97 protein-coding genes, 1 tRNA gene and 4 pseudogenes (1 of these 102 running past the window's edge) are annotated in these 115,343 nt (G+C 50.3%); 63 read left to right on the top strand and 39 right to left on the bottom strand.

Going from position 1 to position 115,343, the window contains the following annotated elements; all coding sequences use genetic code 11:
• The 3 genes in view from C2M29_RS00515 to C2M29_RS00505 are tightly spaced (at most 59 nt apart) and all read left to right on the top strand, a layout consistent with a single transcriptional unit that may run on beyond the window.
• Window positions 1–263, top strand: partial view of an ABC transporter permease gene (locus tag C2M29_RS00515; protein WP_105187857.1) — the 3' portion only. The gene continues 1,369 nt to the left of window position 1, outside the view; the window shows 263 of its 1,632 coding nt (coding positions 1,370–1,632); its start codon lies beyond the left edge, outside the window; its stop codon occupies window positions 261–263.
• Complete coding sequence (locus C2M29_RS00510) at window positions 263–1,303, top strand: ABC transporter ATP-binding protein (protein WP_105187856.1); 1,041 nt, start codon at window positions 263–265, stop codon at window positions 1,301–1,303. The genes C2M29_RS00515 and C2M29_RS00510 overlap by 1 nt, the downstream gene beginning before the upstream one ends.
• A 59-nt stretch (window positions 1,304–1,362) precedes the next feature.
• A complete protein-coding gene (locus C2M29_RS00505; protein ID WP_105187855.1) occupies window positions 1,363–2,265 on the top strand; it encodes a Dyp-type peroxidase in 903 nt (300 codons plus the stop codon).
• Here C2M29_RS00505 and argR read toward each other — a convergent pair.
• Window positions 2,262–2,729 carry a transcriptional regulator ArgR gene (gene argR / locus C2M29_RS00500; RefSeq protein WP_105187854.1) on the bottom strand — a complete coding sequence of 156 codons (468 nt, stop codon included), beginning with the start codon at window positions 2,727–2,729 and terminating at the stop codon, window positions 2,262–2,264. The two genes, C2M29_RS00505 and argR, sit on opposite strands and share 4 nt — an antisense overlap.
• Before the next feature lie 227 nt (window positions 2,730–2,956).
• Here argR and mdh point away from each other — a divergent pair, with 227 nt between their 5' ends.
• The 5 genes from mdh (at window position 2,957) to lpdA (ending at window position 11,142) form a co-directional block, all read left to right on the top strand.
• Window positions 2,957–3,892: a malate dehydrogenase gene (gene mdh / locus C2M29_RS00490; RefSeq protein ID WP_105187852.1), complete on the top strand. Its 936-nt coding sequence runs from the start codon at window positions 2,957–2,959 to the stop codon at window positions 3,890–3,892.
• Window positions 3,893–4,176: 284 nt separating this feature from the next.
• On the top strand, window positions 4,177–4,926 hold the full coding sequence (pdhR, locus tag C2M29_RS00485) for a pyruvate dehydrogenase complex transcriptional repressor PdhR (protein ID WP_105187851.1): 750 nt from the start codon (window positions 4,177–4,179) through the stop codon (window positions 4,924–4,926).
• 88 nt (window positions 4,927–5,014) lie between these two features.
• Window positions 5,015–7,681 carry a pyruvate dehydrogenase (acetyl-transferring), homodimeric type gene (aceE, locus tag C2M29_RS00480; RefSeq protein ID WP_105187850.1) on the top strand — a complete coding sequence of 889 codons (2,667 nt, stop codon included), beginning with the start codon at window positions 5,015–5,017 and terminating at the stop codon, window positions 7,679–7,681.
• A gap of 10 nt (window positions 7,682–7,691) precedes the next feature.
• A complete protein-coding gene (aceF, locus tag C2M29_RS00475) occupies window positions 7,692–9,575 on the top strand; it encodes a pyruvate dehydrogenase complex dihydrolipoyllysine-residue acetyltransferase (protein WP_105187849.1) in 1,884 nt (627 codons plus the stop codon).
• Between the two features lie 154 nt (window positions 9,576–9,729).
• Window positions 9,730–11,142, top strand: a complete 1,413-nt coding sequence (lpdA, locus tag C2M29_RS00470; RefSeq protein ID WP_105187848.1) for a dihydrolipoyl dehydrogenase — start codon at window positions 9,730–9,732, stop codon at window positions 11,140–11,142.
• 86 nt (window positions 11,143–11,228) lie between these two features.
• On the opposite strand, the gene C2M29_RS00465 is transcribed toward lpdA, so the two are convergent.
• Together C2M29_RS00465 and C2M29_RS00460 are read right to left on the bottom strand one after the other, a co-directional pair.
• Window positions 11,229–11,552, bottom strand: coding sequence for a hypothetical protein (locus C2M29_RS00465; RefSeq protein WP_105187847.1), 324 nt, complete (start codon window positions 11,550–11,552; stop codon window positions 11,229–11,231).
• A gap of 245 nt (window positions 11,553–11,797) precedes the next feature.
• Entirely contained in the window at window positions 11,798–12,340 is a 543-nt protein-coding gene (locus tag C2M29_RS00460; protein WP_325050565.1) for a GNAT family N-acetyltransferase, read from the bottom strand.
• Between the two features lie 72 nt (window positions 12,341–12,412).
• Between C2M29_RS00460 and C2M29_RS00455 the strand changes: the two genes are divergently transcribed.
• The gene (locus tag C2M29_RS00455; RefSeq protein ID WP_105187846.1) at window positions 12,413–13,084 is read left to right on the top strand and encodes a tRNA-uridine aminocarboxypropyltransferase; all 672 of its coding nucleotides are present in this window, start codon (window positions 12,413–12,415) and stop codon (window positions 13,082–13,084) included.
• Window positions 13,085–13,205: 121 nt separating this feature from the next.
• Window positions 13,206–15,302, top strand: coding sequence for a TonB-dependent receptor (locus C2M29_RS00450; protein WP_105187845.1), 2,097 nt, complete (start codon window positions 13,206–13,208; stop codon window positions 15,300–15,302).
• Window positions 15,303–15,372: 70 nt separating this feature from the next.
• Here C2M29_RS00450 and suhB read toward each other — a convergent pair whose 3' ends face one another.
• Window positions 15,373–16,176 (bottom strand): inositol-1-monophosphatase, encoded by an 804-nt coding sequence (suhB, locus tag C2M29_RS00445; RefSeq protein ID WP_105187844.1) that lies wholly within the window; start codon window positions 16,174–16,176, stop codon window positions 15,373–15,375.
• Window positions 16,177–16,390: 214 nt separating this feature from the next.
• Here suhB and trmJ point away from each other — a divergent pair.
• The 13 genes and pseudogenes from trmJ to C2M29_RS00380 all read left to right on the top strand — a co-directional run bounded on the left by trmJ (window position 16,391) and on the right by C2M29_RS00380 (window position 28,304).
• Window positions 16,391–17,121 (top strand): annotated as a pseudogene (trmJ, locus tag C2M29_RS00440) (tRNA (cytosine(32)/uridine(32)-2'-O)-methyltransferase TrmJ).
• A gap of 163 nt (window positions 17,122–17,284) precedes the next feature.
• Complete coding sequence (gene iscR / locus C2M29_RS00435; RefSeq protein ID WP_105187843.1) at window positions 17,285–17,776, top strand: Fe-S cluster assembly transcriptional regulator IscR; 492 nt, start codon at window positions 17,285–17,287, stop codon at window positions 17,774–17,776.
• A gap of 32 nt (window positions 17,777–17,808) precedes the next feature.
• On the top strand, window positions 17,809–19,026 hold the full coding sequence (locus tag C2M29_RS00430) for an IscS subfamily cysteine desulfurase (RefSeq protein WP_105187842.1): 1,218 nt from the start codon (window positions 17,809–17,811) through the stop codon (window positions 19,024–19,026).
• A 35-nt stretch (window positions 19,027–19,061) separates the two neighbouring features.
• Window positions 19,062–19,445 (top strand): Fe-S cluster assembly scaffold IscU, encoded by a 384-nt coding sequence (iscU, locus tag C2M29_RS00425; protein WP_105187841.1) that lies wholly within the window; start codon window positions 19,062–19,064, stop codon window positions 19,443–19,445.
• A gap of 9 nt (window positions 19,446–19,454) precedes the next feature.
• Window positions 19,455–19,778: an iron-sulfur cluster assembly protein IscA gene (iscA, locus tag C2M29_RS00420; protein ID WP_105187840.1), complete on the top strand. Its 324-nt coding sequence runs from the start codon at window positions 19,455–19,457 to the stop codon at window positions 19,776–19,778.
• A gap of 92 nt (window positions 19,779–19,870) precedes the next feature.
• Window positions 19,871–20,410, top strand: a complete 540-nt coding sequence (gene hscB, locus C2M29_RS00415; RefSeq protein WP_105187839.1) for a co-chaperone HscB — start codon at window positions 19,871–19,873, stop codon at window positions 20,408–20,410.
• A 46-nt stretch (window positions 20,411–20,456) separates the two neighbouring features.
• Complete coding sequence (hscA, locus tag C2M29_RS00410; RefSeq protein ID WP_105187838.1) at window positions 20,457–22,319, top strand: Fe-S protein assembly chaperone HscA; 1,863 nt, start codon at window positions 20,457–20,459, stop codon at window positions 22,317–22,319.
• 3 nt (window positions 22,320–22,322) lie between these two features.
• Window positions 22,323–22,661: an ISC system 2Fe-2S type ferredoxin gene (fdx, locus tag C2M29_RS00405; protein WP_105187837.1), complete on the top strand. Its 339-nt coding sequence runs from the start codon at window positions 22,323–22,325 to the stop codon at window positions 22,659–22,661.
• Window positions 22,662–22,732: 71 nt separating this feature from the next.
• Window positions 22,733–24,166: an NAD-dependent succinate-semialdehyde dehydrogenase gene (locus C2M29_RS00400; protein WP_105187836.1), complete on the top strand. Its 1,434-nt coding sequence runs from the start codon at window positions 22,733–22,735 to the stop codon at window positions 24,164–24,166.
• 95 nt (window positions 24,167–24,261) lie between these two features.
• Entirely contained in the window at window positions 24,262–25,161 is a 900-nt protein-coding gene (locus C2M29_RS00395; protein WP_233998316.1) for an NTP transferase domain-containing protein, read from the top strand.
• 22 nt (window positions 25,162–25,183) lie between these two features.
• Window positions 25,184–26,290 (top strand): phosphotransferase enzyme family protein, encoded by a 1,107-nt coding sequence (locus C2M29_RS00390; RefSeq protein WP_105187835.1) that lies wholly within the window; start codon window positions 25,184–25,186, stop codon window positions 26,288–26,290.
• 130 nt (window positions 26,291–26,420) lie between these two features.
• Complete coding sequence (locus C2M29_RS00385) at window positions 26,421–27,803, top strand: Gfo/Idh/MocA family protein (RefSeq protein WP_105187834.1); 1,383 nt, start codon at window positions 26,421–26,423, stop codon at window positions 27,801–27,803.
• A gap of 261 nt (window positions 27,804–28,064) precedes the next feature.
• A complete protein-coding gene (locus tag C2M29_RS00380) occupies window positions 28,065–28,304 on the top strand; it encodes a hypothetical protein (protein WP_105187833.1) in 240 nt (79 codons plus the stop codon).
• Between the two features lie 10 nt (window positions 28,305–28,314).
• On the opposite strand, the gene C2M29_RS00375 is transcribed toward C2M29_RS00380, so the two are convergent.
• Complete coding sequence (locus C2M29_RS00375) at window positions 28,315–28,575, bottom strand: YfhL family 4Fe-4S dicluster ferredoxin (RefSeq protein ID WP_105188088.1); 261 nt, start codon at window positions 28,573–28,575, stop codon at window positions 28,315–28,317.
• Between the two features lie 280 nt (window positions 28,576–28,855).
• On the opposite strand from C2M29_RS00375, the gene C2M29_RS00370 reads away from it, so the two are divergent.
• A complete protein-coding gene (locus C2M29_RS00370) occupies window positions 28,856–29,725 on the top strand; it encodes a kinase (RefSeq protein ID WP_105187832.1) in 870 nt (289 codons plus the stop codon).
• Window positions 29,726–29,727: 2 nt separating this feature from the next.
• Here C2M29_RS00370 and trhP read toward each other — a convergent pair whose 3' ends face one another.
• On the bottom strand, window positions 29,728–31,080 hold the full coding sequence (trhP, locus tag C2M29_RS00365) for a prephenate-dependent tRNA uridine(34) hydroxylase TrhP (protein ID WP_199774838.1): 1,353 nt from the start codon (window positions 31,078–31,080) through the stop codon (window positions 29,728–29,730).
• A gap of 282 nt (window positions 31,081–31,362) precedes the next feature.
• Here trhP and ndk point away from each other — a divergent pair, with 282 nt between their 5' ends.
• The 9 genes from ndk to der all read left to right on the top strand — a co-directional run bounded on the left by ndk (window position 31,363) and on the right by der (window position 42,226).
• Window positions 31,363–31,794: a nucleoside-diphosphate kinase gene (gene ndk, locus C2M29_RS00360; RefSeq protein ID WP_105187831.1), complete on the top strand. Its 432-nt coding sequence runs from the start codon at window positions 31,363–31,365 to the stop codon at window positions 31,792–31,794.
• A 168-nt stretch (window positions 31,795–31,962) separates the two neighbouring features.
• Window positions 31,963–33,093 carry a bifunctional tRNA (adenosine(37)-C2)-methyltransferase TrmG/ribosomal RNA large subunit methyltransferase RlmN gene (locus C2M29_RS00355; protein WP_105187830.1) on the top strand — a complete coding sequence of 377 codons (1,131 nt, stop codon included), beginning with the start codon at window positions 31,963–31,965 and terminating at the stop codon, window positions 33,091–33,093.
• A 92-nt stretch (window positions 33,094–33,185) separates the two neighbouring features.
• Window positions 33,186–35,357: a type IV pilus biogenesis/stability protein PilW gene (pilW, locus tag C2M29_RS00350; RefSeq protein ID WP_105187829.1), complete on the top strand. Its 2,172-nt coding sequence runs from the start codon at window positions 33,186–33,188 to the stop codon at window positions 35,355–35,357.
• Window positions 35,354–36,310 (top strand): RodZ domain-containing protein, encoded by a 957-nt coding sequence (locus C2M29_RS00345; RefSeq protein ID WP_105187828.1) that lies wholly within the window; start codon window positions 35,354–35,356, stop codon window positions 36,308–36,310. The genes pilW and C2M29_RS00345 overlap by 4 nt, the downstream gene beginning before the upstream one ends.
• Before the next feature lie 5 nt (window positions 36,311–36,315).
• Window positions 36,316–37,434 (top strand): flavodoxin-dependent (E)-4-hydroxy-3-methylbut-2-enyl-diphosphate synthase, encoded by a 1,119-nt coding sequence (gene ispG / locus C2M29_RS00340; protein WP_105187827.1) that lies wholly within the window; start codon window positions 36,316–36,318, stop codon window positions 37,432–37,434.
• 109 nt (window positions 37,435–37,543) lie between these two features.
• Complete coding sequence (hisS, locus tag C2M29_RS00335) at window positions 37,544–38,818, top strand: histidine--tRNA ligase (RefSeq protein WP_105187826.1); 1,275 nt, start codon at window positions 37,544–37,546, stop codon at window positions 38,816–38,818.
• A gap of 21 nt (window positions 38,819–38,839) precedes the next feature.
• Window positions 38,840–39,475 carry a YfgM family protein gene (locus C2M29_RS00330; protein ID WP_105187825.1) on the top strand — a complete coding sequence of 212 codons (636 nt, stop codon included), beginning with the start codon at window positions 38,840–38,842 and terminating at the stop codon, window positions 39,473–39,475.
• A gap of 12 nt (window positions 39,476–39,487) precedes the next feature.
• The gene (bamB, locus tag C2M29_RS00325) at window positions 39,488–40,660 is read left to right on the top strand and encodes an outer membrane protein assembly factor BamB (protein WP_105187824.1); all 1,173 of its coding nucleotides are present in this window, start codon (window positions 39,488–39,490) and stop codon (window positions 40,658–40,660) included.
• Between the two features lie 87 nt (window positions 40,661–40,747).
• Window positions 40,748–42,226, top strand: coding sequence for a ribosome biogenesis GTPase Der (gene der, locus C2M29_RS00320; RefSeq protein WP_105187823.1), 1,479 nt, complete (start codon window positions 40,748–40,750; stop codon window positions 42,224–42,226).
• Between the two features lie 70 nt (window positions 42,227–42,296).
• Here the strand turns inward: der and C2M29_RS00315 are convergent, their stop codons facing one another.
• A complete protein-coding gene (locus C2M29_RS00315; RefSeq protein WP_158684622.1) occupies window positions 42,297–43,079 on the bottom strand; it encodes a glycosyltransferase family 25 protein in 783 nt (260 codons plus the stop codon).
• Window positions 43,080–43,258: 179 nt separating this feature from the next.
• On the bottom strand, window positions 43,259–44,950 hold the full coding sequence (locus tag C2M29_RS00310; RefSeq protein WP_105187821.1) for a dipeptidyl-peptidase 3 family protein: 1,692 nt from the start codon (window positions 44,948–44,950) through the stop codon (window positions 43,259–43,261).
• Window positions 44,951–45,281: 331 nt separating this feature from the next.
• Here C2M29_RS00310 and C2M29_RS00305 point away from each other — a divergent pair, with 331 nt between their 5' ends.
• Window positions 45,282–46,121 carry an HDOD domain-containing protein gene (locus C2M29_RS00305; protein ID WP_105187820.1) on the top strand — a complete coding sequence of 280 codons (840 nt, stop codon included), beginning with the start codon at window positions 45,282–45,284 and terminating at the stop codon, window positions 46,119–46,121.
• A 95-nt stretch (window positions 46,122–46,216) separates the two neighbouring features.
• Here the strand turns inward: C2M29_RS00305 and rdgC are convergent.
• Window positions 46,217–47,126 (bottom strand): annotated as a pseudogene (rdgC, locus tag C2M29_RS00300) (recombination-associated protein RdgC).
• Window positions 47,127–47,193: 67 nt separating this feature from the next.
• The gene (locus C2M29_RS00295; RefSeq protein ID WP_105187819.1) at window positions 47,194–48,954 is read right to left on the bottom strand and encodes a sensor histidine kinase; all 1,761 of its coding nucleotides are present in this window, start codon (window positions 48,952–48,954) and stop codon (window positions 47,194–47,196) included.
• A 567-nt stretch (window positions 48,955–49,521) separates the two neighbouring features.
• Between C2M29_RS00295 and thrA the strand changes: the two are divergent.
• From thrA to ung, 4 genes and pseudogenes are all read left to right on the top strand, one after another.
• Window positions 49,522–51,938 (top strand): annotated as a pseudogene (gene thrA / locus C2M29_RS00290) (bifunctional aspartate kinase/homoserine dehydrogenase I).
• A 9-nt stretch (window positions 51,939–51,947) separates the two neighbouring features.
• Complete coding sequence (gene thrB, locus C2M29_RS00285; RefSeq protein WP_105187818.1) at window positions 51,948–52,889, top strand: homoserine kinase; 942 nt, start codon at window positions 51,948–51,950, stop codon at window positions 52,887–52,889.
• Complete coding sequence (thrC, locus tag C2M29_RS00280) at window positions 52,889–54,172, top strand: threonine synthase (protein ID WP_105187817.1); 1,284 nt, start codon at window positions 52,889–52,891, stop codon at window positions 54,170–54,172. The genes thrB and thrC overlap by 1 nt, the downstream gene beginning before the upstream one ends.
• Before the next feature lie 66 nt (window positions 54,173–54,238).
• Complete coding sequence (gene ung / locus C2M29_RS00275) at window positions 54,239–54,904, top strand: uracil-DNA glycosylase (RefSeq protein ID WP_105187816.1); 666 nt, start codon at window positions 54,239–54,241, stop codon at window positions 54,902–54,904.
• A gap of 44 nt (window positions 54,905–54,948) precedes the next feature.
• Here the strand turns inward: ung and C2M29_RS00270 are convergent, their stop codons facing one another.
• On the bottom strand, window positions 54,949–55,134 hold the full coding sequence (locus C2M29_RS00270) for a DUF3545 family protein (RefSeq protein WP_105187815.1): 186 nt from the start codon (window positions 55,132–55,134) through the stop codon (window positions 54,949–54,951).
• A 147-nt stretch (window positions 55,135–55,281) separates the two neighbouring features.
• Window positions 55,282–56,232 carry a transaldolase gene (gene tal, locus C2M29_RS00265; RefSeq protein ID WP_105187814.1) on the bottom strand — a complete coding sequence of 317 codons (951 nt, stop codon included), beginning with the start codon at window positions 56,230–56,232 and terminating at the stop codon, window positions 55,282–55,284.
• Window positions 56,233–56,523: 291 nt separating this feature from the next.
• Here tal and yaaA point away from each other — a divergent pair, with 291 nt between their 5' ends.
• Window positions 56,524–57,303 carry a peroxide stress protein YaaA gene (yaaA, locus tag C2M29_RS00260; protein ID WP_105187813.1) on the top strand — a complete coding sequence of 260 codons (780 nt, stop codon included), beginning with the start codon at window positions 56,524–56,526 and terminating at the stop codon, window positions 57,301–57,303.
• A gap of 76 nt (window positions 57,304–57,379) precedes the next feature.
• Here yaaA and C2M29_RS00255 read toward each other — a convergent pair whose 3' ends face one another.
• Window positions 57,380–57,616: a calcium-binding protein gene (locus C2M29_RS00255; protein WP_105187812.1), complete on the bottom strand. Its 237-nt coding sequence runs from the start codon at window positions 57,614–57,616 to the stop codon at window positions 57,380–57,382.
• Between the two features lie 526 nt (window positions 57,617–58,142).
• On the opposite strand from C2M29_RS00255, the gene C2M29_RS00245 reads away from it, so the two are divergent.
• The 4 genes from C2M29_RS00245 to C2M29_RS00230 are packed head-to-tail and all read left to right on the top strand — an operon-like array spanning window position 58,143 to window position 62,004.
• A complete protein-coding gene (locus C2M29_RS00245; RefSeq protein ID WP_105187810.1) occupies window positions 58,143–59,558 on the top strand; it encodes a sensor histidine kinase in 1,416 nt (471 codons plus the stop codon).
• A gap of 10 nt (window positions 59,559–59,568) precedes the next feature.
• Window positions 59,569–60,120: a hypothetical protein gene (locus C2M29_RS00240; RefSeq protein WP_105187809.1), complete on the top strand. Its 552-nt coding sequence runs from the start codon at window positions 59,569–59,571 to the stop codon at window positions 60,118–60,120.
• Complete coding sequence (locus tag C2M29_RS00235; RefSeq protein WP_105187808.1) at window positions 60,110–61,459, top strand: sigma 54-interacting transcriptional regulator; 1,350 nt, start codon at window positions 60,110–60,112, stop codon at window positions 61,457–61,459. Before C2M29_RS00240 ends, C2M29_RS00235 begins: the two co-directional genes overlap by 11 nt.
• Before the next feature lie 44 nt (window positions 61,460–61,503).
• The gene (locus C2M29_RS00230; protein WP_105187807.1) at window positions 61,504–62,004 is read left to right on the top strand and encodes a DUF1543 domain-containing protein; all 501 of its coding nucleotides are present in this window, start codon (window positions 61,504–61,506) and stop codon (window positions 62,002–62,004) included.
• On the opposite strand, the gene C2M29_RS00225 is transcribed toward C2M29_RS00230, so the two are convergent.
• The 4 genes from C2M29_RS00225 to pdsR all read right to left on the bottom strand — a co-directional run bounded on the left by C2M29_RS00225 (window position 62,001) and on the right by pdsR (window position 65,266).
• The gene (locus C2M29_RS00225; RefSeq protein ID WP_105188086.1) at window positions 62,001–62,213 is read right to left on the bottom strand and encodes a hypothetical protein; all 213 of its coding nucleotides are present in this window, start codon (window positions 62,211–62,213) and stop codon (window positions 62,001–62,003) included. The two genes, C2M29_RS00230 and C2M29_RS00225, sit on opposite strands and share 4 nt — an antisense overlap.
• A gap of 37 nt (window positions 62,214–62,250) precedes the next feature.
• Entirely contained in the window at window positions 62,251–62,376 is a 126-nt protein-coding gene (locus C2M29_RS16780) for a hypothetical protein (protein ID WP_267894139.1), read from the bottom strand.
• Window positions 62,377–62,443: 67 nt separating this feature from the next.
• A complete protein-coding gene (gene pdsS / locus C2M29_RS00220; RefSeq protein WP_105187806.1) occupies window positions 62,444–64,576 on the bottom strand; it encodes a proteobacterial dedicated sortase system histidine kinase in 2,133 nt (710 codons plus the stop codon).
• Window positions 64,577–65,266, bottom strand: coding sequence for a proteobacterial dedicated sortase system response regulator (gene pdsR, locus C2M29_RS00215; protein WP_105187805.1), 690 nt, complete (start codon window positions 65,264–65,266; stop codon window positions 64,577–64,579).
• 377 nt (window positions 65,267–65,643) lie between these two features.
• Here pdsR and C2M29_RS00210 point away from each other — a divergent pair, with 377 nt between their 5' ends.
• From C2M29_RS00210 to C2M29_RS00195, 4 genes are all read left to right on the top strand, one after another.
• Window positions 65,644–70,761 carry a S8 family serine peptidase gene (locus tag C2M29_RS00210; protein ID WP_105187804.1) on the top strand — a complete coding sequence of 1,706 codons (5,118 nt, stop codon included), beginning with the start codon at window positions 65,644–65,646 and terminating at the stop codon, window positions 70,759–70,761.
• A 186-nt stretch (window positions 70,762–70,947) separates the two neighbouring features.
• Window positions 70,948–71,202 carry a YkoF family thiamine/hydroxymethylpyrimidine-binding protein gene (locus C2M29_RS00205; RefSeq protein WP_105188085.1) on the top strand — a complete coding sequence of 85 codons (255 nt, stop codon included), beginning with the start codon at window positions 70,948–70,950 and terminating at the stop codon, window positions 71,200–71,202.
• Window positions 71,203–71,230: 28 nt separating this feature from the next.
• On the top strand, window positions 71,231–71,854 hold the full coding sequence (gene pnuC, locus C2M29_RS00200; RefSeq protein ID WP_105187803.1) for a nicotinamide riboside transporter PnuC: 624 nt from the start codon (window positions 71,231–71,233) through the stop codon (window positions 71,852–71,854).
• Window positions 71,847–72,632, top strand: coding sequence for a phosphotransferase (locus C2M29_RS00195; RefSeq protein WP_105187802.1), 786 nt, complete (start codon window positions 71,847–71,849; stop codon window positions 72,630–72,632). The genes pnuC and C2M29_RS00195 overlap by 8 nt, the downstream gene beginning before the upstream one ends.
• On the opposite strand, the gene C2M29_RS00190 is transcribed toward C2M29_RS00195, so the two are convergent.
• Together C2M29_RS00190 and C2M29_RS00185 are read right to left on the bottom strand one after the other, a co-directional pair.
• Complete coding sequence (locus tag C2M29_RS00190; RefSeq protein ID WP_105187801.1) at window positions 72,629–74,164, bottom strand: tetratricopeptide repeat-containing sulfotransferase family protein; 1,536 nt, start codon at window positions 74,162–74,164, stop codon at window positions 72,629–72,631. The genes C2M29_RS00195 and C2M29_RS00190 overlap by 4 nt on opposite strands.
• Window positions 74,165–74,205: 41 nt before the next feature.
• Window positions 74,206–76,641 carry a TonB-dependent receptor gene (locus C2M29_RS00185; protein WP_105187800.1) on the bottom strand — a complete coding sequence of 812 codons (2,436 nt, stop codon included), beginning with the start codon at window positions 76,639–76,641 and terminating at the stop codon, window positions 74,206–74,208.
• A gap of 673 nt (window positions 76,642–77,314) precedes the next feature.
• Here C2M29_RS00185 and C2M29_RS00180 point away from each other — a divergent pair.
• The 3 genes from C2M29_RS00180 (at window position 77,315) to C2M29_RS00170 (ending at window position 80,581) form a co-directional block, all read left to right on the top strand.
• Window positions 77,315–77,389, top strand: a tRNA-Arg gene (locus tag C2M29_RS00180).
• 369 nt (window positions 77,390–77,758) lie between these two features.
• Complete coding sequence (locus C2M29_RS00175; protein ID WP_105187799.1) at window positions 77,759–80,281, top strand: TonB-dependent receptor plug domain-containing protein; 2,523 nt, start codon at window positions 77,759–77,761, stop codon at window positions 80,279–80,281.
• A gap of 87 nt (window positions 80,282–80,368) precedes the next feature.
• Window positions 80,369–80,581: a Rho-binding antiterminator gene (locus tag C2M29_RS00170; RefSeq protein WP_105187798.1), complete on the top strand. Its 213-nt coding sequence runs from the start codon at window positions 80,369–80,371 to the stop codon at window positions 80,579–80,581.
• On the opposite strand, the gene zntB is transcribed toward C2M29_RS00170, so the two are convergent.
• Window positions 80,559–81,551 carry a zinc transporter ZntB gene (gene zntB, locus C2M29_RS00165; RefSeq protein WP_105187797.1) on the bottom strand — a complete coding sequence of 331 codons (993 nt, stop codon included), beginning with the start codon at window positions 81,549–81,551 and terminating at the stop codon, window positions 80,559–80,561. The genes C2M29_RS00170 and zntB overlap by 23 nt on opposite strands.
• A 151-nt stretch (window positions 81,552–81,702) precedes the next feature.
• Here zntB and C2M29_RS00160 point away from each other — a divergent pair, with 151 nt between their 5' ends.
• The 3 genes and pseudogenes from C2M29_RS00160 to C2M29_RS00150 all read left to right on the top strand — a co-directional run bounded on the left by C2M29_RS00160 (window position 81,703) and on the right by C2M29_RS00150 (window position 84,089).
• Window positions 81,703–82,131, top strand: a complete 429-nt coding sequence (locus C2M29_RS00160; RefSeq protein ID WP_105187796.1) for an ATP-dependent zinc protease family protein — start codon at window positions 81,703–81,705, stop codon at window positions 82,129–82,131.
• A gap of 8 nt (window positions 82,132–82,139) precedes the next feature.
• Window positions 82,140–83,044, top strand: a pseudogene (rimK, locus tag C2M29_RS00155) (30S ribosomal protein S6--L-glutamate ligase).
• Entirely contained in the window at window positions 83,031–84,089 is a 1,059-nt protein-coding gene (locus C2M29_RS00150) for a succinylglutamate desuccinylase/aspartoacylase family protein (protein WP_105187795.1), read from the top strand. Before rimK ends, C2M29_RS00150 begins: the two are co-directional and overlap by 14 nt.
• Before the next feature lie 31 nt (window positions 84,090–84,120).
• On the opposite strand, the gene C2M29_RS00145 is transcribed toward C2M29_RS00150, so the two are convergent.
• The 3 genes from C2M29_RS00145 to C2M29_RS00135 form a co-directional block, all read right to left on the bottom strand.
• Window positions 84,121–84,675 carry a mechanosensitive ion channel domain-containing protein gene (locus C2M29_RS00145; RefSeq protein WP_105187794.1) on the bottom strand — a complete coding sequence of 185 codons (555 nt, stop codon included), beginning with the start codon at window positions 84,673–84,675 and terminating at the stop codon, window positions 84,121–84,123.
• Between the two features lie 73 nt (window positions 84,676–84,748).
• Window positions 84,749–86,410, bottom strand: a complete 1,662-nt coding sequence (locus C2M29_RS00140; protein WP_105187793.1) for a POTRA domain-containing protein — start codon at window positions 86,408–86,410, stop codon at window positions 84,749–84,751.
• A gap of 50 nt (window positions 86,411–86,460) precedes the next feature.
• Window positions 86,461–86,751: a DUF3630 family protein gene (locus tag C2M29_RS00135; protein ID WP_105187792.1), complete on the bottom strand. Its 291-nt coding sequence runs from the start codon at window positions 86,749–86,751 to the stop codon at window positions 86,461–86,463.
• Between the two features lie 19 nt (window positions 86,752–86,770).
• On the opposite strand from C2M29_RS00135, the gene C2M29_RS00130 reads away from it, so the two are divergent.
• Window positions 86,771–87,085, top strand: coding sequence for a c-type cytochrome (locus C2M29_RS00130; protein ID WP_158684621.1), 315 nt, complete (start codon window positions 86,771–86,773; stop codon window positions 87,083–87,085).
• On the opposite strand, the gene recQ is transcribed toward C2M29_RS00130, so the two are convergent.
• Window positions 87,067–88,884: a DNA helicase RecQ gene (gene recQ / locus C2M29_RS00125; protein ID WP_105187790.1), complete on the bottom strand. Its 1,818-nt coding sequence runs from the start codon at window positions 88,882–88,884 to the stop codon at window positions 87,067–87,069. The genes C2M29_RS00130 and recQ overlap by 19 nt on opposite strands.
• A 130-nt stretch (window positions 88,885–89,014) precedes the next feature.
• On the opposite strand from recQ, the gene C2M29_RS00120 reads away from it, so the two are divergent.
• Window positions 89,015–89,467 carry a thioesterase family protein gene (locus C2M29_RS00120; protein ID WP_105187789.1) on the top strand — a complete coding sequence of 151 codons (453 nt, stop codon included), beginning with the start codon at window positions 89,015–89,017 and terminating at the stop codon, window positions 89,465–89,467.
• A gap of 59 nt (window positions 89,468–89,526) precedes the next feature.
• Window positions 89,527–90,423, top strand: a complete 897-nt coding sequence (gene rarD / locus C2M29_RS00115) for an EamA family transporter RarD (RefSeq protein WP_105187788.1) — start codon at window positions 89,527–89,529, stop codon at window positions 90,421–90,423.
• A 98-nt stretch (window positions 90,424–90,521) separates the two neighbouring features.
• Here rarD and maoP read toward each other — a convergent pair whose 3' ends face one another.
• The gene (gene maoP / locus C2M29_RS00110; RefSeq protein WP_105187787.1) at window positions 90,522–90,896 is read right to left on the bottom strand and encodes a DUF413 domain-containing protein; all 375 of its coding nucleotides are present in this window, start codon (window positions 90,894–90,896) and stop codon (window positions 90,522–90,524) included.
• Window positions 90,897–90,990: 94 nt separating this feature from the next.
• Between maoP and C2M29_RS00105 the strand changes: the two genes are divergently transcribed.
• The gene (locus C2M29_RS00105; protein WP_105187786.1) at window positions 90,991–91,848 is read left to right on the top strand and encodes a LysR family transcriptional regulator; all 858 of its coding nucleotides are present in this window, start codon (window positions 90,991–90,993) and stop codon (window positions 91,846–91,848) included.
• Between the two features lie 155 nt (window positions 91,849–92,003).
• A complete protein-coding gene (locus C2M29_RS00100; RefSeq protein ID WP_105187785.1) occupies window positions 92,004–92,933 on the top strand; it encodes a porin in 930 nt (309 codons plus the stop codon).
• A gap of 50 nt (window positions 92,934–92,983) precedes the next feature.
• On the opposite strand, the gene recG is transcribed toward C2M29_RS00100, so the two are convergent.
• The 3 genes from recG to asnC form a co-directional block, all read right to left on the bottom strand.
• A complete protein-coding gene (gene recG, locus C2M29_RS00095) occupies window positions 92,984–95,059 on the bottom strand; it encodes an ATP-dependent DNA helicase RecG (RefSeq protein WP_105187784.1) in 2,076 nt (691 codons plus the stop codon).
• Window positions 95,060–95,123: 64 nt separating this feature from the next.
• Entirely contained in the window at window positions 95,124–95,819 is a 696-nt protein-coding gene (gene trmH / locus C2M29_RS00090) for a tRNA (guanosine(18)-2'-O)-methyltransferase TrmH (RefSeq protein ID WP_105187783.1), read from the bottom strand.
• Window positions 95,820–95,898: 79 nt separating this feature from the next.
• Window positions 95,899–96,357, bottom strand: coding sequence for a transcriptional regulator AsnC (asnC, locus tag C2M29_RS00085; RefSeq protein ID WP_105187782.1), 459 nt, complete (start codon window positions 96,355–96,357; stop codon window positions 95,899–95,901).
• Between the two features lie 158 nt (window positions 96,358–96,515).
• Between asnC and asnA the strand changes: the two genes are divergently transcribed.
• Window positions 96,516–97,508 carry an aspartate--ammonia ligase gene (asnA, locus tag C2M29_RS00080; RefSeq protein WP_105187781.1) on the top strand — a complete coding sequence of 331 codons (993 nt, stop codon included), beginning with the start codon at window positions 96,516–96,518 and terminating at the stop codon, window positions 97,506–97,508.
• 53 nt (window positions 97,509–97,561) lie between these two features.
• Here asnA and C2M29_RS00075 read toward each other — a convergent pair whose 3' ends face one another.
• The 6 genes from C2M29_RS00075 to gmk form a co-directional block, all read right to left on the bottom strand.
• The gene (locus tag C2M29_RS00075; RefSeq protein WP_199774837.1) at window positions 97,562–97,999 is read right to left on the bottom strand and encodes a hypothetical protein; all 438 of its coding nucleotides are present in this window, start codon (window positions 97,997–97,999) and stop codon (window positions 97,562–97,564) included.
• A 68-nt stretch (window positions 98,000–98,067) separates the two neighbouring features.
• Window positions 98,068–99,687, bottom strand: a complete 1,620-nt coding sequence (locus C2M29_RS00070; RefSeq protein WP_105187779.1) for a DUF342 domain-containing protein — start codon at window positions 99,685–99,687, stop codon at window positions 98,068–98,070.
• Window positions 99,688–99,816: 129 nt separating this feature from the next.
• Window positions 99,817–100,209, bottom strand: coding sequence for a RidA family protein (locus C2M29_RS00065; protein ID WP_105187778.1), 393 nt, complete (start codon window positions 100,207–100,209; stop codon window positions 99,817–99,819).
• Window positions 100,210–100,218: 9 nt separating this feature from the next.
• Window positions 100,219–102,324: a bifunctional GTP diphosphokinase/guanosine-3',5'-bis pyrophosphate 3'-pyrophosphohydrolase gene (gene spoT / locus C2M29_RS00060; RefSeq protein ID WP_105187777.1), complete on the bottom strand. Its 2,106-nt coding sequence runs from the start codon at window positions 102,322–102,324 to the stop codon at window positions 100,219–100,221.
• Window positions 102,325–102,438: 114 nt separating this feature from the next.
• Window positions 102,439–102,714, bottom strand: a complete 276-nt coding sequence (gene rpoZ / locus C2M29_RS00055; RefSeq protein ID WP_105187776.1) for a DNA-directed RNA polymerase subunit omega — start codon at window positions 102,712–102,714, stop codon at window positions 102,439–102,441.
• Window positions 102,715–102,790: 76 nt separating this feature from the next.
• Window positions 102,791–103,411, bottom strand: coding sequence for a guanylate kinase (gene gmk / locus C2M29_RS00050; RefSeq protein WP_105187775.1), 621 nt, complete (start codon window positions 103,409–103,411; stop codon window positions 102,791–102,793).
• Window positions 103,412–103,689: 278 nt separating this feature from the next.
• On the opposite strand from gmk, the gene C2M29_RS00045 reads away from it, so the two are divergent.
• A complete protein-coding gene (locus C2M29_RS00045; RefSeq protein ID WP_105187774.1) occupies window positions 103,690–104,580 on the top strand; it encodes a cation diffusion facilitator family transporter in 891 nt (296 codons plus the stop codon).
• 106 nt (window positions 104,581–104,686) lie between these two features.
• On the opposite strand, the gene C2M29_RS00040 is transcribed toward C2M29_RS00045, so the two are convergent.
• The 5 genes from C2M29_RS00040 to C2M29_RS00020 form a co-directional block, all read right to left on the bottom strand.
• Window positions 104,687–107,326, bottom strand: coding sequence for a hypothetical protein (locus C2M29_RS00040; RefSeq protein WP_105187773.1), 2,640 nt, complete (start codon window positions 107,324–107,326; stop codon window positions 104,687–104,689).
• Complete coding sequence (locus C2M29_RS00035; protein WP_233998314.1) at window positions 107,326–107,847, bottom strand: hypothetical protein; 522 nt, start codon at window positions 107,845–107,847, stop codon at window positions 107,326–107,328. The genes C2M29_RS00040 and C2M29_RS00035 overlap by 1 nt, the downstream gene beginning before the upstream one ends.
• Window positions 107,848–108,406: 559 nt before the next feature.
• Window positions 108,407–111,022 carry a hypothetical protein gene (locus tag C2M29_RS00030; RefSeq protein ID WP_105187771.1) on the bottom strand — a complete coding sequence of 872 codons (2,616 nt, stop codon included), beginning with the start codon at window positions 111,020–111,022 and terminating at the stop codon, window positions 108,407–108,409.
• Window positions 111,022–111,627 carry a hypothetical protein gene (locus C2M29_RS00025; RefSeq protein WP_105187770.1) on the bottom strand — a complete coding sequence of 202 codons (606 nt, stop codon included), beginning with the start codon at window positions 111,625–111,627 and terminating at the stop codon, window positions 111,022–111,024. The genes C2M29_RS00030 and C2M29_RS00025 overlap by 1 nt, the downstream gene beginning before the upstream one ends.
• A gap of 482 nt (window positions 111,628–112,109) precedes the next feature.
• Window positions 112,110–112,970, bottom strand: a complete 861-nt coding sequence (locus C2M29_RS00020; protein WP_105187769.1) for a YicC/YloC family endoribonuclease — start codon at window positions 112,968–112,970, stop codon at window positions 112,110–112,112.
• Between the two features lie 168 nt (window positions 112,971–113,138).
• Here C2M29_RS00020 and rph point away from each other — a divergent pair, with 168 nt between their 5' ends.
• From rph to C2M29_RS00005, 3 genes are read left to right on the top strand one after another with little or no spacing between them, the layout of a single operon-like run.
• Entirely contained in the window at window positions 113,139–113,852 is a 714-nt protein-coding gene (rph, locus tag C2M29_RS00015) for a ribonuclease PH (RefSeq protein WP_105187768.1), read from the top strand.
• A 26-nt stretch (window positions 113,853–113,878) separates the two neighbouring features.
• Window positions 113,879–114,523: an orotate phosphoribosyltransferase gene (gene pyrE / locus C2M29_RS00010; protein ID WP_105187767.1), complete on the top strand. Its 645-nt coding sequence runs from the start codon at window positions 113,879–113,881 to the stop codon at window positions 114,521–114,523.
• A 57-nt stretch (window positions 114,524–114,580) separates the two neighbouring features.
• Complete coding sequence (locus C2M29_RS00005; RefSeq protein WP_105187766.1) at window positions 114,581–114,973, top strand: diacylglycerol kinase; 393 nt, start codon at window positions 114,581–114,583, stop codon at window positions 114,971–114,973.
• The last annotated feature ends 370 nt before the right edge of the window (window positions 114,974–115,343 follow it).

The raw sequence follows: 115,343 nt of genomic DNA, 5'->3' as shown, positions 1-115,343 counted from the left end.
GACAAACCCTCACCAGCGTTCATATTCCTATTCTTAAACGGGGCATCTTGACCGCCGCACTGTTGGTGTTTATTGAATGCATGAAAGAATTACCGGCGGCCTTGCTGCTTAGACCCTTTAACTTCGAAACCCTGGCAACCCATGTATTTCAATATGTGAGTGATGAGCAGCTCGAGCTGGCTTCGGTGGCGGCCTTGTTTATTGTTGTCGTGGGTCTTATTCCGCTCTATTTTATTAACCGCTCGATGGAGCAAAAACACTGATGACGGCACAGCTTCACTTAGATAAGATCAGTTTTAACTATGGCGAGCGTGCCGTGGTGGATAACCTGAGCCTACATTTAGGCGATAACGAAATCCTTTGTTTATTGGGAGCCAGTGGCTGTGGTAAAACCACCACTCTTAAGGCCATTGCCGGTTTGCTGCGCCCGCATCAAGGAGTCATCCGCCTCGGCGAGACCATTTTATGCGACGACAACCAGTTCGTTGCTCCTCAGCATCGCAATATGGGCATGATGTTTCAGGATTATGCCTTGTTTCCACATTTGAGCGTGGCCGACAACATTGCCTTTGGCCTCAAAGCCATGACCCGGGTCAACAAGACTAATAGGGTCAAGGAAATGCTGGCGCTGGTCCATCTCGAAGATTGCGCCCACCGTTATCCTCACCAATTATCCGGTGGTCAACAGCAGCGGGTGGCCATCGCCCGAGCACTGGCCTATAAACCCAGCCTGCTGTTACTGGACGAGCCTTTTTCCAATATCGACCACCAAGTACGTTTTCAATTGATCGCCGATATTCGTCGTATTATCAAAGATCAGCGGGTGTCGGCGATTTTCGTTACCCACTCCAAGGAAGAGGCCTTTGCCTTTGCCGATACCCTGGCGGTTATGCATCAAGGGAAAATTGCTCAGCAAGGCACGCCGCAACAGCTGTTCCACCATCCACGCTCTAAGGTGGTGGCCGAGTTTTTAGGCACCGGCTTATACATAGACGCACAAAAGCAGGATGACTATCACTTCGACACCCAGTTTGGGGTGGTTAAATCGCAGCAAGCGGTTGAGGGAAGTGAGAAAAGCGGACAGTTGTATGTGCGTCCCCATGATCTGCAGCTTATCGCCGATGAAAGTGGCCCGGTGACCGTGCTGTCGAAGCGATTTGTTGGTACCGAGTATGTATATCGAGTGCGGGTTTTTGGTCAAGAACTCGAAGTGCCGGTCAATCAACCTGAACAAGAGTTTTTGCCGGGACAAAAGCTATCGATTACAATTACATCACATGCGGTGAACTTTTTTACCGCCTAAGCGCCCAGGCCCGCACCGCTGGCGGGCACACTACAAGAATAAAAAACATAGGAACTTAGATGGCCAAAGCGCAATCTGGCGTGTGCGCGCAAGCTAATTTACATGGCTTGCATTTGTTTTTTAATGTCCTTGATGGTCACGATGAAACGCTAAAAGGTAAGCTGGTTCGCCTGCTCGATGTGCAGGCGGAGTTTGACGAGCGTTTCTCCGAGGCCATGGTGGCCAGTTTTGTCGCCATTGGTGCTCAGTATTGGCCGCTTTTGCACCCCCAACGTACACCGGCTACACTCACGAGCTTTCCGCGAATTAGTCACAACGATCATAGTGTCGGTGTCCAGCCGTTCGATTTATTTGTGCAAATACGCTCTGACCGAGAAGACGTAAATCACCTCTTTGGACAGAAAGTCTTGCAGTTGCTGGCCCCCGATGTGGAATTGGTAGAGGAAATAAGTTGTTTTCGTTTTCTAGATGGCCGTGACTTTAACGGTTTTGTTTATGCTCCGGATACGCCCCATGGAAGGCAAAAAATGCTTACCGCCTTAGTCGGTGATGAAGACTATTTTGCTCATGGCAGCTATATCCATGTGCAGCGCTTTACCCATAACCTGGTGGCCTGGCAGGCGCTGAGCCAAGAGGAGCAGGAGTTGGTTATGGGGCGTACTCGCCTCGACAGTGAGCTGCTGATGCCGCTTAATGCCAATAGCCATGCGGTGTGCACCGAACTCAAGGATGAAAAAGGTCAGCCGCTGTTATTACACCAGGGCATGCCCTTTGCGAGCATGAATAAACAGGGGTTGCTGTCGGTCACCTGCGCCGCCAGCGGCACCGCCTTTGCGCAGATGCTCAATAGCCAGCTGGGTAATTATTTGCATTATGATGCCTGGCTCGACTTTACCCAGGCGGATATGGGCGCGGCATTCTTTGCGCCCTCGGTAGAGTTTCTTAAAGGTTTGGCACGCTAAACGTTGTCGAACAGTTTACGGACGCGCTCCAAGGTAACATCAATTTCCGACACCTTGGCGGGGGCGATAAAGATGGTGTCGTCACCGGCTATGGTGCCCAAGACGCCATCGGCCTTACCCAAAGAGTCGAGCAGGCGAGCAATTAATTGCGCCGCGCCCGGGCTGGTATTAATGATAATCATCATTTCGTTGTGCACTATATCGATCACCAGTTGGCGTAGTGGCGACTTGGCCGTTGGTACGGCAAGTTCCGCCGGCAAACAGTACACCATTTCCTGCTTGGCATTGCGGGTCCGTACCGCACCAAATTTACTGAGCATGCGCGAGACCTTGCTTTGACTGATATTGTCAAAGCCTTGCTCTTTCAGGGCGTCGACTATCTCTCCTTGAGAACCGAAGTTTTCTTCTTTTAATAACGCCTTAAAGGCCTTGACCAGAGCTTCTTGTTTTTCTTGCGCTTGCATAATGTCATTCTTTTTGGCTATTAGTTTATATATTCTACCCAAGAACCGCCGCTATTTCATCTCGACAGAAATCTTTACACATAAGTTTACGACTATGGTCGAGATTATCCTCAAAATAACGCGGATTAATTTGTCTTTATGGCCTATTTTCATTATCTTTAGGCCATCTTTAGGTCTGATGACCCAAATCTCACATAACCTAGTCTCGTTATTTACGGAGAATTAAAATGAAAGTTGCCGTTTTAGGTGCTGCCGGTGGTATCGGTCAAGCGCTATCTTTACTACTAAAAAATAGCCTTCCTGCTGGTTCTGAACTGTCTCTATACGACGTAGCACCTGTTGTTCCTGGTGTTGCCGTAGACCTATCACACATCCCTACTGCGGTAGCAGTAAAAGGTTTTGGTAAAGACGACCTTGATGCAGCACTAAGCGGTTGTGACGTTGTTTTGATTCCTGCAGGTATGCCGCGTAAGCCAGGCATGGACCGTGCTGACCTATTCAACGTAAACGCGAGCATCATTCAGACGCTTGCTGAAGGCATCGTTAAAAACTGTCCTAAAGCCATGGTGGGTGTGATCACTAACCCGGTAAACGGCACTGTGCCAATCGTTGCTGAAGTATTCAAAAAAGCAGGCACGTACGATCCGGCTCGCGTATTTGGTGTAACAACACTTGACGTTATCCGTGCAGAAACTTTCGTTGCCGAGCTTAAAGGCTTAGACGTAAGCGAAGTGAAAGTACCGGTAATCGGTGGTCACTCGGGTACTACTATTCTTCCTCTTCTTTCACAAGTTGAGGGCGCTACTTTCTCTGACGAGGAAATTGCCTCACTAACTACGCGTATCCAAAACGCGGGTACTGAGGTTGTTGAAGCTAAAGCGGGTGGCGGTAGTGCAACACTTTCAATGGGTGCAGCAGCAGCTCGTTTCTGCCTATCGCTAGTAAAAGGCCTACAGGGTGAAGACGTTATCGAATACGCCTACGTCGAAGGTAACGGTGAAGATGCACAATTCTTCGCACAGCCAGTACGTCTTGGTAAGAACGGTGTTGAAGAGCTTCTTTCTTACGGTGAGCTAAGCGCGTTTGAGCAAAAAGCAAAAGACGATATGCTTGCGACTCTGAACAAAGACATCCAAGAAGGTGTCGACTTCATGAATAAATAAGCTGACGCCTCTGTGCCGTTAGCGGCATCCATGGAGCGTGACTCTGCGGATGCTAAAGCCTCTACACATTTTTTGTAGGGGCTTTTTTTATACCTTTTCACATACACCTTACTGGTATGACCATTTCTTGGTGAGCGCAAAATACTTTCACTTTTATTCATATCTTACATACTGAAGTGAATAAAAATGGCGGAGCATAGCGGCAATTTTGACAGTCTAGGGGGAATCTGATACCTTATTCAAACTATTTGGTATGACCAATTTACCCGAAGCTAAAAATAACCATGTCATTAAAAGTCAAAGCAGCGAAACTTTCGGATGTGATCCTAGCGCAACTTGAGAACATGATTCTCGAGGGCTCGCTGGCGCCGGGTGAAAAATTACCGCCGGAGCGTGAGCTCGCCAAGCAATTCGAAGTCTCTCGTCCGTCGCTGCGCGAAGCTATCCAAAAACTGGAAGCCAAAGGCTTAGTCACTCGCCGTCAAGGTGGGGGCACCTTTGTCAAAAACCAGTTGGAGGAAGGGTTAAGCGATCCGCTGTTTGAGCTGATCAGCAAACACCCGGAATCGCAATTTGACTTACTCGAGTTTCGTCATGCCCTTGAAGGAATTGCGGCGTATTATGCGGCCCTGCGTGGTACCCAAAATGATTTTGACAAGGTCAAAGAAAGCTTCGAAAAAATCGCCCAAGCAAGCGATGATCTGGCGGCGAAGGCCAAAGCCATCAATGCCTTTCATTTTTGTATTGCTGAAGCATCACACAATGTGGTGCTGCTGCACCTGGTGCGCGGCATGCAGGCCTTGCTGGAGCAAAATGTTCTGCAAAACCTGCAGGTACTGATGAAGAAAACAGAGGTGTCGCAGCAACTTGCTGAGCACCGTCAAGTGTTAATGGATGCCGTGATTGAAGGGCGTCCGGAGCAGGCACGTCTAGCCAGTAATGCCCACTTAGCCTTTATTGAAGAAGCATTATTGGAAGCCACCAAAGAGCACTCGCGCATCGAGCGCTCATTGCGACGTACCCGCACACAATAAAATTCGCTATAAGCCCCTGTGGAGCCATGCTCGCACGGGGGCTTTTTGGCATTTTAAATTCGTATTTTAAACATAAGGAAAACTCCATATGTCTGAAGTCAATAAAGTTGACGTAGACGCATTAGAAACCCAAGAGTGGTTACAAGCCCTTGAGTCGGTAGTGCGTGAAGAGGGCGTTGAGCGAGCGCAATTCATTCTTGAGCAAGTGCTAGAGCAGGCGCGTTTAGACGGTGTTGATATGCCAACCGGCACCACCACCAACTACGTTAATACCATCCCAGCAGATCAAGAACCTGCATACCCGGGTGATGTAAATATCGAGCGTCGTATCCGCTCTATCATCCGTTGGAACGCGATCATGATTGTTCTGCGTGCGTCTAAGAAGGATCTTGACTTAGGTGGACACATGGCGTCTTTCCAGTCGTCAGCGGCATTCTACGAAGTATGCTTTAACCACTTCTTCCGCGCTCCAAACGAACAAGATGGCGGTGATTTGGTTTATTATCAGGGCCATATTTCACCCGGTATCTATGCCCGTGCCTTCGTTGAAGGCCGTCTAACCGCTGAGCAACTAGACAACTTCCGTCAAGAAGTGGATGGCAAGGGTCTTCCTTCTTACCCGCACCCGAAATTGATGCCTGAATTCTGGCAGTTCCCAACGGTATCCATGGGTCTTGGTCCAATTGCATCTATCTATCAAGCACGTTTCCTGAAATACCTTGACGGTCGTGGTCTTAAAGACACGTCTAACCAGCGCGTATATGCATTCCTGGGTGACGGTGAGATGGATGAGCCAGAATCACGTGGTGCTATCTCTTTTGCCGCCCGTGAAGGATTAGACAATCTATGTTACCTAGTAAACTGTAACCTACAGCGTCTAGACGGTCCGGTAATGGGTAACGGCAAGATCATTCAAGAGCTTGAAGGTTTATTCAGAGGTGCAGGCTGGAACGTAATCAAGGTTGTGTGGGGCAGTGGTTGGGACAAGCTACTGGCTAAGGACACAACAGGTAAACTACTGCAGCTGATGAATGAAACGGTTGACGGTGACTACCAAACATACAAAGCCAAAGACGGTGCATACGTCCGTGAGCACTTCTTCGGTCGCTACCCTGAAACAGCAGCCCTTGTTGCTGATATGACTGACGAAGAGATCTTCGCGCTGAAGCGCGGTGGTCATGAGCCTTCGAAACTATTCGCAGCGTTTAAATCAGCACAAGAAACCAAAGGTCGTCCAACTGTAATCCTTGCAAAAACCGTTAAAGGTTACGGCATGGGTGATGCGGCTGAAGGTAAAAACATCGCGCACCAAGTTAAGAAAATGGACATGACCCACGTAGCGCATCTACGCAGTCGTCTTGGTCTTGATGACTTGGTATCTGAAGATGATTTAGCAAATCTTCCGTACCTAACGCTAGAAGAAGGTTCGAAAGAATACGAATACCTGCACGCACGTCGTAAGGCGCTGCACGGTTACACGCCACAGCGTCTTCCTAACTTCAGCGAAGAGCTGGCATTACCTCAGTTAGACGCATTTAAGCCGTTGCTTGAAGAGCAAAAGCGTGAAGTATCAACAACCATGTCGTTCGTGCGTACACTAAACGTATTGCTAAAAGACAAAGGCATTGGCAAAAACATCGTGCCAATCATTGCCGATGAAGCGCGTACTTTCGGTATGGAAGGCCTGTTCCGTCAAATCGGTATTTATAACCCGCGCGGCCAGAACTACAACCCAGAAGACCGTGACATCGTTTCTTACTACAAAGAAGATCAAGGTGGTCAGGTACTGCAAGAAGGTATCAACGAGCTAGGCGCAATGTCATCATGGGTTGCTGCGGCGACATCTTACAGCACCAACGATCTACCTATGATCCCGTTCTACATCTACTACTCAATGTTTGGTTTCCAACGTGTAGGTGATATGGCGTGGATGGCCGGTGACCAACAAGCACGTGGTTTCCTACTGGGCGCAACTGCAGGTCGTACAACGCTTAATGGTGAAGGTCTACAGCACGAAGATGGTCACAGCCACATTCTTGCAAACACAGTACCTAACTGTATTTCTTACGACCCCACATTCGGTTATGAAGTAGCAGTAATCATCGAAGATGGTATCCGCCGCATGTACGGCGAGAACCAAGAGAACGTGTTCTACTACCTGACCCTGATGAACGAAAACTACCATCAGCCGGCCATGCCAGAAGGCGCCGAAGAGGGTATTCGTAAAGGTATCTACAAGCTAGAAAGTTATACCGGCAGCAAAGGCCAGGTACAGCTGCTAAGCTCAGGTACGATCATGAACGAAGTACGTAAAGCGGCGCAAATCCTAAGCGACGAGTACGGCATTGCCTCAGACGTATTCTCGGTAACCTCATTCAATGAAATTACCCGTGATGCGCAGGACACAGATCGTTACAACATGCTGCACCCAGAAGCAGAGGCAAAAGTGCCTTATGTAACTTCTGTACTAGGTGATGCTCCTGCGATTGCCGCGACCGACTATATGAAGAACTATGCAGAGCAAATTCGTGCCTTTATCCCGGCTGAGTCTTACCGCGTACTAGGTACCGACGGTTACGGTCGTTCGGATAGCCGTGAAAACCTACGTCGTCACTTCGAAGTGAACGCAGGTTACGTGGTAGTTGCCGCACTGACTGAGCTGGCTAAACGTGGTGATGTTGAGAAGTCTGTAATTGCTGAAGCAATTAAGAAATTCAACATCGACGCCGACAAGATTAACCCGCTGTACGCTTAAGAGGTTAGCAATGACTATTGAAATTAAAGTTCCAGACATCGGCGGTGATGAGGTTGAAGTTACCGAGATTCTTGTTGCCGTTGGCGACAAGGTTGAAGTTGAACAATCGCTTATCACCGTAGAAGGCGACAAGGCTTCTATGGAAGTACCTGCAAGCGAAGCGGGTGTGGTTAAAGAGATTAAAATCGCCGAAGGCGATACGGTTTCAACCGGCACCTTGATCATGATCTTCGAAGGTGAGTCGGCGACAGCCGAAGCAGCGCCTGCACAAGAAAGTGCACCTGCCGCCTCTGCGGCTGGCAGCGCGGCTGCGAGCGAGAGCGTTGATATTAATGTACCTGATATCGGTGACGATGAAGTGGAAGTCACTGAAATCATGGTCAGCGTGGGTGACACGGTAGCAGAAGAGCAATCAATCCTGAGCGTTGAAGGCGACAAGGCTTCGATGGAAGTGCCCGCACCACAAGCGGGTGTGGTAAAAGAAATCAAGGTCAACGTGGGCGACAAGGTGAAAACCGGCTCGCTAGTGTTTGTTTTTGAAACCGCCGGCTCAGCGCCTGCTGAAGCAGCTCCTGCGGCAGCGGCCGCACCTGCACAAAGTGGTGGTGTTGAAATCAAAGAAGTGATTGTGCCTGATATCGGTGGTGACGAAGTTGAAGTGACCGAAGTCATGGTAAGCGCCGGTGACAGCGTCTCAGAAGAGCAATCAATTCTGAGCGTTGAAGGCGACAAAGCCTCTATGGAAGTGCCTGCTCCTTTTGCGGGTACCGTCAAAGAAGTTAAAGTGAACGTGGGCGACAAGGTGAGCACAGGCTCTCTTATCTTCACCTTCGAAGTGCAAGGCTCAGCGCCAGCGGCTGCAAGTGCAGCTCCTGCTGCTACAGCAACGCCAGCCGCTGCGCCAGCTCCTGCACAAAAAGCAGGTGGCCCGGCGCCGGCGAAGCGTGAAGACTTCGTTGAAAACAGTGACTACGCACATGCATCACCTGTGGTTCGCCGTTTAGCCCGTGAGTTCGGCATCAATCTGGCGAAAGTGAAAGGGACTGGCCGTAAGAACCGCGTTATAAAAGAAGACGTGCAGAACTACGTGAAAGAACTAGTGAAGCAGGTTGAGTCTGGTAATGCCGGTAAAGGCGGCAATGGCGCAGGTGTAGATCTGATCCCATGGCCAAAAGTGGACTTCAGCAAGTTCGGTGAAGTGGAAGAGAAGAAGCTTTCACGTATCCAGAAACTATCCGGTGCAAACCTGCATCGTAACTGGGTACATATCCCGCACGTTACCCAGTATGATGAAGCGGACATCACCAGCCTAGAAGCGTTCCGTAAAGAGCAAAATGCCCTTGCGGAGAAGAAAAAGCTGGGCGTTAAGATCACCCCACTTGTGTTCGTAATGAAGGCTGCAGCGAAAGCGTTGGAAGAATTCCCAACCTTTAACTCATCCCTTTCAGAAGACGGTGAAAGCCTGATCCTGAAGAAATACGTACACATTGGTATTGCCGTAGACACACCAAATGGCCTGGTTGTGCCGGTAGTGCGTGATGTAAATAAAAAAGGCATCATCGAACTATCACGCGAGCTAATGGAAATTTCTGCTAAAGCCCGTGATGGCAAGCTGACATCTTCAGACATGCAAGGCGGTTGTTTCACCATCTCCAGCCTTGGTGGCATCGGTGGTACGGCATTTACACCTATCGTGAATGCGCCAGAAGTGGCTATCTTGGGTGTATCTAAGTCTGACTTTAAGCCGAAGTGGAATGGTAAAGAGTTCGAGCCGCGCCTAATGGTGCCGCTAAGCTGCTCATACGACCACCGTGTAATTGACGGTGCCTTGGCAGCACGCTTTACTGTGACGCTGGCAAATTACCTAAGCGATATTCGCAACTTGGTAATGTAAGCTAAATAGATATAGAACTTTAATCCCAGTAAACGGTTTTTACTGGGATTTTTTTACTTTGCAATGATACAATCTTTGCACAATTTTTGTGGGCAATGACAGTTAAATGAAATTATTCGTTATTGCTTCCCGTTCGACAAAATAAGGTAATAGCATGAGCAACGAAATCAAAACACAAGTCGTTGTACTAGGCGGTGGTCCTGGTGGTTATTCTGCAGCTTTCCGTGCCGCAGACTTAGGTTTAGAAGTAACTCTAGTTGAGTCACGCAGCACCCTAGGTGGTGTGTGCTTGAACGTTGGTTGTATTCCTTCTAAAGCACTACTTCACGTTGCTAAAGTAATTGATGACGCAAGCGAAATGGCGTCTCACGGTGTTTCTTTCGGCAAGCCTGAAATCGACCTGGACAAAATCCGTGGTTGGAAAGACTCGGTAATCGGCCAGCTAACTGGTGGTCTAGACGGCATGGCGAAAATGCGTAAAGTGAAAGTAGTTAACGGCTACGGTAAATTCACTGGCAGCAACACCATCGACGTTGATGGTACTACTATCACGTTCGACAATGCTATTATCGCTGCGGGTTCTCAGCCTGTTAACCTACCTTTCATCCCTGAAGATGACCGTGTAATCGATTCAACCGGTGCCCTTGAGCTTAAAGACGTACCTGAGAAACTACTTGTTCTAGGTGGTGGTATCATTGGTCTTGAGATGGGTACAGTTTACCGTGCACTAGGTTCACAAATCGACGTTGTTGAATTTGCTGATCAACTAGTGCCTGCGGCTGATAAAGACGTTATCAAGATCTACACGCGCTACGTAAAAGACAAGTTCAACGTAATGCTTTCTACTAAGGTAGTGGGCGTTGAAGCGAAAGACGATGGTCTTTACGTATCGTTCGAAGGTAAGAACGCACCGGCTGAACCAGTACGTTACGACAAAGTACTTGTTGCTGTTGGCCGTACTCCTAACGGTAAGCTGCTTGATGCTGACAAAGCGGGCGTTAATGTTGACGAGCGTGGCTTCATCAACACTGACAAGCAAATGAAGACCAACGTTGACCACATCTATGCAATCGGTGACATCGTAGGTCAGCCTATGCTTGCGCACAAAGCGGTTCATGAAGGTCACGTTGCTGCAGAGGTTATCTCTGGTCAGAAGCACTTCTTCGATCCTAAATGTATTCCTTCAATCGCCTACACAGACCCAGAAATTGCATGGGTGGGTGTAACCGAGAAAGAAGCCAAAGAGCAAGGCCTTAACATCGAAACTGCGGTATTCCCGTGGGCTGCATCGGGTCGTGCCATCGCTTCTGCACGTACCGAAGGTCAAACTAAGCTTATCTTCGATAAAGACAACGGCCGTATCATCGGTGGTGCCATGGTTGGTATCAACGCCGGTGAAATGCTGGGTGAAATTGGCCTGGCGGTTGAGATGGGTGCAGACGGTGAAGACCTGGCGCTAACTATCCACGCTCACCCAACTCTAAACGAGTCTATCGGTCTAGCTGCGGAAATCTTTGAAGGTTCAATCACTGACCTACCAAACAAAAAAGCAGTTAAGAAGAAGTAATCACTTTTTCCAACTAATAAAAAACCCGGCCTAAGCCGGGTTTTTTGTTTTTATGCTTCGCTATGATTGCGAATTAAACTGCTAGTTCACATGCTCGGCCCTGGCCAACTGCCCTTTTGGCACAGATAAACCAGTTGCTGGCATGCTTGAACAAAATCACGGCCGTTGCGCTCTGCAAGCATGGCATTCGTGAGCTGTTCACGCGAGAGTTTTGGCGTTACTTCTTGCAGCGCTTCGAAGGTGTCCAACACCCTGTCGGCGAGCCCTTTTCGGTACTGCTCGATGTGAGCGAGCCATACCGGCATATATTCGTGTCGTACCTTGGCGCCATCGAGTGCGCCAATTGGCTGATTCCCCTGACATGCTACTAAGGTGCAGCTCAGGGCTATAAAGCTATTTAGTTTATCCATATGCTCACCATACCTGTGTAAGCGCTCATACTAGAGACTTAAAAATATAGTCGCTTTTTTGCCTGGGTGTCATTACAGTTGATTGCAAAGTGAGCGGTTTATCGTCTTTTAATCCGGGTTAGAAGTTGGCTAATCCCCTCTATTATTCGCCTATGGGTCTGATACTGTATGGCTTTTTTAATCAAAGAGTGCGAGTAAGGGGGGAAGAAAGGGCACACATCTTAGTAATTATTTTTCAGCGGCACTTAACGCGCCGCCATTTCATAGTAGACCACATCCCAGTCGCCGAGGGGATCATGATGCACATAATTGCGAACATACTCCATTCCCAGCTTTTTCATAATCGCCACCGAGCCCAGGTTGTCTTGCTCCGCAATGGCGCAAAAGTGGCTGACCTCACTCTGCTCACGCAAAGCGTGCACCACGGCCGCCGCGGCTTCACTGGCGTAGCCCTTACCCCAGCTAATTTGTTTAAACCGCCAGCCGAGCTCTAGGTTATGCCATTGGGGCTGCTCGTTAAAAAATTGGTAGGGACGCACTAAGATCCAGCCGAGAAAGTGCTGCTCGGTTTTTTCTGTGACCTGCCACAGGCCCCAACCTTTTTCCGGATTCAGGTATTTCGCCAGGCGGGGCAGGGCGATTTCATCTATGTCTTCCCGGGTGCTGGGTTTGCCACCATTAATGTATCTCATCACCGCCGGATCCTGGTCGAGCTCAAAGAGCAAGTCGCCATCATCCAAGGTCATTAGGCGATAGCTGAGACGTTCACTGTCGGGGATCTTGATCATGTTATTTACTCCATGTTTGCTCTACAATACGCGCCCGAATCAAACCAAGGCGTAAACCCAAGGCGGAACCAGGTGACCAATTCTGTATTAAAACTGCGGACCCAACAAATAGCAATGGCAAAGCGCGAGTTTAAAGCTCGCGGCAGCAAGCTCAGCCGTTGTGAGTCTTGCCTGCTGGCCCAGCCTTTGTGTATTTGTGCCGGGGTCGAGCAGGTGCCTTGTGACGTCGCCGTGTGTATGTTGATGTACCACAACGAGAGCTTTAAGCCTTCCAATACAGGGCGTTTAATCGCCGATATCGTCCCCGATAATCATGCCTTCCGTTGGGATAGAACCGATCCGGATCCGGCCTTTTTGGCGCTTATTAAAGATCCTCAATATCAAGCCTTTGTGGTATTCCCAAGCGAAGGTATAACACCTGAGCGGGTCTGTACCCAGGTTCAGCGTCAGGGGGATAAAAAGCCCCTGTTTATCTTCCTTGATGGCACCTGGCGCGAGGCCAAAAAGATGGTGCGCAAGTCGCCGTACCTTGATGAGCTGCCCATTCTTTCCATCAGTCCAGAGAAGCTATCGGATTATCGTCTGCGTGTGGCTCCCCATGCGCACCAGTTAGGGACAGCCGAGGTGGCCATCATGGTGTTGCTGCTCGCCGGTGAGACCGAGGCCGCAGAAAAATTAGAACAGCATTTTGTCGCCTTTCGCAGCGCCTATCTGAAGGGCAAGCGTTCTAAGTTGTCCGATTAGCCAGGTGGCTACATAAGCCGCTGGTTTTGCGCTCAGCTTAAGTACCTAAACTGTTCATTTAGTGGCTTGATTTTGCTAGACTCTGTGTTCCTTTTGAATCCAGTAGGGATGCCTCCCCAGCATGAATGCACGTTTATGTTTATTAGCCTGTGCCGTCGCTCAAAGCCTGAGTGTTAGCGCCTTTGCCGACGAAAGCGAAATTGAACGAATTATTGTCACCGGTGACTTTAAAAGCGAATCTATTCAAGAGCTAAGCGCCAGCGCCAGTCTCTTTTCCGAGGCCGAAATTGCCACTCGCGACGCCAAATACCTTGATGAGCTGCTAAACCAGGCGGCTAACGTCAACTTTACCGCTGGAGCATCTCGTGGTCGCTTTGTGCAGGTGCGCGGCATAGGCCTGCGCTCACAGTTTGTTGATCCCATTAACCCTTCCGTGGGCATGATCATCGATGGCATCAACTATTCTGGCTTGGGTGGTGCGGCCATGCTGTTCGATATCGATCAGGTGGAAATCTACCGCGGTCCTCAAGGCACGCGTTTTGGTGCCGATGCTCTGGCCGGGATGATCCATATGGAAAGTGCCGATCCGACCGTGGAGCCCAGCCTTAAGGTGAAACTGGGCGCCGGTAACTACAACTCATGGGACGCCGGTGTTGCGGCGGCAACTGGGTTGGGTGATAAAAGCAGTGTACGCGCCAGCTTCTATCAAAATAAATCCGATGGTTATATGAAAAATGCCTACCTGGATCGTGACGATACCCAGAATATCGACGAGCAGGTAGGGCGCATCAAGTTACACTCGCAACTTACCGAGCACTGGCGCGCCGAGTTTGTGGCGCACTTTATGGATATAGATAACGGCTATGACGCCTTTACCCTGGATAATAGCCGCACCAGTGTGGCGGATCAGCCGGGTAAAGATACCCAACAAAGCAATGCCTTCGGTCTGAGCAATATCTACACTGGCTTTAATTTTGCCGATATTGCCCTGAATCTTACCGCCTTAGATGCGGATATGCTCTATAGCTATGACGAAGATTGGGTTTGTAACGATCCGGAGCAGCCAGGGCTGTGTCAGGCGGGATTACACCCTTGGGGCTATAGCTCGACCGACAGCTACGAGCGTGAGCGCCAAGATCACAGTGCCGAGCTGCGTTTTACCTCAAAGGCGGGCAACTGGGTGGGCGGTCTGTATTACCAGTCGCGTGATGTTGATTTGCTGCGTCAGTACACCTGGAATGAGGGCGATTTCACCTCTAACTACGACAGCGATAACCTCGCCGTATATGGGCAGATCGAAACGCCGATTAGCGATAAAACCCGTTTAGTCACCGGCCTGCGCGTTGAGCGCAACGAGGCCGACTATATGGATACCCATGGTGTAAGCGAAACCGTCGACGATACCATGGTTGGTGGTAAGCTTGCCCTTGAATACCAAGTGGTACCACGCACCATGATCTACACCAGTGTCAGCCGTGGCTATAAGGCCGGTGGTATCAATGCCGAAGCCATCGCCAAAGCCAACGATGAAGGGTTAAGCCAGGATGCAGAATTCTTCCTGAATCACCGTACCTTTGATCCTGAATACCTGTGGAATGCCGAGTTTGGTGTTAAAGGAAAATCAGCAGATCAGCGCTTAAATCTGCGTCTCACAGCGTTTTACATGTACCGCGATAATATTCAATTAAAGGCATGGAAAACCGAAGGGCAGAAATTTGCTGGCTACTATGACAATGGGAGCAGTGGTGAAAACTATGGCCTTGAAATTGAGGGCGAATACGTTTACTCACCGCGCTTAACCCTTAGTGGCAGTGTCGGTTTGCTAGAAAGTGAAATCGATGGTTTTGTGACAGCCGATGGCGTTGACCAAACGGATCGTGAACAGGCTCAAGCACCTAATTATCAGTATGCGGTAAATGCTCGCTTCAATATCACCGATGCCTTGTTTGTGAATGTGGGCATGGAAGGCAAGGACGAATATTACTTCTCTAACAGCCATGACTCGCAAGCACCTAACGTTAATCTGGTAAATGCCAGCATTGGTTATCAGGCGGATTACTGGGGCTTAAACTTCTGGGTGCGTAATGCCCTGGATGAGGATACTTATACTCGCGGCTTTGAGTTTGGTAATAACCCGGTAAATGAATATGCCACGCAAACCTATGTTCAGTACGGTGAGCCGCGTGTGGCAGGGGTAAGTTTTACCTATGAATTGTAAGCCTTAGTGTTTAGTAGGCACAAAAAACGCGAGCTGAGGCTCGCGTTTTTTGTGTCCGAAACAGGAGTAATTATTTCAATAATGACTCTGTAAGTACCGGGCGAATTTCTCTTACAAGGGCTTGGGCCAGCTTAGGAGAACCACAGACAATATTGCCGCTCTTATCGTGATTAGCACCACCGGCAAAGTCCATCACCAAACCACCCGCTTCTTTAACTAGCAGTTGACCGGCAGCGGTATCCCACGGCTTTAGACCAATTTCGAAGAAGCCATCGACACGACCAGCGGCCACATAGGCCATATCCAGTGCAGCTGAGCCAGCGCGACGAATATCCGAGGTATGTACGAATAGTGCTTTGAATGCTTCAAGGTAGGCATCCATATGGTGCTTTTGCTTAAACGGGAAGCCCGTTGCTAGTACTGTGCCTGAGAGATCTTTGGCATTGCTTACACGAATACGCTTGCTGTTTAGCTGGGCGCCTTGACCACGGCTGGCGGTGAAAAGCTCACCACGGATTGGATCGTACACCACGGCCTGTTCGATGCGGCCTTTTACCTTAAGGGCAATAGAAACAGCGAAATGCGGGATATCTTGGATAAAGTTAGTGGTGCCGTCGAGTGGATCGACAACCCATAGGTAATCTGCGTCTGAACCTTCGTGTTGACCTAGTTCTTCACCCACGATGCAGTGGTTTGGGTACGCTTTTAAGATGGTTTCGCGAATAACGGCTTCCGCCTCTTTGTCGACGTTAGTCACAAAGTCGTTGGTGCCTTTTTGAGTGGCTTCAACTTTTGATAAATCTTCACAGGCGCGCAAAATCACCTTACCTGCGTTTCGCGCAGCGCGAATCGCAATGTTTAACATTGGATGCATAGCATTACCTTTGGGTTGTAAAAGAACAATATTTTGAGCCGGCGTATTCTAACGGTTTTACTGCCAAAGTAAATAAAGTTCTCAAAAATAATTGGTGGTTTTTTGAGCTGGGTAGCAATTTGCTATTAAAGATGGACGAAATTTCAACTCGCAGCGCCGAGGCTTATGGTAAACTAGCGCGCAAATTGGTTATTGATAGAACAAGCACTTTACTATGGCGTTAGAGAATATTCGCATTGTATTAGTTAACACCTCGCATTCGGGTAATATCGGCTCCGCTGCGCGAGCCATGAAAACCATGGGCTTTAGCAGCCTATATCTGGTTGACCCAGCGTGTGAAATCGACAGTCATGCCAGTGCCTTGGCGGCCGGCGCCACTGATATTCTCGGCACCGCCACCCAGGTCTCCACCTTGGAAGAAGCGCTGGAAGGTTGTAGCCTGGCGATTGGCACCAGTGCCCGCTCACGTACCCTGAGCTGGCCCATGGTTGATCCCCGTGGCTGTGGCGAAAAACTGGTTAGCGAGTCTGCGCAAGGCCCAGTGGCCCTGGTCTTTGGTCGTGAAAACAGCGGTTTAAGCAATGACGAGCTGCAGTTGTGTAATTTCCATGTCTGCATACCGGCTAACCCAGAATACAGTTCGTTGAACCTGGCCATGGCGGTGCAAACCTTGTGCTATGAAACCCGCATGCAGTTCTTAGACCGTCAGGACAAAGTGGTTGAAGAAGATGAAGCCGAATACCCGAGCAACGAACAGATGCAGCGTTTTTATGAGCATCTGGAGAAAACCTTTGGCGATACCGGTTTTATCATTAAGCAACATCCGGGACAGGTTATGACCAAGCTCAAGCGCCTGTTCAACCGAGCTCGTCCAGAGCAGCAGGAATTGACATTCTGCGCGGTATGCTGACCTCGGTCGATAAACAAATGAAGGGCCCTAAATAAAGGGCTTAATCCATCACTTTCAAGGCGCATAAATACTTGACTAAATTACTCAGGTATTTACAATGTGAATGAATACCCGAGTATTTCACTCAAGTACTAGTAAATACTTGACTCTAATACTCAGGTAATTAAAATTCACACTCTTGATGAGTATGGGGGCGTTATGAAGTTAACATCTAAAGGCAGATATGCGGTGACCGCAATGCTCGATGTTGCGCTACACACAGATGTTGGGCCCGTTCCCCTTGCCGACATTTCCGAGCGGCAAGAAATTTCGTTGTCTTATCTTGAGCAATTATTCGCGCGCCTGCGTAAGCAAGGCCTGGTGACCTCGGTACGGGGTCCCGGCGGCGGTTATTTGCTCGGCAAAGAGGCCAGTGCCATTTCCGTGGGTGATGTGATCAGTGCCGTAAACGAATCGGTGGATGCCACTCGTTGTCATGGTGCAGAAGGCGGCTGCCAAAGTGGTATGCGCTGCCTTACCCACACCCTGTGGTCCGAGTTAAGTCAGCGTATTGAAGAGTTTTTACACGGCATTAGCTTAGCCGAGTTGGTCAACAAGTCCGACATTAAAGAAGTGGCCTTGCGCCAGGACAAAAGCCTAAGCGATGCCCTAAGCCAGTTAGAGAATATAGAAGTCAGCTGTCAATTGTGAGCAACCTAAGGGTTGCCGTGAGCGGAGAAAGTATGAAGTTACCAATTTATTTAGATTATGCAGCTACAACGCCGGTGGACCCGCGCGTTGCCGAAGAAATGATGCAATGCCTGACAATGGAAGGTAATTTTGGTAACCCAGCATCGCGTTCTCACCGCTTTGGTTGGCAGGCCGAAGAGGCCGTTGATCAAGCGCGTCACGATATCGCCGATCTGATCAATGCCGATGCCCGTGAGATCGTATTCACTTCGGGTGCCACAGAGTCAAATAACTTGGCCATTAAAGGTGCTGCTAACTTCTACAAGAAGAAAGGCCAGCACATTATTACCGTGCGTACCGAACACAAAGCGGTTATCGATACCTGTCGTGAGCTTGAGCGCCAAGGCTTTGAAGTAACTTATATGGACGTTGAAGAAAACGGCCTGCTTGATCTGAAAAAGCTTGAAGCTGCGATGCGCGACGACACTATTCTTGTGAGCGTAATGCACGTAAACAACGAGCTAGGTGTTATTCAAGATATCGCCACTATCGGTGACATGTGTCGTGAGCGCAAGATCATGTTCCACGTTGATGCCGCACAAAGCGCCGGCAAGGTGAAAATTGACCTGCAGGAGCTGAAAGTTGATTTCATGTCTTTCTCTGGCCACAAGGTCTATGGTCCTAAAGGCATTGGTGCCCTTTACGTGCGTCGTAAGCCTCGTGCTCGCCTGGAAGCGCAAATGCACGGCGGTGGTCATGAGCGTGGTATGCGTTCGGGCACCCTGGCGACACACCAAATCGTAGGCATGGGTGCGGCGTTCCGCATCGCCAAACAAGATTTCGATAAAGATCATGCCCATATCAGTGCCTTACGCACCCGTTTGATCGACGGCATTATGAACGATATGGACGAAGTATACTTCAACGGTGCACCAGAGCACTCAGTGCCTGGCATAGTCAATATCAGCTTCAACTTCGTTGAAGGTGAGTCGCTGCTAATGGCAGTTAAAGACATTGCGGTTTCTTCGGGTTCAGCCTGTACATCGGCCAGCCTTGAGCCTTCATACGTATTGCGTGCGTTGGGTCGTAACGACGAGCTAGCACACAGCTCAATTCGTTTTAGCATCGGTCGTTTTACCACCGAAGAAGAAATCGACTACACCGTAAAACTTATTAAAGAGTCTATTAGCCGACTTCGTGAGATGTCTCCACTTTGGGAGATGCATCAGGAAGGGATTGATTTAGAGTCGGTTGAGTGGGCACATCATTAAGCCTTGGCAGTGACTAAGGTAGCGAGGTAAAAGTTATGGCATACAGTGATAAAGTAATCGATCACGTAGAGAATCCACGTAACGTTGGCTCTCTTGATAAAAATGATCCAAGCGTAGCGACGGGCATGGTTGGTGCACCGGCGTGTGGTGACGTAATGAAGCTACAAATCAAGGTTTCTGAGCAAGGCGTTATTGAAGACGCGAAGTTTAAAACTTACGGTTGTGGTAGTGCCATTGCATCATCGTCATTGGTAACCGAATGGGTTAAGGGCAAGACTCTTGATGAAGCTGCGGAAATCAAAAACACCGACATCAGCGCCGAGCTGGAGTTGCCGCCGGTGAAAATCCACTGCTCAATTCTGGCAGAAGATGCGATCCAAGCAGCGATTAAAGATTACAAGAGTAAACACGACAAATAAGGCAGTAGTATGGCAATCACCTTAACAGATGCAGCGGCGGAGCGCGTAAAATCCTTTCTAGACAATCGTGGTAAAGGATTAGGTCTGCGTGTGGGTATTAAAACCACAGGCTGTTCGGGGCTTGCCTACGTTCTTGAGTTCGTAGATGAACTGAGCGAAGGTGATGAAACCTTCGAGCAAAAGGGCGTAACGGTCGTTGTTGATGCCAAAAGCCTGGTATACATAGATGGCACCGAGCTGGATTTCACTAAAGAAGGTTTAAACGAAGGGTTTAAATTCAATAACCCGAACCAAAATGGTGAATGTGGTTGCGGCGAGAGCTTTACCGTATAACGGCACTTATTGGGCAAGGCGTTGCTCAGGATCAGGTATTGTATTCGCTTAAGCCCTACCTTATGTAGGGCTTTTCGTTATAAAGGTTTTTCATGCGTTATTTTGAATTGTTTTCGATCCCCGTGAATTATGACGTTGACTTGCAAGAGATCGGCGTGCGCTATTTAGAATTGCAACGGGCGGCGCATCCGGACCGACACAGCGGCGGCAGTGAGCGAGAAAAACTGCTGGCGGTGCAAAAAACGGCGGAAATTAATGACGCCCTGCAAACCCTTAAGCACCCGCTTAAGCGTGCTGAATATATGTTGGCCGAGCTGGGCGTGGAAATTCGCGGTGAGCAGCAGACCTTGCAAGACCCTATGTTCTTAATGCAACAAATGGAACTGCGTGAAGAGCTTGAAGACATACGCGCCTGCGGCAGTGCCAGCGGCGATGTTGATAGCGCCATTGCGCGGTTTGAACGCCACATTAAAGAGCTTGATGGCGAATATAGCAACGAGTTGCAAGGCTTGCTGGCCAGTAGTGATGAAAATGACTGGCAAAAAGCGGCGGATAACGTGCGTAAACTCAAGTTCGTTTATAAATTAAAAGATGAACTTGAACGCATCGAAGATGAATTATTTGACGAGTAGACAAGGCCAACAAACCCTAGTTGAGTAAAAAGGTTTTATATTACACATGGCATTACTGCAAATCGCTGAGCCGGGGCAAAGCACGGCACCTCATGAACATAAACTCGCGGTAGGTATCGACCTAGGTACCACCAACTCCCTGGTGGCCACGGTTCAAAGCGGCGAGGCGAAAACCCTGACCGATGAGCAGGGTAACGCTATGCTACCCTCCGTGGTACGTTATCTTGAGCAGGACCATGTGGTCGGCCAAGAAGCGGCCGCCCATGCGGCAGACGATCCGCACAATACCCTGATTTCGGTTAAGCGCTTCCTAGGTAAAACCCAGGCAGAAATAGAAGCCAGCTATGGGCAATTGCCTTATGAGTTCAGCGAGGACAACGGCAGCCTGCATATTCGTACCCGCCAGGGCGATATCAGCCCGGTACAGGCTTCAGGCGATATTTTGAACGCCTTGCGTGAGCGCGCTGAGCAAAGCTTTGGTGGCGACACCATTACCGGAGCGGTTATCACGGTTCCGGCCTATTTTGATGACGCTCAACGTCACAGCACAAAAGATGCGGCGCAACTGGCCGGCATTAAGGTGCTACGCTTACTGAACGAGCCAACTGCCGCAGCGGTAGCCTATGGTTTGGACTCGGGTCAGGAAGGGGTGATCGCCGTGTACGATTTGGGCGGCGGTACCTTTGATATTTCAATCCTGCGTCTTAACAAAGGGGTATTCGAAGTACTGGCGACCGGAGGGGACTCTGCTCTGGGGGGGGATGATTTCGATGCCCTGCTGGTTGAGTACTTTAAGCAACAAACGGGCACGCACAGCCTGTCGGCTAATACCTTACGCTTATTTATAAATAAAGCGAAAGCCTGTAAGGAAGCACTCACAAACTATGCTAAGGTGAATGTCGGTTTGGAGTTCGACGGACAAACGCACATGGTAGAAGTGACCCGCGAGTTGTTTGCCGAACTGGCCATGCCCTTGGTGAAGAAAACCCTACGCAGCTGTCGTCGCGCCTTAAAAGATGCCGGTATAAATACGGATGAGGTGCTTGAGGTGGTTATGGTCGGCGGTTCAACCCGCATGCCTATCGTCCGTGAGCAGGTGGGTGAGTTCTTTGCCAAAGAGCCGTTAACCAGCATAGACCCGGATCGCGTAGTCGCCATAGGTGCCGCCATTCAGGCCGATATCCTGGTAGGCAACAAGCCGGAAGCGGATATGTTGCTTTTGGACGTATTGCCACTGTCGCTTGGTTTGGAAACCATGGGTGGCCTGGTTGAGAAGATCATTCCTCGCAACACCACCATCCCGGTGGCGCGGGCGCAGGAATTTACCACCTTTAAAGACGGACAAACGGCCATGGCACTGCATGTGCTACAAGGTGAGCGTGAACTGGTTGATGATTGCCGTTCTTTGGCAAAATTCAGCCTTAAGGGTATTCCGCCGATGGCCGCCGGTGCGGCGCATATTCGCGTGACCTTTAATGTGGATGCCGACGGTCTATTAAGCGTAACGGCAATGGAAAAATCCACCGGCGTACAGGCGGAAATTCAGGTGAAACCGTCATTTGGCCTATCCGATGACCAGGTGGCCGAGATGCTTAAGTCATCGATGAGCAACGCCAAAGAAGATATGCAGGCGCGTATGCTTAAAGAGCAGCAGGTTGAAGCCTTACGCGTACACGAAGCATTAGAAGCATCGCTGGCAACCGACAGCCACTTGCTTGATGAGCAGGAGCTGGCGACGCTGCGCGATGCTATGGCACAAATGCAGGCGATGAGCGCCAGCGCCACGGATCCACAAAAGATTAAAGACGCCATCGAAAAGGTGGATGCGGCGAGCAGTGAATTTGCCGCCCGCCGTATGGATGCATCAATTAAAAAGGCCCTGACCGGCCAATCAGTAGATGAGGTATAAGCAATGCCACAAATTATCTTTTTACCCAATGAAGAGTTGTGCCCCGAGGGCGCGGCTATCGAAGCTAAGGCCGGTGAGACGGTATTGGATGTGGCGCTAAAGAATGGCATCAGCATTCCTCATGCCTGTGAAAAGTCCTGTGCCTGTACCACCTGTCATGTGGTTATTCGCGAGGGGTTCGACTCCTTGGAAGAAAGCGATGAGCTTGAAGATGATATGCTGGATAAGGCCTGGGGTCTTGAGCCTGAGTCACGTCTGGGTTGTCAGGCCAAGATTGCCGATGAGGATTTGGTGGTTGAGATCCCCAAATACAACCTCAATATAGTAAATGAAGAGCATTAAGCTTCCACACATGTAAATCAGAAAAAGCCGCTGTATCCTATATCCAGCGGCTTTTTTATTGGGAGAGTTTTATGAGTACGACCTTGTTATTTACCCAGTCTTTTATCGACGGCCAGTGGCTAGAGGGAGAGGGTGAGTTTGATGTCACTAATCCAGCCGACAACAGTGTTTTAACGAGCGTATCCCGTGTTACAGCGGCCCAGGTAGAGCTGGCCCTTAGTGCCGCCGAGCGGGCCTTTATCCGCCTTAAAGACAGCACTTGTGAGCATCGCGCCCAGGTGCTTGAGCGTTGGTATGATCTGGTTATGGCCAACCAGCAGGCACTGGCCGAGCTCATGACCATGGAGCAGGGAAAGCCCCTAGCGGAAGCGCTTGGGGAGGTTAAATACGGGGCCGACTATATCAAATGGTACGCGGAGCAGGCCAGGCGCAGTTATGGTGAGCTTATCCCTGCCAGCAATGACAAGCATAGAATCTCGGTCATAAAGCAGGGTGTGGGCGTGGTGGCGGGCATTACTCCGTGGAATTTTCCTGTCGCCATGATCACCCGCAAGGTGGCCCCGGCTTATGCTGCCGGATGTAGTTTTATTCTTAAACCTTCCGAGCATACGCCCCTATCTGCACTTGCCCTGGCGCATCTGGCCCATGAAGCGGGTTTTGAGCCCGGTGCCTTTAATGTGTTACTGAGCGACCGTGCCAAGGACGTTGGGGAGCAGTTAAGCGAATCTGAGGTGGTGCGCAAATTCACCTTTACCGGCTCCACCGCCGTGGGCAGGCAACTATTGGCCCAGTGTGCGGCAACCGTAAAGCGCACCTCCATGGAACTCGGCGGTAATGCGCCGCTGCTGGTGTTTGCCAGCGCCGACCTGGATAAGGCCGCCGATGGCATTATTGCCAGTAAGTTTCGTAATGCCGGACAAACCTGCGTCTGTGTTAACCGGGTTTTGGTCGATGAGCGAGTGGCCGAGGCATTGACCGCTAAGTTGGCGGAGCGAGTTCAGGCCTTAAAAGTGGGGGATGGTTTTAGTGCCGGTGTTGATATCGGCCCACTGATCTATCCCGCCGCCAAAGACAAGGTGTTGCAACTGGTTAAAGAGGCACTTGAGCAGGGGGCAAAACAGGTCAATCAGGCCGCTACCTTGGGCGGCAACTATGTGGCGCCGCTCTTGTTAACCCAGGTTACTGCCGAGATGCGTATTAGTCAGGAAGAGATCTTTGGCCCCGTGCTCACCGTCGCCACCTTTAGCGATGAGGTTGATGCTATTGCTCAGGCCAATGCTGTGCCCTATGGTCTGGCCGCCTATTTTTACAGCCAGGACATAGGCCAGATTTATCGTGTCAGCGAAGCGCTGGAATATGGCATGGTAGGGATTAACGAGGGACTGATTTCCAACCCGGTTGCTCCCTTTGGTGGAGTAAAGCAATCGGGCCTGGGACGCGAAGGCGGTCATCAGGGACTGGACGAGTATCTGGAAGAAAAGTACCTGTGTTTAAATATCGGTTAGCGACATTTTAAACGGGGGGAGCCTAACCCAGATATTTGCAGTGCCGGGAGGCTTGTCGGTACACTCTAGCTTTTTGCAGTAATGGATCAGTGTCTGTGAATCCTCATATTAGTTTAGTCGTGCTGGCGGGTGGATTGGGCAGTCGTTTTGGCGGCGCCAAGCAAATTGCGCCCCTGCCCGGCGTCAATCGCACCATTATGGAGCTGAGCATTGAAGATGCTTATAACGCGGGTATTCGCCATCTGGTGCTGGTGATTAACGCTGCCGTGCGCGCTTATATCGAGCAAGAGATATTGCCTAAGCTTCCCGAGGATCTGGAAGTCACCCTGGTTGAGCAGCGTCTTGAGGATGTCCCCACCGAGTACGCACAGCTAGCAGCACAGCTTGCAGCCGAGCGGCAAAAGCCCTGGGGTACCGGCCATGCACTGTTATGCGCGAAAGAGGCGGTTGTCGATAAGGCCATAGTGATCACCGCCGATGATTATTACGGCAGCCAGGCCTATCAACAGCTGGTGCAACACTTTAAGCACAGCGACAACTGGGCCTGTGTGGCCTATCCGCTGCAACAAACCTTGTCGGAGCAGGGCGGTGTGAATCGTGGTATTTGTGCCCTTAACGAACACCAGCAGCTTGTGCGCGTGGATGAAGTGCTCAATATCCAATACCAGGATGATGGCTCTTTGCTTGGCCTCGACGATAAGGGGCAGGCGAGGACTTTGGCCTTGGATGCCCTTGCGTCCATGACCTGCTGGGGAATAGATAAGCGACTCTTTACGATTTTGGCAGAAAACTTTGCTGACTTCCTTGGTCACCATGACAAGGGCAACGCAAAGGAGTATTATCTTCCCGATCAAATCCAATACGGCATTGACCAGCACTTAGCAGTGGTCGATGTTTACGCCGCCAAGCAGGCTTGGATGGGGATGACCTATAAAGATGAATTGCCCCTACTGGCTCGGAATATCGCCGCGCTTAAGGGATTAAGCCATAAGTAACGGGGCTGCCAAACATACACCTATGAATACAGATTATTATGCGCAGCTGTTAGCGCAGCAATACGGCTTTGCGCCACCACTGAGCTTAAAGGCCATAGGCAACGGCCATATCAATACCACCATGTTGTTAGGGCACCGCGATGGCAGTGTGGTGGTGCAGAAACTCAATACCCAAGTCTTTCCAGAGCCCGAAAAACTAGTCGCCAATGCCCGTAAAATTGAGCAGCACCTGATGCAAAAGCATCAGGCAAGCCAGTATGATCTTGAAGTGATCAAGCATGTGCCCACCCTGGAGGGGGGCTATTTGCTGAGCATTGATGGTGAGCATTGGCGAGCCTTGGAATTTATAGGTAACAGCCGCAGTGAAGAGGTGGTGCAGTCGCCCTTGCAGGCTCAGGTTGCTGCCAGTGCCTTTGGTCGCTTTGCCGCCGCGCTGCAGGATTTCGACGCCGAGTCCTTGTATCCGGTGATCAAGGATTTTCATAATCTCGCCATGCGCATGGACATGCTGGAGCAGGCTGTGCAAGCCGATAAACTCGGTCGTGTTAAGGACGTACAGCAGCAGTTGGATTTTTGTCGCGAGCAAGCTTTCCTAATAGATGAAGTGGCGGCGGTTAGCGCGCAAATACCTTTGCGTCCTTGTCATAACGACACCAAAATCAACAATATGCTGTTTAGCGACAAGCAGGGTACGTCAGAGCCAAAGGCTGCGCCCGCGGCTGCACCCGCGGCCAAAGCGGTGATCGATCTGGACACCTGCATGCCCGGTTATTGGTTATTCGATTTTGGCGACATGGTGCGCACCTTCTGCTCACCGGAAGAAGAAGACAGTATTAACCTGGCGAATGTGCGGGTGCGTGAAGAAATCTTTGCCGCCCTGGTCAAGGGCTATATTGAGCCTTTAAAGGCGCACATTACCGCCGAGGAAAAGGCCAGCTTCTGGCTTGGCGCCAGGGTGATGCCCTTTATGATCGGGGTGCGTTTTCTTACCGACTATATCGACGGCGACCATTATTTCAGCATTAAGCATGGCCGCCATAATCTCGACAGAGCCAATAATCAGTTTGCCCTGTATCGCAGCGTGCTGGCGCAACAAGAAAGGCTTAAGAGCCTGATCAATAATGCTTAAACTACAGACCCAGCAAATAGCTGGGTTTTTTATCGCTTTCATTTGCCATTAATCTCGTTCCTTTTGCCTGCCTTGGTGCTTTACGCTAGCGTGCTAAAAAGGCTGGAAAGGCATGACTGAGGAACAAGCAATGAAACAATTCAACAGACGCGATTTTTTAAAGGCGGCGGGCGCGGTGGCCGGTGCCGCCGCCACAGCGTCGATGGCGGGCTGCGCCGGAACTGCCGCTGGTACTGCGGCTACACCAAAGGCTCAGGGCCAGTCGGTGATCGGATTAATCGCCCCAAAAATGGATGTGGTGCGAGTCGGCTTTATCGGTGTGGGTCAGCGTGGCTATGGCCATGTAAAACGCATGAGCTACATTGAGGGCGCCGAAATCAGAGCCATTTGTGATACCCACCAAGAGGTGCTGGATCGCGCCGTCGACTTCCTGGTTAAAGAAGGCAAGGAAAAACCCACCGCCTACGGTGACAGCGAGCTGGCCTATAAAGACATGTTGGCCCGCGATGATATTGATATCGTGATTATTTCCACGCCCTGGCGCTGGCATGCGCCCATGGCCATCGACACCATGAACAGTGGCAAGCACGCCTTTGTCGAGGTGCCGTTGGCACTGACGGTCGAAGAAATGTGGGACATAGTCGACACCGCCGAGCGCACCCAGAAAAACTGTATGATGATGGAAAACGTCAACTACGGCCGCGACGAGTTGATGGTGCTAAACATGGTGCGTCAGGGCGTATTTGGTGAATTGCTGCATGGTGAGGCGGCCTATATTCACGAGCTGCGCTGGCAGATGAAGGAAATAGAGCACAAGACCGGCTCGTGGCGTACCGCCTGGCATGCTCGTCGCGACGGCAACCTTTACCCCACGCACGGTTTGGGCCCGGTTTCGCAATACATGAATATTAACCGCGGCGATCGCTTTGATTACCTCACCTCCATGAGCTCGCCTGCCCTGGGTCGCGCCGCCTATGCGCAGCGTGAATTCCCGGCGGAGCATGAGCGTAATCAACTGAAATATATTGCCGGGGACATGAATACCACGCTGATAAAAACCGTTAACGGGCGCAGTATCATGGTGCAACATGATACCACCACGCCGCGCCCCTATAGTCGTCACAACCTGATCCAGGGCACCAATGGTGTCTTTGCCGGTTTCCCCAATCGTATTGCCCTGGAGCATGGCGGCAACAAGAGTTTCCACGAATGGGAATACGATATGCAGCCCTGGTACGATAAATACGATCACCCCCTGTGGCAGAAAATGGGTGCAGAAGCTGAGCGCAATGGTGGCCACGGCGGCATGGATTTCTTGATGTTCTGGCGCATGATCTATTGTTTACGAAATGGTGAGCCTTTGGATCAGGATGTGTATGACGGCGCCGCCTGGTCGGTGATTTCTCCCCTGTCGGCGCAATCGGTAGCCAATCGCAGTGAGTCCATCACTATTCCAGACTTTACCCGCGGTGCCTGGCGCACCGCCACACCCCTGGGCATAGTGGGTGCCTAAATAGGAATAACGAATAAAAGCGTGAGCGCAGCATTGGCGGTCACGCTTTTTTTATGCGTGATCGCCGATTTTCGGCACAAAGCGCTTAGCCATAAAGTGTCCGGCCTGGGACACAGGAGTGTCCGTTCGCGGACGCTAATTTTGCGGTGAAAATAAAAGATTCATGGTAACTTATTGAATATTGGATGTATTTTATTTTGGCACGGTCGTTGAAAGTAAATCAGGGACATTTACTTACTAGATCAAACCAAGGATACCATTATGAAATACCTACATGCAGCCATCGTTTCCAGCTTACTGTTAATGAGTTCATTGACCCATGCCAATACTCTGGTACAGGAAGTAGAGCTGGCCATTAAGCAGGCCACGCAAGAAGCCCTGGCTCAGTTAGTCGCGGCGCAGAAAAAGGCCATTCAAGAGTCTGTGACCGACATGTTGTTGCAGCCCAATAAGGCGCTACCAAGCAGCAAACAAGATTCTGCAAAGCCAGTGCAGGAGTAGTGTGTGGAGTTTATCTGGGCTCGTCGCCTTGTGTCAGCAGTACATACTTATCGGCGAGCTCAGCGAGTGTTTCCTGATGCTCAGGATCCGGCTTAATACAGTCGATGGGGCATACACTGACGCAGGTTGGGTTATCGTAATGGCCGACGCATTCGGTGCATTTACTCGGCTCTATCTGATAAATTTCCGCCCCCATATAAATGGCACCATTTGGACACTCAGGTTCGCACATATCGCAGTTAATGCATTTGTCGTTGATCAGCAATGCCATATTTTTACCCCATAAACGCAGGTGCGCGATGGTACATAAAATTGCCTCGCGACTCACTACCGAGGTTTAGGTTATTTCGTCTTGGTTTGATCTAGGACAAGGAATGACTGGCGTTAAATGCCACTCGGATGTGCTTTAGCTTGCACCAAACTTGTGCCACTTGCCATGGTGGAGTTAATAACTCACTGTTTTATAATGTACTTATATATTGGCCCAGGGTATGCACTGAGGCTAAACATGGTAACACAAGGGTCAGGTGACCCTAAGGTAGAGCGCAAAGATGGACACAGCGGTATTTTTATCCCGTCATGGCCTTACACAGCAGTATGCACGGCAAATCAATGACTACTTTACTCCTTTGGCGCAACAGCTGATAGCCGCCAAAAAGCCGGAGCAGCCGCTGGTTGTGACTATCAACGGCGCGCAAGGCTCGGGTAAAAGTACCCTGGCCGATTATCTGGCGTGCTACCTGCGCGAGGAGGGCGGACTTAATGTCTGTGCCTGTTCGTTGGATGACTTTTATTACTCCCAGGCCCAGCGCAATGAGTTGGCGCAGCGGGTGCACCCCTTATTGGCTACGCGGGGCGTGCCCGGGACACATGATATCGCCCGTTTGCAACGGCTGGTGGATGAGGTGCGCCAGGGGCAAGCCCCATTGAGCGTGCCGCGTTTCGATAAGGCGATGGACGAACCCTGTGCTTCCAGCGACTGGCAGCAATTTACCCAGCCCCTAGATGTGTTAATCGTCGAGGGCTGGTGTGTGGGTACACCACCACAAAGTGAAGAAGCCTTGCGGGTGCCCATCAATCAGTTAGAACAAGAGCACGATGCGGATGGGCGCTGGCGGCGCTATGTTAATACCCGCTTGGAACAAGATTATCAGCCATTATTCGCCCAGGCCGACATAGGTATTATGTTGAAGGCACCAAGCTTCGATGCAGTGCTGGCCTGGCGTTGGCAGCAAGAGAAAAAGTTGATTGCCCGTGTGGGCCATACCTCCCACACCATGAACAAGGCGCAAGTCGCCGATTTTATCGGTTACTTCGAACGCCTGACCCGCCATGCTCTAAGCCAGCTCCCGCACCGCACTCAGGTGGTGCTGGAGCTGGATGTAGAGCGTCGTATAACCGCCTATCATAACGCCTTGTAGTCTCACCCTTGGGTAGGGAAGGGATTACGGGTGTCCTGACCCGGCGCCAGGTTGCGCAGCAGGATGGCTTTATCCAGGTCCAGGTCTTCCGGCAGTGGAATACGGACTATATGCCCCGAGCCCTTGGCATCATTGATGCGCTCACCCTTTTTATTCTCCATGTGTGCTAGGTTGAAGTTGATATTGCCCTGTGGCGTCATCAGCTCCAGCGAGTGGCCGGTACAGAATTTGTTTTTTACGTCGATTTCTACCAGGCCATTGTTGGTGCGTCCTAAAACCTCACCGACAAACTGCTGGGAGTCGGATACCGAATGGCCATAGTCATAGTTTTGATAATCCTGATGCGCATGACGTTTTAAGAAACCTTCGGTGTAGCCCCGGTGTGCCAGGTGCTCAAGGCTCTTCATCAGGCTTGGATCGAACGGCTTGCCGGCTACCGCATCATCAATGGCGCGGCGATAAACCTGGGCGGTGCGCGCCACGTAATAGAAGGACTTGGTACGGCCCTCGATTTTTAAGCTGTGCACACCCATGCGTGTCAGTGCATCCACATATTGCACCGCGCGCAGGTCCTTGGAGTTCATAATATAGGTGCCGTGCTCGTCTTCAAACGCCGGCATGTATTCCCCCGGACGACCTTGCTCTTCGAGCATAAAGACTTCTTTGGTGGGCTCACCCAAACCCAGGGTCGGGTCGATCTTGTGCACCACATCACCTGTTTCGGTTTCTTCGCCGGGTTTTACATCGTAACTCCAGCGGCAGGCGTTGGTGCAGGTGCCCTGGTTCGGGTCGCGCTTATTGATATAACCGCTGAGCAGGCAGCGTCCCGAGTAAGCCATGCACAGGGCACCATGCACAAACACTTCCAGTTCTGTGTTGGGGCAGAGTTCGCGGATTTCAGCAATTTCTTCCAGTGACAATTCGCGGGATAAAATGACCCGCTCAATGCCTTGTTTGGCCCAAAAAAGCACGCTGGCATAGTTCACCGCATTGGCTTGTACGCTCAAGTGAATGGGCATATCCGGCCACTTTTCCTTTACCAGCATGATAAGACCCGGATCGGACATGATCAGCGCATCTGGCTTCATGGCGATAACCGGTTCGATGTCACGCAAATAGGTTTTCACCTTGGCATTATGCGGAGCGATGTTAGACACCACGTAGAGCTTTTTGTTTTGGGCATGGGCTTCATTGATACCCAGCTCTAAATTGGCGAGATTAAATTCGTTGTTGCGCACCCGTAAACTGTAACGGGGTTGTCCGGCATAAACCGCATCGGCGCCATAGGCAAAGGCATAGCGCATGTTTTTTAAGCTGCCCGCCGGGCTAAGTAATTCTGGGGTGAATATCGACATATCAAATCCTTGGCTGAGTCCGAGTCAACTGAGGTAAAAAATAGCGGCGGATTCTAGCGCGTGTCTGTAACACTGGTTTTGATTTGGATCAGGGTTTGGGTGAGCTGGTGGAGCAGCATCCGACCTATGGCCCAGGCTCCTTGAGGCCCATTAGTCAAAGCGTCACAAAAATTTGTTAGCCTTGCCTGGGTCACAATGTAGTAGGATTTTCACGCTAAAGCGCGTATAATTCGCGCCCGGTAAAGTTTAACACTTAAAATTTAACGTTATTTGGAGCAACACATGGCTTTAGAGCGCACTTTCTCTATCGTTAAGCCTGATGCGGTAGCTAAAAACCACATCGGTGCAATCTACAACCGTTTCGAAACTGCTGGTCTTAAGATCGTAGCATCTAAAATGGTTCACCTTTCACAAGAGCAAGCTGAAGGCTTCTACGCTGAGCACAAAGAGCGTCCTTTCTTTGGTGCCCTTGTTTCTTTCATGACTTCTGGCCCAGTAATGGTTCAGGTTCTTGAAGGTGAAGATGCAGTTCGTAAAAACCGCGAAATCATGGGTGCTACTAACCCAGCTGAAGCGGCTGCCGGTACTCTACGTGCTGACTACGCTGACAGCATCGACGAGAACGCGGTACACGGTTCAGACGCTCCTGAGTCGGCTGCTCGCGAAATCGCTTACTTCTTCGCTGAAGAAGAAATCTGCCCACGTACTCGTTAATTTCGAGTCTTACGCAGATCCAGGGAAGGGCCTTCAGGCCCTTTTCTTGTCCCTGTAATTCCTTAGTTTATTCCTACCGTCGGTGAGTAAACTAAGGAATTGCTATAATGGTTAAATTGTGTACAATTGCCGCCTTCATTTTATCCGTCACCTGATAGAGGTTTATTCATGGCCACGACTGAGAAAAAAATCAATTTACTCGATTTTAATCGCCAAGGTATGCGCGACTACTTTGCATCCATTGGTGAAAAGCCGTTTCGTGCCGATCAGGTTATGAAGTGGATCTATCACTTTGGCGTCGATAACTTCGAAGAAATGAGCAACCTAAACAAGAAGCTGAAGGCTCGCCTGGAAGCTGAATGTGAAATTCGTGCGCCAGAGATTTCGGTTAAACAACCTTCTAGTGATGGTACCATCAAGTATGCACTTATCCTTGATGGCGGCCAGGAAGTTGAAACCGTGTGGATCCCGGAAAAAGACCGCGCTACCTTGTGTGTATCCTCGCAAGTAGGATGTGCCCTTGAATGTACTTTCTGCTCAACGGCGCAGCAGGGCTTTAACCGTAACCTTAAGGTTTCGGAAATCATCGGTCAGGTATGGCGTGTCGCTAAAGATATCGGCCTGCATGGTGATAGTACCCGTCGCCCTATTACCAATGTGGTCATGATGGGTATGGGTGAGCCTTTGCTAAACCTTAAAAACGTAGTGCCTGCGATGGAACTGATGATGGACGATTGGGCCTTTGGCCTGTCGAAACGTCGCGTTACCCTAAGTACTTCGGGTGTGGTTCCTGCTCTGGATTTGCTCAAAGAGCAAATTGATGTGGCTTTGGCTATTTCGCTGCACGCCCCGAACAATCCATTGCGTGACGAGCTGGTACCGATCAACAAGAAGTATCCTATCGAAGAGTTCCTAGCCGCTTGTCGCCGTTATATCGATGGCTCCAAGGCAAACAAGGAAGTGACGGTAGAATACGTGATGCTGCAAGAAGTAAACGACAGTACGGATCATGCCCATGAGTTGGTGCAAACCTTAAAAGGCACGCCTTCTAAGGTAAACCTGATCCCATTCAACCCTTTCCCGGGCAATGAATATGGTCGTTCCAGCAACTCACGCATCGACCGCTTCTCCAAGGTGCTTCAAGCCGCGGGAATTACGACAATAGTTAGACGTACCCGTGGTGATGATATCGATGCCGCCTGCGGTCAGTTGGTGGGTGATGTGGTCGATAGGACCAAGCGACTTGCCAAGCGTCAGGAGCGAGAAAAGAACGCAATCGCGGTAAATGTCTCTCAGTAACATAAAAATAAGCCCTTTTTTCAAATAATTGATGAAACAAAAGGGCTTTTCAGTAATGATAGGTGCAATAACGGAATAAACGAGGCTAAGCCATGCGCAAGCTGTTAGTGACCAGTATAAGCTTACTCGCCCTTGGTGGGTGTGTAACAGAAAGTACATATGTGGGCAGTGACAAGCCCGTTGTTGAAAAGAAAATCAATAACGTAGAAGCCGCCCGCACCCGTATCTCCCTTGCCTTAAATTACCTTTCCCAAGGCGAGAGCACGCAAGCAAAATATAACCTAGAACGTGCCGCTAAATTCGCCCCGGAACTGCCAGAGGTGCATTATTCAATTGCTTATTACTACCAGCAGGTTGGTGAGGATAAGCGCGCTAAGGCAGCCTATGAGAAGGCCCTTAGTATTGAGCCCCATGATCCCAACACCCTAAACAACTATGGGGTGTTCTTATGTGATATCGGCGAGTATCAAAATGCGGTCGATAAATTTATGTCCGCAATCGAGATTCCAAGTTATTTACGAGTAGCTGAAAGCTATGAAAACCTGGCGCTGTGTGCGTTGGAATATAACAAGTTTGATGCTGCCGAAACCTTTTTAGAAGACTCACTGCAGCATAGCTCGTTACGAGCTTCCAGCCTAATCAACCTGGCTGCAGTGAAATACGCCAAAAGTGATTTTTACAATGCCCAGCAGGTGCTCAATCGATATGAGCGTACCGGCCGGGTATCGTCCCGTTCCTTGCTACTGGGTTATTTGATCCAGGAACGCATGGGCCATATTGAAGATGCCCGCAAGCTGGCAGAGACCATTACCGTAACCTACCCCTCTTCGCTGGAGGCGCGTATTATTCGTGAACAACGCTATAGCGCCAGTGAATTTGAACAATTACGTGAGAAGTATCGCCGTCATCAGCTCAATGAGTTGCAAGACAGTATGGATGGCAACGTTATCGTTGCCAAACCCAAGATTAAGGTAGTGAAGAAAAAGGCGAGCACCGAGTCAGAGGCCAGCGCCCTGGTGTTGGCTGCGGCCGTACCGGCGGCTGAATTAGTTGAGACCTCGGTTGTCGAGGCTGCTTCCGAGGCTGCTGCCAAGGCGACTGCCGAGGCGGTTGATACCGCCGACGTTAAGGCCGATACTCAGCCCGAGTCGCAAAAACAGAGCTCGGTTGAGTCTGCTAATGACTTGTCAGCCGAGCTTGCAGCCAAACCATCGGTCGGGGAATCTACCGAGAAGCCAGCAGAGCAGGCTGAAGCCATGCCTGAAGCTGCAAATGATTTAACAAGCGAGCCTTCAGCGGAGCTTTCAGCCGAGCCTGCAACTGAACTTACTGGCGGACTTGAAAGTCAGGCTGAAGAGCAAGCTACCTTTGTTGAAAAGGCGTCAGAGGCGGCAAATGAGTCGTCAACCGAGTTGTCAACCGAGTCTTCAACCGAGCCTTCAACCGAGCCTTCAGCCGAGCCGACCGTTGCGGTTACGAGCGAGGCTAAAGAATTGCTATCAGAGACCAAGGATTCAGTCAAACCTTCGGTCGAACCTTCGGTCAAGCCCAAGAGCAAGCCTGAAGAAAAAGCTAAGACTGAGTCATCGACTGAGTCATCGACCAAGTCTTCCACAGAGAAGGCAGCTAAATCTGAGCCTAGCGATAATGTAGCTGAAAGTGCGGCTGCAAGTGCGGGTGCAAGTGCGGGTGCAAGTGCGGCGGTTAACACCGTGGCTGAGCAAAAGAATGAATTGCAGTCTGAGTTGGCCCGAGAGTTTGCGTCTTTGCAACTGGCCTCAGATGTTACTACAGAAGACCAGCCGGGAACCGAGGACACTACCGAGCAGCTGGAAGATGCAGCCGACCTTAATGCGCTGGGTGAAGATCTGAGCCGCACAGCCGAGGTGGTGGCGTCAAACACCAAGGTGATTGAGCAAATGGCCATTGCCGATACAGCGGGTAAAAAGGAAATTCCTTACCATGTGATGCAAAAGGGTGAAAACCTGTTTAATGTTTCGACACGTTACAATATTCGTCTAAGCACGCTGCGTAAATGGAATAACCTCGCCAGTGCCGATCATGTGCAAATTGGTCGTAAGATTTACTTACAGCGACCGTACAATTATCATACCGTTGCTGAGGGCGATACCTTGTTTGAGATTTCTAAGAAATACAATGTCCTTATGCAAAAGCTTATGGAGTGGAACGAGATTGAAGAAGACAGCAAACTTGTTCCAGGCGATAAAATTTATATAGCAGATCCTAAGAACTATCGATTATGAGTGACACTGGTGAAGTAGCACAGCAGGCTGAAGAGGAATCAGCATCCATTGCCATAGGCAAGCAGTTAGCCGGTGCTAGGGAACAACAGGGTTTAAGCCAGGAACAACTGGCGCGCAAGCTCAACCTTACGGTGCGCAAGCTTGATGATTTAGAGCATGGGCGTTTTGCACAGCTGGGAGCCGCTATTTTTGTACGCGGCTATATCAAGGCCTACTGCAAGGTAGTGGCTTTGGATCCGGCTCCCTTGTTGGCCACCTTCGAGCCCGAACCTCAGGCGCAGGAGCAGGCCAGCATGCAGAGCTTCTCGCGGCGCACCGAAAAAGAAGCGCATGATAATCGCTTGATGCTTTTTAGTTATCTCATCCTCGCCATTATCATAGGCTCATCCCTATTCTGGTGGTGGCAAGATAGTAGCGACGAGCCGGTTGTGGAAACAACACCGTTGAACGCGGATATAGTTCCGGCGCCTGCACTGGAGAGCGAGTTGCAAACTCCTGTTGATGAAGACTCAGGAAGTTTGCAAGAGCCCGACTTATCTCAACAACCGATATCGCAGCAAAGTGTTATCGAGGCGCGCTCAGAAGAGACAGAGGTTGCCGAGAAGGCCGCCTCTGGTCGGGAGGTTGCACAAGCTGAGCCTGCTGCAGCTGCCGAAGCTGAGCCCCAAGCTAAAGCGCCCCTAGCTGAAGCGCCCCTAGCTGAAGGTGAGCAAAGAGTGGTGATGCGCTTTAGCGGCGAATGCTGGGTTGAAGTGCATGACGCCAAGGGCCAGCGTTTGGCCTATGACATTAAACAAGCGGGGCAGGAGTTAGAGCTAGTAGGTTTGGCCCCCTTTGCGGTAACCCTGGGTAAACACGATGTGGTAAGCATCAGTGTTAATGGGCAGGCCGTGGATATTTCGCAATTTCCAAAAAACCGTTTAGCTAAATTTTCATTACCGTTAACAGAGTAAGTAGTATGTTTTCAGAGTCACCAATCAAGCGCCGCAAGTCTACGCGTATTTATGTTGGCGATGTGCCGATTGGCGATGGCGCTCCCATCGCCGTGCAATCCATGACCAATACCGACACCATGGATATAGATGCCACGGTGAAGCAAATTCAGGATATCGCCCAGGCCGGTGCCGATATCGTGCGCGTCTCGGTACCCACTATGGCGGCCGCTGAAGCATTTAAAAGTATTAAAGAGCAGGTCGACGTCCCCCTGGTCACCGATATCCACTTCGACTACCGTATCGCTCTTAAAGTCGCGGAGTACGGCGCCGATTGTTTACGCATCAACCCGGGCAATATCGGTAGTGAAGATCGCATTCGTGCCGTGGTCGATGCCGCCGGTGCGCGCAATATCCCTATTCGCATTGGTGTAAACGGTGGCTCATTAGAGCGTGACTTGCAGGAAAAGTATGGCGAGCCTACTCCTGAGGCACTGCTGGAATCGGCCATGCGCCATGTGGAGATCCTACAGCGCCTTAACTTCGACCAGTTTAAGGTTTCGGTGAAGGCCTCCGATGTATTCCTTGCGGTGGGCGCTTACCGTCTGCTGGCTAAAGAAATCGATCAACCCCTGCACCTGGGTATCACCGAGGCCGGCGGTTTCCGCTCCGGTTCGGTTAAATCCGCGGTTGGCTTGGGTATGTTGCTGGCCGAGGGCATAGGCGATACTTTGCGGGTGTCGCTCGCCGCCGATCCGGTGCAAGAGATCAAGGTGGGTTTCGATATTCTAAAATCCCTGCGTATTCGTTCGCGCGGAATTAACTTTATTGCCTGTCCGAGCTGTTCACGCCAGGAGTTTGACGTGGTCAGCACCATGAATCAGCTGGAAGAGCGCTTGGAAGACGTGATCACGCCGATGACGGTGTCGGTGATCGGTTGTGTCGTTAACGGCCCGGGTGAGGCTCTGGTCAGTGATATCGGCTTGGCCGGTGCTAACCGCCGTTCCGGTTTGTATATCAACGGTGAGCGTCAAAAGACCCGTGTTGATAACGACAAAATCGTTGACCAGCTGGAGCAGCATGTTCGCGACTACCTGGCTAAGCAAGAGCAACAGCAGCCAATCGACATCAAATTAGTTGATTAAGGCCGGCGCCGGTACTTGGTGGAAGCGGCGCAAAAGGCTATAATAGCGCGCTTTATCGACGCTTTTTCACGGGCTCAGCGCAGCCTATAACAGAATTTTGGGATTATCAGTGGCAAAACAAATTCAAGCAGTTCGCGGCATGAACGACATCCTACCGGGCGACACGCAAGTATGGCAAAAAGTGGAAGATACTTTGCGTCAGTGTGTGGCTTCATTTGGTTATCAAGAAATCCGTTTCCCCATTGTTGAGTCGACCGACCTGTTTAAGCGCTCTATCGGTGAAGTCACCGATATCGTTGAAAAAGAAATGTATACCTTTGAGGATCGCAACGGCGACAGCCTGACTTTGCGCCCGGAAGGTACGGCCGTGTGTGTGCGTGCCGGTAACGAAAACGGCCTGCTGTATAACCAGGAACAGCGTCTGTGGTATATGGGTCCTATGTTCCGCCACGAGCGTCCGCAAAAGGGGCGCTATCGTCAGTTCCACCAGTTTGGTCTGGAAGTATTCGGTATTGCCAGTGCGGATATCGATGCCGAAGTGATCATGCTGACGGCGCAGCTATGGCAGCAGTTTGGTATTAGCGAACATGTGCGTCTTGAGCTGAACTCTTTGGGTTCTAATGAGGCGCGCGCCGCCTATCGCGATGCCCTGGTTGCATACCTTGAGCAGCATGAAGACAAGCTGGACGAAGACTCCAAGCGTCGTATGCATTCAAATCCGCTGCGCGTGTTAGACAGCAAAAACCCGGACGTACAAGCCATCCTGGTGGATGCGCCTAAGCTTTCCGAGCACCTGGATGAAGAATCACGCGCCCATTTCGCTAATTTGTGTGAACGATTAGACGCTGCGGGTATCGAATACCAGGTTAACGAAAAGTTGGTTCGTGGCCTGGATTATTATAACCGTACCGTGTTTGAATGGGTCACCGAGAGCCTTGGCGCTCAGGGAACCGTATGTGCCGGTGGCCGTTATGACGGCCTGGTCGAGCAGTTAGGTGGTAAGGCTACCCCCGCTGTAGGTTTTGCCATGGGTATGGAGCGTTTGGTGTTGCTACTGCAAGCGCTCGACTGTGTTGGCGAGGTGCGCCGTAATGCCGATGTGTATGTGGCGGCCATGGGTGAGCAGGCAAGTATTCAAGCCCCTGTTATCGCCTCTAAGCTGCGTGCCGACGTGCCTGGTCTACGTGTACTGGTACACGCCGGTGGCGGCAACTTTAAGAAACAATTAAAACGTGCTGATAAAAGCGGTGCCGAAGTGGCATTGATTTTAGGCGAAGATGAACTCAACCAGGGTGTGGTAACGGTGAAATACCTACGCGAAGAAAAACCACAGTTAACATTGACCCTGGATGAAATTACCCAGCTGTTGGCTGACATGATTTAGACCCAAGTCTAAGAGGTAATGATGGAAATTTATTCAACAGAAGAACAACAAGCAGAAGCGATTAAAGGCTTTTTTAAAGAACACGGCGTATCAATTGGTCTTGGTATTGTTATAGGTCTTGGCGGTTTATATGGTTGGAAAGCCTATAACCAACACCAGATCAGCAGTGCCGAAGCGGCCTCTGATGCATTCAATCAGGTAGCGCAAAGCACCGAGGGTGAAAGCGCCGATATTATCGCTAAAAGCGAAACCCTGATGCAGCAGTACGAAGACTCAAGTTATGCTGTGCTAGCCGCTTTTGTTGCCGCTAAAGAAGCGGTAGAAAACGAGCAACTAGACGTAGCCGCTGAAAAGCTGACTTGGGCACAGCAGCACGCTGCCACCAAGGAACTTAAAGCCATTGCCATCACGCGTTTGGCGCGAGTGCAGCTGGCACAACAAAATTATGATGCCGCCTTGGCAACTTTGACTTCAGAGTTACCGGCAAGCTATGAAGCCGCTGTTGCCGAATTAAAGGGCGATATTTACCTTGCTCAAGGTGATAAAGAGCAAGCACGCAGCGCCTATCAGAGCGCTGCGGATAAAGGTGGCTTAGAGAGCAACCCGCTATTACAAGTTAAATTGGACGATTTGGCAGCACAAACACCAGCTGCGTAGGGAGCGGGTACGATGAAAAAGGTTACTCTTGCAGGGATTGCCTTATGTATGGCGACCTTGGTGGGTTGTTCGTCAAACGACGAAGATGAGCTGGTATTACCGGAAATTAATAACCAGTTCGAGACCCAGGTTTTGTGGCAAGAAACGGTAGGCGATGGCGTTGAGCATTATTTCTCGCGTTTGCAGCCGGCGTTTTATAAAGACCGAGTGTTTGTTGCCGCGCGCGATGGTGAGGTTGAAGCCTTATCACTAGCCGATGGCGAGACCCTGTGGCAGACCGATGTGCGTGATGACTCCGGCTTTTGGCCGTGGAGCAAGGTAGAAAGCGCCAAGCTTTCTGGTGGTATCCTGCAAGCCTATGGCAAGATCTTTATTGGTTCAGAGCATGGTCAAGTGGTGGCGTTGGATCGCGAAACCGGCGAGCTGGTTTGGCGTAAAAGCGTACCGGGCGAAGCCTTATCTCGACCGGCGGCCGGCGATGGCTTAATTTATGTCAACCTCGGCTCAGGTCAGCTGTTGGCATTACATCCTGATACTGGTGAAGAGCGCTGGCGCTATGAACAAGAAGTACCCCCACTAACGTTGCGTGGTTTAAGTTCACCAACGGTTGCTAATGGTGGTGTGCTGGTAGGTGAAGAAACCGGTAAGTTGACCGTGTTGATCGCCGACAGTGGTTTCTCCGCGTGGCAGGCCGAAGTGGCTCAGCCTAAAGGTGCCTCCGAGTTTGAACGTTTGGTCGATGTTGATACCGAGCCTAAGGTGAGTGGTGCCATGGTTTATACCCTGGCCTACAATGGTAACCTGGCGGCGGTGGACATTCGCTCCGGCAACGTGGTGTGGAAACGTGAATACAGCAGCTATCGCGAATTTAGCATTGTTGGCGACACCATTTATGTGGTCGATAGCGACGGTGTTATCTATGCTTTGGATAAGAGTTCGGGTATTGAGCGTTGGTCACAAGCGGCTTTACGCGGTTGGTATATTACCGGTCCTGCGGTATTAGGCAGCTACCTGGCGGTGGGTGATCAAGAAGGAAACCTCCACTGGATCGACCGTAATAGTGGTGACTTGGTAGCGCGTCATGAGTTTGATGGCTCGGGCTTCTATGTTGAGCCTATCGTGGCCGATGACCGCCTGATTGTTATCACCCGCGACGGTGAAGTTAGCGCGATCAAAGCGCCGTAATTAGTTTATGGGCCTGGCCCAGAAATAGGCTTCGCTTTAGGCCCTATGGCTGCGGCGGAGCTTTTTTGTTATTTGAAGAGGTACATTATGCTTCCTGTGATCGCCTTAGTTGGGCGACCTAATGTCGGTAAATCGACATTGTTTAACCGTTTAACTCGTACCCGTGACGCACTTGTTGCGGACTTCCCGGGCCTGACTCGTGATCGTAAATATGGCCAGGCGAGTTATGATGGTTTTGACTTTATCGTTGTTGATACCGGCGGTATCGATGGCTCCGAAGAGGGTATCGAAACCGAAATGGCTGAGCAGTCTCTGCTGGCGATCGAAGAAGCGGATGTGGTGCTATTCCTTGTTGATGCCCGTGCCGGTATGACGGTGGCCGATCAGGCCATTGCTCAGCATTTGCGTAAGCAAGAGAAAAAGGTGTTTTTGGTTGCCAATAAAACCGATGGCATCGACGCCGATTCCAACTGTGCCGAGTTCTATCAATTAGCCATGGGCGAGGTGTATCAGATTGCAGCCGCGCATGGCCGTGGCATTACCGGCCTGCTAAGCAGCGCCTTGCAGCCGGTGATCGAGCAAATTGCCAAAGAGCGTCAACAACTACTCGAAGAAGACCCGTTCGCAGCTTATGATGACGAGCATGGCTCTCAGGGCGAAGGGGATGAAGAAGGTGAGCATGAAGAGCTTGCCGATAAGGCCATAAAGCTGGCCATTATCGGCCGTCCTAATGTGGGTAAGTCGACGCTGACTAACCGAATTCTCGGCGAAGAGCGGGTGATTGTGTACGATATGCCGGGCACCACCCGAGACTCGATTTACATACCTATGACCCGTAATGACCGCGAGTATGTGTTGATCGACACCGCCGGTGTACGTAAGCGTAAAAAGGTCAGCGATGTGGTTGAGAAGTTCTCGGTGATCAAGACCTTGAAAGCCATTGAAGATGCCAATGTGGTGCTGCTGGTGATCGATGCCCGTACCGGTATTTCGGATCAGGATCTCAGCCTACTGGGCTTTGCCCTCAATGCCGGTCGTTCTCTGGTATTGGCGGTAAACAAGTGGGATGGTCTGGACAGCGATGTAAAGGACCGCATTAAGTCGGAGCTTGACCGTCGTTTAGGCTTTGTCGACTTTGCCCGTATTCACTTTATCTCAGCCTTGCATGGCACCGGGGTAGGCCACCTGTTCGAGTCGGTTGAAGAAGCCTATGACTCGGCCACCAAACGTATCAGTACCGCCATGTTGCGTCGTATTATGGATATGGCCCAGGCCGATCACCAGCCGCCGCTGGTGCGTGGCCGTCGTGTGAAGCTGAAATATGCTCACGCCGGTGGTTATAACCCGCCGCGTATCGTTATCCACGGTAACCAGGTACACGAGCTGCCGGACAGCTATAAGCGTTACCTGATGAACTATTATCGTAAGGCCCTGGATATTATGGGCACGCCGATTAAAATCGAGTTCCGTGAAGGGGATAACCCTTATGCCGGTCGCAGCAATAAGATGACCCTGTCGCAGCGTCGTCGTATCAGAAAGATTGGCCAGGAGAGTAAGGGTAAGTAAGTTCTTCTCCCTGCTAGCAAAAGGCGCTCATTGAGCGCTTTTTTGTGTAGGTTGAAAAGTCGCGCTAAGCCTATTTGGTAAAATTCTCTAGTACACTAAAGTCCGGTTTGGCCATTAGTCGCTGCCATTCAAATCGTGTACGATGGCGCAATCGTTTGCTGGTGCTGTAGTGCATTGATTTGCGAGGAGCTAGCTTATCTATCTCACTGTCACAGTCATAAGGAGTAACTAGGTTATTCTTACTTACTAAAATATTCAGATTATGCAGCCACCAAGGTTGAAGGCTAATATCAGCGGGCATATAAAAGCCTTCATACATACAGAGCATCTTTTGCGCGCCGGCTTTCGTTACTAATTGCGCCAATGTTGAGTTAGGTACTTTCTTTGCGTAACAAAGGGCATGTTGCTTATCTAACCAAGCTGTTTTTAGAGCTGGCTTGGGCTTTTTTCCTTTGTATAGCTTGATAAGGTGCCAATGCGATTTACTGCATACGGCCTTAAGAAAGGAATGAATTGTGGGGTCGAGTTCAGCATCGTCCTCTAATAAGAATAAAAAATCAGCATCTGAAAGTAAAAATTTCTGCAGGGCTTTCTTGTGCGACAAAACGCAGGCAATTTCGCCATTGCTTAAAGGTTTGTAATAAAGCTTTTTGTTTCGCAGTTGATCATATTCTGCTGTGCTGTTCTGTGCTGTTCTGTGCTGTTCTGTGCTGTGCTGTGCTGTATCAATTTCTGCACCATCGACCGCTTTTATTATCTCAAAGTCCAAACCTAACTTGCTTAGGTGTTCGCTTATGCGCTGTCGGCGCTCGGTACAGCGATCAAGATTGATTACATAGGTGGCAATACGCAAATTTGGCTCCTTGCTCGCGCTTTTTATTGAAAAATTTTGGCTGTTAATTTTTAGTAACAAACGTTGAAGGCTAGTCTCTGTTTTTTGTGATCTTGTGTCAATAAAGGGCTTTGTTCTTGTCATGATAAAGACAAAAAAAATAGCGCCCTTAGGCGCTATTTCTGAGGCTAAACTCTGGCTTATTCCAGGCCCAGTACCTTTTTACCCTGAGTAAAGTCTACGTCTACCGGTATATTGGCCTGACTCAGTTTTTCCAGATCGGCGGCAAGCTCTGGCTTGATGTCGCCCATGGAGGCAACCAGTTGGTCAACCTTTTGGTAATCGCCGTTGCCCTGCAGGGTGAGGATCAGGTTAGAGAGCTTGGCCATGGCTGCACCCATCTTATCCATATTAACGCGGTAAAGGCCGTTAGCGTCTTTAGAGAAGGCGCCTTCTTGCTTAAAGAAGTTAAAGCGGATCATGTTCGCTTTACCATGGGCGCTGGAAGCACCGAAGCGCACCGAGCGGAAAATACCGGCCATAAAGGTTACATAGTAATCTTCCAGCGTGCCTTCGGTGATCTCACCCTTGTTCAGCAGCTGCTCAACCATGTACAGGCCAAGAATATCGGCTTTGCCTTCTTCCAGGGCGCTGGCATGCTCTTGCAGTGACTGTCGTACCGTGCCTTTACCGTTAATGGTATTCTTAATGCCCAGGCCGTGCGCCACTTCGTGGAACATGGTGTTGGCAAAGAAGGCATCGAAGGTAATGTGCTTACGCTGATCTGGGACGATAAGCTCGGCGGCGATCGGCATCAAAATCTTATCGAACTTGGCACGCATGGCGTTTTTCAGTTGCAGGCGACGGGTGCCTTTTTCCAACTGGACCTGCTCATCGTTCGGCAGGTTGATGGCGATGGTTTTACTGCCGGCGTTTGAGTGGCCCGCGTAGTAGATCACATCGTAGGCGTTCAGGTCGGCATCCGAACCCGGTACTTCTTGCTTGTACTCGTCGGCAACAGGTAAGCCTTTTTGCAGTTCAGGCAGGAACTGGGCGAACTTGGCCAGACGCTCACTCCAGGCCATGTCTTTTACCAATACATAGGCTTCGAACGCTGCGCGGTAACCGAAGAGCTGGTCTTCATAGGTTTCAATTGGGCCAATTACCACATCGATAGGGTTGTTTTTCATATCCATCCAGGCGAAATCAGAGGCCTGGTAGTCATCGCTTAATAACGCATCGGCACGCATGCTCAGGTAGTTGGCGAACTCCTTGTCCTCGGCCAGCTCGCTGGCTTCACGCAGCAGTTTGGCGGCGGCCTGCAGCTCACTGGCATATTCCTGTGAATAGGCAACGCTATAGAGTTTGCCTTCGGCATCGCGTTTGATCACCGAGTACAGGCCGGTCTTATCGGCTAGTTCAGCGTTTTCAAGCTCTTCTTTGCTCATATCCGCAGGGTAGAACTGGGCACCAGCAGATTTTGCCTCGAAACCGGACAGGAATACCTGGTCACCATTAAGGCGATCCCAGGGGCCATAGTTGATTTTTGCAAAGTGACGCACTTTTTCGTCGCTTAGGGCATTGAGAAACTCGGTTCTGTCACCGCCGAAGGCCTGGCGCCAGAACAGCTCATCCATAATCTTTGAGGCGTCGATCAACTTAGCCAGCATTTTTTTCTGGTTGCCGCTTAGGTGCGATAGATCTGTGTTTAGCTCGAAGTCGGTGTAAATATCCAAACGGCTTGGAGCGATATTGATTAACTCTACCGCAGCATTGCTAGGAGCCTGTTCGGTAACGGTTTCGCTGTTGCTTTGAGGCTGTTTTGAACAGCCACTAAGGGCCACTAAACCACTGAGCATGATGGCGTGAGAGATTTTCGACAGTTTACGCATGGGTGTCCTCGTTGATTTATCATGAGTCTTGTTGTGCCGGATAAGACTCACAAAATGAGTGAATGTCGGCTTGGGAGAGTAGTCCGTGCCGAGCGTGCCTTATGTTGGCGGACGGTACCTGACAGGCGCGCCGTTGGCGGCCATAGGCACCCATTGTTAGTCATCTAATTTAACCAATTCAGTGCTGTGCTGACAACGGTAAAAAAGAGGATAGGGTCGATAAATTTATAAAATTAATGGTTTTTTGCGCTATCACTTTCGAAACTTTATCGGTAACTTATAGGCAGAAACAAGAAGAACGCTCGCGTTGCTGAAAAAGGATACCGCGATAATGTCTACCGAAAATGCTTTGCTCACTATCTTAGTCGATCGCATCAAGAGCGATACCCTGGTACTGCCAACCCTGCCAGAAGTGGCCTTAAAAGTACGCAGCTGTGCCGATGACCCGGACATCACCTTGCATACCATGGCCGAAGTGATAGCCACCGATCCGGCGCTGGCAGCACGGATGATCAAGGTCGCCAACAGTGCCTTGTTGAGTCGCTCGGTGAAGGTCACGACGGTCAATCAGGCGGTGACACGCATAGGTCTAAGACAAATTAAGAATATTGCCACGGCCATGGCCATGGAGCAGCTGTTTGTATCGCAAAATGACGTGATTAAAGGGTATATGGATAAGGCCTGGCAGAAGACCATTAACGTCGCTTGTCATGCCATGGTGCTGGTGCAGCAGTTTCGTGAGCAGCAGCGCCACGATACCATTAACACCGAAACCATTACCCTGGCGGCATTAACCTATAACATAGGTATTTTGCCTATACTAACCGAGGCGGAAAAGCACCCTGAGGTGTTCGCGAATCCAAGCTTTTTAGCCCATGCCATTCAAAAGCTGGCCGGACGCATCGGTGCAGCCATTTTAACCGCGTGGGATTTTTCCGAGGAATTCGTCCAGGTTGCCAAGTCGTGGTCCGATCCTAGCTACCGCCCTGAGGATATTGAGTTTGTTGACTTTATTCGCATGGGGGCAATTTTAGAGGGTATTCTCCAGGTTTCGGATAAGGCCGCGGCACTGCAGGTTTATGTGGATAAGGGGATTATTCCAGCGTTGGCGCTATTTGCTGAGGACGATTATCAGAATCTGGTAAAAGATACCCATGGGGTGTTCAGCTAAGCAAAGCGGCATTAAAGGTCGGCCTTAGGCAATGTGCTCCTGCATTGCTCTGCTACCGCCATCCCTGGCGGAAAAGGTCGACCGGAATTTTCCTGTTACAGGTCTTCGGTGTCACCTAGCTCGCTGGTTAGGGCCTCCAGTAATTCCTTGATTTCTTCCGATGCCAGAATAAAGTCGGCGTCCAGTTTTACCGCCATGTCTTCTTTTGGAATATCGGCATTTTCTTCCTTTAATACATCGGCGTAGTTTACGCGTTTAATTGAGCCGTCGTTTTGCAGCATAAACCTTCACGCGCTCATGGTATTCCAAGGCAAGCTTGGTCACCTCTTTGCCATTGTCTAAATGGTTTTTAACCTCGTCACTGGCTAAGTCATGGCCTTTAAGCTTAACCTGGGCACCATTGTCATCCGGCTCTTGCAATTCGGCGTCTAGGCCAATGGCAAAGCCTTCAGGGGCATTAAAGTCCTTTAACCAAGAGGTCAGGAACAGGCCTAGATCATAATTGGCAAAGGCGGGAACCACGGGCAGGGTGCCTAGAGACTTGCGCAGCAGTGCCAGCAATTCTTCGGCCTTGTTAAAGCTGGCGCTATTAACAACCACCCAGCCATTTTCCATATCGATAAAGGCATATTGCAGGCTCGATTTTTTAAAGGCCTGAGGCAGCAGGGTGTTTAGGATATTCTCTTTGAGCTCATCCTTTTCCTTTTTGTTTACTCGGCGGTTTTCCTGCACTTCCAGTTGCTCTACCTTTTCTTGCAGCATGTCGTTAACGACCGCCGCCGGCAGTACTTTCTCTTCGCGCTTGGCGCACACCAGAATCGAGTTTTTTGAAAAGTGGCTTAATGTTTGGCCGTGTTTGCCCAGGGCCTTGGTCCAACCAAAGGTATGCAGATCCTGGCTGCCGCAGGGACGAAATAGGTCCTGCTCCAGGGCCTTGTCAAAGTCTTCTTGCTGATAGCTGATCTCTTGCTTAAAACGATAGCAAATTAGGTTACTAAACCACATAAATATACTTCCATGGAGCGCCTTGGGCGCAAATTTATAGTGCCGTCATCATAACGGAGTGGCGCCGCTAATTAAACATTTGCATGGGTTTTGGCAGGTCTTTCGGAAGCGAGATGAAATACTGCAATCCCTGATTGGGCTTGCTGCTGACTGCTATTTCACCGCCCAGGGTTTGTTTTACCAGGTTAAAGGTAATATGGGTGCCGAGGCCGCTGCCTCCCTGGTCCCGTTTAGTAGTGAAATAGGGATTAAAGAGCTGTTCCAATTGTGCCGCGTTGACGCCGCAACCATCGTCACTGTATTCGATTAATACCCGATTATCTTGGTCGCGAACGAGGATGTCGATATGACCGTGCTTTACTCCCTCAAAACCGTGGATCAGCGAGTTCATAATTAAATTGGTAAAAATCTGGCTAATGGCGCCCGCGGGTAAATTAAGCACCAGATCATCCGGGCATTGAATATTAATTTCATGTTCGGTGTGCTTCAGCTTAGGATGTAAGGAGCGGATCACTTCGCCCAGGTATTCTTTAAAGTTAATGGTGCGCACCGCTTCGCTGGCCTGATCAACGGCGATTTGCTTAAAGCTGGCAACCAGTTCGCTGGCACGGGTCAGGTTACTGCTTAGCAGCTCGGTGCTTTGTTTTGCTTCACTAATAAATTGCGCCAACTCTGCAGGGGTGAGTGTTTGATTGCTGTGTGCTTGTTCAAGTTCTGCCAGACGCTCTTGTAAAAATGAGGTAGCGGTAACGCTGATGCCCACTGGGGTATTGATATCATGAGTGATACCGGCAACCAGTCCACCAAGAGCTGCCATTTTCTCCGAGCCCAATAAGCGCTCCTGAGTGGTATTCAGCTCGTCCATATAGCGCTGCATTTCTCTTTGCTTAGCGAGTAGCTCCTGTTCGGTTTGGCGTCTAAGCTCAATTTCTTCGGTAAGACTTAGTTTTTGCTTTTCCAACTCATACTTTTGTTGTTGCAGGTCCATCATGGCCTGGCTTAGGTTGGAGGTCTTACGAGCGACTTCCTGTTCCAGCTCTATATTTTGTTGGTCGAGTTTTTCATTACTTTTGAGTAACTCTCTTTGTGTGCGCCTAAGCTTGTCTCTGTATTCGACTACCTTGGCAATCAAATTATTGAAGGCCTGGGCCATGACGTTGAGCTCATTTTGCTCTTGATTGTCGAGCCTAATTCGCGTGTCTTCGATGGCGTCCGGCTCAACGGTCTCGATTTGCTCCGTTAATTGCTGCAATGGCCGAGTCAGGTGTTTTCTAAAGGCCAGTAAAAACAACAGGATCAAAAACGTGGTCTTGATCATGGCGTTACCCACGAGCAGATAAATGGAGACGATAATGCGGCTGACGACTACATCGCGACTGGAAAATAGGGTGACATCGCCCACCTGGGTTTCACGGCCAGAAAATTCGAAAATAAGCGGAAAGGTATAACCAAACAGGCCCGACGGAGTGTCTTCAATCATGGCTGCGTCTTGCACCAGTTGCTTTGAGTAGAGCTCGCGGATATCTAACGAGCGTCCAAGCTGCGAGATCACCTCACCGCTGTCGTCGCGCACTATGATGCCCTCAACCATGGGAATGGCGAGTAGGCCTTCGGCAATGGTGATGCTTTGATCGGTATTCAGTTCCCAGATGGCGCGGGTCAGGCTACCGCTAAAGGTTTGTTGCAGGGTTTGCAATTCATTGCGAATATAGCTTTTTGTATTGAAATATTCGGCAAATATTTGCGCGCAGGTCACCACAAAGGTCAGCACAAAGTACACGGATAAAACACTAGTAAGGAGTTTTTTCGATAAACTATTATGCAACATGTATGTACTTGGCCCTGTGCAACTAAAAAAGGCGGTGAGAAAACTCCGAGTTTGAGTTTATATTTTTGCCATTAGGCAGAAATAGCGCTAAGAATTTTAAAAAACCACACAAAATAATAGCTTATTGACCGGCGTTTAACAAAAGCTAATATTTATTCCTAGAGGCACATTGCGTCTCGTTTACCGACTAACTTGCCATTTAATATATTAAAACTTAGCAGGTTAGCGCGTTTTGGCATTGCAATGATTCGTCCAGGCCCACTCTAGTCCAATTTTTCAATTTGCATAAGTATTTCTACGTATTGTTTCAGATAGAAGAAAAAAGCATATTATTTGTTAAATTTTGCTGTTGACAGAAATAGTCATTTTCGGGCAGTCTAAAAGCATGAATACAAATTACGCAACACTGATCACCATTATTACCACCACCATCCTTAGCGGATAGTGGCATGGGTCGGTGCGCGAAGAAAAAAAGGCCTATGCTTTATTGCATGGGCCTTTTTTTTGGCCTAATTGGACGCCACCACGCAGCGGAATAATTGCGATCAAAACGGGAATGAGGAAATTATGCAGGTATTGAAATTTGGCGGTTCATCACTGGCCGATGCGGATTGCTTAGCACGGGTGAGTGCCATAGTGCGCGCCGAGCTTAAAGAGCAAATGTTACTGGTATTGTCGGCACCGGGGGGCATGACCGATGCCTTGGTGGCCTTGAGTGAGCTGGCTAAAACGGGACGGGATTACAGTATTCCCTGGCAGGCGTTATGCGCCCGTGCCGAGGGGTTAAAATCAGAAATTACGGCGCAGGCCCAGGCGCCCAGTTCCTGGCCCGACTTTCAGGAGCTGAAGCGTCGTCTCGACGGCGTAGCCTGCTTGGCCAGTGCCCAGATGCGGTGTACAGCTACATCATTAGCTTTGGAGAACGCATCAGCGTGGCCTTGATGCAGGCCTTATTGGCCGACTTGGGTGCGCACAATGTGCCTGCCGAGCAGGTGGTACGCTCGCATGGAGGCTTTATGGACGCCGAAGTCGATCTTGATGTGTCAAAACAACTGCTGCGGGAGTATTTGCATGCTAACCCGGCAAAAGTATATATCATGGCCGGTTTTACCGGTGCCGATGCCCAGGGCAATTTGACGACCCTGGGGCGCAATGGCTCCGATTACTCCGCCGCGGTGGCGGCCGCCTGTTTAGAAGCCGAGCTCTGCCAAATTTGGACCGACGTGGATGGTGTGTATAGCGCCGACCCCCGTTACATAAAGGGCGCGACCAAGGTTGATCACCTTTCCTATAAAGAAGCCATGGAGCTGTCTTATTTTGGTGCCAAGGTGTTGCACCCTAAGACCATCATGCCTTGCGCAAAAGCGGGCGTGCCCTGTGAGATAAAAAATACCCATGATCCCATGTTACCTGGTTCGCTGATCAGCGATGAGGCCAGATCCTCACAGCCGGTGAAAGCCATTTCCAGTTTGCAGGATTTGGCCATGCTAACGGTGTCGGGGCCGGGCATGAAGGGCAAGGTCGGTATGGCGGCCAAGGTGTTTACCGCGCTGGCTACCGACAATGTCTCTATCGTGCTTATCACCCAATCCAGCTGTGAGTTCAGCATTAGTTTTTGTGTTTATCAGCAAGATCTTGCATTGGCGCTGCATGCCCTTGAGCAAGCCTTTGAACTTGAGGCCAAAGCCGGGTTGATAGAGCCGGTGCAGGTGCAGCGTCACCTCGCTATTGTGACCCTGGTTGGTGACAATATGCGTGCCCACAAGGGCCTAGCGGCGAAGTTCTTTGCTTCCCTGGCACAGGCCCAGGTGAATATAGTAGCCATTGCCCAGGACTCCACCGAAAGCTCCATTTCTGCGGTGATCGATGGCGAGCTGTGCAACGATGCGGTGAAGGTGTGTCATGAAAATTTCTTTACCCATATGCCATCCATCGACGTTTTCCTCTTGGGTTGTGGCCTGGTGGGCAGCGAATTGCTCAGCCAGGTGGAGAAACAACAAGCCTGGCTCAAGGCCCGCAATATCAAGTTGAAGGTGCGCGGCATCGCCAACTCGCGGCAGATGCTGCTAAACGGCGATGGGATTGATTTGCAGCAATGGCCTGGCCAGCTGCAGCAAACGGCACAGGAATTTGATCTGCAATACCTGGAGCAATTTGTAAAACAGCACCATCTGATCAACCCAGTGATCGTCGATTGCAGCTCCGCCGCGGCGCTGGCGGATCAGTACGTTAACTTCTTAAATGCCGGCTTCCATGTGGTGGCCGCCAATAAAAAGGCCAATACCAGCTCGCAAGCCTATTACTGGCAGCTAAAAGAGGCGGCGCAGCGCAACAACCGACGCTTCCTGTATGAAACCAACGTAGGCGCCGGCTTGCCGGTACTCGATAATCTGCAGTCGCTATTTGGCGCCGGCGATGAGTTATTACACTTCAGCGGCATCCTTTCCGGCTCCTTGTCTTATATGTTCGGGGTGTTGAGCGATGGTTTAAGCTTGTCAGAGGCGACCATCAAGGCCAAGGAAAGTGGCTTTACCGAACCGGACCCGCGTGACGACCTGTCCGGCACCGATGTTGCCCGCAAGTTATTGATCATTGCCCGTGAGGCCGGGTTGGAACTCGAGCTTGAAGATATTGAAGTGGAGTCGGTTCTGCCGCCCGGGTTTGCCGAGGGCTTAAGTGTCGATGAGTTTATGGCCAAGTTGCCCGAGCTCGACAGTGATTTTGCCGATAAGGTGTCCTCGGCCAAGGCCGAAGGCAAGGTGTTGCGTTATGTTGGCAGCATAGACCAGGGGCGCTGCAAGGTGGGTATTGAAGCGGTCGATAGCGATCACGCCTTATTTGATATTCGCGATGGCGAAAATGCGCTGGCCATTTTAAGTCAGTATTATCAGCCCAAACCCTTTGTGATCCGCGGTTATGGTGCCGGCGCAGAAGTCACGGCGGCGGGGGTCTTTGCCGATATTCTAAAAACGCTACCACGATAAGGAAATCTGATGATTCAAGTATATGCTCCGGCTTCCATAGGTAATTTTGCCGTGGGTTTTGATGCGCTAGGCGCCGCCATTGCGCCTGTCGATGGCAGTTTACTCGGTGATGTGGTCAAGGTCAGTGCCAGCAGCACCACAGAGTTTGTATGCTCAGGGCCCTATGCCCATAAGCTACCGGCGCAGGCACAGCAAAACCTCGCCTATATGTGTTTGTTGCATTTTAAACAAGCAGTGGCGCCGGATATGCCAGATGTGCGCTTGGAACTGGTAAAAAACCTGCCCGTAGGCTCGGGTCTGGGCTCCAGTGCCTGCTCCGTGGTGGCAACCATCGCCGCGTTAGATAAGTTTGCCGGTACTGAACTCAGTGATGAAGCGCTGATCGAGCTGATGGCCGACTTTGAAGCCAAGGTCAGCGGCGGTCGTCATTATGACAATATCACCCCCTGCTATTTAGGTGGCTTGCAACTGACGGCGGAGCTTATCCCCGGTAAGTCATTGGCCATTCCTACTCCGGATAATTGGTATCCGGTGGTGGCCTTTCCCGGGTTTACGCTTAACACCGCCAAGGCGCGTGCCGTGTTACCAAAGCAGCTCACTATGCATCAAAGCGTCGAGTTTGCTCAGCGCCTTAGCGCCTTTTGTACCTTGATGTTGCAACAGCGCAGTAACGAGGCGCTGTCGATCATGATAGACACAGTCGCCGAGCCGCATAGGGCGCAACTAATTGAGGGGTTTAGTGCGGCGCAAGGGGCCTTGTTAGAACTGGGCGCCAAAGCGGTCAGTATCTCCGGAGCCGGGCCGACACTTTTTGCGCTGTGTGACAACCTCACCAGCGCCCAGCTGTGTCAGCAATGGCTCAGTCAGCACTATATTAATGAACAAGGCTTTAGCCATATTTGCCAACTCGATTGGGCCGGCACCAGAGATTTGAATGAGGAACTAGGGTAATGCAGTTATATAACTTGAAAGATAATGAGCAGGTGGTGTCGTTTGTTGAGGCGGTGAAAATCGGTCTGGGGCGCAATCAAGGGGTGTTTTTCCCTCAGCAACTTACTCAGTTAGAGGACGTCGACGCTTTGCTCGAGCTTGATTTTGTTACCCGCAGTGCCAAGGTGTTGCGTCACCTTTTGGGTGATGAGCTGAGCGATGAAACCCTGGCGCAGATGGTTGCAGGGGCGTTTACCTTTCCGGCGCCTCTGGTCAAGGTGGCAGACAACCTTCATTGTTTAGAGCTGTTTCATGGCCCGACTCTGGCCTTTAAAGATTTTGGTGGGCGTTTTATGGCCCAGTGCCTGGCTCAGTTTAGTCAGGGTGAAAAGGTCACTATTTTAACGGCCACCAGTGGTGACACTGGGGCCGCGGTCGCTCATGCCTTTTATGGCAAAGAGAATGTTGATGTGGTGATCCTCTACCCCGAAGGTAAAATCTCCGAGGCTCAGCAAAAGCTGTTTACTACGCTCGGCGGCAATATTCATTGTTATAGCGTCAAAGGTTCGTTTGATGATTGCCAGGCCATGGTGAAACAGGGCTTTTTGGACGAGGAACTGAAATCACGACTTGGCCTCAATTCGGCTAATTCCATTAATATCAGCCGTCTTTTGGCACAGGTTTGTTATTACTTTGAGGCGGTGGCGCAACTACCACAAGAGCAAAGAACGCAGGCACATATTTCCGTGCCCAGCGGTAACTTTGGTAATGTATGTGCGGCCATGATAGCGGCGGTCATAGGTTTACCTGTCAGCAAGCTGTCGGCCACCACCAATCAAAACGATACGGTGCCGCGTTACCTTGAGTCCAAGCAGTGGCAGCCTAATCAAACACTAGAGTCTTTGTCGAACGCCATGGATGTGAGTAGACCAAACAACTGGCCGCGAGTGCAGGTGATGCTAGAGAGTGGGCAGTTTAGCTATAATGACTTTTTCTCTCACGGTGTGGACGAAGCCACCACGGCGGCGGCGATGCGCGAGTTGCAGCAGCTCGGTTATACCGCCGAGCCCCATACCGCAATTGCCTACCAAGGCCTCAAGACGGATTTGGCTCCCGGTGAGCAGGGGATCTTTTTGGCCACCGCCCACCCGGCTAAGTTTAAAGATAGCGTGGAAGAAATCTTGGGGATCTCATTGAATATGCCCAAGGCGCTGGCGGAGGCTCTTGCCAAACCCTGCCTGGCCCAGCCCATGGATGCCGACTATCAGCAGCTGCGCGAGGCAATGCTGGCCAAACTCGGTTAATTTGGTAAGCTTGCTTTAGCATTAACGAGACGGCCTTGAGGCCGTCTTTTTTATTCGAGAGCCTATATGACATCCTGGTCTGATTTACTGGCAGCACAAAAGCAGCAAGCCTATTTTCAAGAGACATTAGATTATGTGCAGCAACGCCGCGCCGAGGGCGTTGCCGTGTATCCGCCTAAAGAAAAGGTCTTTGAGGCATTTCATGCCACCGAGTTTGACGACGTTAAAGTGGTGATTTTAGGCCAGGATCCATACCATGGTCCAAACCAGGCTCATGGCTTATGTTTTTCTGTGTTGCCAGGGGTCAAGCCGCCACCGTCATTGGCTAATATGTACAAGGAATTGGCGCAGGACATTAGCGGTTTTCAAATTCCTGAGCACGGCTATTTGCAGTCCTGGGCCGAGCAGGGGGTATTATTGCTCAATACCGTGCTTACGGTGGAGCAGGGCCAGGCCCATTCCCATAAGCACTTGGGTTGGGAGCATTTTACCGATCAGGTTATCGCGGCACTGAACGAGCAAGGTGAAGGCATTGTCTTTTTGCTCTGGGGCGCGCATGCGCAAAAGAAGGGCAAGCATATCGACACCAATAAGCATTTTGTGCTCAAGGCGCCGCACCCATCTCCTCTGTCCGCACACCGAGGCTTTTTTGGTTGTCGTCACTTTTCAAAGGCCAATAGCCTGCTCGTCGAGCAGGGAAAAAAACCGATTGACTGGACCTTACCTAGCTAAACCAGAAGCATAAAAAAAGGAGCAATAAATTGCTCCTTTTTAACTTAGAAATCGAGTTCTTCTAACGCGATGTCATCGCTAAACAAGTCTAGTTCTTGTAGTTCTTTGCGTAGACGTTGTTTATCTTTTAGTGCTTCTATCTCGCGCCACTTACGTTTTTTATTACGACCGGAAGTCTTTTTGGCCTCAGGACCTTCTAGTATTTTTATTAGTTCATTCAGACTATCCATGACACTCTCCTGTATAACTAACGCAATCAATCTATACCATAGAAAGTGCAAAAATAAAACGAAATTGTTTATTTTAAGTTACAGGAAGGTGATGTTTTTATTACCGTCAACGCCAGCATCTTGCTGGCGTTATATTTTGGAAGAAAATTAGAGGGAAGAGAAGCGGCGTTCGAGCGCCACTTGCGCCTCTGCGAAGGCGCGTATGCCCTCAGCCAGTTTTTCGGTGGCCATGGCATCCTGATTCTGTAACCAGCGGAATTCGCTTTCGCTTAGGGCGCTTGGCTTTGGGGCTACAGCTGCCGGTGGTGTAAGCTTATACTGTGTGTTCGCCGGTAAGTCATCCAGCTCTTCGAGTAACGCCGGGCTGATGGTTAGGCGGTCGCAGCCGGTCAATGCTAGGATTTCGCCGGTGTTTCTGAAACTGGCGCCCATGACTATGGTTTCATAACCGTGGCCTTTGTAGAATTCATAAATGCTGCGTACCGATTGCACGCCGGGATCTGCCAGCGGATCGCTCGGCTTTTCCATGCCATTAGCAACATGCCAGTCGAGAATACGGCCAACAAAGGGGGAGATTAAATAGACGTTAGCATCGGCACAGGCGCGGGCCTGGGCTTCACTAAAGAGCAGTGTCAGGTTGCAACGAATGCCTTCCTTTTCCAATTGCTCGGCGGCTTTAATCCCTTCCCAGGTCGACGCTATCTTAATTAAAATCTTTTCTCGACCCACGCCCTCAAGTTCATACAAACTTAGAAGTTGTTTCGCTTTCGCTATGGTTGCCTGGGTATCGAATGACAGACGCGCATCGACTTCGGTAGAAATATAACCGGGAACAATCTCGGCGATTTCCTTGCCAATCAATACGGCGAAGTAATCACAGGCCAGTGCCAATTGGGCGCCGGTGTCATCACTTTGGCTGCGAGCATATTGCCAGGCCTTATCTAGATAGGGCTGATAGGCTGGGATTTCGCTGGCCTTAAGTAACAGTGATGGATTGGTGGTCGCATCCTGGGGTTGATGCTTACGTATTGCTTCAATATCGCCGGTGTCGGCAACAATCGTTGAATGCTGTTTCAACTCTTGTAGTGCTGTAGTCATGTGCTTTCCTCATTCCAAGCATATAGCGTCTACGGAGTTTATCGTCTGTGCCTATAGCAAATAGATAAACACTTATAGGTTATGTAGTTAATGTTGCACCTTAGTGACAACCATGGGGAGGTCAATTGTCCGTGCCAGGGGATTGGTGTTACTTAAATAACATCAAAGTGAACCGGTCGCCGCCGCTTAGGCGAGAGCGTATGGCACGCAGACCGATTTAGAATAAAGCGTGATTTTTGCTTTATTTAATGTTGAAATTGACACTATTCCAGAGCCAAGTCAACAGCAATTATGATCACAGTTATTTCCCCGGCAAAAAACCTTGATTACGACACCGCAGCCCCGGTTGCAACACATAGCCAACCCGAGTTACTCGCCCACAGCGAAGAGTTGATTTCGGTGTGCCGTGATTTGACACCGCAGCAAATCGGCAGCCTGATGAAGATAAGTGATAAGCTTGCCGGCTTAAACGCCGCTCGCTTTAGTGAATGGTCGCAGCCTTTTACTCACGACAATGCCAAGCAAGCCATTTTTGCCTTTAACGGCGATGTGTACACTGGGTTGAAAGCAAGCAGCCTAAGTGATGACGCGCTTGATTATGCGCAAGGGCATTTGCGCATTCTGTCGGGTCTGTATGGGGTGCTTAAGCCACTTGACTTAATGCAGGCCTATCGTTTGGAAATGGGCACGAAACTGGAAAACCCACGAGGCACTAACCTGTATCAGTTCTGGGGTAGTATTATTGCCGAAAAGCTCAATGAGACTCTGGCTCAGAGCGGTGCAAAGCAACTCATTAACCTTGCCTCTAACGAATATTTCAAGGCGGTGGACAAGAAAGCATTGAACGCCGAAATCATTACGCCGGTATTTAAAGACTGTAAAAACGGTCAATACAAGGTGATCAGCTTCTACGCGAAGAAAGCGCGCGGCATGATGGCCCGTTATATCATGGAAAATAAGGTTGAGAGCCTGGAGCAATTAAAGCAGTTCTCCAGCGCCGGCTATTACTTTAGTGCCGAAGCAACGGCGAAGGAAAACGAGCCGGTATTTTTGCGTGAAGAGCAGGGCTAAGAATGCCCGAACAATAAAAAAGCGCCTAGGGCGCTTTTTTATTGTCTAATTGCAGGTCACCGCTCAGCGGCACGCCTTACTGACGAGCGTAATTGGTAAATTCGCGTATCGACAGTTTGCCATCTTTATCTTGATCATAGCTGCTAAAGCGTGACCACAAGGCTGGCTCTTGGGCCGCCTCCGACTTACTGATAGCCCCGTCACGGTTTCTGTCTAATTCTTTAAAGCGCGACTCAATACTGCCGGCCTGCACCGTGGTGGTGAAGCAGACAAGTAACAGGGGGCTTAAAATCAGTACTGCAATTTTGTTCATGTAAAAATCCTAGCGTACAGGTTACGCATCTTATGTTTTTAGCCTAACCAAGTTTATCACCTTGTCCAAGGAGAATAAGATTAATTGCCTAATTGTTGAGACCAAGCTGGTCCTTAGTATCTAGCTGCCTCGGTGTCGGTTGCGAATTGTCTGGCATTGTTTTTGTCGGATTAGCCACTAGACTCTTCCCCGAGCTCGACTTCGGTGGTTGTTTAGCGCTTACTAGGGTAACACACAAGATTAAAGCTACGACTATTACTACGCGTCGCACGACATTCTCCAATTCATAGTGGCTTAATTGAAACTCATTTATAAATGCATATGTAAGGTCTTTAGACCGCAGGGGCGCTTTCCTAACAAATTTAATGCCAGTTTTTAAATCCATATATTTCAATTGGTTATGTTTTTTAGAGAGAGAATGATTCGGACAGGTTGTAGCTATTTTGCAACAGTTCATGGTGTCTTAAGCTTTTTTTACTAAATTTCAAATGGTTATTCTTTCGCTTTTTGGCAACAAGGAGTCTCGGTGATTTTTCGCATGCTGCACTGGCGCCCAAGTCTGTTCGCCCAATTTTTTATCGGCGTAGCCATTCTCTTGGTGCCTTTGGCATTGGTGGTGGTGGTGTTTTTGCAGGCCCTAGACGAGCATATGGTTAATACTCAACAGATGGTATTAAGCAGCTATCAAAAGAATGAGCAATTCAATGAGTTTAAGCAGCTGTTTCAATCCTTGGAGCGGGCTACGTTGCAAAACTGGGTATTAAAAAGCGAGCAGCTTAGCAAGGCGGTGAGCGAGCAATGGCACAAGGCCGACGCGCTCTTGGCACAACAGGCCGAGGCGGCCACCTCTTCTGGTGAGTTGGCACGCTGGCAGCAGTTGCAGTCTACCTTTGTTGCCACCAGAGAAAATATAGAGCAGCAGGAACAGGCCAATGCCGAGTTATTCGCCCCGCTGCGCCAACAACTCAACAGCCATGGCAATTGGCTACACAGCCATACCAAGGAGCAAATTGATCAGGCGCAGCAGGCGCTTACGGATCTGCAGCAGAGCTTTATCAATTGGCTGGTGGCCCTGGTGCCCATTGTGCTGCTGCTCGGTGGTGGCTATTTGTGGCGTTTAAGTAGCAATCTCGGCTATTTATCCAGAGTAATAAGCCAATTAGGTAAGGGAGAATGGGGTGTGGATATTCAATTGACCGGTGCCAAAGAGCTGCGAGAGTTGGGACAAAAGCTCAATTGGATGCAGCAACAACTGCAAAACTTAGAGCAGCAAAAAGACACCTTTTTGCGGCATGTGACTCATGAACTAAAAACGCCCTTAGCCTCCATGGTTGAAGGCTGTGATTTATTGCAAGAACAACTGGTAGGCCCTATTAACGAGCAGCAGCAAGATGTATTAAGGCTTATTAGCCAAAGTACCGAGCGTCTTCATGAGATGATCAAAAACCTGCTTAATTACAATGCCATCAAGGCCCGAACCTTGAGTACCAAGGGCTGCCAACTCGATGCCTTGCGCTCTCAGGTGCAGGAGCATTTTGCCGAGCGTCTGCGGCTGGCTAAGCAAACCCTGATTTGGCGTTTTCCGGCTGAGCTAAAAGAATTACCGCTTGATGGCGAATTGTTGCAAATGATTTTGGTACAACTGGTTTCCAATGCCATTAAGTTTTCACCGACTGGGGCGCAAATTGAGGTTCATATAGAGCGTTATAAACAGGAGTTGGAAATAGCCGTGGTCGATCAGGGCCCGGGTATAAAAGAGGCCGAACGCGAACGTTTGTTCGATGCCTTTTATCAGGGGCAGGCGGCCAAGGGAAGTAGCGTCGCAGGCAGTGGTTTGGGCTTATCCATCGTCAAGGAATGCGTCAATCAGCTCAATGGCGAGGTAGAGATCCATTCAGGCTCACCTCAGGGCAGTTGTTTTAGGCTTAAGTTTAGTTGCTAGTGGAGTCGAAATGTTGAAATTTGCCAAGTGTGTTGTCGTGCTACTGATACCTTTATTGAGTGTGGGCTGTCAACTTCCGGGCCCAAGAGCGACGGAGGCCGGTGGCCAGTTAGGTGAGCTGGAAAGGCAGGCTCCCAACCCTAAACCCAGACCCAAGCAACAACCCATCTATCCCAGTGCGGAGCAACTGGTGCAGTGGCATGCACAGCAGTGCGGGGGATTTACCTCGGCCACCGAGTTACAGGAATACGTTGCTGCGCCCAGGTTGAAGCAATTTTTCGCCCGCCTGTGTTTACGTGGCCAAAGTAATCCGGATGAGCTGCTGAGCGAGCTCGAGGTGATCAGCGGTCAGTATTACTGGCCTGAGTCCAGCGCCCGTTACTTTTGGCTGCTGAAGCAGCAGCTTCAGGCCAATACCCAACAACAGCAACAACTTGCTAAGCTGCGCCAAGAGCAGCAGCAAATGCAGGAAAAAATGCAAAAGACCCTGTCGTCGCTGGCGGCCATCGAGCAGCAATTGCTGCAACGTGCGTCCCAGCAGGAGGATAACAATGAGTTCTAAAGCACGGGTTTTACTCGTTGACGATGATGTCAGTTTATTAAAATTACTGACTATAAGGCTGATGGCCAATGGCTATGACGTGACTACCGCCAATAGCGCCCCCCAAGCATTGAGTGAGCTGCAACAGCAAACCTTTGATGTGGTGCTGACCGATTTGCGCATGGATGACATGGACGGCATGCAGTTGGCCGAACAAATACAACAGCTTTATCCCAGTCTGCCTGTGGTGATGATGACAGCTCACGGTTCCATTCCCGATGCGGTGCGTGCGACCAAACAAGGCATTTTTGCGTTTTTGACTAAACCCATCGACAAGGATGAGCTGATCGATACCCTGGCAAAAGCGGTGCGTCTGCACGGCCAGGGGCATGGTCAATCACAGCAAGCAAGTCATCCTTATATAGTGACCCGCAGTGCCACTATGTACCACCTGTTGGAGCAGGTACGTATGGTGGGCGCCACAGACGTGAATGTATTGATTTCGGGTGCCAGTGGTACGGGTAAAGAGCTCTTGGCCAGAGCCGTGCATGAGAGCAGTGCGGTCAGCAATGGCCCCTTTGTCGCCATTAACTGCGGCGCTGTGCCCGCCGAGCTCTTGGAATCCCAGTTATTCGGCCATAAAAAAGGGGCCTTTACCGGGGCCACCGCCGATCATGTGGGGCTGTTTTCCGAGGCCCAAAATGGCACCCTGTTTCTGGATGAAATAGGGGATATGCCATTGAACTTGCAGGTTAAATTGCTTCGCGTGCTGCAAGAGAAAAAGATTCGTCCAGTCGGTCATAGCGAGGAAATTCCGGTTAATGTCAGAGTGGTGTCGGCCACCCACAAGGATTTGCCGGCGGCGATCCGCGAAAACAGCTTTCGTGAGGATCTCTATTATCGTTTAAACGTGGTGAACCTGCGTTTGCCACCGCTGAGCGAACGCCGCGAGGATATCTCCCTATTGGCGCATCACTTTTGTGAGCAAATCGCCGCTCGTCAGCAACAAGCAGTGAAGCGCTTCAGCGACGATGCCATGGACTTACTATTACGCCACGACTGGCCCGGTAATATTCGCCAACTGCAAAACGTGATAGAACAAGTCGTGGCGCTGAGTCCTGGGGTGTTGATCAGCGCCCAGCAGGTGGCCATGGCCTTGCAGTGTGAGCTTGAGGCCAGCTCTCCCATCGCCTTAAACGAGGCTAAACGCCAGTTTGAACGTCAGTATTTGATCAATGTCCTGAAAATGGTGGATGGTAACGTGGCCCAGGCGGCAAAATTGGCCAAACGTAATCGCAGCGACTTTTATAAGCTGATCAAAAAGCATGAGATCGATGTGGAGCAATTCAGCCGCGAGTGATTAGCCGTTATAATGCCGCCAGCACAATTCAAAAGGAGTGAGTGATGCAATTGTTTATGGTTTATCTTGGCGGGCGCATTGAGGGCTGCCATATCGAGATGCACGACGTGCGCTTTGTCGTTGGCGAGCGCATAGAAGATTGCTACGGTAAGCTCAAAGCTCAGTGGGTCGGCAATAAAAACAGCGTGCATATGGACAGCTATATGGCGGTGAGCCATATCGACGGTTACGCGGTGAGCCTGGGTGATGCGCCGCAACAGCGCAGTGAGCGCCTCTATTTCGTAAATTTAGGTGGTTATCGTGCCGATGACATGGCCGAGCAACATGCCTTTACCCTGACCGTGGCGTCCAGCGCCGAGCAGGCAAAGCAACGAGTAAAACAGCGTTTGCTCACCGACATGAGTCATCAGCATAAAGATGATTTACACGAGGTGGATGATTGCTTTGCCCTGGATCTGCTCGACGGCCAGTATCATATTCACCTTACCCCCAGCAATCAGGCACAAGCCATGCATCCGGACTGGTTCGGCTACCATGTACTTTAGTCGTCGCTTTGCTCTTGCTTGATAGCGATGCGGATGGCGAGGATCACCAAGGCGAACAATGCAAACGGCAAGGCTGCCAGTGCATATTCCACCAGGTTGCTATCTTGATAATTGGGCTGTAAAACGAAATGCCCGCCGACGCACAGGGCGATGGCGATAAATAAAATGGGCAGCAGGGCGAGCTCTTTTTTGGCCTGATGTTTTTTCACAAGCGACTTCACGTGCGGATAAAGAGCGTTATTGTAATTAAGCCTCGTCCTGAGATTCAAGCTTTATCGATGCCGAGCCACCTTCCTCGGTGCCGCTGTCGTGCTCGCGAAACAGCGCCATAATATATTCAAGCTCTTCAGGTAATAGGACTTGGCCTTGCATATGCAATCCGTGAGTAATGACTAACTTACCACTAAGGTTACACCCCCTTTGGTTAATCGATTCTGAATCAGCACAAGGGAATATCAACGCGTAGGGTGACGCCGCGACCATCCTCGCGATTGCTGGCACGTATCTGTCCATGATGAAAATCAACAATCAGACGAGCAATGTACAGGCCCAACCCCAGGTGTGGCTGTTGTTGCTTGTCCTGCTCGCGCACCGAGACCATGGAATCGAAAATATGTTCACCTATGTCCTTGGGCAGCTGCGGCCCCAGGTTGCTAATGCTGAGTTGGGCCTGATTGTTCTCTTGTGCCAAGGTGACCTCAATCTCGCTATCGGGCTCGGCAAATTCCAGGGCGTTGTTGATCAGCTTATCAAGCAACTGCGCGAAAAAGTCGGCGGCGCCTTGCACCGGGAGCGATGCCGATGTGATGTCCACAGCGAAGCGCGCCTGTGGGTAGGCCAACTGGTAGCCCTGCATGCAGCCTTGCAGCACCTGGGTCAGATCATAATGCTCTCGCGCCGAGGTGTTAATGCTTTGTTCCAATCGGGTGGCCTCGCTCATGGTGGTGATCAGCTTATTCAGGCGGGCGACCCCCTCCTGAGCGCGGAGAAGGTATTTTTGTTGCTGCGGTTCATGGGCGATCAACTGCAGATTTTCCAGCGAGCTGCGCACCACGGCCACCGGAGTACGTAGCTCGTGGGAAAGCCGCGACGACATATTTTCCAAATAATGGGTATAGCCGCCAAGGCGATTAACTATATTGGCGAAGCTACGTGAAAGGTCGCCGATTTCGTCGCTGTCGTTACTCACGCTTAGTTGCGCGCGCACTCGGCCCTGTTCATCGATGGCTTGCTCGGCACTGTCGCGCAGGCGGCGAATGCGCGAGGAAATGCGAGAGGCAAAGAAAAATAGCGAGATGGTGCCCACCAACATCACCGCGATAATCACGTTAAAAAGTTTCTCCAGCGCCTTGTTGCGTAAGGTACGCACGCCATTGGTGGTTTCTTCTGCGATAACCGCCCCCAACACCTGATCGTTGCCCCAAATGGGGTAGGCGGCGGAGAGGATCACCGCTTTATTGTCCGGCGTCAGGCGCCAGTTGGAGGCGGGCTCACCGCGCAGGGCGCTGGCGATATGACTGCCTTGCAGCGCCGCTACATCATGCAAAATATCAAGAAATTCACTGGGTGGCCTGGTCAGGATTTGGTAATACAGTGGGTGCAAAAATCGCCGTTCGAAGCGCTGCCACATGCCCTCCTGAGTTTGCTCTTGTAAAGAGCTGGACCAGACTCCGTCGGCATGTTGAATGGTACCCGACTGCGCCAGCACCCTGTGGTGTTTGTCGACCACCCAGATGCGACTGCCACTGTGGCCCATGCCCTTGATAATACGTTTTATCTCAGGTGAGGGCAGCAGCACCGTGCCCAGGGTATTGGCATCGTCAATATTCGAGGTCGCCATTAAATGACGCTGTTGCTGGCCATCGTCCCAGTCGCTGATGGCAAAGCCGAGCTTGTTGCCAAGCATGGACAGCGGCATACGCAGTTCTATGTTATAACCTTGTTCGGTCTGGCGGAAATAACCCTGAATATCCTTGTAGGGAGTCAGCTCGGGGAGGCTAAAGGCATTCACCCAGCCATCCTCGCGGGTTGCGACTATGTAATTTTTCAGCTCACCATCGGGCGATTTAATGGCGATTTTTAAATGGTCGTTACGTTCTAGGCTAAGGGCATTTTTCGGCCGCAGGCGAACCTGGTTATCTTGCACCGCAAACACCGCATATAGGTGTTGGCCATATTTGCCGACCATGTGCTCGAAGGACAGGTCGCTGTCATCATGCTCTGGATTAGGGGATTGCAGGTAAGCCCCATGGTATTGCCACATCAGGCTTTGATAGGGCGCCCAGTCGCCCAGTTCACCATCGAGACGGATGGCATTATTGATTTGGTAGGCGTAAAGGTCGCGACCCTTTTCCACCTTGGCGGTGAATTCACTGGCATTTTCAAACAGGGCCGGACGCTCGTGCAGGGCGGTCGCCAGCGCTCGGGTGGTTCCGACCAGGGTTTTTTCCTGGCCCTTGCGCAGATACTTTTCCATTTCCCAGACATATTCATAGCCGAGCCAGGGCAGCACCAGTAAAAAGCAAGACAGCAAAACAACCTTGCTGCGTAGTCCCAAACCCAAACGTGCCATTTATTTGCTTTCCCAGCGATAGCCCATGCCATAGACGGTGTCGATGCAATCGAATTGGGCATCGAGCGCCTGAAATTTACGGCGAATACGTTTTACATGGGAGGTGATGGTGCTGTCGTCGACGTAAATTTTGGCGTCGCTCATAAGCTCATCCCGGCTCTTTACATGACCGGGGCGCTTGGCTAAGGAGTGCACCATCCAAAATTCGGTGACGGTTAAATCCACGGCCTGGCCCAGCCAGCTGGCACGTAAGCGATTGAGGTTCAGTTCCAGCTTGTCCTGTACCAGGGTGTCGTCTTGCTCGTTTGGTGAGCCTTGTGCTTCGACGCGACGAAACAAAGCACCGATGCGTGCCGCCAAATGGGCCATGCTGATGTCTTTGGTGAGATAATCATCGGCGCCCATGCGCAGCCCGCACACGGTATCGATTTCACTGTCGCGGGCGGTGAGAAAAATAATCGGTAGGGTTTGTGAGCGCGCGCGAAGGCTCTGACAAAGCAGAAAGCCGCCGTCGATTTCGTTGCCCAAACCTATATCGACGATGGCTAGGTCCGGCAAGCGTTCGCTCAGCGCTAACTCGGCACTGGGTCTGTCTGCAAAACCCTGGACCTCATAGCCTTGTCCTTGCAGCATCTCTACATAGTTGTCGCGAATGGCGGCTTCGTCTTCAATAATGGCTATTCGTTTCATCTTCCCGATAATCTAGGGCTAACAAGGTGATTTTGTTAACACTATACCTTGATTTGCTAGCCCTGTGATGAACGAAGCGGCAATTGCCATAATTGATCATAATTCCCCAAATCTGTACCTGTAAAGATTACATTATTATTACAAAAGTTTATTTATTGTTGCGATAAGCTGCATGAGTACAAAATGGTACCTTAATGCACACTTTGGTACATATTCATTCTGGCCTTATATAACAAGGGGTGTGGAGCGGTGGTTTGCTCATAACTTGTTCTTAGGTGTTTTGGGGCTCTGTTTACATATTGTTTTCTTTGTCCGGCGCAACGTACCCTACTGCGCTAGCGCAGCATGCGCGAAAAATTTTCATCAAGGAATACAACATGTCCAACAAGAATAGAAATCTAAAGGGGTTGGGTCGCAAAAGTACCATTGCGATGCTAACCGCTATGTACGTGGCTGGGGGAGCTGCGTCCGCACAACCGGGCTTTGAAAAAGCGCCTGCGGGCTCTTTTTACACCCCGGTATTCACCGCTGAAGACCTAGCGAATTACAAAGAGTCAAAAGAAGCGCAAACCTTATTTGGTTCAGTGGGTCAGCTAAATAGACATTATCAGGATAATTCGCCTAAAAATGTCTTCACACCTAAAGAAGGGGTGACTGGCAAGCGTACCTACATAGTGCAGCTACAAAACGATGCCGTGGTTAACTATCAAGGCGATATTCAAGGTCTTGAGGCCACGGCTCTGACGACCACTCGTACCATGGTGGGCCGCTCAACGCTGAATGTGCGTTCACCTGAGGTGAAAAGCTACCGTCGTTATTTGAAAGATCAGCAAAATAAGGTACTTAGCCGCGCACAATCCAATGGCGCTAATATCGAAATGAAGCAGCAATTGACGCTGGCTAACAACGCCATGATCGTGTCCATGACACAGGAAGACGCCATGGTGCTGGCCAAGCAAAGTGGCGTTAAGCGTATTACCGAAAACCGTATTTTCGAGCTGCGTACCGACCGTGGCCCAGAATTTATCGGTGCCGATAAACTCTGGCAGGGTCAGGTTCCGGCCTCATCGCTAAGCGTTAAGGGTGAAGGCATGGTTGTGGGTATTATTGATACTGGTATCAATACCGACCACATTGCCTTCGCTAGTGACGAAGAATACGCCAAAACCAACCCATTCGGTGCAGGCAATTTTGTCGGTGATTGTGTTGAATCACCTGAGTTGTGTAACGATAAGTTAATCGGTGTGCGCTCTTATCCGGAGGTCACTGTAGCTAACAGTGATTATATTTTTGGTTATAAAAATCGTCGTCCAGAAAACGGCGAAGACTACAATGGCCACGGCTCTCACACTGCCAGCACCACTGCGGGTAATGAGCTAGTGGATACACCACTGCAAACTATCGATGGCTCAGTGACCAGCGATGGTATCGATCTGCCGTTCACTTTCGATAAGACCAGCGGTGTTGCGCCTCGTGCCCATATCATCTCTTATCAGGTATGTTGGCCGGGCGGTGCAGGTGATCCGTATGCCGGTTGTCCAGAATCTGCGATTCTATCTGCCTTTGAAGATGCCATTGCAGATGGTGTAGATACGATTAACTTCTCAATCGGTGGCGGTGAATCCTTCCCTTGGGAAGATCCCATGGAGCTGGCATTCTTAAGCGCTCGTAAGGCGGGTATCTCGGTTGCTGCTGCGGCCGGTAACTCGGGCCCTTATTATTTTTCCGCGGACCATACCTCACCTTGGGTAACCACCGTAGGTGCGTCAACGCATGACCGTGTTATGTCATTGGGTGACAAGGTTATCAATAACTTCCAGGGTGCTCGTGCACCATTTAATGGCGAGTATGCGGGTAAAAGCTACGCGGGTGGTATCACAGGCCCCGTGGTGTTGGCGGAAAACTTCCCAGACCCGAACCCTAACGACAGTTACACAGCGGCCAGCTGTAATGTACCTTTCCCTGCGGGTACCTTCACCTCAGATCAAATCGTTGTCTGTGAGCGCGGTGACATTGCCCGTGTAGCGAAAGCCGAAAACGTAGCAGCCGGTGGTGCCGGTGGTTTTATCCTGCAAAATATCAGTTATGGCGATAATGTGGTGGCCGATAACTATGTTATTCCGGGGATCCACCTGCCTTCTCAAGCCCGCTTTGCCATTCGTAACTGGGTTAACGCCAACCCGGTAGGCGAAGCGATCGCCACCATAGGTGAGCCGGTTAATACCTACGAGTTTGACCCTGAGAAGGGCAATCAACTGGCTACTTTCAGTTCAATGGGTCCAAGTCGTTATATTAACAACCTGGTACCGGATGTAACTGCTCCGGGCGTTGATATTTACGCGGCCAATGCCGATGATCAGCCGTTTACCGCCAACCCGACCGCATCGGATTGGACCTTTATGAGCGGTACCTCAATGGCGACTCCGCATGTAACTGGGGCGATGACCTTGTTGATGCAAATGCACCCAACATGGACACCGGCAGAGATCCAATCGGCATTGATGATGACGGCCAACAAGGTGAAAATCTTTAATGGTTACGTAACTCTCGACCCCTATTTCAACTTTATGGCCGGTGGCGGTGCCATTGACGTGGCACAGGCGGCTAATGCCGGTCTGGTGATGGACGAAACCATTGAGAACTACCAAGAGGCTAACCCGCGCAATGGCGGTTTGGTTGAATGGTTAAACCTACCATCTTTGGTTAATCAAGACTGTGAGCTTGAATGTTCATGGATGCGTACCGTCAAAGCCACTAAAGATGGCTCATGGCAGGCAAGCGGCTTCGGCTGGGGCGTACAAGGTGAAGACCAAAGCGCTGGCGTTGAGGTGGAAGTATCACCAAGCAGCTTCACACTGAAAGCCGGTGAAACTCAAGACGTGATGGTAACCATGAAGTTGCCAAACATCATCGAGCACAAGATAGATCCACAAGAGCCTGGTGCGCCATGGGCAAATACTCTAAACAAAGACACCTGGTTTAACGGCAAGGTTGTGTTTAACAATGTTGATGGCCACTCGCCGGATGCACACTTCACCTTGGTAGCAAAAAACACCTTGGATGAGTTGCCGCAAGCCGTGGATATCGATATGGCCCGCAATAAGGCTTCTGAGTCTATTGTTGTTAACACCGACAGCTACAGCCAGCTGACACCAACCTATTATGGTTTGGTTAAGCCGACTACCATTGAAGCAGACGTAATCGGTGTTGGCCCTTATGTGACTAAGGATCGTGTTGAGCGTGCTTGGGACGTTCAGTCAATTACCGTTCCTGAAGGCACTAAACGCTTAATGGTAAAGGTGGCCTCTACGGAGCAAACATCAAACTTAGGTGATGTTATCGAGCCACGCTGGCAGACCAAGAAAGCCCACCTAATCGTTGGTTTTGATGCCAACAACAGCGGTTCTTTCATGGTCAGCGATGAAGAGATTGCAGAAGATCCGCAAGCCCTGATCAAGGCGCTTAATGCGGAAATGATCTGTTATTCATCAAGCAGTGTTGAAGACAACTACTGTAACATTATTGACCCTGAGCCAGGCCAGTACTGGTTTGCTACTGCTGCTTTAGCTGCGCCGCGTGATTATGAATATCGCACCAAAACGCACTATGCAGTAATCGGCAATGAATACAATGGTGGCTTTGATGTGTCTGCGCCAGAGCAACACAGTGGCAACGGCAACTATGAAATCGCCATTAACTGGGATCTACCTGAATCACAAATGGGTGATGTGTACTACGGCGGTTTTGCCTTAGGCAACGCACCGGGTGCCGAAGGCACACTGGGCTTTACCTCTTTGAACTTTAACCACGACAGTGAAGCACTGACCTTAAATGTGAGTCAGGATGCCGCTCGTGCCATGGATGTGGTTGATGTAAACGTGAAACTGAAGGCTAACTACGAGTCTCAAGAGCGTGATTACAACTTTGAGTTGACTATTCCTGAAGGCATGCAGCTGTGGGAAGAAACCATGACCTCGAACAACGAGCAAGTTGCCGAGATGATTAAGGTTGAAGGTAATAAGTTGACTATCGCGGGCACTCAGCAGGCGACTCGTAATGTTAAGCGTGACTACAAAGTGACTAATAACATTACCGATGCCAGCTGTAAGACACCGATGATCGACGAGTTCTCTACCGGTGGTTACATCGACCTTCAGGGCGAGTTCCGTCTACAGCCTGTGACACCTTGGTATGAAGGTGGATCTAACGTGTACTTTGATGTACCAATTGATTGGTTGTTCTATAAGCAAGGCGCGAAGTTCGAAGTTTACAACCAGCCTAACAACAACGAAGTGCGTTTACACCCAACCGGTGCCATGCAGTTTACACCGCTGTGGTGGATGATGAGCCAACACCGTGGTCCTGGTTTCTTAGTTGAAGCCCTGGCTCCATTCTGGCGTGGTTCGTTCGAAATCGCTAACAAGCGCGACCCTTACGACCCTACCGGTCTAACCATTGCGTCACAGTATGCCGAAGAGCGTCCTGACCTAGGTGACCTGTTGTTTATGGAATTCGATAACGTAACCGACAAGCGTACCGGTGAAACCTATGACTATGAGGTGATCCTGCGCAGCGGTATTGATGACCATAAAGATAAGTTCGAGGTTATTTACGCCTATGACAACCTTGGCGCCAATGTTGATGAGGGTGCTATCTTCATCGAAGGCGGTGACAGTACTTACTCAACACGCGCTGGGTTTAAAGAGGGTGCTCTGTACAATTTTGTTGGTTACAATGACCTAGGTAAGGTGCTTAAAGACGACCTGGTGATCTGTTTCGACTATGTGGGTCCTGAGCAAAGTGAAGTTGAATTCTCTTTCAAAGCAACCATCAATCCAGAGTCGGCAGGAACCGATAAAGATATCACCTTGGCCTATGAGCTCGGTGGCGAAGCGAAAACCTTAACTCATACCATTGGCGTTAAAGGTAACCTGAAAATGTCAGCCCTTGATGATATGGCAGTAGAAGAAAACGGCCGTATCGATGGTATCGAAGTGGTGGTACTTGATGCGGACCAATCACCAAACGAACTCTTGGTGAGCGGCGATAACATCAGCGCTGAAATCGATGGCATGTCGTTTAACCTTATCCCGAATGCGAACTTCCACGGTGACACAGAAGTAACGGTAACCGTGCGTGATAAGGCAAACATCAATGACAGCGTAGCACAGACATTCCTGTTAAGCGTTGCATCCGATGGCATCGAATATGGTTGTACTGATGCTACAGCAACCAACTACGATGCCAATGCCAACACCGATGATGGTAGTTGTCAGTATCCAGAGCCAGAGCCTGAGCCAGAGCCTGTATATGGCTGTACTGATGCGACAGCGACCAACTATGACGAAAGTGCCGATACCGATGACGGCAGCTGTGAGTACCCTGTGACTGTGACACCAGAGCCTGAGGTTAAGAAATCTTCTGGCGGTAGCACCGGCATCTTTATGCTGATGTCACTACTGGCCCTGTTCGGCGCACGTCGAGCTCGCGGCTAAAGAAATTGTCTCTCAGTTAGCTGTGTTTTCACAGCAAGATAAAGCCCCTTTTTAGGGGCTTTTTTTGTTTTTCAGTGGCTAAATGAGTGAGAAAGAGGGCGAGTAGGTTAAAATTCACGGCGAAATTTTGGCAACGCCCGGGTTCAGGTTACAATAACGGCATTCTTTATTACTAGTGACATGACCATGAAACTGACCGTTGAAATCAGTAAGTACCCGCTGCATCAAGACTATATTCCCTTTATTAAAGATTTTATCGATCGCCTCAATGAGCACAAGGAGCTAAAGGTGATCACCAATACGCTCTCAACCCAGGTTTTTGGTGACTATGATACCGTGATGGCGGTACTGAGCGCCGAGATCAAGCGTTCATACGAGCAATTTGGCAAGGCCATCTTTGTTTGTAAGTTTTTGCACGGCGACCTGTCGCCTCAAGACTAGCACTTAGGAACGCCTTTAGGAACACCTTATGGACGCCTTAAATAGCACCTTATCTGGCTTTGCCGCCATGTCCGCCTGGGAATACGCGGCAGTGGCACTCTCCGTGGCCTATTTGTTGTTGGCCATGCGCGAAAGCCTGTGGTGCTGGCCCGCAGCCTTTTTCAGCACCCTGATCTACACCCTGATGTATTGGCAGGGCGCCTTATTGATGGAATCCCTGCTGCACTTTTATTACATGGGCATGGCTATTTACGGCTGGTGGGCATGGCGCTACGGCAAAGAGCGTAGTCAAAGTCAGGGCATCGTCAGCTATAGCCTGAGCACCCATGCCTGGCTCATTATTGCCACCGCGCTTATCGCCGTAGGCATTGGTTACGTTATGGACAATTACACCCATGCCGATTACGCCTATCTCGATAGTTTAACCACTTGCTTTGCGGTGTTGACCACTTATTTTGTTGCGAAAAAGGTGCTGGAAAACTGGCTATATTGGGTGGTGATCGATGCCGCTTCCATCTATTTGTACCTGGCCAAAGGTTATTATCCGACCGTGGTGTTGTTTGTGTTTTATACCCTGATGGCCGTTGCCGGCTATCTGCGTTGGCGCCAGCAATATCAGCAGAGGGAGCAAGGAGTGCCGGCCTATGCCTGAGTCGGTGGGGCGCGTCCATGCTTTGGTCACGGCGTTTAAAGCCGATGCGGTGATTGACCAAATTACTTTTTTGCCGCAAGGGGTAAGCAACGAAAACTATCGCGTCGATACCGAGCAGGGTACCTGGCTGGTGAAGCTCTATGGCAAGCCGGTCCCCGGTGCCGCCATCGACGCCCAACGTGCTTTGGCTCAACAAGGCGTTTGTCCCGCACCTGTGCATGTGGATAACGACCATCGCTGTGCCATTTTCGCTTATGCACCGGGGCAGATGCCCGGAGATTTCGATGGCGAACAGGCTCTGTTACGGCTGGTGCAAATTCATGGTCTGCCAAGCGGTGGCGCGGCGTTAGACTTGCATGCCGAGCTGGCCGGTTACGCCAATGATCCCTGCTATCGCCCCTACGCCCAGGCGCTGCAAAAGGTAATAGCACTGACGCAGGCTGTAGCCGAAGATTATTGCTTTTGCCATAACGATCTGATCAAAGAGAATATTATTAGCCACCGTGGGCAGTGGCAGTGCATCGACTTTGAATATGCCCAGCATGGTGACCGCTACTTCGATTTAGCCATGTTGACCCTGAGTTTTAAGCTCTCGGCCGCTCAACAACAGTGGCTGTTTAGCAATTATTTTCGCACGGTGAAGCTACAGGGTAATTGGCAGAAATTTAAGGCCATGCAAAAGCTGGTGGCGGCCTTGAACTACTTTTGGTACGTGCGCCACAAGGTGTGCCACCGTATCGATGAAGCCAAGTTAAGCCTGGATGCGCTCATGGCCTAACTCTTATCTACCAAGGCCTCATATTGGCGCTGATAATGGCGCCAAAAGCCAATGGACGCCTTATTGAGTGGGCGGCGAATTTGTAACTTGCTGGCGGTGGCACAGGCGCTGGGCTTGGTATAAAACTGCAAACAGTCGTCCTGCCAGGGTAACTGGCAAAATTCATATAAACGGCGCAGCGCCGGCTCTCCCTCACTGACCAATTGCTCATAGCCTTGCAAAATAACATTCTCCGGATACTTAGCGGCAAAGTGCAGCGCTAAGCGCTCATAATCATCATAAAACGCGGCGATATGGGAAAGTTTAAAGGCATAATGATGGAACGGGCTATGTACCTGGTAGGCCTGACGAAAATTGGCGACACAGGTGTCTTCCTTGGCGCGCAACATCAGCACGATTTTCGCCTGAGGCAGGGCATGGACGATAAAGTCGATGTAGTAAAAGTTAAACGGCAGTTTGTCGCAACCGCGCTCCGTATTCCTCTTTAAGCCCGCATAACGGCCCAAATAATCCTGTGTCAAGGCAGCCAGATCCCCTTTGCTCGCTTGGCTTATGACCTCGGGCGTCAGAACAGCGGCGCTCCTTTGCCCGCTTAGGCGTTTTACCGCCTGAGGGAAGTCCTGCAACTCACCTAAAGACGCTAAGTGTGGACTTTGGCACAATAGCTGGGCCGCCAAGGTGGTGCCCGAACGTGGCATACCGGCCACAAATACGGCCTTAGCATCATTATCTCGCTGCGCTATCAGTTTAGGCGGTGTCGAGATCAGTTGCTGGCAAAAAGCGCTGTGTTTAGCGGCATCAAAATGAATACGTTTGGCCACCGCTTCCTTGCTGTTTGAAAAGGCGTTAAAGGCCTGAGCATAGTCTCCCAGTTGTTCATGCTCTATGGCCTGGGCATGGAACAGGTGTTGGCGGGCGATGGCATTTTGCTCTTGTGCCAGCACAGTGTTTAGTTGTTGTAAATGAGCCTTGGCTTCGCTCCTGGTGCTCTGCTCGGCAAGGGCATAATGGCCACGATAATGATTGGGGGCGAGCTGCAACGCCCTTTGCAGCAGCTCTTTCGCCTCGCTGTTGTGGGCCATAATGTTATGGCTGATGGCGGCGTTGACCAGAATATCGGCGTTATCCGGTGCGCATTGAGCGGCGCGCAGATGATAGTCATGGGCGTTGTGGTAATCGCCGAGACGACTATAGAGGTTGGCCAGGGTGTCCAGTTGACCGGCATCGGTGAGTGACGCTTTATCCAGGGTTTGCAGCGCCTGCTGGCATTCATCGCTGCGTCCAAGCAGGTATAAAAATTTGCCGCGGTTTAGGACATACTCCGGCTGCGCCGAAATCGTCAGTGCCTTGTCCAGGAGTTTAACCGCCTTGGTCAGGTCGCCGGCCTGGGCGTTGACCTCGGCCATCAGTGACCAGGCAAGGTGATCTTCTGGGTTTTGCTGTAACCGAGTGACTAAGTCATTATGAGCCCGGGTGAGCTGCTGCTGGCGTAACAGGTGTTGAATGTGGTGGCGCAAAGTGGAGTGGGTCATATCAATAAAAAAAAGGGGCAACCTTGGTTGCCCCTAGTGTATTACAGCTCGAAGTTATAGGTAAACTTCATGCCTATGGTCCGTGGGGTGGTGATGTAGTGACCATACACCCGTTGCAACTCAGGCAATTCATGGTTTTGGTCTGCGTAGCGGCCCATCCCCGCCCAGGATTTATCACGACGAGTCGAGGTGAAGGCGTACTTGTCGAACAGGTTGTCGACATACAGGGTCGCCGACCACATGTCTCCCGATATTTTCGCGGACAGATTGCTCAGCGCATAGCCCGGCAGTACCTCACCGTCGGCCTTAAGACCTACCTTGGTATAGACATCGCTTTGTGCGGTCAGGCCATAGTTAATGTTCAACAACTTGTCGCCAAACACTTCATTTTCGTAGCTGACCCCAAGTGATGCCTGATGCTCAGGCGAGCCGGGGAGGCGGTCGCCGTCAGCCCCGTCGTAATAAGCCTGGTCCGGCTCATACACATCAAACAGCATAGGGGCATCTTCGGTCAGTTCGGCCTTGGCATAGGCGTAGGTGGCATAGACCGTCCAGTTGTCGCCTAAAAGAGCGCGAGTCGATAACTCGACGCCTTGAGAGCGGGCGGAGCCAGCGTTGGCAGTGATGATCTCCTGACCATTGACCGTGGTCGACTGAATTTGTGCATCGTCCCAATCAACACTAAAGAGCGCGGCATTGAAGTGCAGCTTGTTACGTAACCAGGTTGATTTAATACCTAGCTCATAGTTGGTGGTGGTGTCCGGCTTATAGGCCATTTCATTGGGCAGGGCACAGATGATTTGCTGATCTGGCAATTGCTCCGGGCAAGACTCCAGGCCATTACTGCCGCCGATACGAAAACCTTCGCTGATGGTGAAATAGGTGACCAAACCATTGTCAAAGGTGTAGTTGGCGTTGAACTTAAACAGGCTGCCGTCATCTTCGGCACTGCTTGGTTCCAGGTCGACATCCGCTCGCGAGGCATAGAATACATCATCCCAGGCATCGAATAAGGGCGTGGCCGAACCGGATTTGGAGTCGATTTCATACTCGTAAAAACGTGCGCCCAGGGTGATGTTAAACTGATCGGTAAAGGCATAGCCCACCTCACCAAACAAGGCTTTTTCCGTGGTATCTGACTCGGTGATAGCAATGTACTCTAAGTCCGGTTCGATATTGGGAATGTCGCTGCCATAGTCGAAGTTATCGAAGCCCGGGGCATATTCCCTGTCGTCCGATTTGCTTTCAAACTTGTTGTAGTAAGCGCCAACAATCCAGTTCCAGGGTCCATCATGGCTGGAAACCAGGCGCAGCTCCTGGGTAAAGCTGTCTTGCTCACTGGTGTCCTTGGTGTAATCGACAAAGGCCGGGAAGTTGGCGTAGCCGGTCCAGATATCGTAAAGCAGATCGGTTTGATCGCGCTGACCTTCTTGTTCATAGCTCGACCAGCCCGAGGCCGAAACCAGCTCGGCAAAGCCTAAATCGGCTTTTAGCTCCAGGCTAAGCAATTCATCTTCTTGCTCATTGGGCTCTTCAACACGGTAGGCTGAGTCGTATTTGCCGACCAAGTCGTGAATGGGGTTATCCGGGCTGATGCTGCCGTACTGGGTGATCGAATTGCCGCCGTGTTCCTGCTTTTGATAGAAGTAGTTGAGGGTGCCCTCAAAGACATCATTGGGTGCCCAGCGCAGTGACAGGCGCGCCGTGGTAATGTCTTCATCATTGGCATCTTTGACCTGCTTAAGGTTGGCCTTCACCTCGTCGGCATTGTTCCAGTCCGGGTCGGGCAGGGATACGCCCGGCTCACGCACGACAAAGTTGTAATCCATATAACCCGGGTTGTGGTAATAGTTTACGCTGGCACGGACCGCCAGTTCGTCCTCGATGATAGGGGTATTAAATACAAAACCCGCTTCGCCGCCGGTGCCATCGCTTTGTGACAGAGTGAACAGGTCGCCGCTGATTTGCCCTTCAGTGATATCCAGTACCGGCGCCTTAAGCATATATCGAATGGCGCCGCCTAGCGTACCGGCACCGTACAGGGTGCCTTGTGGGCCGATCAGCACCTCGACGCGCTCAACGTCGGTGAGGCGTAAATTGATATTAAGGGGGATCTCACCCAAATAAGTGGCCACGGTGCCGCTGTCGGATGCACGCTCCGACGAGTTGGTGTTCAAACCGCGCACGATAATCGGCGAGCCTTCACGTCCGCCCTGATCGGTAATGGTCAGGCCCGGTACCCAGCGCGCGACGTCTTCGAGCTGAGCAATATTTTGATCTTTCATCACGTCGGCATCCATGGCGGTGATGTTGAGCGGCGCTTCTTGCGCCGAACCGCTGCGACGAGTCGCGGTAATTTGAATGACTTCCAATGCCTTTTCTTGCTTGATTTCGCTGTTGGCTTGCTCGGCGTTGGCGTAGCCACATAAGCAGCCGGCAATGGCCGTAGCCAGTAATGTTGGCTTAAATTTACCCATGTTGTATTACCCTGTGAATTTGATATAGCAATGCAATCTGCCATTCAATAAAAAGCACGTTAACAATAATTAAACAACCCCCTAAAAGAGGGACGGAAATTAATATTCAGTCATTGCGCTTTTTTATTCTCTATTTGCCAAGTTGCGTGCATTTTTGTGCAAAAATATTCGCTATTTTTTTGCGTGATATTGCTCTAAATGCGGGCTTACCATGTACCAGAGGAATTTCTACATTTTCCATCCAGCCGGGCTTTTTGACTCGAAAATAAAGATAAATTGAATTTAAATGCAATTATAGGGAATTTAAATTCAATTTATAGGTTTTTGTAGTCAATATATTGTGGTTATTTTGTTGTTTTTTTGTAGCTGCTCTGGTCTGGTGCATAAAAATGCTGGAAGTGCGTTGCTGCATCATGAATAACTTGTTGTTTTTGTGGCAATAATGCTTTTTGTCTACGCTTTTTATCCCGGGTTTTGAACAACAGGACAGCGCGCAAAAAGCAAGGCGGGGGGCTCCCCTTGTATAAGTCTGAAATTTCCGCCGATAAACTGGACGAGTCGACTCTTTGTCACTGAATAAATTATCGCCATCCGATTAGCGGGGGCTGGTATTTCCCAAGGGATGCCATTACTATAGGCGCAGTTGGCGCTATCCCATGCTGCTGACTCAGCTGCTCTCGTGGTGAAATGGATATCACGTGGCCCTCCGGAGGCCAAGTTCTAGGTTCGATCCCTAGCGAGAGCGCCATTACTGGCCAATCAGTAAGTTATACTTTTATTCCTTTATCTCGCTCTACTCTTTATCTGGCTATTTTTGCCGTCTATACATTGCCTCCCTCCGGCTAGACGTTAACGCCTAGTGGGCTGTGTTGTCGTTAATCCCTTAAAAATATTTTCCTATCCTCGCCCTGAATGTGTCTATAAAACAGGCAGTAAGATGTGTTTCCTTGCACGATTTTAGCGCCGGGTTAGCACCTTGTTTACGTCTGAAACAGTCTGTTATTGAGTACTCATTTCGGTGAATAAGTTAGTTTATTTTGCTATTTGCTGTTACTAAAATGGCTACGTATGATTGCCCCCTTTTTTATCACCTAGTTCCAGTATTCAGGGGGTCTTCATGACAATTACAACCAATTACCTGGCTTTAAGCCTGGCTATCGCATCGGCATTGGGCAGTGCGCCAAGTCTTGCTGCTACGGCGCAAAACGACAGCGCGGCGGAGCAAGATATGGAAGTGATTGCCGTGACCGGTACTCGCCGCAGCCTACGTAGCCTGGGAGAGAGCACGGTGCCCGTCGATGTGATCACCAGTGCTGATATGACCAGCACCGGTCAGTTAGAGATCAGCCAGGTGTTGGCCGCCCAAGTGCCGAGTTTTAATTACCCCAGCGCTACCCTAGCCGATGGCACAGATCATGCCCGCCCTGCTGTATTGCGCGGTTTGGCACCGGATCACACCCTGGTATTGGTAAATGGTAAGCGCCGTCATGCCGGTGCCCTGTTAAGTCTAGGTGGCGTAGTGGGTCGTGGCTCGACCGCGGTGGATTTGAATATGATCCCCGTTGCCGCTATTAAGCGCGTGGAAGTGCTGCGTGATGGTGCCGCCGCCCAATACGGCTCAGACGCCATAGCCGGGGTGATCAATATAGTGCTAAAGGACGCCGATGAAGGCGGTAGCATCAGCGCCACTTACGGCGAGTACGATACGCAAATGGCCGGTGCACCTCAGCTGAAGCGTGCTTATGCCGACAACAATGGCGACCTGGCCTTTGAAACCGGTGATGACCGTCGTATCAACGACGGCGCCAACCGTACCTTCAGTGCCAATACGGGTTTAGCCTTGGGCGATGAGGGCTTTGTTAACATCGCCCTGGAGTACCGTGACCATGAGCCAACCCTGCGCTCCGGCTTTGATCCCCGCGAACAATATGCCCGCCTTGACGATGGCAGCCTGGATCCGCGCGAATTTACCATTGACCGTTATAACCACCGCTTCGGTAAGGCAGCGCTGGAAGATGTCGCCCTGTTTATCAATAGCGGTTATGAGTTGGGTCAGGGTTATCGCTTGTATGCCTTCGGCAGCTACTCCGAGCGTGAAGGTAACTCCGGCGGTTTTTATCGCCGAGCCAAAGACAGCCGTAATGTGATCGCGCTTTATCCCGATGGTTTCTTGCCGCAAATTGATACCCAGGTAGAGGACTATGCCTTAGCCCTTGGGGTGGAAGGGGAAAGCGGCGACTGGAACTGGGATATCAGCACCAACTATGGCCGCAATGATTTTGCCTTCGGTGTCAGTAACAGCCTAAATACCTCGCTAGGTGTTAATAGCCCGCGCGAGTTCGATAATGGCGCCCTGGTATATGACCAATGGTTGGTCAACGCCGATGCCAGCACCGTGCTTGACCTGGGTTTAAACGATGATGTGTTTTTCACTATCGGTGCCGAGTACCGTCGTGAGGGCTATCAAATCGAGCCTGGTGAAGAGGCCTCCTATATTACCGCCGTCGATAGTAATGGCGCTCCGTTAGGAGCCGGTGGTGCCCAGGTATTGTCTGGTTTTAGCCCTGCCAGTGTCACCGATGAAAGTCGCTACAATATGGCGCTGTTTGCGGAATTCGATACCTATCTCAACGAGGATTGGAACCTGGTTTTGGCCGGGCGTCTGGAAGACTACAGTGATTTCGGCAGCACCTTTACGGCGAAACTGGCAAGCCGTTACAGCGTCAGTGAAAATCTGAGCCTGCGCGGTGCCATCAGCAGCGGTTTCCGTGCGCCATCTTTGGCACAAAGCTCGTACCGCCAGATCTCTACCGTGTTGGAAAACAATCAGCCATTTGAGGTCGGTCTATTCCCTGCCGATACCGCCGCGGCACAGGCTTTGGGAGCTGAGCCACTGGAGGCCGAAGAGTCAGTCAATATCACCGCCGGCTTTATCTATAATAGTGGTGCTTTCAGCCTGACCCTGGATGCCTACCGCATCGATATCGACGACCGCATCGTGCTGTCGGAAAACTTAGAGGGCGACGAAGTGGCGGCGATTCTCGCGGCGGCCGGAGAGGCCCATGTCGAGAGCGTACGTTATTTCACCAACGCCATAGATTCGCGCACTCAGGGCGTGGATATTGTTGCCACCTACCAGCTTGATTTAGCCACCTGGGGCGATATGCGCTTAAGCGCCGCCGGCAACCTTAACGACACCGAGATCACCGCCGTTAAAGATAACCCGGCGGAGTTGGATTCATTGGGCGAGAGCTATCAGTTGTTTGCTCGTCGTGAAATCGGTCGTTTTGAACAGGGTACACCGGATAGCAAGCTAAACCTGACGGCGATTTGGAACCTGGGCAAGTGGCAAACCACGGTGCGAGTGACCCGTTACGGCGAGGTGGCGGATATTTCCTCACAACCAGAGCGTGACGAATACCTGGATGCTAAATGGCTGACCGACCTGGAAGTGGCGTATCATCCCGATGCCAGTTGGAAGCTGGCCATCGGCGCCAATAACCTGTTCGATCAATACCCGCAGGCGACGGTGGACAATGTGGGCCAGTCTGATTTTAACCAGATTTTCCCGTACACGCCTTTTGCACCATACAGCCTGGATGGGCGCTTTATCTACGGTAATATCACCTACAGTTTTTAGTGCATTATTAAGGGGCTCAATGAGCCCCTTTTATTAGCCGCTGTGCTATAAGAAAAGAGTTCGCTGGTGTGAAAGAAGGAGAAGCCGATGGCCTATATGCCAATTTCCTGTGAGCAGCATGATCAAATTGAGATTTATTGCATGCGCCATAATGAAGTGTCGGTGACCTTGCACAGCGGTGAGCAGTTTTGTGCTCGAGCCGAAGATGTGGGTATCGTCAGTGGCCAAGGGGAGTGGCTGCATTTTAGCAACCACGCCAGTGTGCGCCTGGATCAGATCAAAGCCATTTCTTTAGCTTAAAATATACGGCTATCAAGGCGGTCAGAGCCACCAGGGCGATGACGAAAATGGCAAAAGCGGCATCGGACTCGGTACCCGGGATACCGCCGATATTGACCCCTAACAGGCCGGTTAAAAAGCCCAAAGGCAAGAACAGCGCGGCCACCACGGACATTACATACATGCGTTTATTGAGCTGGTCGGAAACCTGACTGGCGACCTCTTGTTGAATGATCTGCGCCCGCTCAATATTCATATCCAGCTCTTCTAAATAACGCACCAGGTGGTTGATGGTCTCGCTAATGCGCGAGCGATCCTCATCTTCTAACCAGCTTGGCGGTTGTGTTAACAGGCCGCGCAGAGCGTCTTTTTGTGGGCGAATATAACGCTTTAGACCTATTGTCTGCCTGCGCACCTGAGACAAGGCATTATGGTCATAAGGCTGGCTGCTATCGACCTGCTCCTCAAACTGGTCGAGCTTGTCTTCAAGCTCGTCGATGACGTCCTGCATCCGCGATGTGAGGTTTTCGCTGAGTTGGCAAATAAGTGATGACGCATCCTTGGGTCCATCGCCAGCGCGCAGTGAGTCGGCTAAGGCGCCCACCGAAAGCAGGCGGCGGTGACGGGTGGAAACGATCAGTTGGTCGCTAACATAAAGGCGAATCGACACCATGTCGTCCGGCGTTTGTGCCGGGTTCAGATTCACCCCACGTAAAAACATCAGCGTGCCTTGGCCGTCGGTCACCAGGCGTGGACGAGTCTCCTCGGCCAGCAAGGATTGGTAGGCAAACTCGCTTAAATTAACGCGCTCAAGATAATCGCGGGCTTCATCAAAGCAATAGTCGAGGTGCAGCCACAGTAAGCCGTCGGTTTTTTGCCAAGCGCTAATTTGTTCTTTATTTGTCAATTCCTTACTGACACCGCCTTGGCCGTCGAGCACTAGGGCATGGATTAATGCACTCATTGAGAATTCGCTTTTTGTTGTCGCCATTTTCTTCTATCCTTGACTACAACATCGTGAAGATCAATTAATTATATTAATCGACGCGAGTAAATTAATTCACTGTTCTTTAAGGTGAATTGCCGTATAAAGCGGATCTTTAACAACTTGCTCCCGTCGGAGCACTGAGCTGGTAGCCATTATGGAAAACAGAATTTTAGTCGGTTGGCGCGAGTGGGTTGCGTTGCCTGAGTTAGGGATCAAGCAGATCAAAGCCAAGGTAGATACCGGAGCCCGCACATCTTGTATTCACGCGTTTAAGGTTGAACCTTATATGCAGGATGGCGAAAAATGGGTGCGTTTTTGGGTGCACCCGAATCAAGATGATGTCGAAACCGAAATTCAATGCCAAGCTAAAGTAAAAGATGAGCGTACCGTCACCGATTCTGGTGGTCATAGCGAAATGCGTTATGTGATTGAAACCTTGTTGAGTATCGATGGCCAACAATGGCCGATGGAGGCAACACTGACCAACCGCGATACCATGAAGTTTCGCATGCTACTAGGGCGCACCGCTATGGTGGGCCGCATTGTGGTTGACCCTGAGCTCTCACACCAAACAAAGTTATAAGGATAACTATGAAAATTGGTATTTTATCGCGCAACAAAAACCTGTACTCCACTCGCCGTCTAATCGAAGCGGCAGAGAAGCGTGGTCATGAGGTGCAGGTGTTGGATGCGCTGCGTTGTTATATGAACATTAACTCGCAGGAGCCAGAAATTCATTATAAGGGCGAAAAGCTTGAGGGCTTTAACGCCATTATCCCGCGAATTGGCGCCTCGGTGACCTTTTATGGTTGCTCGGTGTTACGTCAGTTTGAAATGATGGGCGTGTATCCGGTCAATGAGTCGGTTGCCATCACCCGTTCGCGCGATAAGTTGCGGTCATTGCAACTACTGTCACGTAAAGGCATCGGCATGCCGGTCACCGGGTTTGCGTCAAAGCCCGATGATGTAAAAGACCTGTTGGAAATGGTTGGCGGTGCTCCCGTGGTGATCAAGTTGCTTGAGGGCACCCAGGGCATGGCGTGGTGCTTGCGGAAACCCGTAAGGCGGCGGAGAGCGTGATCGAGGCCTTTATGGGCTTAAAAGCCAACATCATGGTACAGGAATACATTAAGGAAGCCGGTGGCGCCGATATTCGTTGTTTCGTGATTGGCGATAGAGTTATTGCGGCCATGAAGCGTCAGGCGCAAGAAGGCGAATTCCGCTCTAACCTGCATCGTGGCGGCAGTGCCAGCCTAGTTCGCATTACCCCGGAAGAGCGTAAAACCGCGGTGGCGGCGGCCAAGGCCATGGGCTTGAACGTCGCCGGTGTTGACCTGCTGCGCTCGGAGCGCGGCCCCTTGGTGATGGAAGTAAACTCTTCTCCGGGTTTAGAAGGCATCGAAGTTGCGACCGGCAAGGACATTGCCAGTATGATCATTCAATTTATTGAAAAGAACGCGAAAGAGAAAAGGACCAGAACCCGTGGCAAGGGCTAAGAAAAATACGCCATTTACCATGTTAGGGGAGCAGGTTGCTCCCGGAGAGCGCCGCGTCTTTGAACTAGAGGCGGCCAAGTTGTACACCCACTCGCCCCTGACCATTAGTCTTGAGGTGGTCAACGGCGTTGAACCTGGGCCCACGCTGTTGGTTTGTGCTGCCATTCACGGCGATGAGCTCAATGGTGTGGAAATCGTGCGGCAAACCCTGGCCAAGGTGGATGCCGCTAAGTTGCGTGGCACCCTGATCGCTGTGCCCGTGGTTAATGTGTTTGGCTTTATTCATAAGTCCCGTTATTTGCCGGACAGGCGTGATTTAAATCGCAGCTTTCCCGGCTCGATACGAGGCTCGGTAGCCGGGCGCATGGCCAACACCTTTTTTAACGAGGTGGCAGTGCACTGCAGTCATATTATCGATCTGCATACCGGTGCCATTCACCGTACCAATTTGCCGCAAATTCGTGCCGACTTGAGCAATGATGAAACCGCGAAGATAGCCAACGCCTTTGGTACGCCAGCGGTGATCAATGCCTCTTTGCGTAATGGTTCGCTGCGCTCCGAAGCGGCGGCACGCGGGATTCCAGTGATCACCTATGAAGCCGGCGAGGCGCTGCGCTTTGACCCCATTGCCATTGCCGCCGGCGTGCAAGGGGTGGAAAACGTTATGCGTAAACTGCGTATGATGCGTGGCAAGCGGGTGCGCAAACAGGCCGAGCCGGTTATTGCTTCGGCCACTAGTTGGATCCGTGCGGAAACCGATGGCATTATTCGTGCCCAGGTCTCTTTGGGTGAGCGTGTGCGTCAGGGTCAGGTATTGGCCTATATCAATAGCCCGCTCGGCGATACCGAGTGTGCCGTAGTGGCTCCGCGCAGCGGTATCGTTATTGGCCAGCAAACCCTGCCACTGGTGAACGAAGGGGATGCGGTGTTTCATTTGGCCTATTTTGCCCATGCTAACTCCATCGTTGAGCAGCAACTGGAAACGTTTATCGATGAGATAAGCTACATGGACGACGAGCTTAAAACCGCGGAGCTCAATAACTAATAACCGCATAAAAATAAGCGCCTATGGGCGCTTATTTTTTTGGTCCAAGTATTTTACGTATCGGCTTGGCTTTTTGTGGCGGCTTGTTCAGCACCATGACCGGACGGGTAACAAAAAGGTTATTAGGGTAGAGCACCTTATGGCCGTCGACATGCTCAAGCACCACATTCATGAACCCCATTTCGATAATGCGGCCTTCGACAAAATTGGCGCCGTCGATCACCTTGACCCAGTAGCCTACGCGGCAGTCGTTTTGCGCAAACATTAATAAGAATGAGGTTAGGTTAGACAGCAGAGACCAACCGGCAAACAAGGCAACGCCAAGCATGGCAAATAGGCTGGAACCCAATACCAGCAGGCCGCGTAATTCTATGCCCCAAAAGACCAGTAGCACACAGCTCAACACTATGGCCAGCAAGACTTTAAGCAGCAATTGCGCCCGCTGTTTGCGATGCGGATCGACGCGCCCATGGATGGTTTTTTCGAATATTTTTTGCTGTAAACGTACCAAGAGGGGGAAGAGCAGCAGCACTCCCAGGGTGATGATCCATTTATAGTTTTGGCTGACTAATTCCAGTAGCGACACCGTTTTTTCCTACAAAATAAAGGAAGCAATAAAAGCAGCTATATAGCATGGAATATCGGCACAACAAAGGATGTTAGAAAGATTTTTTTACGCTGACCAGCCACTGTAACGGGTCAACATCATCGCTGCGGTTGATAGGGCGGGCCACATCCAGGTGGATCACAGCGCCGGCATTGGCGCGACTAGGGGCCAGGCGTAAGCCAAAGCCAATGTTATGATGAAAATGGGCATTTTCCTGGTTGTCATGGAACCAGGCCTGACCGGCATCATAAAACAAGGCGCCACCGACGCTAAATAATTGCCAAAGGTTATATTGCCAGTAATAGCGTTTTTCGACACTAAACAGCGCGCGCCTGTCGCCGAGTTGGTAATGATGCGGATAGCCGCGCAGGCCGGTGTCGCCGCCAAGGGGAAGCTGCTGATCTGCGGTCAACCCTTCGGCGGCGTCTACCTGTCCCTTCACATACCAGGACTGGGCATCGTCACTGTTATACAGGTATTCGGCGTGAGCGCCGAAGAAGAGATTTTCCGCCTCAAAATCTTGCTCGTGGATAGTGCCATCTATGCCTAGCGACCAACGCCATAAGCTTCGTTGGCTGATATAGTGGCTACGGTGGACATTGAGCTTAAGTATATAACGACTGGCATCGTCGCTTAAGGTACTCGGCGAGTAGCCGAATTGAGCATGGATCTGCCAGCCCAGATTAAGGTCTTCGGTGCGGCTAATGGTGTCGATATTATGGACTTTCACAAAATCGTCCTCCAGCCAGGTGATGTCGATATAGGGGTAAGACAGGGTGCGCTCTTTGGCAATGGGTAAATTGGTTTGTGGAAGCTCGTAAAAGCGCTCGTTTTGGTAACGGTAGCCCAGGCGGATGCGCTGGGTCCAATGCTCCGCCGGGCGCCGGGCGATACCGAAAAATACCTCACTGATACTGGTATCCTGAGAAAACTCGCTGATCGTTTCCCCCTTGTTATAGAGCTTTTCATCGCGGCGATTACCGCCGTTAGCAAAGCCGTAGCTATAGGGCGTGTCGAGAGAGTAGAAAGGGTAACTCAGGGCCAGCCAATGGCGCTCGCCATCGCTGTTGTCAGCGTATTCGAGACGACCCCGATAACGGCTGCCGAAGACATTGGGATCGGCATAGGTAAACTCGTAGCCGCTGCGGTCATCATCATTGGTGCGAACCAAGGATAGGTGTTTACCCCAGCCTAAAAAGTTGCCGTCGCGAAAGCCGAAGGTGGAGCGGTTTTCACCGCCACTGCGGCTAAAGCTGATCTCCGGCAGTAAGGTCCAAAGTTCGCGGGTGGTGATCACCACATCGATATAGTCTTCACAGCGCTCGCTCGCACTGATTTGGGCATCGTACAAATAGCCTTGCTGGCGCAGCAGGCGCTCTGACTCCTTTAGTAACTCTGGGTCATATGGGTCGCCTTCGCTAAACAGCAGAATGTTTTTCATTACCTGAGGCTCGGTCATGATGTGCATGGTATTGGCAAGGCGAAACAGCCAGTTGTCTTCGCTGGGTAGATCGGTGTTGAAAATATTGTTTTGGATAAAGCGAATATGGCCTATCTGGCGTGTGCCGTCGGCTTTGGGGAGTGGCTGCTTATCGGCGAGTTGTCGCGATAGCAACTGGTCTGGATCATTCTCTAGATGCTCGCTGTTGCACTGCGCCAGAGCCTGCCCTTGCGCCGCCAACAAGATCCCTAAAGTCACTACCAGCCGCTTCATTTAACACACTATTTTTTATTTCCCGTCATTTTAGTCTACTGCACAATGTGTCAACTTGCGCTTAAATAATGTGTTAATTTTTCAAGGAGCAGCTCAGACTCGGCGCCGCTGGCGGCGATCCACAGACTATCGCCATAATGCTCAAAGTGCAGTTCAAAAGGGCAATTGCAATAATGAAAACGCAGCATATGACGGTCCGCACCCTGAGAAAATTCACCTATGCTAATCTCGTCCTGATGCAGGAAAATACGTCCCCAAAAATCGAATTCATCGGCTTCAGGCATTACGTCGGGATTAATGATGATCACCAGGTGATCTCGGTCTAGACTTAGAGTGGTCACTTTCTTACTCTCTATGTATATGAAATATAATTACTTCATCATTATTTTATTGCTGGCCTTTGAGGTCAATGCCGAGTCTTTAGCGGCCCGTTGCCAAGGTTGTCATGGCCTCGACGGTATCGCCCGTAATGCCTCAACGCCGCACTTGAAGGGTCAGAATATTGCTTATTTACGCCAGCAGTTACTGGATTATCGAGCGCGCAAGCGCCGTCACGCACTGATGTCGGCCATGGCCGCATCGTTAACCGAGCAGCAAATAGATAAGCTGGCCAAGTTTTACGGCCAGCCTCATACTCAGGGCGCGCAACAAGCGGACTATTCAGCCGATAAATAGTTGCGAATTAAGGTCATAAAGGCGCCACCATATTTAGTTAACTTGCTAAAACCAACTCCGGAAACCTTTAAAAACTCGGTGTCATTGGTGGGCATCAACTGGGCCATTTCCGCCAGCGTTTTATCGTTAAAAACCACATAGGGCGGCACATCGTCTTCATCGGCGAGCTGTTTACGTAAGGCGCGCAATTTGGCGAACAGCTTCTTGTCATAGTTAAACTGCGCCAACTTATCCTGGTACACGTGTTTAGCCTGTAAACGCGGCTCTGCCAGCTGCAACTGATACTCGCCTTTGAGTACCGGCCGCGCTGCCTCGGTCAGGCAGAGCACCGAGCCCTGACTAATATCCTGATGCAATAAGCCTTGGTGCACCAACTGACGCAAGATACTGAGCCAGTATTCACTACTGTGTTCCTTACCAATGCCATAGGTGCTCAAGGTGTGATGATTTAAATCGCGAATGCGCTGGGTATTGGCGCCGCGCAGTAATTCGACAATATAGCCTAAGCCAAATTTCTGACCGGCCCGATAGACGCAGGACAGCGCCTGCTGTGCGACTAAGGTGCCGTCGAAGCGTTGTGGCGGATTGAGGCAAATATCGCAGTTGCCACAGGCTTCGCGTTGATACTCGCTAAAGTAATTAAGCAGAATTTGTCGGCGACAGGTTTGCGCCTGAGCAAAGCTGGCCATGGCATTAAAGCGCTGCTCTTCGACCCGGCGTCTTTGTTCGTCTTCGATATCCTCGAAAAAGCGTCGTACCCTTGGGACATCGGCGGGGTCGAAGTACATAATGGCTTCGGCGGCTAAACCGTCACGGCCGGCACGACCGGTTTCCTGGTAGTAGGACTCGATATTCTTAGGGATATCGTAATGCACCACAAAGCGCACATTGAGTTTATTGATGCCCATGCCGAAGGCGACAGTAGCGACCACGATTTGAATATCGTCCTTAGCAAAGGCGTTATGCACAAAATGGCGGGATTCGTTACTCATGCCGGCATGGTAGGCGGCAACGTTAAGGCCCGACTCGCTGAGCTTTTGCGCCAGGTCATCGACCCGTTTGCGGCTGGTGCAATAAATAATGCCACTTTGCCCGCTTTGGGTGCGCAGATAACGCAATAACTGGGCAAAAGGCTTAAACTTTTCTTCCAGGGTGTAGCGAATGTTGGGTCTGTCGAAACTGCCGATATGGATATAGGGAGAGGCCAGCCCCAACTGATTAACGATATCAACCCGGGTAGCGCTGTCGGCGGTGGCCGTCAGCGCCATCATGGGCACCTGGGCGAAGCGCTGCTTCAGCTCGCTTAAGCGGAAATAGTGAGGGCGAAAATCATGACCCCAATGGGAGACACAGTGGGCCTCATCGACGGCGATTAAGCTTAATTGCAAATAACTCAAGCGCTCGAGAAACTCGTATTGCAGCGCCTTTTCCGGTGCCACATACAAAAGCTTTAGCTCGCCATCATGGAGTTGTTGGTAAACCAACTGCTGCTCTTCACGGCTTAGGGAGTTATTAATATACGCGGCCTTAACGCCCTGGGTGTTGAGCTGAGTCACCTGATCCTGCATCAGTGAAATCAAGGGCGAGATCACCAGGGTGAGCCCCGGCAATAACATGGCCGGTACTTGATAACAGAGGGATTTGCCACCGCCAGTGGGCATCAGAACTAACGCGTCCTGGGCCGCCAGCACGGCGTTTATCACCTGCTGCTGACCATCACGGAATTGGCTATAACCAAAGACCTGCTGCAGAATTTGCTCGGGTGTTGGCTCGTTGAATAATGCGGATACAGTGCTCATGGCGAGCTATTTTAGAGCGTTTTATTGACCTTGTCTGTAGCCGCCGTATGAAAGCCGATAACTTTGCTTAAAAACTAATCTCGCGCTAGGATGAGCTCATCTTACCAGTATGGTCTACTTAGAGAATGTCATGGATAAATCCTTTGCCTATAAACAATTAGCCCTGCTTTTTTCGCAAATGCCATTTAACCAGTTACTGGGCATAGAGATCACTCACCTTGATAGCGAGTCGGCACGCATCCATATGCCATGGCGAGATGAACTTATTGGTAATCCCCATCAGCGTATCTTACACGGCGGCGTGATCTCCAGCTTGTTAGACACGGTCGGCGGGTTGCTGGCGGCTGCATCCGTGGTGGATAAGCTTGATGGTGAGCCAATAGCTAGTTTGAAAAACCGATTGGCCACCTTGGGTACCATAGATCTGCGCAGCGACTATTTACGCCCGGGCAAGGGCGAGCACTTTAGCGCCAGCGCCGTGTTGATCCGCTCCGGCAACAAGGTGTGCGTCTGTCGGATGGAATTGCACAACGAAGCGGGGGTACAAATTGCTTATGGTACCGGTACTTATTTAGTCGGATAGTGCTAGCTCTGCGCCGAGTGGGGGCGTAAAATACCCTTTTTAGTCAGTATGGTCCCCCTATGTCATCCGATCCCGAACAAAAAAAGGGCATGCTCTTTGCCGCATTAGCCTTTGTTATGTGGGGTTTTGCCCCGGTCTATTTTAAACAGTTGTTAGAGGTGCCGGCGCTGGAAATATTAGCGCATCGCATCATTTGGTCTGTGCTGTTTTTGATGGTGATCGTCGCACTGGTAAAGAAGTGGCACAAGGTGCAGGCAATCATAGCTCGGCCTAAATACCTGGGCATGCTGCTGCTCAGCGCCTCGCTATTGGGATTCAACTGGTGGCTGTTTATCTGGGCGGTCAACAATGACCATATGCTCGATGCCAGCCTGGGCTACTATATTAACCCCTTACTCAATGTGCTGCTTGGGGTGACGTTTTTAGGCGAGCGTTTACGCCGTTGGCAATTGGTCGCCGTAGCACTGGCGGTTTCCGGTGTGTTGATCCAGGTGCTGAGCTTCGGTTCCTTCCCCGTGGTGGCTTTTGCGTTGGCGGGTTCGTTTGCCATCTATGGCTTGATCCGTAAAAAGATGCCGGTGGAATCCTTGCCCGGTTTGCTGTTGGAGGCGCTGATCTTATTACCGGCGGCACTGATCTATTGGTATTTAATGACCCCGACTGCGAGCTCGGATATGACCAGTAACGACTGGTCGCTGAATCTACTGCTGATCAGTGCCGGCGTGGTTACAACCCTGCCGCTGTTGTGCTTTACCGCCGCCGCCAAGCGTCTGCAATACACCACCATAGGCTTTTTTCAATATATAGGTCCGAGCCTGATGTTTATGTTAGCGGTGCTATTCTATGGTGAAGTGTTTGATATGGAACGCATCGTTACCTTTGCCTGCATCTGGGTTGCGCTGGCGATTTTCAGCTATGATTCATGGCGTTTTAGCCGCCGTCGTTTAGCCGTATAAGACCCCGACGCAACGGCCAGGGCATGCAATCAGCGCCCTGGCACACATCGCGAGGCTGTGTTCCTTAACCGTGAGTTTCGAGCAAAAAAAACCTGGAATTAATCCAGGTCATCCGCATCGGTCTCAACTTCCACCTCAGGCGCATCATAGCTGCGCTTGCGACCAAACAAGGTAAAGAATCTTGCTTTGCTGGTGGTGAGCTTAAGGTATTTAATCCAGGCTTTTTCAATCGGGTTGATCGGGGTGGATAGCCCGGTCGTCGCCGCGACGAAATGCGCTTGGGTATCGTTGCTAGGTTCGATGGTTTTTTCTTGCAACGCTTTTAATAAACGACCATGCTGTTCGAGGATTTCTGACTCGAGCAAGGTGAAGTTACCACTGCGACTAAAGCCACGAGGAAACTTTTCGTCGTTATAAAATTTATGATCACAAGGGAACGCTTTGCGTAACTCGACAAGTTGATTGGCCGTCATAGCAGACTCCTTTTTACAAGAGATTTCGGCTGGAGTATGGTACAGAAGCTTGGTTTTATTAAACAAAAAATTTTTATCGTGAGGATAAAAACGAGTGGATATCGATTTACTTAAAACCTTTATCGAAGTAGCGCGCACCCGCCATTTTGGCCGGGCCGCGGAAAACCTCTATATTACCCAGTCTGCGGTGAGCTTTCGCATCCGCCAATTGGAGCAAAGCCTAGGGGTTAACCTGTTCTTGCGCCAGCGTAATAATATTCAACTGACGCCGCCGGGAGAGCGCCTATTGCCACACGCCAAACTGATCGTCACCGGGGTGCAGCGGGCTAAGCTGGATGTGGCTTTGGCCGACAATATGCGCCGCCAGCTAGCGCTCAGCGGTACCGCCAATATTTGGGATGCGTTTTTGCAATTTGGTATTGCCCATGTGGTCTCGGCCATGCCGGGGATCTCTCTGGTGGCAGAGGTGAAAAACCAACAAGAAAGCACGCGATTGCTACTCGAGCGCACCCTGGATTTGGCGGTGTTGTTCGACCTGCCTAAGGTGGACGAGCTCTGCGTGGAGCCCATTTGTACCTTGGATATTATTCCACTGTCGAGTTACCCGGATGCCACCGCAGAGACGTTTTTTAATAACCAATATGTGTTTGTGGATTGGGGCACGGCCTTCTCACTGTGGCATGCACGTAACTTTGCCAACTCGGCGCCCCCCTATTTTCGTACCAGTACCGGGCGTATCGCCCTGGAGCTGATCCTTCGCTGTGGTGGCAGTGCCTTTGTGCCCAGGGTGCAGGCGCAGCAGTATTTGGAGTCCGGTGAACTGTTTTTAGTTGAAGGTGTCCCCCAGACATCTCGGGATATTTTTATTGCCTTTCATAAAGATAATGAACAAAAAGATCTCATTGAAAAATTGCAGCTGCAACTGCAACTATTGGGCGAAGAAGTCACTTAAAAAAGAGCAATTTAAGACAAAAGCATGACGCTTTAGTTTCATCCTCGTGATGATTTATTGAACATTAAGTTTCAGCTGTCATATTTTTGTAATTTACCGCTGGCAGACTGCACGCATTGAAACACATGTTGCGATTTTTAATTGAGGAAACAACTATGCGATTTGCTCCTTCTGCTTTAGTAGTAGCGGTACTATCAGGTCTATCATTCAACGCGCTTGCCGATGTAAATATCTATGGTAAAGCCAATGTAACCATGCAGTCATCTGACGAAGGTGAAGGTTCATTCACTGAAATCAAAAGTAATGCGTCACGCCTAGGCTTCAAAGGTACTGAGAACCTAAGCGATGGCCTGGATGTAGTTTATAAGTTTGAATTTCAGGTAGATGTTTCTGATGCCGACTCAAAAGGCGACGATGACAACATTACTGCTCGTAACCAATATGTTGGTTTGAAAGGCAACTTCGGTCAGGTAGTCGTTGGTCGTAACGACACGGCGCTAAAGCAATCTCAGGGTAAAGTTGACCTGTTCAGCGACCTTGAAGCCGATATCAAAAACATCTTTAAAGGTGAAAATCGTCTAGGTAACTCGGTTACTTATACTTCAAACAGTTACGGTGGCGTTAAGCTAATCGCCAGCTACATCGCTGAAGATGACCTGGATGCTGAGGACGGTTACTCTGTAGCGCTTACTTACGGCGACCAAGGTCTTAAAGAAACTAAGTTGTTTGCCTCTATTGCAGCCGATAGTGACGTTAAAGGTTATGACATTGTTCGTGCTACGGTACAAACTAAGCTAGCTGGTTTTAAACTAGGTGCCATGTACCAAACTCAAGAGCCTGCCGAAGGCGGTGAAGACGCAGATGGTTTCCTAGTAAGCGCGGCTTACGCAATCGATAAAACTGTGCTTAAAGCTCAGTACCAAACCATGGACTTCGATGGTCTAGATCGCAATGGTATCACTGCGGGTGTGGACTACAAGTTCAACAAAAACACTAAGCTATTCGGTTTCTACACCAAGTTTGAAGACGATGCGTCGGAAAACGATGAAGATTACCTAGGCCTAGGTATCGAATACAAGTTCTAAGCCGAACTTAAAATTGATAAGCCCCGACAACCTTGGTTGCCGGGGCTTTTTTATGCCTGGGCGTAGCTGGAACGGCCGGCTAGCCAACGTTGGCTTAATGCCATGGCGGCTTGCGGGTGTTCGTGCAGTAGTCGCTTGGCCAAGGGGCGCAATTGCCCAATGAGGGCTTTATCGCGCTCTAAATCGGCAATTTTAAAGTCGGTCATGCCGGTTTGCTTGGTGCCCAACACCTCGCCGGGACCGCGGATTTCCAGATCGCGCTCGGCAATCACAAAACCGTCATTGCTGTCACGCAGCACCCCTAGGCGCTGTTGTGCCGTGTGTGACAGGGGCGCATGATACAGCAGCAAGCAGTGAGATGCGGCGGCACCTCGGCCGACCCGACCTCGTAGCTGATGTAACTGGGCCAAGCCTAAGCGTTCCGGGTTTTCAATAATGATCAGGCTGGCGTTGGGCACATCGACACCCACCTCTATTACCGTGGTCGCAACCAATACATCCAGCTCGCCATTTTTAAAACGCGCCATAATATTCTGCTTTTCATCCGCCTTTAAACGGCCATGTACCAGGCCGATGCGCAATTGCGGCAGGCGCTCGCTCAGCTCTTCGGCACTGAGTTGCGCCGCTTGGCATTGCAAAGCGTCGGACTCTTCAATCAGGGTACAGACCCAATACACCTGGCGGCCATGCTCTTGCACCGCGTGGCGCACGCGCTCGATAACATCGTCACGGCGGCTGTCGGGCACAGCTACCGTGGTCACAGGTGTGCGACCCGGCGGTAATTCGTCGATAATGGAGGTTTCCAGATCGGCATAAGCGGTCATCGCCAGGGTACGCGGGATGGGGGTGGCGGTCATGACCAGCTGGTGCGGGTAACAGTCGCCAAATTTGCCTTTTTCTCGCAGCGCCAGGCGCTGATGCACACCAAATCTGTGCTGCTCATCGATAATAATCAGCGCGAGATTGTTAAATTGCACCTGCTCCTGAAACAGGGCATGGGTGCCGATAATCATTTGCGCTTGACCACTTGCGATATCCGCGAGAATTTGCTCCCGCGCCTTACCCTTGGTTTTGCCGCCGAGCAGGGTAACCGTCAGGCCAAGCTCGTTAAACCAGCGACCAAAGTTGAGGGCATGCTGCTCGGCCAGGATCTCGGTCGGGGCCATCAGTGCCACCTGATATCCGGCGGCGATGGCGCATAAGGCGGAGAGTGCCGCTACCAGGGTTTTACCCGAGCCTACATCGCCTTGGACCAGGCGCATCATGGGGTAGGGCTGCTGCAAATCGGTTTTTATCTCGGCGACCACCCGTTGTTGGGCACCCGTAGGAGTAAAACCCAGGGAGGCCAAAAAGGCTTGCTCCAGCGCATGGCAGGGCGCCAGGGTGACGGCCTTGTGCGCTTGTGCTTTTTGCCTTAACGCCAGCAAGCTCAGGTTATGGGCGAGCAGCTCTTCAAAGGCGAGGCGCTGCTGCGCCGGATGCGAACCGAGATCCAGTGCCTGAATATCCGCGTCTATGGGAGGCTCATGGAGATAACGCACCGCATCATTCAGGGCCCAGCCAGCGGGGCGGTAATTTTCCGGCAGTAGTTCTTCTATGGGCGCGCGGGCCAAGACCTGCAACGCCTGCTCGACCAGGTTGCGTAAGGATAACTGTTTAAGCCCCTCTGTGGTTGGATAAACGGCGCTGAGGTGGCTTTGTGTGGGTAAAGAGTGGGCACTGTCGCTAATGCTGTATTCCGGGTGAGCCATTTCCAGCCCCGCCTTGCCACGACGCACCTCGCCAAAGCAGCGCATGATCTTACCGCTTTGCATGGCATTCTTTTGTGCCGCCGAAAAATTGAAAAAGCGCAGGGTGATGCGACCGGTGCCATCGTTTAGCTGACAGATTAACATGCGTCGTCGGCCGAAGGTGATACTGGCGTTTTCTATCGTGGCCACAATACATACATGAGTGTGAGGCAAGAGCTCATTGATAGGAACCACACGGGTTCTGTCTTCATAGCGCAGTGGCAGGTGCAGCAGCAAATCCTGCACGGTTTTGATGCCGAGCTTATTGAGGCGCTCGGCCATTTTCGGGCCCACGCCCTTAAGCTCGGTGATCGGGTAGGTATTGAGGCTCGACAATGGGCACGTCCTTGAATCGGTAATGACCTAAGTGTACTGATCCAAGGGGCTGCCTTTCAAGTAGTTACCCTTTTCGCTTGTAACGTAAAGTATTCCAAAAGGTGTCATCGGCGATGATTTCGCCCTCGTCGTCCAGCATGGGGTAGGCGAGACCCTTTTCCTTACATTGCTGGGCTATGATGGGGTGGCAGCCTTCAAACAACAAGCGGTGTTTAATGCTGGGGTCGAGCATATCGCGCTCGTAGCAATTTTTGGCTTCGCGTTGACGCTGCGCTTCATACAGGATCAGCGCCGCGGCCACTGATACATTCAGGGATTGCACCATGCCGCGCATGGGGATCACTATGTGCTTATCGGCATGGGCCAGGGCTTTATCCGAGATGCCATCGCGCTCCTGACCGACAATAAAAGCGGTGGGCAAGGTGTAATCGATATCGCGGTAGTCGACGGCGTCATCACTTAAGTTGGTCGCCAGCAACTGTACTCCAGGGATTTGCGCGCGAATGTTCGCCACCGCGGTGTCGATATCATCGTGCATATGCGTTTCCACCCAGTTTTTACTTCCGCCGGAGGTATTGTTGGTAAGACGACGCTGCTCTCTTGGCCAGACCGCGTGAACATGATGACAACCCACGGCATCTGCGGTGCGCACAATGGCAGAAAGATTATGGTGCTTATGCACCTCGTCTAAACACACGGTGAGATCGGTTTGTCGTCTGTCTAATACCTGTTTTACTCGGTGGTAACGCTTGTTGGTCATGGCCCAATTCGACTGCAATAAAAAAGTGACGGGATTATACGCTAATCTGGCAAGTGCAATCCAGCAGCATCAATGGGCCCTAGGGGGCGACGCTGCGATTAATGGGGTTTTGTAAGGAGATCAGGGTTTCCGTGGACTGAATCGCCTCAATGGCCTGGATCTTATTGATCAGCACGTCTTGCAGGTGCTCGATAGAGCGGGCCATCACCTTTATAAAAATGCTGTAGTTGCCCGTAGTGTAATAGGCCTCGACCACTTCTTCGAGCTCGCGCAGGCGTTCCAGCGTTTGCGGGTAATCGCGGGCGTTATTGAGATTAATGCCGATAAAACAGCAGACATCGTAGCCCAAACGTTTGGCGTCGACGCTGACTTGAGTACCGGTGATCACCCCGGCCTGACGCATTTTCTCGATGCGCACATGAATGGTGCCGGCGCTCACCCCACACTGTTTTGCCAATTCCGCATAGGGAGTACGGGCGTTGGTCATTAGGGCGCCAAGTATGGATCTATCGAGATTATCGAATCGATAATTTGTCATGGTAAAAAACGCCTTTATTTGAATGAAATCTAATATTTTTAAGTTAAATTGATTTTTATTTTTAAGTAAAGCTATTTCTTTTAGATGGTATTGAATGTTTGTTTGGTTGGAGTATTGTTTTTACTAACGAAGCAACTGTAGCAATGGGAACGAGGACCATGAGCCAAGAATTTATTCAACATCAACAAAGAATTAGTGCGGTTAAACAGATTTTTTCACAACAACTGGCCACCGTCTTAAACCTGGTCGAGGTGCAGGCGCCTATTTTGGCTGAGGTCGGTGATGGCCTGCAGGATGAACTGAGCGGCCATGAAAAAGCGGTCGCGGTGCAAGTGAAAAGCCTGCCGCAACAAAGCTACGAAGTGGTGCACTCCCTGGCCAAGTGGAAGCGCAAGACTTTAGGGGACTACGGCTTTAGCGTCGGTACCGGTATTTACACTCATATGAAGGCGCTGCGCCCCGATGAAGATCGTCTCAGCCCCATCCATTCCGTATATGTGGATCAATGGGATTGGGAAAAGGTCATTTGTGAGCGCACCGAGCGAAGTCTGGCCTCACTAAAAGAGACAGTGAGAAGCATCTATGGCGCCATTAAGGCCACCGAGGAATATGTCGGTCGCGAATTTGGCATCGCGCCGCAACTACCACAGCAGATCCACTTTGTGCATGCCGAAAAGCTGCGCCAGGAATACCCGGACCTCAGTGCTAAAGAGCGCGAACGCGCTATTTGCCAGCGTTTGGGGGCGGTATTTTTGATTGGTATCGGTGGTCAACTGGCCGATGGTCAACGCCATGATGTGCGGGCGCCGGATTATGATGATTGGTCGACTAGCGCTGATGAAGGATTGCCGGGGTTAAACGGTGACATCCTGGTATGGAACAAGGTGCTTGAAGACGCCTTTGAGATTTCTTCCATGGGTATTCGTGTGTGTCCCGAGTCTTTATTAACTCAGCTTGAGCTCAGCGGACAAAGCCACAAAAGCACCATGCCTTGGCATCAGGCGTTATTGGCGAAGAAGCTGCCGCAAACCATAGGCGGCGGTATAGGCCAATCGCGACTAGCCATGTTGCTCTTACAAAAAAGCCATATAGGTCAGGTACAAGTAGGTGTGTGGCCACAGGAGGTGAAGCAACGCGAGGCACTGCTGTAATTTCTCCCTAACAGGTCACGCCAGCAACGACCTACGTGCTGGCGTGACCATCATTATGGAGCCGAGTTTTCAAAAAACTCTTTGGCACGGTGCATCTCAGATTGCTTTGGTTTGTAAAGAATCCAAGGTCCTTCAGCATCTTTTTTGTAGCGCAGAACCGAGTTTTCAATGTCAAACTGGTAATAAGGGAATACTTCCCTGAGGTTAAAGAACATAGCTGGCGCAAAGAAAATGATATCAGCGGCTAAGTAACCGCCATTAAATTTTAGGGGTAGGATACCGTAAAATGGTTCTTTTCCTTTTTGTTCCGCCTTAAATTCATATTGGCCGAAACTGGTGGTGCTAAAAGTGTGTTGTTCATCGGCATCAACTACAAAGCTTGAATTCGTATCTATGCTAAGGGTCACGTCATTTTGTAGGGCTTCAAATTGCGTACTGGCCGAGCAGCCAGCCAGGGCAGATAGTACCGCCATTAATGCAAGTTTCTTCATTTTTATAATTCCGTTTTGAAGTAAGTTTCTAAGTTATTGAACGCTCTTCTGTATAAATGGAGGCAGGATTAACTGGTTTTAAACTCAATCTCTATTTTACTCTTTGCTATCTTTAGCACACAGGGTGGATATTGCCGCGCCGTTTTCAATGCCTTATCAAAAATCTGAATGGCAACCCCTGGGTTTAGCTTATGATGGGCGATAAGCTGGGCGTTATTTACCAGCGTGTTAAGCGCGTTATCCAGGGCGCTAAGTCTGGTTTCTAGTTCATCGGCCTGTTGCACCAGAGCCAGTTGCGTGGCACCGATTTTTTCGATTAACTGTTTTTTCTTGTCTTTATCTTTGAGGGCTTCGGCTTTTTCTAGCGCCTCCTGCAAGGTACGCAGCTTGGTGTCGTTTTCGTTTAAGTGTTGCACGTGGGTGTCATGCTCGGCGGTAATATCGGTGCCGCGGGCAAGCAGGTTAATGCGCATCTTGGCTCCCGACTCATTGCCGATTTCCCCAGCCTCCAAGCGACAGGCATCCAGGACTTCGCCGCCGAACAGTTTGCCATTGGGGTTATCGAGAGCGCCGACGATAATGCTGGCCATGGCCTTTAGTTGACAATGACTGGCCTGACGTTCGATATGTATATCATTGCCTTCGATATAGGCGTACTGGGCATGGCTAAGATAAACGCCATTAGCGGCGCTGATTTGGCAGGTCAGCTGTTGCTCATCCTGCTGATGGTTGGGGTGACCAAACGCCCCTTGTTTAATGCAGATATCGCCACTGGCGCTGAGTATGGCCGACTCCACCGTGCCGAGTACGGTTATGTCCCCCTTGGCGGTGACACGCATGCCTGGGGCGACTCCTTGGGTGATCAGCACAGAGCCATTAAAGTCGATATGGCCGCTTTTAACATTGACTTCGCCTATGGTGAAAATGTCATCGACACGCATGCCCTGATTGGTTTCAACCGGCACGCCGCTGATGGTGGCGATAAGTTCTAAAGGGTTATTGGGGTTGAGCTTGGCACCTTCCCCCGGGATCAGTTTCGATTGTTTACCTGGTTTGGGGGCCAAGATGTCACCAGTGACCGTATAGCCTTCTTTACCCGGGGTCGCGGGCTGTTGTGTCATCAGTAAGGCGCCGGGTTCAACGCTGGCCAGTTTACCAAAGTCACGCATATCGACGGTGCCATCGTCGCGGTGTTGCGGTCTATTGATGCGATCTTTTAGGGTGGCGGTTTCTTTGATCAGGGTGCTGTCTTTACCATCTGTGGGTAAGCGCCCTTTGGCCAGGGTGCCCTTAACCGCGGTGCCGGCGCCTAGGCGCAATTGTTGCTGCAACAGCTTTTCCAATAGCACCTGTTGATAGCCACGGCGTACACCGGCTGAGACGATGGCGCGCTTACCCTCATCCAGGGTGAGCATTTTGCCGCCCTGTGCCGTGGTGAGTCGGCCAATGGCACTCATTTTATCATCACTAATGCTCACTTCGAGTTGGGCGTCTACTTGTTTGGCGACTAAAAGGTGGTTGGTGTCGTGCTCACCGGCATAAAATTTATCAATTTCGGCGCTGGCAATATAGCAATTACCAAAGGGTGAATTTGCCAAGGCTTCAAGCAATAAGGCTTTCGACGGCGGCGGGGCGCTGTCGGCGTTGATATTAACTATTACCTGGCCATTGTCGGCTAATTCAAACACAAATAATTCCTTGCTAGCGCCAGACTTAGATGGGCGTGATTCTACTGTATGCAATTTACAAGGAGATTGGAAGATGTAGGAGGGGGAGACCATGAAATAACCCTGGGGTTATTTCATGGTTGAAGAGATTTAGTTGGTTGACGGTAATTCCATGATGCCATCAATCTCAACCTGAGAGCCTTTAGGTAGCTCTTTTACGCCAATTGCAGCGCGAGCAGGGTACGGAGTCTTAAAGTATTGGCTCATGATCTCGTTGACGATGGCAAAGTTGCTCAGGTCGGTCAAAAAGATATTTACTTTAACCATGTCCTGTAGCTCGCCACCAGCGGCTTCACATACGGCAATTAGGTTTTTAAATACCTGGTGAGTTTGCTCGGCAAAGTCGTCAGACACCATTTCCATAGTGCTTGGCACTAGAGGAATTTGGCCCGATAGATAAACGGCGGTGCCAACTTTAACGGCTTGGTTGTAAGTACCGATAGCCGAAGGAGCATTTTCGGTAGAAATGATAATTTTGTTCATGATTTTCCTTTATTTTTTTCTATAAACCTTTTGCACATCCGGCATTACCCGGATGCGACGCATAATATTGGCGACGTGAATTCGGTCTTTCACCGTCACGCCGAGGTCTATTACGTAGAGGTTACTTTCTTTTTCATCGGTTTGCAGTTCGACAATATTCGCTCCGGTAGAGGCCACTAAGCTGGTGAGCTTAGCCAGGGCACCCTGGTGGTTAATAATTTCCACCCGTAGCGTGGCGATGTATTCTTTCTCCGAATTGTCTTCCCACTTAACCACGAAATACTTTGATAACTCGTTGCGCCAGCCACGAATATTTTTACATTCCTGACGGTGTACGGTTAGTCCCTTACCTTGGCTGACGTAGGCGACAATATCGTCACCGGGCACCGGACGGCAGCATTTGGAGTAGTTTACCAACATGCCTTCGGTGCCTATGATCGCCGCCTTGGTCGAGGTTGCGAGCTTATCCAGGTCCGCTTCATCGCTCTGTAACAGGCGTTTGGCGACCAGTACGCTCATAATATTGCCACAGCCGATTTCCACCATCAGCTCCAGCACCGAGTTGACCTGATATTCTTCAAGCACCCGGTTAATGGTTTCGCTACTAATGTTGTCCAGTGAGTACTCGCCAAGGGCCGAGTCCAGGAGTCGGCGACCCAGTTGCAGCGCTTCTTCGTGGCGCTGATTTTTAAGATAGTTGCGCACGCATAAACGTGCCTTGGCGGTCACGATAAAGTTCAGCCAGGTGGCATTTGGATGCGCCCCTGAACTGGTGATCACTTCCACGGTTTGCCCGGTATCCAGAGGCTTACTAAGTGGGTGCGGCTTGCGGTTAACGCGGGCGCCGACACAGGTGTTACCCACGTCCGTGTGTACCGCATAGGCGAAATCCACCGCAGTGGCGCCCATGGGCAGCTCGACGATACGACCATCCGGGGTGAACACATAAATTTCTTCCGGGAACAGATCGGTTTTTACGTTTTCCACGAATTCGAATGATGAGCCGGCGCTTTGTTGCAGCTCCAGCAGGCTTTGCATCCACTGGCGCGCCCTTTGCTGTGCGGTGTGACCAGAGTTTTCGCCGGCCTTCTTATACATCCAGTGGGCCGCGACCCCTTTGTCAGCCATATGATCCATATCCAGGGTGCGGATTTGGATTTCTACGGGAATACCGTGCGGGCCGACCAGCGAGGTGTGTAACGATTGATAGCCATTGGTTTTTGGTACCGCAATATAATCTTTAAAGCGGGTTTCAATGGGCTTATACAGGTTATGGGTAACGCCGAGCACCCGATAGCAGGTGTCCATGCTGTCGACCACTATGCGAAAGGCATAGATGTCCATGACCTCGTTAAACATCAATTCCTTGTTCAGCATTTTACGATAAATGCTGTACAGGTGCTTTTCCCGTCCTGATACCTGGGCTTGAATACCCCACTCGCTTAGACGCGATTCGATCTCGCCCTGAATGTTAGAGATCACTTCCTTACGGTTGCCGCGAGCCTTGGCGACTTCTGATTTTAAGGCGCGGTAGCGCATCGGATACAGGGCCTGAAAGCCCAGATCTTCAAGCTCGTTCTTGATATCGTGAATACCCAGGCGGTTGGCGATAGGGGCAAAGATATCCAAGGTTTCGCGGGCGATGCGGCGGCGTTTGTCCGGGCGTAGGGCGCCCAAAGTACGCATATTATGGGTGCGGTCCGCCAGTTTGATCAGGATAACGCGAATATCTTGGGTCATCGCCATGATCATTTTGCGGTAGTTTTCCGCTTGGAATTCTCTTTTATCTTTGAAGCCCAGTTTGTCGAGCTTACTCACCCCTTCGACCAAATCGGCGACGGTTTCACCGAAGATTTCTGCCAGGTCTTGTTGTGAAAAATCCGTATCCTCGATGACATCGTGCATTAAGGCCGCCATCAGGGTTTCATGGTCCAACTTCATGTTGGCGAGGATTTGCGTTACTTCTACGGGGTGGGTGATATATGGTTCGCCGCTCGAGCGAAATTGTCCTTCGTGCGCTTCTCTGGCCACGACATAGGCTTTTTGCACTAGCGCCACGTCATCGGGGGCTAGGTATTCTGATATTTTTTTCTTGAGGCCTTCAAAGAGATACATTCACGCTCCAGGCACAACGAGGCGAAATTGATGATTAAGTGAATATACGATGAAAAGCGAGGAAAGCCAACGGCTGCAAGGAAAATGCAGCCGTTTACAAAGCATTATATGCGCTTATTGATTACCACCAACGATAGCAGCAACGGCAGCCATTTCGGCAGCTTCTTGGTTCTGCTGCTCCTGGCGCTCAATTGCGTCTAGGGTATCCGGGGTAATGTGACCGTTTTCGATTTCACGTAAAGCGATAACCGTAGGTTTATCGTTTTCCGCATCAACCATAGGGTCTTTACCACCTACCGCAATCTGGCGCGCACGACGCGCCGCGACAAGGATCAAGTCAAAACGGTTGCCAATTTTATCTACTGCATCTTCAACAGTTACGCGAGCCATGCTTCACTCCAAAAATTAATTCTGTAAACGCCTAGTTTACTGCAACACCCACTCCAGGCCAATACTTAGGCGGGTTTTATTTTAATAGTTCGTCGATTAGGGCACCGTGTTTGTGCTTTTGTGTGCTCAAGCGTAAACGGGTGGCGGCCACTATGGTGGCGATTTCATCGCGGGCGGTATCGAAGTCATCATTGACGACGACATAGTCGTATTCGTCGTAATGTGAGGTTTCCGATTGCGCTTTTTCCATGCGTGCGGCGATCACTTCGGCTGAGTCCTGACCGCGATTGGTGAGGCGGCTTTGCAGCTCCTGCTTCGATGGCGGCAAAATAAAGATGGTGGTGACATCTGGGGCCAATTCACGCACCTGACGTGCGCCTTGCCAGTCGATGTCTAGGAATACATCGATGCCGTTTTCCAGTTGCTGTTCGATGGCTGCCTTTGAGGTGCCATAGTAGTTGTCGAACACCTGGGCCCATTCGAAGAAATCATTATTGTCGATCAGCTCCTTGAATTGAGCTTGATCGACGAAGTGGTAATGTACGCCGTTTTCTTCGCCTGGACGCGGGGCGCGGGTGGTGTGCGATACCGACACCTGCATATTGGCATGACGCTCTAACAAGGCATTGATCAGGCTTGATTTACCTGCACCGGATGGCGCAGATAGAATAAACAAATTACCACGAACTTGGCTCATGATGTCTCTCTAATTCATAACAGGACGACTAAAAATAGCTCACTAGTATAACGGATTTCTGCTCCTGGGTTAATAATGAAGGTTAATAGCCCTAAGGCTACAGGGGATGCCCTTTGAGAGGGCGCTCAAAGAGGGTGATTCCTACGGCTGGTTAAGCAACAAAATTAGGTGGGCAGCAATAACAGCAGCACCTGTGGACAAAACTTAACGTTCGCACATTGCCTTTAATGGTCTTTTTACACTAACTTGATGATATTGACCGTGAGCAGGGGAAGCAGGTGCATTCACACAATCACCATCATCACCACGATATAGCCTCGGAGCGCATCGGCTGGGCATTCTTTCTAAACCTTGGTTTCACCCTGATAGAGTTTATCGGCGGATGGCTCACTAATAGTACGGCGATCATGGCCGATGCGGTACACGATTTAGGGGATAGTCTGGCTATTGGCAGCGCCTGGTTGCTTAACAAACTAAGTAACAAGCATGCCAATGCGCGCTTTACCTATGGTTATCGTCGGTTAAGCTTGCTCGGTGCCTTGCTGAATTCCCTGGTGTTGATTATTGGTTCAAGCTGGGTGATGGTGCTCTCCATACCTCGGCTTTTTAACCCGGTTATGCCCATGACCGAGGGCATGCTGTTGTTGGCGGTGCTTGGCATTGTTGTCAATGGCTATGCGGCGTTCAAACTGAGTAAGGGTAAATCCTTAAATGAAAAGGTGCTTAATTGGCATCTACTTGAAGATGTGCTCGGTTGGGTGGCTGTGTTGTTGGTGGCCGTGGTACTGACGTTTGTCGACTGGCCGATACTCGACCCCATCTTATCCATCCTGTTTACCCTGTTTATTCTCGTTAACGTGGCCCGCAACTTAGTGCAAACAATCAGGTTATTCCTGCAAGGTACGCCGGATCAGCAAACCCAGCTGAGGTTGGCGGCGTTGCTTGTGGAGCCCAAGGAAATCAGTACAGCTCATCATGTACATTATTGGTCCTTGGACGGTGAACATCATGTGCTTACCGCTCATTTGTGTTTGCGTGAGCAGCTCGACGCCGCAGAGGTAATGGATTTGAAGCGGCGTTTAGCAAAGCTTCTTGCCGACTTCGACTTGGCGCACACGACCTTGGAATTTGAATACCCCGAGGAGCAATGTCGTGACCATAAAGGCTAGCAGTAGCAGCGACCAGTAAGGCGACTAACAAGGAGCCGAGTTGGTAGGTTAGAAATAGAAAAATGGCCCGGTTAAGGGCCATTGTTTAGGACTCACAACACAGAGATTAATATCTGTCGTCTAGGTGTTCACAGCGACCAAATTCGGCACCGCCTTTAACTGCTTCTATAACTTGTTTAGGGAAGCTTAGTTCTTGGTTTACACCGCCTTGACATACAAAGGCTTTGTTGGCGTCAATCTCAATGGTGATTGGCGTAGAAGCTCCAACCAGACCAGCCATCATTTCTGAGCCATTGGCGCTGACACCAAAGATACCGTTAGTCATCAGGTTCTTAGCTTCAATCACACCTTGCTTAGCGAAGAACTCTTCACCCGTCATCCAGCCAATACCTTCTAGATAGATGGTTGAACCCGCTGGCATACCACCGATTAGAGTACGACCTGTGATAAGCGATAAATCGTCGTTGGCATCCATTACCATCATCAAAGGCAGGCCTGAATTTGCGGCAATGTCTTCATGGGTTAGGTTGAATGGCGATGCACACATGTTCATGCCGAAGTTAACAAAAGGTACATCGTCACACCAACGCAGGCCACCTAGTTCGGTGATTTCGTCGGTACCGGCATGCCATACTTTCACACCCTGACCGAAGGCTCTGCGACCAAAGCCACGTTGTGAACCGAAGGCGATGCGCTCACCATCTTGAGAAATAACCGAGGCATTGAGGGCTCCAAAGTCTTTAAACAAATCGCGTAATTTGCCATCGACCCAAGCCAGTTGCGAATTGTTATTGTTGCCCGAACCGGTAATGGTTTTACCATTGCCAGACACTTTGTCGGCGCGAACCCAGGCTTCTGTGCGCTCACCGTTGATAAGCACCTCATAACCATTACCCCATCTGCTAGGGATAAACTCTAAGCCATCCGTAAGCAGGGTTGCTTTACCTGTTTTGGTATCCCAAATCGTGGGCACACCGTATGACTGAGAAGCCTCGCCAGGCGCACACTCATTGCCGCCGGCAGTCGGTTTACGTGAGTTACCCACTACAATGTGACCTGTGTCATCCATATCCCAAATAGCATGAGAGCTCACGCTTGTCTGGCTGCCTAGCGCACAGGTGTTGTTGCTCGGGTCTTCTAACTCGGTTAATTGATTCGAACGAAGGTCCCAAATCGCACCTTGAGCAATGCCGTTGCCATCCATATCGGCCAGCACTGCGGCTTTTGTTGCCGTTTTATTCATTGCTGCATTGGTTGCTTTCAATGGGGCAAAGCCTTCGGGGGTGACCACTGTCTCAAAAGAGTTTTGCACGCTGTCATAGATAAAAGGAATGCCCGTTAGGGTCGTGCCCAGTGCCTTCTTACCATTCTTCGAGTGATCAACGACAAACGCAGAAATAAGTGGCGTGTATTGAATCCCGCTGTGATAACCATTGAAGTACATTTCTACTTCTTTGGTCTCACCGCCAGACACTATGATTTCAGTCATATCACAGGCTTGATCTAGCGCTGGAGACGTACCTTCATTCTCATTCCAGTATTCATTCTCTGAGATGATGCTCGTTGGCGTGGTTGGGTAACCACCGGCAATAATGGGATCCATATACAGAGCGTAGCGACCGCCCGGGGTTAGACCGCTGATAGTGAAAGAGCCGTCAGGACCAACCAGGCCTTGGGTCATGTTACCACTTTGCTGGGTGATCACGTCGTACAGTGGGTTATCCAGGTTACGCGCAACCATGTTCATACCCGAGTATTCAACACCGTCTTTGGTGTATAACTTACCCTTAATGGTGCCGTACTTGGATTTATAATCCGCAGTTGGGTAAAGGTCGGAAATGTTGACGATATCATCACGCACATTGACCGTACCTTGCTCTAGGCCTTCGACACCGCGCACGTTAATGAAGGGGTACATGGTTTCGATGCTGTCGGTTGGCGCTTGACCACGGTTAGTGTAAGTCGTTGTGCCTGTACAACCGGCGACACCATCATGGAGCGGGAACCAAGGTTTAGCTACGTAGGTAAAATGGCCGTTTGCTTGAGAGTGTGACATGTTCATGGCATGACCAAACTCATGCGTGAATACGCCTTGTACCATTTTGCCCTCGGTGTCATTGATATCGATATACCAGCCATTCATCAGCGCCGTCGCTTCGAGAATCTCACCGGTTTCTTCGTTGGCGATTTCTGGAAAGGCGATACCCAATACCTGGTCACGAGGAATACCAAAGTAATTCTCTAAAATAGCGCCATCGGTGTCATAGTTAACCCAAAAGCCGTAGCCATTTTCCGCGCTGTAAATCTGATCTACATTGCTGGCATTCACATCGCTAATACCCGTTTTACTCTCAATTGTTCCGGCGATGGCCATTGACAGGGTTGAGGTTTCAACGTTGGACCATTGAGCAACCGCATCGGCGGTTACGGCATTGGCCTGGGCGATGGTAAGAAAAGTATAATCGCGGTCAAGCGGGACGTTTTTTTCCAGCACTGTGCCATCGGGCAGGGTGATATCTACGTTGAAGGTAGAGCCCTTTTCAAGCACGGTAAAGCTTTCGACGTCGTTACCGTCTTTATCTTTGATAAGTTGACCGCCATCTGTCCACACTGGGATTGTGCCTTTAGAGGTATCCCACTTATAAGGCTGCATGGTTTTTTCATGAACATAAAGTGGGCCGCCTGCAATTGAGCCCATCGAGATGGTAGCAAGGGCGATGCCTGCTGCAATTTTTGAGAATTTCATTACTGCTGTACTCCTGCAAGTCGACCAACTAGGCCCATAAAGGTATCTACGTCTAGCGCCCCTGGGGTGGTAATAAGGTTGCGCTCTTCATCGGTAAATTTGGATGTGTCCATATCTTCAAACAAGCCGCTGTTTGCGAACTGATTAACGGCTTTGCCATTAGTGACCACAAACTTACCTTGAGCCATGCCTGCGGTGGTTTGGAAGCCGGTGATAGAGGCTGGTTTGTACATAAAGGCAATGACGGTTTCGCCTTCATGCCATTTTGCAAAGCCTTCAGGAGTCACACCCAGGTACACCTTGCCATTGCCCAAAGAGCGCGGCTTAAGCAGACCGAATTGGCGGAAGGTATAGGTTGAGTCGTCCTGCAACTTACCCTTGGCGTCACTGTTTACCGCAATGGTGACTTCGGTGTAGGGGCGCTTATTATCAAAGCCATCGGTTACTTTGATAACCTCGCCAGCGATGATGTTTTGCGAAGCCACGGTGAGCTCTTGCAAGTTTTGCTTCTTAAGCTTCATTGCATTAGCTGACGTAGCAAGTGATAAACCTGCAGCGACAGTCAATGCGATCGAAGCCTTTTTAAGTAATGATTTTGTTTTCATTGGACACTCTCCATTGATGAATGTGTAGTAATCATCGAGCTGTTAATAACATGTTTCGGTGGTGAACATTTATTGAACATTGTGGGTGAGTATTCAACGCAATTTATGTACACTTTTGTACAGGTGTAAACTTTTTAGCTGTGCCTGATGTAATTCGGTTTTATGTTTAAATTGATATAAATATCAATTGCTTGATGTTGTTTCTATCCCGGTTTTGAGGCCTGTCTATAACTGTGTCCTTACCTTATTTCGAGACGAGGTAAGTAGAAGATTTTGTTAACTTAATTGTTTCTATTTAGTGGAAATCTTGGGGGGAGGGTTTTTAATAACATATGGTTATTAATAAGTAAGTTTGTATAACTGTATTTTTATATTTATGCAGCTAATCACGATAAAAAAACAAGATCGAAAAGTCTAAGGTGGAATAGAAAAATGGCCCGGTTAAGGGCCATTACTTGGGGTCACAACATAAAGATTAATAGGTGTCGTCTAGGTGCTCACAGCGACCGAATTCAGCGCCACTTTTAACTGCGGCTATCACCTGCTTAGGGAAGCTCAGCTCCTGGTTAGTGCCATCTTTACAAACAAAGGCTTTGTTTGCATCGATTTCAATACTCATTGGCACACCCGCCAAGCCAGCCATCATCTCCGAGCCGTTGGCGCTCATCGCAAACCAGTTGTCGGTTAGTAGGTTCTTGGCTTCTACCACACCCTGACGAGCAAAAAACTCAGATGCTTTCATCCAGCCCAGACCTTCCATGTAGATGGCGCTGCCGCCATTGTAGCGGGCAGTGATCACGGACAGATCCTCATTGGCGTCGAGCGGAAGCATGCTAGGTACACCCAATACCGATGAGATGTACTCATGATCTAGGTTATACGGCGCTTCGCAGTAGTTGGTCCAGCGTTGAATATAGGGAATATCGTCACACCAGCGTAAGCTGCCTAAGCTCTTAATTTCATCAGTTTTGGTGTTCCAGACTTTGATGCCATCATATTTACGATTTCGGCCTTCACCAATCAGCGTATTAAAGGCAACTTGCTCGCCATCGGTACTCATTACGGCTGTGTCACGGGCACCATACATGGTGTTGATATCATGCAGTTCACCGTCAACCCAGGCCACTAGGCCCTGGCTGTTGCCAGTACCGGTGATCACTTCACCATTGCCCGAAATGGCATCGGCGCGGATCCACGCTTCTGTGCGACCGCCATTGATTTGCGCGTACATGCGCGAGCCATAAGAAGCTTTTACAAACTCTAGACCATTAAGCAGCAGGGTCGCTTTGCCTGTGTTGACATCCCATACCGTAGGGACTGCGTATGAGCTGGCGCCTTGTCCTGTTGCACACTCGTCTCCACCTGAATTGGGCTTACGTGTAACACCAACTATCTGCTTGCCTTCATCATCAATGTCCCAGATAGAATGAGAGCTGACACCTTGCTGGCTTGAAAGGTAACAAGTGTTGTTAGTTAGGTCTTCCAATACAGTTAACTTGCCGGAGCGAATGTCCCACACCGCGCCCTGGCCAATGCCATTGCCATCGAGATCTGCAACCACCGCTGCCTTGGTGGCAGTTTTGTTCATTGCCGCGGTTGTTGAGCTCAGCAGTGGCGCGCCGTTTTCAGCAAACATCAGGTCAAAGGTATTGTGAACGCTATCGTATACGAAAGGCACGCCACCATACGTGGTGCCGAGCGCCTTTTTACCATTTTTGGCGTGCTCGGTAACAAAGGCTTGTACGAGAGGGGTGTACTGAATACCGTCATTGTAGCCGTTGAAATGCATTTCAATTTCTTTAGTCTCACCGCCGGCAACAACGATCTCAGTCATATCACAGGCATTGTCTGTTGCTGGTGATGAGTTTTCGTTGCTGTTCCAATACTCAGACTCGGAAATAAGCGCGGATGGGGTGGTTGGGTAGCCACCGGCACGAATTGGCTCCATATATAGCGCATAACGGCCGCCAGGTGTTAAGCCATTGATGGTGAACGAGCCATCGGGGCCGATACGACCTTGTGTCATGTTACCCGTTTGCTGAGTGATCACGTCGTACATGGGGTTATCCAGGTTACGGGCGATCATGTTCATGCCCGAGTACTCAACCCCATCTTTGGTAAGCAGTTTACCCTTGATGGTACCGTATTTGGTTTTGTAATCCGCAGTTGGGTAGAGGTCGGAAATATTAACAATGTCATCACGTACGTTGACAGTACCTTGCTCCGCACCTTCAGCGCTGCGCACGTTGATAAATGGGAACATGGTTTCAATGCCATCGGCTGGAGCTTGGCCTCGACGTGTGTATTCGTTAGTCGTGCTGCAGCCAGGTACACCATCGTACTGAGGGCTCCAAGGGGAGGCTATATAGGTTAAATGGCCATTTGCTTGCGAGTGAGACATATTCATAGCGTGACCGAATTCATGGGTAAATACACCCTGAACCATCTTGCCTTCGGTGTCGTTGATATCTATGTACCAACCATTCATCAGTGCCGTTGCTTCGGTGATTTCACCGGTTTCTTCATCGGCCCACTCAGGGAAGGCAATCCCCAGTACCTGGTTACGAGGGATACCAAAATATTCTTCCAGAATTGCGCCATCACTGTCGTAGTTAACCCAGAAGCCATAACCATTTTCCGCACCATAGATCTGGTCTACATTAGATGCATTAACGTCACTGATGCCAGTTTGGCTTTCAATGGTGCCTGCAACGGCCATATCCAAGGTTGACGTTTCAACATTTGACCATTGGGCAACGGCGTCGGCAGTTACGGCGTTAGCTTGAGCAATCGTCAGGAAGGTGTAATCGCGATCTAGGGTTATGTTCTTAGGCAGGACCTCACCATCAGGCAGCGTGATATCAACGTTGAACTTAGTGCCTTTCTCTAAAATGGTGAATGCTTGAACATCGTTACCATCTTTGTCTTTAATGAGTTGACCACCGTCGGTCCATACAGGGATGGTTCCGTTTGCGGTATTCCACTTGTATGGTTGCATTGTCTTTTCGTGGATATATAGAGGGCCACCGGCAAGTGCTCCGGCAGACAGTGTGGCTAAAGCAATACCTGCTGCAAGTTTTGAAAATTTCATTACTGCTGTCCTCCCGCTAATTTACCGATCAAATTCATAAAGACATCAACTTTCACGGCGCCAGGATTAGTGAGCATATTACGCTCTTCATCAGAAAATTTTGATGTATCCATGTCTTCAAATAAGCCCGTGTTCGCAAATTGGTTTACAACTTTGCCATCGCGCACAACAAACTTACCTTGTGCCATGCCCGCGGTCGTTTGGAAGCCGGTAATAGAAGCCGGTTTGTACATAAAGGCAATCACGTTTTCACCTTCGTTCCATTTGGCGAAACCGTCCGGTGTAACGCCTAAATACACCTTGCCGTTGCCCATTGAGCGTGGCTTTAGCAAGCCAAACTGGCGAAAAGTGTAGGTTGAGTCGTCCTTTAGTTTGCCTTTGGCATCACTGTTGACCGCGATGGTGACCTCGGTATAAGGGCGTTTGTTATCGAAGCCATCGGTGACTTTAATGACTTCGCCGGCGATGATGTTTTGTGACGCGGAAGTGAGTTCTTCTAGGTTTTGTTTTTTCAGCTTCATAGCATTAGCCGAAGTAGCAAGCGATAAACCCGCCGCAACCGTTAGCGCAACTGAAGCCTTCTTGAGCATGGATTTGGCTCTCATTGGACATTCTCCGTTGATGATTTTTTATTATTCACCGAGATTGTTATTATATTTTCGGTGGCTTTTAGTTATTTAATAATCGGCGTTGGTGGTCAATTTATTATGTGTACCATTTTGTGTTTAAATTGTGTTGAATTGTGTTGGTTGTTTTTTTTGATTGTCATTTTTTATTTTATTTTCTTTTTAAACAGTGGGTTACAATTTGGTCTTTGACCTGGGTAAATTAATGATAGAGTATTTGTTCAGTTTTTTTGGTTTTTAGATATTTATTTTCATTTAAATTTTAAGGCTGTTTTTAATTCTAAAGTTTTATATTTCATTTAATTATATTTTTTGTTTTTAATATGAATTAACGAGATAATGAAGATAAATAAGCATTAAAAACATGTGCTTGTAAAAACTCGTTTGCTTGAGCAAAACAGGCAAAAAAAAACCCCGCATGATGCGAGGCTGGTTAAAACGTTTAATTTCGAGCGGAGGGCTTATTCAATATTCTGAATTTGCTCACGCATTTGCTCAATTAAGACCTTTAATTCAACGGCGGCGTTGGTGACTTCGGTGTTAATCGACTTTGAAGCAAGGGTGTTCGCTTCACGGTTAAACTCTTGCATCATAAAATCAAGACGTCGACCACAGGCACCGCCTTTTTTCAGAATCTTATGGGTTTCCTTTACGTGTGATTTCAGGCGGTCGAGCTCTTCGGCTACGTCTTGCTTTTGTGCTAAGTAGATAAGTTCTTGCTCTAGGCGGTTTTCATCGATCTCGGCCTGCAGTTCTTCAAGCTTTTGCGACAGCTTCTCGCGTTGCCATTTGATCACTTCCGGCATGTGCGTTTCAACTATGGCCACTTGCTCAAGGATGGCATCTAAGCGGGTGCTGATCATCTGCTCCAGGTTTTCGCCTTCGCTGCCACGGGCGGCTTTAAATTCTTCGATGGCGCTGTCTAGGCCGGCAACTAATTCACCTTGCACCACATCCATATCCATTTCTTCGGCTTCCATTACACCGGGCCAGCGTAGAATATCCACTGGGTTAATATCGCCTTTACTTTGCGCTTGTACCCATTGAGCACTCTTTACCAGTTGTGAGGCCAATGATTCATTGATGTTGAGCTCACCGACATGGGCTGGGTTGGCGGCAAATTTTAGGAAGACCTCTACCTTGCCCCTTTGCAGGTTCTTTCGCAGGCGTTCACGGATCACAGGCTCTAAACCACGAAATTGCTCTGGGGCGCGAATAAAAGTTTCCAAGTAACGTTGGTTTACGGAGCGGATTTCCCAAGTTCCGGTACCCCATTCGCCTTTCACTTCTTGGCGAGCATACGCAGTCATGCTGTGGATCATGAATGATTTCCTAATTTTGAATAGCAGTATCGCTATGATTATACCTTAACAAAATGTGAGCTCTAGCAGAATTTTCAGGCAAAAATGGTCATTTTCATAAAAGTGCCGTGGCATAGCCGCGGGTGAACACATATAATGAACGAAATTTTTTATTGAAGGGGATAGTGAATGCGTCCAAGTGAAAGAACACCTAATCAAATTCGCCCAGTGACCTTTACACGCCAATACACCATGCATGCCGAAGGTTCGGTGTTGGTTGAGTTTGGTAATACCAAGGTTTTATGTACGGCGAGTGTTGAAGCTGGTGTACCGCGCTTTATGAAGGGCCAGGGTAAGGGTTGGGTTACCGCAGAATACGGCATGTTGCCACGTTCTACCCATACTCGTAATAACCGTGAAGCGGCGCGTGGTAAACAAGGTGGACGTACCATGGAAATTCAACGCCTGATCGCGCGCGCGTTACGTGCGGCGGTTGATTTGAAAGCCTTGGGTGAAAACACTATCACCATAGATTGCGACGTGATTCAAGCCGATGGCGGTACGCGTACCGCGTCAATTAGCGGTGCCTGTGTTGCGCTTGTTGATGCCCTAACTTATATGCGTAGCAAGGGTATGATCAACACCAATCCGCTCAAGCACATGATTGCGGCTATTTCCGTGGGTATCTATAACGGTGAGCCAATCAGTGACTTGGAATACTTAGAAGATTCTGCGGCGGAAACCGATATGAACGTGATTCTGACCGAAACCGGTAAAATCATCGAAGTACAGGGCACCGCAGAGGGTGAACCATTCTCATTCGATGAGCTTGAGCAAATGCTAAGCCTGGCGAAGCATTCTATTCGTGAAATCATCGATATCCAAAAGCAAACCTTGGCTTAACCCCTAACAGCTTGACGAGTAGAGTAATGAAAGAATATCAAAAGCAGTTTATTGAATTCGCACTAGCCAAACAGGTCCTTAAGTTTGGTGAGTTCACCTTGAAGTCTGGACGCACGAGCCCGTATTTCTTTAATGCTGGCTTATTTAATACGGGCAAAGACCTGGCCAAATTAGGCCGTTTTTATGCCGCAGCCCTGGAAGATGCGGGTATCGAGTACGACTTATTATTTGGTCCTGCCTATAAAGGTATTCCAATTGCGACTACCACGGCGGTTGCTTTGGCGGATCATTACGATAAAGACGTGCCTTATTGCTTTAATCGCAAAGAGAAGAAAGACCACGGTGAAGGCGGTAGCTTGGTCGGCTCTGAGCTTAAAGGTAAAGTAATGCTGGTGGACGATGTGATTACCGCGGGTACCGCGATTCGTGAGTCCATGGAAATCATTGCGGCTAATGGTGCGGATCTGTCCGGCGTCCTAATTGCACTAGACCGTCAGGAAAAGGGCAAGGCTGAATTATCGGCGATTCAAGAAGTAGAGCGCGACTTTAATACGCAGGTTGTCTCTATCGTAAAGCTGGCCGACCTGATTACCTATTTGGAACAGCAAGGTGATATGGACGAGCACCTGCAGGCGGTAAAAGCGTACCGCGACCAGTACGGTGTTGCCTAACATATATTAAGAGCCCCTTCATTGGGGCTTTTTTTTGGCTGAAGAAAAGAGTATGCAATGCAAGTAAACTCCAATAAACCTAATGGTCAGGGCATAGGGCGACTATTTAAAGCGTTACGTTGTACTTATCTCGGTTTAAGCGCTGCTATAAAAGAAGAAGCCGCTTTTCGTCAAGAACTGGCCCTGGTTCTGATCTTATTTCCTTTATCCTTTGTTATTGCCAACGACCCCTTACATTGGGTGGCACTGGTTGCAGTGCTATTACTGGTATTGGTCGTTGAGTTAATCAACTCGGCGATAGAGGCCCTAACGGATAGAGTCTCTACAGATATGCATATACTATCCGGGCGAGCCAAGGACATGGGTTCTGCCGCAGTGTCTTTAACTTTATTAATCGCAGCTTTGGTTTGGGGCGTCAGTATCTATCAATATGTAGTGGGTGTTTTATAAGCACAAAAACACTTAAAACAGCATAAAAGGCCATTTAAAGGATATTTAATGGCCTTTTTTAATGCCTTTTGTGTGTAATTTGCGCAAACGATCTATTTTTTGCAATTTTCTTCAAAAAAGGGCTTGCGTCGAAATCGAATCTCCCTATAATGCGACCCCACTGAGACGGCAGGCAGCAACGCATAGCGAGGCGCTAGCGACTCAGGGAGTCAAGTAAAACTGGGTTTTAAGAAACTTTAAACTTTCTCAAAATTAAGTGTTGACAATAAATTAGGAAAGCGTAGAATGCGCAGCCCTAACGCGGTGAAAGCCGCAGCGACAACGAGTCGCAACGTTCTTTAAAAATATGAAGCAATCATCTGTGTGGGCA

The sequence above is a fragment of the Pseudoalteromonas sp. T1lg48 genome, assembly GCF_002964785.1.
In the GTDB taxonomy this organism is placed as follows: domain Bacteria; phylum Pseudomonadota; class Gammaproteobacteria; order Enterobacterales; family Alteromonadaceae; genus Pseudoalteromonas.
The sequence above is the reverse complement of the archived record's forward strand: the minus strand, read 5'-3'. Positions and strand labels throughout refer to the sequence as shown.

Bases quoted from the DNA above. Each gene is read 5' to 3' on its own strand.
- trhP (WP_199774838.1), bottom strand. From the start codon at position 31,080: ATGTCGATATTCACCCCAGAATTACTTAGCCCGGCGGGCAGCTTAAAA.
- mdh (WP_105187852.1), top strand. From the start codon at position 2,957: ATGAAAGTTGCCGTTTTAGGTGCTGCCGGTGGTATCGGTCAAGCGCTA.
- C2M29_RS00160 (WP_105187796.1), top strand. From the start codon at position 81,703: ATGGAAAACAGAATTTTAGTCGGTTGGCGCGAGTGGGTTGCGTTGCCT.
- C2M29_RS00025 (WP_105187770.1), bottom strand. From the start codon at position 111,627: ATGAGAGCCAAATCCATGCTCAAGAAGGCTTCAGTTGCGCTAACGGTT.
- C2M29_RS00385 (WP_105187834.1), top strand. From the start codon at position 26,421: ATGAAACAATTCAACAGACGCGATTTTTTAAAGGCGGCGGGCGCGGTG.
- pilW (WP_105187829.1), top strand. From the start codon at position 33,186: ATGCGCAAGCTGTTAGTGACCAGTATAAGCTTACTCGCCCTTGGTGGG.
- C2M29_RS00310 (WP_105187821.1), bottom strand. From the start codon at position 44,950: ATGCGTAAACTGTCGAAAATCTCTCACGCCATCATGCTCAGTGGTTTA.
- C2M29_RS00175 (WP_105187799.1), top strand. From the start codon at position 77,759: ATGACAATTACAACCAATTACCTGGCTTTAAGCCTGGCTATCGCATCG.
- C2M29_RS00195 (WP_105187802.1), top strand. From the start codon at position 71,847: ATGCCTGAGTCGGTGGGGCGCGTCCATGCTTTGGTCACGGCGTTTAAA.
- aceF (WP_105187849.1), top strand. From the start codon at position 7,692: ATGACTATTGAAATTAAAGTTCCAGACATCGGCGGTGATGAGGTTGAA.
- C2M29_RS00430 (WP_105187842.1), top strand. From the start codon at position 17,809: ATGAAGTTACCAATTTATTTAGATTATGCAGCTACAACGCCGGTGGAC.
- C2M29_RS00100 (WP_105187785.1), top strand. From the start codon at position 92,004: ATGCGATTTGCTCCTTCTGCTTTAGTAGTAGCGGTACTATCAGGTCTA.
- C2M29_RS00305 (WP_105187820.1), top strand. From the start codon at position 45,282: ATGTCTACCGAAAATGCTTTGCTCACTATCTTAGTCGATCGCATCAAG.
- hscA (WP_105187838.1), top strand. From the start codon at position 20,457: ATGGCATTACTGCAAATCGCTGAGCCGGGGCAAAGCACGGCACCTCAT.
- C2M29_RS00380 (WP_105187833.1), top strand. From the start codon at position 28,065: ATGAAATACCTACATGCAGCCATCGTTTCCAGCTTACTGTTAATGAGT.
- rarD (WP_105187788.1), top strand. From the start codon at position 89,527: ATGTCATCCGATCCCGAACAAAAAAAGGGCATGCTCTTTGCCGCATTA.
- C2M29_RS00120 (WP_105187789.1), top strand. From the start codon at position 89,015: ATGGATAAATCCTTTGCCTATAAACAATTAGCCCTGCTTTTTTCGCAA.
- C2M29_RS00075 (WP_199774837.1), bottom strand. From the start codon at position 97,999: ATGAAGAAACTTGCATTAATGGCGGTACTATCTGCCCTGGCTGGCTGC.
- argR (WP_105187854.1), bottom strand. From the start codon at position 2,729: ATGCAAGCGCAAGAAAAACAAGAAGCTCTGGTCAAGGCCTTTAAGGCG.
- C2M29_RS00030 (WP_105187771.1), bottom strand. From the start codon at position 111,022: ATGAAATTTTCAAAACTTGCAGCAGGTATTGCTTTAGCCACACTGTCT.
- ung (WP_105187816.1), top strand. From the start codon at position 54,239: ATGACATCCTGGTCTGATTTACTGGCAGCACAAAAGCAGCAAGCCTAT.
- C2M29_RS00040 (WP_105187773.1), bottom strand. From the start codon at position 107,326: ATGAAATTCTCAAAAATTGCAGCAGGCATCGCCCTTGCTACCATCTCG.
- C2M29_RS00130 (WP_158684621.1), top strand. From the start codon at position 86,771: ATGAAATATAATTACTTCATCATTATTTTATTGCTGGCCTTTGAGGTC.
- C2M29_RS00205 (WP_105188085.1), top strand. From the start codon at position 70,948: ATGAAACTGACCGTTGAAATCAGTAAGTACCCGCTGCATCAAGACTAT.
- C2M29_RS00190 (WP_105187801.1), bottom strand. From the start codon at position 74,164: ATGACCCACTCCACTTTGCGCCACCACATTCAACACCTGTTACGCCAG.
- C2M29_RS00235 (WP_105187808.1), top strand. From the start codon at position 60,110: ATGAGTTCTAAAGCACGGGTTTTACTCGTTGACGATGATGTCAGTTTA.
- C2M29_RS00370 (WP_105187832.1), top strand. From the start codon at position 28,856: ATGGACACAGCGGTATTTTTATCCCGTCATGGCCTTACACAGCAGTAT.
- C2M29_RS00465 (WP_105187847.1), bottom strand. From the start codon at position 11,552: ATGGATAAACTAAATAGCTTTATAGCCCTGAGCTGCACCTTAGTAGCA.
- zntB (WP_105187797.1), bottom strand. From the start codon at position 81,551: ATGGCGACAACAAAAAGCGAATTCTCAATGAGTGCATTAATCCATGCC.
- ndk (WP_105187831.1), top strand. From the start codon at position 31,363: ATGGCTTTAGAGCGCACTTTCTCTATCGTTAAGCCTGATGCGGTAGCT.
- C2M29_RS00450 (WP_105187845.1), top strand. From the start codon at position 13,206: ATGAATGCACGTTTATGTTTATTAGCCTGTGCCGTCGCTCAAAGCCTG.
- C2M29_RS00510 (WP_105187856.1), top strand. From the start codon at position 263: ATGACGGCACAGCTTCACTTAGATAAGATCAGTTTTAACTATGGCGAG.
- pnuC (WP_105187803.1), top strand. From the start codon at position 71,231: ATGGACGCCTTAAATAGCACCTTATCTGGCTTTGCCGCCATGTCCGCC.
- lpdA (WP_105187848.1), top strand. From the start codon at position 9,730: ATGAGCAACGAAATCAAAACACAAGTCGTTGTACTAGGCGGTGGTCCT.
- tal (WP_105187814.1), bottom strand. From the start codon at position 56,232: ATGACTACAGCACTACAAGAGTTGAAACAGCATTCAACGATTGTTGCC.
- C2M29_RS00020 (WP_105187769.1), bottom strand. From the start codon at position 112,970: ATGATCCACAGCATGACTGCGTATGCTCGCCAAGAAGTGAAAGGCGAA.
- C2M29_RS00330 (WP_105187825.1), top strand. From the start codon at position 38,840: ATGGAAATTTATTCAACAGAAGAACAACAAGCAGAAGCGATTAAAGGC.
- C2M29_RS00355 (WP_105187830.1), top strand. From the start codon at position 31,963: ATGGCCACGACTGAGAAAAAAATCAATTTACTCGATTTTAATCGCCAA.
- C2M29_RS00460 (WP_325050565.1), bottom strand. From the start codon at position 12,340: ATGATCAAGATCCCCGACAGTGAACGTCTCAGCTATCGCCTAATGACC.
- C2M29_RS00140 (WP_105187793.1), bottom strand. From the start codon at position 86,410: ATGAAGCGGCTGGTAGTGACTTTAGGGATCTTGTTGGCGGCGCAAGGG.
- thrC (WP_105187817.1), top strand. From the start codon at position 52,889: ATGCAGTTATATAACTTGAAAGATAATGAGCAGGTGGTGTCGTTTGTT.
- iscU (WP_105187841.1), top strand. From the start codon at position 19,062: ATGGCATACAGTGATAAAGTAATCGATCACGTAGAGAATCCACGTAAC.
- hscB (WP_105187839.1), top strand. From the start codon at position 19,871: ATGCGTTATTTTGAATTGTTTTCGATCCCCGTGAATTATGACGTTGAC.
- C2M29_RS00230 (WP_105187807.1), top strand. From the start codon at position 61,504: ATGCAATTGTTTATGGTTTATCTTGGCGGGCGCATTGAGGGCTGCCAT.
- C2M29_RS00400 (WP_105187836.1), top strand. From the start codon at position 22,733: ATGAGTACGACCTTGTTATTTACCCAGTCTTTTATCGACGGCCAGTGG.
- C2M29_RS00065 (WP_105187778.1), bottom strand. From the start codon at position 100,209: ATGAACAAAATTATCATTTCTACCGAAAATGCTCCTTCGGCTATCGGT.
- asnA (WP_105187781.1), top strand. From the start codon at position 96,516: ATGAGCCAAGAATTTATTCAACATCAACAAAGAATTAGTGCGGTTAAA.
- recQ (WP_105187790.1), bottom strand. From the start codon at position 88,884: ATGAGCACTGTATCCGCATTATTCAACGAGCCAACACCCGAGCAAATT.
- asnC (WP_105187782.1), bottom strand. From the start codon at position 96,357: ATGACAAATTATCGATTCGATAATCTCGATAGATCCATACTTGGCGCC.
- der (WP_105187823.1), top strand. From the start codon at position 40,748: ATGCTTCCTGTGATCGCCTTAGTTGGGCGACCTAATGTCGGTAAATCG.
- pdsS (WP_105187806.1), bottom strand. From the start codon at position 64,576: ATGGCACGTTTGGGTTTGGGACTACGCAGCAAGGTTGTTTTGCTGTCT.
- C2M29_RS00210 (WP_105187804.1), top strand. From the start codon at position 65,644: ATGTCCAACAAGAATAGAAATCTAAAGGGGTTGGGTCGCAAAAGTACC.
- C2M29_RS00240 (WP_105187809.1), top strand. From the start codon at position 59,569: ATGTTGAAATTTGCCAAGTGTGTTGTCGTGCTACTGATACCTTTATTG.
- fdx (WP_105187837.1), top strand. From the start codon at position 22,323: ATGCCACAAATTATCTTTTTACCCAATGAAGAGTTGTGCCCCGAGGGC.
- C2M29_RS00345 (WP_105187828.1), top strand. From the start codon at position 35,354: ATGAGTGACACTGGTGAAGTAGCACAGCAGGCTGAAGAGGAATCAGCA.
- pdhR (WP_105187851.1), top strand. From the start codon at position 4,177: ATGTCATTAAAAGTCAAAGCAGCGAAACTTTCGGATGTGATCCTAGCG.
- spoT (WP_105187777.1), bottom strand. From the start codon at position 102,324: ATGTATCTCTTTGAAGGCCTCAAGAAAAAAATATCAGAATACCTAGCC.
- C2M29_RS00295 (WP_105187819.1), bottom strand. From the start codon at position 48,954: ATGTTGCATAATAGTTTATCGAAAAAACTCCTTACTAGTGTTTTATCC.
- C2M29_RS00270 (WP_105187815.1), bottom strand. From the start codon at position 55,134: ATGGATAGTCTGAATGAACTAATAAAAATACTAGAAGGTCCTGAGGCC.
- thrB (WP_105187818.1), top strand. From the start codon at position 51,948: ATGATTCAAGTATATGCTCCGGCTTCCATAGGTAATTTTGCCGTGGGT.
- ispG (WP_105187827.1), top strand. From the start codon at position 36,316: ATGTTTTCAGAGTCACCAATCAAGCGCCGCAAGTCTACGCGTATTTAT.
- C2M29_RS00375 (WP_105188088.1), bottom strand. From the start codon at position 28,575: ATGGCATTGCTGATCAACGACAAATGCATTAACTGCGATATGTGCGAA.
- C2M29_RS00505 (WP_105187855.1), top strand. From the start codon at position 1,363: ATGGCCAAAGCGCAATCTGGCGTGTGCGCGCAAGCTAATTTACATGGC.
- iscR (WP_105187843.1), top strand. From the start codon at position 17,285: ATGAAGTTAACATCTAAAGGCAGATATGCGGTGACCGCAATGCTCGAT.
- C2M29_RS16780 (WP_267894139.1), bottom strand. From the start codon at position 62,376: ATGCAAGGCCAAGTCCTATTACCTGAAGAGCTTGAATATATTATGGCG.
- pdsR (WP_105187805.1), bottom strand. From the start codon at position 65,266: ATGAAACGAATAGCCATTATTGAAGACGAAGCCGCCATTCGCGACAAC.
- maoP (WP_105187787.1), bottom strand. From the start codon at position 90,896: ATGACGGCCAATCAACTTGTCGAGTTACGCAAAGCGTTCCCTTGTGAT.
- rph (WP_105187768.1), top strand. From the start codon at position 113,139: ATGCGTCCAAGTGAAAGAACACCTAATCAAATTCGCCCAGTGACCTTT.
- bamB (WP_105187824.1), top strand. From the start codon at position 39,488: ATGAAAAAGGTTACTCTTGCAGGGATTGCCTTATGTATGGCGACCTTG.
- rpoZ (WP_105187776.1), bottom strand. From the start codon at position 102,714: ATGGCTCGCGTAACTGTTGAAGATGCAGTAGATAAAATTGGCAACCGT.
- C2M29_RS00005 (WP_105187766.1), top strand. From the start codon at position 114,581: ATGCAAGTAAACTCCAATAAACCTAATGGTCAGGGCATAGGGCGACTA.
- trmH (WP_105187783.1), bottom strand. From the start codon at position 95,819: ATGACCAACAAGCGTTACCACCGAGTAAAACAGGTATTAGACAGACGA.
- aceE (WP_105187850.1), top strand. From the start codon at position 5,015: ATGTCTGAAGTCAATAAAGTTGACGTAGACGCATTAGAAACCCAAGAG.
- C2M29_RS00170 (WP_105187798.1), top strand. From the start codon at position 80,369: ATGGCCTATATGCCAATTTCCTGTGAGCAGCATGATCAAATTGAGATT.
- iscA (WP_105187840.1), top strand. From the start codon at position 19,455: ATGGCAATCACCTTAACAGATGCAGCGGCGGAGCGCGTAAAATCCTTT.
- pyrE (WP_105187767.1), top strand. From the start codon at position 113,879: ATGAAAGAATATCAAAAGCAGTTTATTGAATTCGCACTAGCCAAACAG.
- C2M29_RS00390 (WP_105187835.1), top strand. From the start codon at position 25,184: ATGAATACAGATTATTATGCGCAGCTGTTAGCGCAGCAATACGGCTTT.
- C2M29_RS00185 (WP_105187800.1), bottom strand. From the start codon at position 76,641: ATGGGTAAATTTAAGCCAACATTACTGGCTACGGCCATTGCCGGCTGC.
- C2M29_RS00035 (WP_233998314.1), bottom strand. From the start codon at position 107,847: ATGAAGCTTAAGAAGCAAAACTTGCAAGAGCTCACCGTGGCTTCGCAA.
- C2M29_RS00255 (WP_105187812.1), bottom strand. From the start codon at position 57,616: ATGAACAAAATTGCAGTACTGATTTTAAGCCCCCTGTTACTTGTCTGC.
- suhB (WP_105187844.1), bottom strand. From the start codon at position 16,176: ATGCATCCAATGTTAAACATTGCGATTCGCGCTGCGCGAAACGCAGGT.
- gmk (WP_105187775.1), bottom strand. From the start codon at position 103,411: ATGAGCCAAGTTCGTGGTAATTTGTTTATTCTATCTGCGCCATCCGGT.
- yaaA (WP_105187813.1), top strand. From the start codon at position 56,524: ATGATCACAGTTATTTCCCCGGCAAAAAACCTTGATTACGACACCGCA.